At 66.6% G+C, this 113582-nt stretch carries 102 protein-coding genes, 1 tRNA gene, 1 other RNA gene and 3 pseudogenes (1 of these 107 running past the window's edge); 52 read left to right on the top strand and 55 right to left on the bottom strand.

The window, feature by feature from the left end; translation table 11 throughout:
* Positions 1-283, top strand: the 3' portion of a protein-coding gene (locus tag EO174_RS17975; RefSeq protein WP_104650048.1) for an SDR family oxidoreductase. It extends 494 nt beyond the left edge of the window; the window shows 283 of its 777 coding nt (coding positions 495-777); its start codon lies beyond the left edge, outside the window; the stop codon is at positions 281-283.
* Positions 284-556: 273 nt separating this feature from the next.
* Here the strand turns inward: EO174_RS17975 and EO174_RS17970 are convergent, their stop codons facing one another.
* The 9 genes from EO174_RS17970 to EO174_RS17930 form a co-directional block, all read right to left on the bottom strand.
* A complete protein-coding gene (locus EO174_RS17970; protein ID WP_119128098.1) occupies positions 557-1225 on the bottom strand; it encodes a DUF4124 domain-containing protein in 669 nt (222 codons plus the stop codon).
* Entirely contained in the window at positions 1222-1986 is a 765-nt protein-coding gene (locus EO174_RS17965) for a DUF4124 domain-containing protein (protein WP_126946410.1), read from the bottom strand. Before EO174_RS17965 ends, EO174_RS17970 begins: the two co-directional genes overlap by 4 nt.
* 88 nt (positions 1987-2074) lie before the next feature.
* Positions 2075-2638, bottom strand: a complete 564-nt coding sequence (locus EO174_RS17960; protein ID WP_126946407.1) for a Sua5/YciO/YrdC/YwlC family protein — start codon at positions 2636-2638, stop codon at positions 2075-2077.
* A 9-nt stretch (positions 2639-2647) separates the two neighbouring features.
* Positions 2648-5143 (bottom strand): DNA topoisomerase I, encoded by a 2496-nt coding sequence (locus EO174_RS17955; RefSeq protein WP_104584082.1) that lies wholly within the window; start codon positions 5141-5143, stop codon positions 2648-2650.
* A 182-nt stretch (positions 5144-5325) separates the two neighbouring features.
* The gene (locus EO174_RS17950; protein WP_126946404.1) at positions 5326-6567 is read right to left on the bottom strand and encodes an RDD family protein; all 1242 of its coding nucleotides are present in this window, start codon (positions 6565-6567) and stop codon (positions 5326-5328) included.
* Positions 6568-6594: 27 nt separating this feature from the next.
* Positions 6595-7329 carry a pilin gene (locus tag EO174_RS17945; RefSeq protein WP_126946401.1) on the bottom strand — a complete coding sequence of 245 codons (735 nt, stop codon included), beginning with the start codon at positions 7327-7329 and terminating at the stop codon, positions 6595-6597.
* Positions 7330-7366: 37 nt separating this feature from the next.
* Positions 7367-7840 carry a DUF494 family protein gene (locus EO174_RS17940; RefSeq protein WP_003484452.1) on the bottom strand — a complete coding sequence of 158 codons (474 nt, stop codon included), beginning with the start codon at positions 7838-7840 and terminating at the stop codon, positions 7367-7369.
* A gap of 43 nt (positions 7841-7883) precedes the next feature.
* The gene (gene dprA, locus EO174_RS17935) at positions 7884-9020 is read right to left on the bottom strand and encodes a DNA-processing protein DprA (protein ID WP_104584068.1); all 1137 of its coding nucleotides are present in this window, start codon (positions 9018-9020) and stop codon (positions 7884-7886) included.
* 71 nt (positions 9021-9091) lie between these two features.
* Positions 9092-10228, bottom strand: coding sequence for a LysM peptidoglycan-binding domain-containing protein (locus tag EO174_RS17930; protein ID WP_104584069.1), 1137 nt, complete (start codon positions 10226-10228; stop codon positions 9092-9094).
* Positions 10229-10359: 131 nt separating this feature from the next.
* Here EO174_RS17930 and def point away from each other — a divergent pair, with 131 nt between their 5' ends.
* The 5 genes from def (at position 10360) to EO174_RS17905 (ending at position 16413) form a co-directional block, all read left to right on the top strand.
* Positions 10360-10872, top strand: a complete 513-nt coding sequence (gene def / locus EO174_RS17925; RefSeq protein ID WP_126946398.1) for a peptide deformylase — start codon at positions 10360-10362, stop codon at positions 10870-10872.
* 108 nt (positions 10873-10980) lie between these two features.
* Complete coding sequence (fmt, locus tag EO174_RS17920) at positions 10981-11904, top strand: methionyl-tRNA formyltransferase (protein ID WP_104650054.1); 924 nt, start codon at positions 10981-10983, stop codon at positions 11902-11904.
* A complete protein-coding gene (rsmB, locus tag EO174_RS17915; RefSeq protein ID WP_126946395.1) occupies positions 11904-13214 on the top strand; it encodes a 16S rRNA (cytosine(967)-C(5))-methyltransferase RsmB in 1311 nt (436 codons plus the stop codon). The genes fmt and rsmB overlap by 1 nt, the downstream gene beginning before the upstream one ends.
* Before the next feature lie 47 nt (positions 13215-13261).
* A complete protein-coding gene (locus EO174_RS17910) occupies positions 13262-14983 on the top strand; it encodes a glycosyltransferase family 39 protein (protein ID WP_126946392.1) in 1722 nt (573 codons plus the stop codon).
* 152 nt (positions 14984-15135) lie between these two features.
* Positions 15136-16413 (top strand): O-antigen ligase, encoded by a 1278-nt coding sequence (locus EO174_RS17905; protein WP_126946389.1) that lies wholly within the window; start codon positions 15136-15138, stop codon positions 16411-16413.
* A gap of 129 nt (positions 16414-16542) precedes the next feature.
* Here EO174_RS17905 and EO174_RS17900 read toward each other — a convergent pair whose 3' ends face one another.
* Positions 16543-17367 (bottom strand): glycosyltransferase family 2 protein, encoded by an 825-nt coding sequence (locus tag EO174_RS17900; RefSeq protein ID WP_104650058.1) that lies wholly within the window; start codon positions 17365-17367, stop codon positions 16543-16545.
* On the opposite strand from EO174_RS17900, the gene EO174_RS17895 reads away from it, so the two are divergent.
* Positions 17368-18426, top strand: a complete 1059-nt coding sequence (locus EO174_RS17895) for a CDP-glycerol glycerophosphotransferase family protein (RefSeq protein WP_126946386.1) — start codon at positions 17368-17370, stop codon at positions 18424-18426.
* Positions 18427-18522: 96 nt separating this feature from the next.
* Here EO174_RS17895 and EO174_RS17890 read toward each other — a convergent pair whose 3' ends face one another.
* The 3 genes from EO174_RS17890 to ribA form a co-directional block, all read right to left on the bottom strand.
* Positions 18523-20028 carry a PH domain-containing protein gene (locus tag EO174_RS17890; RefSeq protein WP_126946383.1) on the bottom strand — a complete coding sequence of 502 codons (1506 nt, stop codon included), beginning with the start codon at positions 20026-20028 and terminating at the stop codon, positions 18523-18525.
* Complete coding sequence (locus EO174_RS17885) at positions 20025-20501, bottom strand: PH domain-containing protein (protein WP_104584141.1); 477 nt, start codon at positions 20499-20501, stop codon at positions 20025-20027. Before EO174_RS17885 ends, EO174_RS17890 begins: the two co-directional genes overlap by 4 nt.
* A 139-nt stretch (positions 20502-20640) precedes the next feature.
* Positions 20641-21774: a GTP cyclohydrolase II RibA gene (ribA, locus tag EO174_RS17880; protein WP_119131707.1), complete on the bottom strand. Its 1134-nt coding sequence runs from the start codon at positions 21772-21774 to the stop codon at positions 20641-20643.
* A gap of 244 nt (positions 21775-22018) precedes the next feature.
* Between ribA and EO174_RS17875 the strand changes: the two genes are divergently transcribed.
* Positions 22019-22540 carry a GNAT family N-acetyltransferase gene (locus tag EO174_RS17875; protein ID WP_126946374.1) on the top strand — a complete coding sequence of 174 codons (522 nt, stop codon included), beginning with the start codon at positions 22019-22021 and terminating at the stop codon, positions 22538-22540.
* 289 nt (positions 22541-22829) lie between these two features.
* On the opposite strand, the gene EO174_RS17870 is transcribed toward EO174_RS17875, so the two are convergent.
* Positions 22830-23744 (bottom strand): lauroyl acyltransferase, encoded by a 915-nt coding sequence (locus EO174_RS17870; protein ID WP_126946371.1) that lies wholly within the window; start codon positions 23742-23744, stop codon positions 22830-22832.
* Positions 23745-23843: 99 nt separating this feature from the next.
* Here EO174_RS17870 and dtd point away from each other — a divergent pair, with 99 nt between their 5' ends.
* The 5 genes and pseudogenes from dtd (at position 23844) to EO174_RS23425 (ending at position 27532) form a co-directional block, all read left to right on the top strand.
* Complete coding sequence (gene dtd, locus EO174_RS17865; RefSeq protein ID WP_047694681.1) at positions 23844-24284, top strand: D-aminoacyl-tRNA deacylase; 441 nt, start codon at positions 23844-23846, stop codon at positions 24282-24284.
* A gap of 108 nt (positions 24285-24392) precedes the next feature.
* The gene (gene rpoD, locus EO174_RS17860; RefSeq protein WP_039564462.1) at positions 24393-26267 is read left to right on the top strand and encodes an RNA polymerase sigma factor RpoD; all 1875 of its coding nucleotides are present in this window, start codon (positions 24393-24395) and stop codon (positions 26265-26267) included.
* A 185-nt stretch (positions 26268-26452) separates the two neighbouring features.
* A pseudogene (locus tag EO174_RS17855) lies at positions 26453-26766 on the top strand (hypothetical protein).
* Positions 26767-27052: 286 nt separating this feature from the next.
* Positions 27053-27128: transfer RNA gene (locus EO174_RS17850), tRNA-Ile, on the top strand.
* 131 nt (positions 27129-27259) lie between these two features.
* Positions 27260-27532 (top strand): Arm DNA-binding domain-containing protein, encoded by a 273-nt coding sequence (locus tag EO174_RS23425; protein WP_343132549.1) that lies wholly within the window; start codon positions 27260-27262, stop codon positions 27530-27532.
* Here EO174_RS23425 and EO174_RS17840 read toward each other — a convergent pair.
* Positions 27424-28148: pseudogene (locus EO174_RS17840) on the bottom strand (BCCT family transporter). The gene EO174_RS23425 and the pseudogene EO174_RS17840 overlap by 109 nt on opposite strands.
* A gap of 178 nt (positions 28149-28326) precedes the next feature.
* Between EO174_RS17840 and EO174_RS17835 the strand changes: the two are divergent.
* Positions 28327-29064: an SDR family oxidoreductase gene (locus tag EO174_RS17835; RefSeq protein WP_256359911.1), complete on the top strand. Its 738-nt coding sequence runs from the start codon at positions 28327-28329 to the stop codon at positions 29062-29064.
* A 431-nt stretch (positions 29065-29495) separates the two neighbouring features.
* On the opposite strand, the gene EO174_RS17830 is transcribed toward EO174_RS17835, so the two are convergent.
* The 7 genes and pseudogenes from EO174_RS17830 to EO174_RS17800 all read right to left on the bottom strand — a co-directional run bounded on the left by EO174_RS17830 (position 29496) and on the right by EO174_RS17800 (position 34584).
* Positions 29496-30482 (bottom strand): NADPH:quinone oxidoreductase family protein, encoded by a 987-nt coding sequence (locus EO174_RS17830; RefSeq protein ID WP_126946346.1) that lies wholly within the window; start codon positions 30480-30482, stop codon positions 29496-29498.
* 16 nt (positions 30483-30498) lie between these two features.
* Positions 30499-31305, bottom strand: coding sequence for an NAD(P)-binding domain-containing protein (locus EO174_RS17825; RefSeq protein ID WP_241240042.1), 807 nt, complete (start codon positions 31303-31305; stop codon positions 30499-30501).
* Positions 31266-32015 (bottom strand): annotated as a pseudogene (locus tag EO174_RS17820) (NAD(P)-binding domain-containing protein); the annotation flags it as partial. The gene EO174_RS17825 and the pseudogene EO174_RS17820, both read right to left, overlap by 40 nt.
* A gap of 36 nt (positions 32016-32051) precedes the next feature.
* Positions 32052-32483 carry a MarR family transcriptional regulator gene (locus EO174_RS17815; RefSeq protein ID WP_119128236.1) on the bottom strand — a complete coding sequence of 144 codons (432 nt, stop codon included), beginning with the start codon at positions 32481-32483 and terminating at the stop codon, positions 32052-32054.
* Positions 32484-32833: 350 nt separating this feature from the next.
* A complete protein-coding gene (locus tag EO174_RS17810) occupies positions 32834-33112 on the bottom strand; it encodes a hypothetical protein (protein WP_164740253.1) in 279 nt (92 codons plus the stop codon).
* Positions 33109-33327: a hypothetical protein gene (locus tag EO174_RS17805; protein ID WP_104650197.1), complete on the bottom strand. Its 219-nt coding sequence runs from the start codon at positions 33325-33327 to the stop codon at positions 33109-33111. The genes EO174_RS17810 and EO174_RS17805 overlap by 4 nt, the downstream gene beginning before the upstream one ends.
* A 363-nt stretch (positions 33328-33690) precedes the next feature.
* Positions 33691-34584 carry an NAD(P)/FAD-dependent oxidoreductase gene (locus tag EO174_RS17800; RefSeq protein WP_126946337.1) on the bottom strand — a complete coding sequence of 298 codons (894 nt, stop codon included), beginning with the start codon at positions 34582-34584 and terminating at the stop codon, positions 33691-33693.
* Between the two features lie 149 nt (positions 34585-34733).
* Between EO174_RS17800 and EO174_RS17795 the strand changes: the two genes are divergently transcribed.
* On the top strand, positions 34734-35381 hold the full coding sequence (locus EO174_RS17795) for a TetR/AcrR family transcriptional regulator (RefSeq protein WP_115677817.1): 648 nt from the start codon (positions 34734-34736) through the stop codon (positions 35379-35381).
* 395 nt (positions 35382-35776) lie between these two features.
* On the opposite strand, the gene EO174_RS17790 is transcribed toward EO174_RS17795, so the two are convergent.
* On the bottom strand, positions 35777-36880 hold the full coding sequence (locus EO174_RS17790; RefSeq protein WP_126946523.1) for an alkene reductase: 1104 nt from the start codon (positions 36878-36880) through the stop codon (positions 35777-35779).
* Between the two features lie 111 nt (positions 36881-36991).
* Between EO174_RS17790 and EO174_RS17785 the strand changes: the two genes are divergently transcribed.
* Positions 36992-37900, top strand: coding sequence for a LysR family transcriptional regulator (locus tag EO174_RS17785; RefSeq protein WP_104583159.1), 909 nt, complete (start codon positions 36992-36994; stop codon positions 37898-37900).
* 28 nt (positions 37901-37928) lie between these two features.
* On the opposite strand, the gene EO174_RS17780 is transcribed toward EO174_RS17785, so the two are convergent.
* Positions 37929-38540 (bottom strand): TetR/AcrR family transcriptional regulator, encoded by a 612-nt coding sequence (locus EO174_RS17780; protein ID WP_126946334.1) that lies wholly within the window; start codon positions 38538-38540, stop codon positions 37929-37931.
* 219 nt (positions 38541-38759) lie between these two features.
* Between EO174_RS17780 and EO174_RS17775 the strand changes: the two genes are divergently transcribed.
* The 5 genes from EO174_RS17775 to EO174_RS17755 all read left to right on the top strand — a co-directional run bounded on the left by EO174_RS17775 (position 38760) and on the right by EO174_RS17755 (position 44952).
* Complete coding sequence (locus EO174_RS17775; protein ID WP_305847243.1) at positions 38760-39971, top strand: MFS transporter; 1212 nt, start codon at positions 38760-38762, stop codon at positions 39969-39971.
* A gap of 133 nt (positions 39972-40104) precedes the next feature.
* Entirely contained in the window at positions 40105-40317 is a 213-nt protein-coding gene (locus EO174_RS17770) for a ParD-like family protein (protein WP_104583161.1), read from the top strand.
* Positions 40314-41090, top strand: a complete 777-nt coding sequence (map, locus tag EO174_RS17765; protein ID WP_126946332.1) for a type I methionyl aminopeptidase — start codon at positions 40314-40316, stop codon at positions 41088-41090. The genes EO174_RS17770 and map overlap by 4 nt, the downstream gene beginning before the upstream one ends.
* A 167-nt stretch (positions 41091-41257) precedes the next feature.
* Positions 41258-43057, top strand: a complete 1800-nt coding sequence (locus EO174_RS17760) for a chloride channel protein (protein WP_126946329.1) — start codon at positions 41258-41260, stop codon at positions 43055-43057.
* Between the two features lie 416 nt (positions 43058-43473).
* Complete coding sequence (locus tag EO174_RS17755) at positions 43474-44952, top strand: SulP family inorganic anion transporter (RefSeq protein WP_208411948.1); 1479 nt, start codon at positions 43474-43476, stop codon at positions 44950-44952.
* On the opposite strand, the gene EO174_RS17750 is transcribed toward EO174_RS17755, so the two are convergent.
* A complete protein-coding gene (locus tag EO174_RS17750) occupies positions 44905-45150 on the bottom strand; it encodes a hypothetical protein (protein WP_119128245.1) in 246 nt (81 codons plus the stop codon). The genes EO174_RS17755 and EO174_RS17750 overlap by 48 nt on opposite strands.
* 177 nt (positions 45151-45327) lie before the next feature.
* Between EO174_RS17750 and EO174_RS17745 the strand changes: the two genes are divergently transcribed.
* The 4 genes from EO174_RS17745 to EO174_RS17730 all read left to right on the top strand — a co-directional run bounded on the left by EO174_RS17745 (position 45328) and on the right by EO174_RS17730 (position 46518).
* Positions 45328-45537, top strand: a complete 210-nt coding sequence (locus EO174_RS17745) for a hypothetical protein (RefSeq protein WP_119128246.1) — start codon at positions 45328-45330, stop codon at positions 45535-45537.
* Between the two features lie 123 nt (positions 45538-45660).
* The gene (locus EO174_RS17740) at positions 45661-45894 is read left to right on the top strand and encodes a DUF1653 domain-containing protein (protein WP_104650156.1); all 234 of its coding nucleotides are present in this window, start codon (positions 45661-45663) and stop codon (positions 45892-45894) included.
* Between the two features lie 51 nt (positions 45895-45945).
* Positions 45946-46284 (top strand): hypothetical protein, encoded by a 339-nt coding sequence (locus EO174_RS17735; RefSeq protein WP_126946325.1) that lies wholly within the window; start codon positions 45946-45948, stop codon positions 46282-46284.
* Between the two features lie 157 nt (positions 46285-46441).
* Positions 46442-46518, top strand: a non-coding RNA gene (locus EO174_RS17730) — sX9 sRNA.
* 40 nt (positions 46519-46558) lie between these two features.
* Here the strand turns inward: EO174_RS17730 and EO174_RS17725 are convergent.
* From EO174_RS17725 to EO174_RS17705, 5 genes are all read right to left on the bottom strand, one after another.
* Complete coding sequence (locus EO174_RS17725; protein WP_104650158.1) at positions 46559-47296, bottom strand: DNA/RNA non-specific endonuclease; 738 nt, start codon at positions 47294-47296, stop codon at positions 46559-46561.
* A gap of 584 nt (positions 47297-47880) precedes the next feature.
* Positions 47881-50013: a methyl-accepting chemotaxis protein gene (locus EO174_RS17720; protein WP_104650160.1), complete on the bottom strand. Its 2133-nt coding sequence runs from the start codon at positions 50011-50013 to the stop codon at positions 47881-47883.
* Positions 50010-50438 carry a substrate-binding domain-containing protein gene (locus EO174_RS17715; protein WP_104583171.1) on the bottom strand — a complete coding sequence of 143 codons (429 nt, stop codon included), beginning with the start codon at positions 50436-50438 and terminating at the stop codon, positions 50010-50012. The genes EO174_RS17720 and EO174_RS17715 overlap by 4 nt, the downstream gene beginning before the upstream one ends.
* Before the next feature lie 10 nt (positions 50439-50448).
* Positions 50449-51618 (bottom strand): hypothetical protein, encoded by a 1170-nt coding sequence (locus tag EO174_RS17710; RefSeq protein ID WP_104583172.1) that lies wholly within the window; start codon positions 51616-51618, stop codon positions 50449-50451.
* A 543-nt stretch (positions 51619-52161) separates the two neighbouring features.
* Entirely contained in the window at positions 52162-53949 is a 1788-nt protein-coding gene (locus tag EO174_RS17705) for a M14 family metallopeptidase (RefSeq protein ID WP_241240041.1), read from the bottom strand.
* A gap of 418 nt (positions 53950-54367) precedes the next feature.
* On the opposite strand from EO174_RS17705, the gene EO174_RS17700 reads away from it, so the two are divergent.
* The 4 genes from EO174_RS17700 to EO174_RS17685 all read left to right on the top strand — a co-directional run bounded on the left by EO174_RS17700 (position 54368) and on the right by EO174_RS17685 (position 60031).
* Positions 54368-55108, top strand: coding sequence for an ABC transporter ATP-binding protein (locus EO174_RS17700; protein ID WP_126946322.1), 741 nt, complete (start codon positions 54368-54370; stop codon positions 55106-55108).
* Positions 55105-56541 (top strand): DUF3526 domain-containing protein, encoded by a 1437-nt coding sequence (locus EO174_RS17695; protein ID WP_126946319.1) that lies wholly within the window; start codon positions 55105-55107, stop codon positions 56539-56541. Before EO174_RS17700 ends, EO174_RS17695 begins: the two co-directional genes overlap by 4 nt.
* Positions 56541-57809 (top strand): DUF3526 domain-containing protein, encoded by a 1269-nt coding sequence (locus EO174_RS17690; protein ID WP_126946316.1) that lies wholly within the window; start codon positions 56541-56543, stop codon positions 57807-57809. Before EO174_RS17695 ends, EO174_RS17690 begins: the two co-directional genes overlap by 1 nt.
* Before the next feature lie 83 nt (positions 57810-57892).
* Entirely contained in the window at positions 57893-60031 is a 2139-nt protein-coding gene (locus EO174_RS17685) for a TonB-dependent siderophore receptor (RefSeq protein ID WP_119131725.1), read from the top strand.
* Positions 60032-60216: 185 nt separating this feature from the next.
* Here the strand turns inward: EO174_RS17685 and EO174_RS17680 are convergent, their stop codons facing one another.
* Genes EO174_RS17680 through EO174_RS17665 form a run of 4 tightly spaced genes read right to left on the bottom strand, consistent with a single transcriptional unit; the run spans position 60217 to position 64967 of the window.
* Complete coding sequence (locus tag EO174_RS17680; protein WP_119131726.1) at positions 60217-60867, bottom strand: DUF2894 domain-containing protein; 651 nt, start codon at positions 60865-60867, stop codon at positions 60217-60219.
* Entirely contained in the window at positions 60864-61538 is a 675-nt protein-coding gene (locus EO174_RS17675; RefSeq protein WP_119131727.1) for an OmpA family protein, read from the bottom strand. Before EO174_RS17675 ends, EO174_RS17680 begins: the two co-directional genes overlap by 4 nt.
* Positions 61535-64207 carry a DUF802 domain-containing protein gene (locus EO174_RS17670; RefSeq protein ID WP_164740252.1) on the bottom strand — a complete coding sequence of 891 codons (2673 nt, stop codon included), beginning with the start codon at positions 64205-64207 and terminating at the stop codon, positions 61535-61537. The genes EO174_RS17675 and EO174_RS17670 overlap by 4 nt, the downstream gene beginning before the upstream one ends.
* A 10-nt stretch (positions 64208-64217) precedes the next feature.
* The gene (locus tag EO174_RS17665) at positions 64218-64967 is read right to left on the bottom strand and encodes a DUF3348 domain-containing protein (RefSeq protein ID WP_164740251.1); all 750 of its coding nucleotides are present in this window, start codon (positions 64965-64967) and stop codon (positions 64218-64220) included.
* 346 nt (positions 64968-65313) lie between these two features.
* Here EO174_RS17665 and EO174_RS17660 point away from each other — a divergent pair, with 346 nt between their 5' ends.
* A complete protein-coding gene (locus tag EO174_RS17660; protein WP_104583180.1) occupies positions 65314-65526 on the top strand; it encodes a hypothetical protein in 213 nt (70 codons plus the stop codon).
* A 54-nt stretch (positions 65527-65580) separates the two neighbouring features.
* Here EO174_RS17660 and EO174_RS17655 read toward each other — a convergent pair whose 3' ends face one another.
* Both EO174_RS17655 and EO174_RS17650 read right to left on the bottom strand, forming a co-directional pair.
* Positions 65581-65799: a hypothetical protein gene (locus EO174_RS17655; RefSeq protein WP_119131730.1), complete on the bottom strand. Its 219-nt coding sequence runs from the start codon at positions 65797-65799 to the stop codon at positions 65581-65583.
* Positions 65800-65809: 10 nt separating this feature from the next.
* A complete protein-coding gene (locus EO174_RS17650; protein ID WP_104650172.1) occupies positions 65810-66226 on the bottom strand; it encodes a YkgJ family cysteine cluster protein in 417 nt (138 codons plus the stop codon).
* A gap of 478 nt (positions 66227-66704) precedes the next feature.
* Between EO174_RS17650 and EO174_RS22995 the strand changes: the two genes are divergently transcribed.
* Positions 66705-66872, top strand: coding sequence for a hypothetical protein (locus tag EO174_RS22995; protein ID WP_164740250.1), 168 nt, complete (start codon positions 66705-66707; stop codon positions 66870-66872).
* 86 nt (positions 66873-66958) lie between these two features.
* On the opposite strand, the gene EO174_RS17640 is transcribed toward EO174_RS22995, so the two are convergent.
* Entirely contained in the window at positions 66959-68122 is a 1164-nt protein-coding gene (locus EO174_RS17640) for a zinc-dependent alcohol dehydrogenase (RefSeq protein ID WP_104583183.1), read from the bottom strand.
* A 263-nt stretch (positions 68123-68385) separates the two neighbouring features.
* On the opposite strand from EO174_RS17640, the gene EO174_RS17635 reads away from it, so the two are divergent.
* Positions 68386-69030 (top strand): DUF4142 domain-containing protein, encoded by a 645-nt coding sequence (locus tag EO174_RS17635; protein WP_126946307.1) that lies wholly within the window; start codon positions 68386-68388, stop codon positions 69028-69030.
* 168 nt (positions 69031-69198) lie between these two features.
* Here the strand turns inward: EO174_RS17635 and EO174_RS17630 are convergent, their stop codons facing one another.
* From EO174_RS17630 to EO174_RS17605, 6 genes are all read right to left on the bottom strand, one after another.
* A complete protein-coding gene (locus EO174_RS17630) occupies positions 69199-70974 on the bottom strand; it encodes an ABC transporter ATP-binding protein (protein WP_126946304.1) in 1776 nt (591 codons plus the stop codon).
* Positions 70971-72122 (bottom strand): beta-glucosidase, encoded by a 1152-nt coding sequence (locus tag EO174_RS17625; protein ID WP_119128257.1) that lies wholly within the window; start codon positions 72120-72122, stop codon positions 70971-70973. The genes EO174_RS17630 and EO174_RS17625 overlap by 4 nt, the downstream gene beginning before the upstream one ends.
* Before the next feature lie 126 nt (positions 72123-72248).
* The gene (gene glf, locus EO174_RS17620; RefSeq protein ID WP_164740258.1) at positions 72249-73436 is read right to left on the bottom strand and encodes a UDP-galactopyranose mutase; all 1188 of its coding nucleotides are present in this window, start codon (positions 73434-73436) and stop codon (positions 72249-72251) included.
* Positions 73433-74617, bottom strand: coding sequence for a glycosyltransferase family 1 protein (locus tag EO174_RS17615; protein WP_126946296.1), 1185 nt, complete (start codon positions 74615-74617; stop codon positions 73433-73435). Before EO174_RS17615 ends, glf begins: the two co-directional genes overlap by 4 nt.
* Before the next feature lie 37 nt (positions 74618-74654).
* On the bottom strand, positions 74655-75824 hold the full coding sequence (gene galE / locus EO174_RS17610) for a UDP-glucose 4-epimerase GalE (protein ID WP_126946293.1): 1170 nt from the start codon (positions 75822-75824) through the stop codon (positions 74655-74657).
* Between the two features lie 417 nt (positions 75825-76241).
* Entirely contained in the window at positions 76242-77108 is an 867-nt protein-coding gene (locus tag EO174_RS17605) for an SDR family oxidoreductase (protein ID WP_126946290.1), read from the bottom strand.
* A gap of 213 nt (positions 77109-77321) precedes the next feature.
* On the opposite strand from EO174_RS17605, the gene EO174_RS17600 reads away from it, so the two are divergent.
* The 3 genes from EO174_RS17600 (at position 77322) to EO174_RS17590 (ending at position 79587) form a co-directional block, all read left to right on the top strand.
* On the top strand, positions 77322-77507 hold the full coding sequence (locus tag EO174_RS17600) for a hypothetical protein (protein ID WP_104535190.1): 186 nt from the start codon (positions 77322-77324) through the stop codon (positions 77505-77507).
* A 571-nt stretch (positions 77508-78078) separates the two neighbouring features.
* On the top strand, positions 78079-79359 hold the full coding sequence (locus EO174_RS17595; protein WP_104583191.1) for a sigma-54 dependent transcriptional regulator: 1281 nt from the start codon (positions 78079-78081) through the stop codon (positions 79357-79359).
* A complete protein-coding gene (locus EO174_RS17590) occupies positions 79360-79587 on the top strand; it encodes a hypothetical protein (protein WP_164739098.1) in 228 nt (75 codons plus the stop codon).
* Here the strand turns inward: EO174_RS17590 and EO174_RS17585 are convergent.
* Positions 79581-79964: a hypothetical protein gene (locus tag EO174_RS17585; RefSeq protein WP_104583192.1), complete on the bottom strand. Its 384-nt coding sequence runs from the start codon at positions 79962-79964 to the stop codon at positions 79581-79583. The genes EO174_RS17590 and EO174_RS17585 overlap by 7 nt on opposite strands.
* A gap of 205 nt (positions 79965-80169) precedes the next feature.
* Between EO174_RS17585 and EO174_RS17580 the strand changes: the two genes are divergently transcribed.
* Positions 80170-83724: a CheR family methyltransferase gene (locus tag EO174_RS17580; RefSeq protein WP_164740249.1), complete on the top strand. Its 3555-nt coding sequence runs from the start codon at positions 80170-80172 to the stop codon at positions 83722-83724.
* Positions 83725-83986: 262 nt separating this feature from the next.
* Complete coding sequence (locus EO174_RS17575; RefSeq protein ID WP_126946287.1) at positions 83987-84556, top strand: hypothetical protein; 570 nt, start codon at positions 83987-83989, stop codon at positions 84554-84556.
* Between the two features lie 242 nt (positions 84557-84798).
* Here EO174_RS17575 and EO174_RS17570 read toward each other — a convergent pair whose 3' ends face one another.
* Together EO174_RS17570 and EO174_RS17565 are read right to left on the bottom strand one after the other, a co-directional pair.
* A complete protein-coding gene (locus EO174_RS17570) occupies positions 84799-85698 on the bottom strand; it encodes a manganese catalase family protein (RefSeq protein WP_126946284.1) in 900 nt (299 codons plus the stop codon).
* A gap of 134 nt (positions 85699-85832) precedes the next feature.
* Complete coding sequence (locus EO174_RS17565) at positions 85833-86339, bottom strand: ferritin-like domain-containing protein (RefSeq protein ID WP_104583195.1); 507 nt, start codon at positions 86337-86339, stop codon at positions 85833-85835.
* Positions 86340-86850: 511 nt separating this feature from the next.
* On the opposite strand from EO174_RS17565, the gene EO174_RS17560 reads away from it, so the two are divergent.
* A complete protein-coding gene (locus tag EO174_RS17560; RefSeq protein WP_104583196.1) occupies positions 86851-87045 on the top strand; it encodes a hypothetical protein in 195 nt (64 codons plus the stop codon).
* Positions 87046-87068: 23 nt separating this feature from the next.
* Here EO174_RS17560 and EO174_RS17555 read toward each other — a convergent pair whose 3' ends face one another.
* Entirely contained in the window at positions 87069-88283 is a 1215-nt protein-coding gene (locus EO174_RS17555; protein ID WP_126946281.1) for an FAD-dependent oxidoreductase, read from the bottom strand.
* A gap of 306 nt (positions 88284-88589) precedes the next feature.
* Between EO174_RS17555 and EO174_RS17550 the strand changes: the two genes are divergently transcribed.
* The 4 genes from EO174_RS17550 (at position 88590) to EO174_RS17535 (ending at position 92811) form a co-directional block, all read left to right on the top strand.
* Positions 88590-89873 (top strand): histidine kinase, encoded by a 1284-nt coding sequence (locus EO174_RS17550; protein WP_126946277.1) that lies wholly within the window; start codon positions 88590-88592, stop codon positions 89871-89873.
* A complete protein-coding gene (locus EO174_RS17545) occupies positions 89870-90646 on the top strand; it encodes a LytTR family DNA-binding domain-containing protein (protein ID WP_126946274.1) in 777 nt (258 codons plus the stop codon). The genes EO174_RS17550 and EO174_RS17545 overlap by 4 nt, the downstream gene beginning before the upstream one ends.
* 35 nt (positions 90647-90681) lie before the next feature.
* The gene (locus tag EO174_RS17540) at positions 90682-91053 is read left to right on the top strand and encodes a hypothetical protein (protein ID WP_119128265.1); all 372 of its coding nucleotides are present in this window, start codon (positions 90682-90684) and stop codon (positions 91051-91053) included.
* 162 nt (positions 91054-91215) lie between these two features.
* Entirely contained in the window at positions 91216-92811 is a 1596-nt protein-coding gene (locus tag EO174_RS17535) for an APC family permease (protein ID WP_126946271.1), read from the top strand.
* 245 nt (positions 92812-93056) lie between these two features.
* Here EO174_RS17535 and EO174_RS17530 read toward each other — a convergent pair whose 3' ends face one another.
* A complete protein-coding gene (locus EO174_RS17530; protein ID WP_208411946.1) occupies positions 93057-93686 on the bottom strand; it encodes a hypothetical protein in 630 nt (209 codons plus the stop codon).
* Positions 93687-94229: 543 nt separating this feature from the next.
* Between EO174_RS17530 and EO174_RS17525 the strand changes: the two genes are divergently transcribed.
* Positions 94230-95156 carry an oxygenase MpaB family protein gene (locus EO174_RS17525; protein ID WP_104583318.1) on the top strand — a complete coding sequence of 309 codons (927 nt, stop codon included), beginning with the start codon at positions 94230-94232 and terminating at the stop codon, positions 95154-95156.
* A gap of 110 nt (positions 95157-95266) precedes the next feature.
* Here EO174_RS17525 and EO174_RS17520 read toward each other — a convergent pair whose 3' ends face one another.
* The 5 genes from EO174_RS17520 to EO174_RS17500 form a co-directional block, all read right to left on the bottom strand.
* On the bottom strand, positions 95267-97336 hold the full coding sequence (locus tag EO174_RS17520; RefSeq protein ID WP_164740257.1) for a M13 family metallopeptidase: 2070 nt from the start codon (positions 97334-97336) through the stop codon (positions 95267-95269).
* A gap of 149 nt (positions 97337-97485) precedes the next feature.
* On the bottom strand, positions 97486-98190 hold the full coding sequence (locus tag EO174_RS17515) for a glycosyltransferase (protein WP_126946265.1): 705 nt from the start codon (positions 98188-98190) through the stop codon (positions 97486-97488).
* Positions 98191-98308: 118 nt separating this feature from the next.
* Positions 98309-99304: an aldo/keto reductase gene (locus EO174_RS17510; protein ID WP_104583202.1), complete on the bottom strand. Its 996-nt coding sequence runs from the start codon at positions 99302-99304 to the stop codon at positions 98309-98311.
* Between the two features lie 217 nt (positions 99305-99521).
* Positions 99522-100091, bottom strand: coding sequence for a flavodoxin family protein (locus EO174_RS17505; protein ID WP_104583203.1), 570 nt, complete (start codon positions 100089-100091; stop codon positions 99522-99524).
* Between the two features lie 91 nt (positions 100092-100182).
* Positions 100183-101076: a LysR family transcriptional regulator gene (locus EO174_RS17500; RefSeq protein WP_126946262.1), complete on the bottom strand. Its 894-nt coding sequence runs from the start codon at positions 101074-101076 to the stop codon at positions 100183-100185.
* 105 nt (positions 101077-101181) lie between these two features.
* On the opposite strand from EO174_RS17500, the gene EO174_RS17495 reads away from it, so the two are divergent.
* From EO174_RS17495 to EO174_RS17480, 4 genes are all read left to right on the top strand, one after another.
* A complete protein-coding gene (locus EO174_RS17495) occupies positions 101182-101598 on the top strand; it encodes a DoxX family protein (RefSeq protein ID WP_119128269.1) in 417 nt (138 codons plus the stop codon).
* Between the two features lie 25 nt (positions 101599-101623).
* Positions 101624-102421, top strand: coding sequence for a class III extradiol ring-cleavage dioxygenase (locus EO174_RS17490; protein WP_115677845.1), 798 nt, complete (start codon positions 101624-101626; stop codon positions 102419-102421).
* A 412-nt stretch (positions 102422-102833) separates the two neighbouring features.
* Positions 102834-104078: a putative DNA modification/repair radical SAM protein gene (locus EO174_RS17485; protein WP_104650190.1), complete on the top strand. Its 1245-nt coding sequence runs from the start codon at positions 102834-102836 to the stop codon at positions 104076-104078.
* Positions 104079-104270: 192 nt separating this feature from the next.
* Positions 104271-105710, top strand: coding sequence for a UdgX family uracil-DNA binding protein (locus tag EO174_RS17480; protein ID WP_126946259.1), 1440 nt, complete (start codon positions 104271-104273; stop codon positions 105708-105710).
* A 473-nt stretch (positions 105711-106183) separates the two neighbouring features.
* On the opposite strand, the gene EO174_RS17475 is transcribed toward EO174_RS17480, so the two are convergent.
* Positions 106184-106741: a fasciclin domain-containing protein gene (locus tag EO174_RS17475; protein WP_164740247.1), complete on the bottom strand. Its 558-nt coding sequence runs from the start codon at positions 106739-106741 to the stop codon at positions 106184-106186.
* A 374-nt stretch (positions 106742-107115) separates the two neighbouring features.
* On the opposite strand from EO174_RS17475, the gene EO174_RS17470 reads away from it, so the two are divergent.
* From EO174_RS17470 to EO174_RS17455, 4 genes are all read left to right on the top strand, one after another.
* Complete coding sequence (locus EO174_RS17470) at positions 107116-107376, top strand: hypothetical protein (protein ID WP_206515088.1); 261 nt, start codon at positions 107116-107118, stop codon at positions 107374-107376.
* 386 nt (positions 107377-107762) lie between these two features.
* On the top strand, positions 107763-109400 hold the full coding sequence (locus EO174_RS17465; RefSeq protein WP_104583208.1) for a Na+/H+ antiporter: 1638 nt from the start codon (positions 107763-107765) through the stop codon (positions 109398-109400).
* Positions 109401-109683: 283 nt separating this feature from the next.
* Positions 109684-110628, top strand: coding sequence for an ABC transporter ATP-binding protein (locus EO174_RS17460; RefSeq protein ID WP_126946256.1), 945 nt, complete (start codon positions 109684-109686; stop codon positions 110626-110628).
* Entirely contained in the window at positions 110625-111386 is a 762-nt protein-coding gene (locus EO174_RS17455; RefSeq protein WP_016900895.1) for an ABC transporter permease, read from the top strand. The genes EO174_RS17460 and EO174_RS17455 overlap by 4 nt, the downstream gene beginning before the upstream one ends.
* 522 nt (positions 111387-111908) lie before the next feature.
* Here EO174_RS17455 and EO174_RS17445 read toward each other — a convergent pair.
* A complete protein-coding gene (locus EO174_RS17445) occupies positions 111909-112175 on the bottom strand; it encodes a DUF3297 family protein (RefSeq protein ID WP_104583212.1) in 267 nt (88 codons plus the stop codon).
* Between the two features lie 166 nt (positions 112176-112341).
* Here EO174_RS17445 and EO174_RS17440 point away from each other — a divergent pair, with 166 nt between their 5' ends.
* Positions 112342-112893 carry a hypothetical protein gene (locus EO174_RS17440; protein ID WP_104583213.1) on the top strand — a complete coding sequence of 184 codons (552 nt, stop codon included), beginning with the start codon at positions 112342-112344 and terminating at the stop codon, positions 112891-112893.
* Positions 112894-113582 lie beyond the last annotated feature (689 nt).

Below are 113582 nucleotides of genomic sequence, written 5' to 3'. Positions count from 1 at the left end.
GGCCGCGTTGCAGCAGATGACCCGCAACCTGGCGGTGGAATGGGCCGAGGACGGCATCCGCGTCAACGCGGTGGCACCGTGGTACATCCGCACCCGTCGCACCTCCGGGCCGTTGTCGGACCCGGATTACTACGAGCAGGTCATCGAACGCACCCCGATGCGCCGCATCGGCGAACCGGAAGAAGTGGCCGCCGCCGTCGGCTTCCTCTGCCTGCCGGCAGCCAGCTACATCACCGGCGAATGCATCGCAGTGGATGGCGGCTTCCTGCGCTACGGGTTCTGACACGTCTGCATGCATGGTCACGCGGACAGTGCCCATGCATGGCATCGGAAGATGCGCAGACATGCGCCGGCCCGTCGGCGCGCCACTCCTCTAGGTTTTTGCCAGCCGCGCCTGCACGCTAGGCAGGCGACAGCGAGGCCCGGTTGTGCCGCGGCGCAATGCACCGCGCCTGCCAACTGGTGATGGTGACGGTTGTCGGTGGCTTGAAGAATCAGCCCGGTCAGCGCGGTGCCGGTACACCGACTGACCTGCGCCGGAGCGCCGCTGCCGGCATCACGGCGTGGCGGATGGATGCGCGCAGCGGCTTTCGTCCAGCACCCGGCGCATCTGCACGTAGCGCTGCTTGCGCTCGGCCGATTGTGCCTCGTCGGAGAAACGCCAGGTGGATTCGGCCTGCTCGGCACGCTGGCGCCAGGCCTCGCACAGGCGCTGGTCCGGCACCGGTGCGCAGCGATCGGTGACCACCTCGCAGGCGCTGCCGCCGCCGGTCGCCGGCCCGCCGGCCAGGTTGGTGGTCTGCATCGGCAGGCAGCGCGTGGCCGGCTCGCGGTCTTCGGTGAAATAGCGCCCGTTGTCGTGCGCGGTGCATTCGAACAGGGGCGGCGGTGGCAGCGTGGATGTCGAGGGCGCGGCAGGTGGCGTCGCTGCCACCGGTGCTGGCGTCGCAGCCGGGGCGGAGGCAGGGGCCTCGGTCTTGGGGGTGGCCTGCGGCTGCGCAGCGGGCGCTGTACGCGCCGGCGCTGCTGCGCCCGATCCACCCTGCGTGAACGGCACTGCGGCCGGTACCGTCATCAGCTTCTTCTGCTGCTGCATGCCTTTCGGGCACGGCATGTTCTGCACGGTGAGCGCGCCGGCCGGATCGGTGCAACGGTAGATCGCCACTTCCTGTGCGTTGGCCAACTCGGCGCTCGCCAGCAGTGCCACCCACAGCCAGCGCCTCATGCGCCGCCGCAGTCGCGCTGCAGGCGCGCGTCGATGCCGCGCTGCTCGCGGCTCAGATCCTGGCGTTCGCTCTGCAGGGCGTTGTTGTAGCGGCGGATCAGTTCCCAGCGACGGTCGGCCAGGCGCGCGCAGACTTCCTGTTCGGGCAGGGCATGGCATTCGTCGCGGATCTGCACGTTGCCGTAGGGCACGATCACCGTGCCGCCGTGGCCGCCGCCGTTGTAACCGCCGTGGTAGCCGCCTCCGAAGCTTGCGCTGCCGCGCAGGCTTCCCCCCCGTCCGGAGCTTCCCTGCACCGCGCCCGCCGGGCGTGGGCTGACCGAGATCGGCGGACGCTGGATGCCGCCGCCGCTGACCGGCGGGCCAATGCCATTGCCCACATAGGCCGGGCCCCAGGTCGGCACCCAGCGCGGATTGCCTTCCGGGCTGTCGCTGGTATAGCGCTCGCCCTCTTCGGTGGTGCACTCGTACATCGGCTGCGGCGGCTGCACGGTGATGATGCGCACCTCGCGCGCCGGCTGCGTGGCGACGGCGGCCGGGGCGGCGTCGGCGCGCTGCGGTCGCGGCGGTGGATCCTGCGGGCGCTGCAGGTCCATTACCTGCTGGCGCCCGCTGCTGCACGGCGCATCCTGCAGGGCGACGGTGCCGGTGCTGCTGACGCAGCGGTAGATCCGCACATTCGGATCCGGTTTGCTGGCGGTGCTGGCCGCCGACGCAGGCAGCGTGGTGGCCAGCAACAGAAGGGTCAGGACGGTACGCATGGCCGCAGTGTGCGCGTCTGCCGGGCTATGGGCAAAGGGGGAGGCGGTGTGCAGGCAGGCGCGCCGACAGGCGGGGCGTGGTCACTGCTCAGTCGCGCAGGATCTGTCCGCTGCGGGCATCGCGGATCTGGGTCGGTTGCGCCAACGCGCCCACCTCGCCATCCATCACCCCGTCGATGCTGGCCAGCAGGGCCGGGTCCAGCACCTGGCGGCTGCGCGCGGGTGGTTCGCCGGCCAGGTTGGCGCTGGTGGAGACCAACGGGCCGCCCCAGGCCGCACAGAGCGCGGCGACCACCGGATGCGCGCTGATGCGCACCGCCAGCCCGTCGTGCGTGCCCGTGACCCAGCGTGGCGCCTGGGCGGTGATCGGCAGGATCCAGGTATGCGGGCCCGGCCAGCTGGCCAGCACTTCCTGCCTGCGGGCCGGCGCCAGTGCGTCCATATCCACCCACGCGTGCAGCACATCCACGCTGGCAGCGACCACGATCACGCCCTTGTCGACCGGACGACGCTTGATCTCCAGCAGCCGCAGCACCGCAGCCTGCTGGCGCGGGTCGCAGCCCAGTCCCCACACCGCTTCGGTGGGATAGGCGATCACGCCGCCCTGGGTCAGGGTGGCGACGGCGCTGTCCAGGCTGAGCATGTGCTGCATGCGGCGCCCTTAGCCTGCGGCCTTGCTCACGGTCTTCTTGACCACGCGCTTGGTGGCCTTCTTGGCAGCGGCCTTCTTGGCCGGCGCCTTCTTCGCCGCCGTCTTGGTGGCGGTTTTCTTGACCGCGGTCTTCTTGGCGGCGTCCTTGGCCTCCTTGGCCGAATCCTTCACCGCGTTCTTCTTGAGCGTGGCCTTCTTGGCGCCGAAGCCCTTGCGCACCGGCTTGCCGGTATCGGCCAGCAACTGCTGCACTTCTTCGAACGTCAGCGTGGCCGGCTCGCGATCCTTGGGGATCTTGCCATTGAGCTTGCCATCGCTGATGTACGGGCCGAAGCGGCCATTGAGCACCTGGATGTCGCTGCCTTCGAAGTCCTTGATCACGCGGTTGCGCGCGATCTCTTCCTTCTCCTCGATCAGGAACACCGCGCGCGCCAGGTCGATGGTGTACGGGTCGTCTTCCTTCTTCAGCGAGGCATAGACGCTGCCGCGGCGCGCAAACGGGCCGAAGCGGCCGATGCCGACGCTGACGTCCTGGTCCTTGTCCTGGCCCAGCGCGCGCGGCATCTTGAACAGTTCCAGCGCGTCTTCGATGGAGATCGAATAGATGCTCTGGCCCGGCCGCAGCGAGGCGAAGGTGGGCTTCTCCTCGTCTTCGACGGTGCCGATCTGCACCATCGGGCCGAACCGGCCGATGCGTGCGCTGACTTCCTTGCCGCTGACCGGGTCGGTGCCCAGCACGCGCACGCTGCCGGCGTCGGTCTTGTCCAGCGAATCCTTCTTGTCCTCGACCAGTTCCTTGAACGGGCCCCAGAACTTCTCCATCAACGGGATCCACTCTTCCTCGCCGCGCGAGACCGCATCCAGGTCGTCTTCGAGCTTGGCGGTGAAGTCGTAATCCACGTAGCGGGTGAAATGCCCGGACAGGAACTTGGACACGGCGCGGCCCACGTCGGTGGGACGGAAGCTGCGGCCTTCCATTTCCACGTACTTGCGGAACTGCAGGGTCTGGATGATCGAAGCGTAGGTCGACGGCCGGCCGATGCCGTATTCCTCCAGCGCCTTGACCAGCGCCGCTTCGGTGAAACGCGGCGGCGGCTGGGTGAAGTGCTGGTCGGTGACGATGCGGTCCAGCGGGATGTTGTCGCCGGCCTTCATCAGCGGCAGCTTGCGGCCTTCGTCCTCGTCCTCGCTGCTCTTGGTGTCCTTGCCTTCTTCGTAGACCGCCAGGAAGCCCGCCACCACCACGGTGGTGCCGCTGGCGCGGAACACGTGCTCGCTGCCGGCCGACAGATCGACGCTGACGGTGTTGAGCGTGGCCGGGATCATCTGGCAGGCCACTGCGCGGCGCCAGATCAACTCGTACAGGCGACGCTCGTCGTCGGACAGGAAGCGCGCCACCTGCGCCGGGGTGCGCAGCGCCGAGGTCGGACGCACCGCCTCATGCGCTTCCTGCGCGTTCTTGGATTTGGTGGTGTAGGCGTTGGGCTGGTCCGGCAACGAGGCGGTGCCGAAATCGCGCGCGATCACATCGCGGATTTCCGCCAGCGCGTCCTGCGACAGGTTCACCGAGTCGGTACGCATATAGCTGATCAGACCGACCGAGCCTTCGTCGCCCAGCGCCACGCCTTCATACAGTTTCTGCGCCACCTGCATGGTCTTGCGGGTGGTGAAGCCGAGCTTGCGCGAGGCTTCCTGCTGCAGCGTGGAGGTGGTGAATGGCGGGGCAGGGCGGCGCTTGCGCTCCTTGCTGGCCACATCGGTGACATGCAGCACGCCTTGGGCGGCCTGCTGGATGCGCAGCCGCGCCGCTTCTGCGGTATCGCCGTCGGTGACGGTGAACTGCTCGAACTTCTGCCCGTCCAGCTTGATCAGGCGCGCATTGAACGGCTGCGACGGATGCCGGCAATGCGCATCGATGGACCAGTATTCGCGCGCGATGAAGGCTTCGATCTCTTCCTCGCGCTCCACGATCATGCGCAGCGCCGGCGACTGCACGCGGCCGGCCGACAGCCCGCGCTGCACCTTGCGCCACAGCACTGGCGACAGGTTGAAGCCGACCAGATAGTCGAGCGCGCGGCGGGCCTGCTGCGCATCGACCAGATCGGCCGCGATCGCGCGCGGCTTGAGCATGGCTTCCTTGATCGCGCGCGGGGTGATTTCGGTGAACACCACCCGCTGCATCGTCTTGTCCTTGAGCAGCCCGCGCTCTTTCAGGATCTCGGCGATGTGCCAGCTGATCGCCTCGCCCTCGCGGTCCGGGTCGGTGGCCAGATAGATGTCGTCGGCGCTCTTGGCGGCGCGCGCAATGGCTTCGACATGCTTCTCGTTCTTCTCGATCAGGTCGTAGCGCATCGCAAAGCCATTGTCCGGATCGACCGCGCCCTCCTTGGGGACGAGATCGCGCACGTGCCCATACGAGGCCAGGACGGTGAAGTCCTTGCCGAGGTATTTATTGATCGTCTTGGCCTTGGCAGGCGATTCGACGATGAGCAGGTGCTTGGGCATGGTGGCGAATTCTTTGGGCAGGGCCCGGGGGGCGGGTAGCGTGGCCTAATTGGCCGGTGGAGGGAAGCAGATCGCCTGTTTCCCACACGTCAACGCCCGGGAAACGAGCCCGGGCGTTCAGTTCTCTTATTAGAAAGATCACGGCGGACGCCGCCGTGTCAAGCGGCCAGTGCCGCGAACTGCTAGTTCTGGCTCATTCCGATGGCGGTCAGCAGGAAGGCCAGCGCCACGACCGAGAACACCAGCAGCACCGCATAAATGGCCAGGACCACGATGGTGACCGTATCCAGACCCCTGGATTGCCGCTCCGGGTGATCGGTGAAGGCCCAGCGGTCCACCACCAGGGTGTCGCAGACCTTGTCGTGCGGGGCCTGCTTGCGCGCGGTCATGCCGGCCATGAACGCCGCCACGATCGCGCCGATGCCCAGGGTGAGCACGCTGATCAGCATGTAGGCCAGATAGCGCAGCACGTTGCGCCAGAAACCGACCCGGCCGCCGTTGCTGTCGGCACGCACCAGCTTGATGCCGCAGGCGAGCTTGCCCAGGCTGGCCTGATGCCGGCTGGACTGCATCCAGGCGAAATACAGCGTCGGGATCGCCAGGCCGATGCCATAGGACAGCACCAGGATGGCGGTGCCGAGTGCGCTGCCGTCGTCCAGCGCCGAGCCGGAATCGCCCCGGGTGGTCGCCAGCGCCACGACGAACACCAACGGAATCACGATCAGGTACACCGCAAAGCTGGTGATCAGGCTGTCCAGGATGCTGGCGGCCACGCGCCGCCACAGTCCGGCGTAGACAACCGGGGCCTCATGCGAGGCAACGGTGGCGGCAGGCGCGGCGGCAGAGCCCCAGGCATCCGGAACCGGCACGCCGGCGGATGGATGCGACGAGGTAGAGGCCGGCGTAGGCGCGTTAGCGGTGGTGGTCAGGATCGGGTCTGGGGCCGCTGGAGTTGTGGCCGCGTCTGCCGGCGTGGTGGCCCACGCCACTGGATCGACCGGTGCAGCATCTGCCGGTGCAGCGTGCTCGCGCGCCGGAAGCTGCTGGTGATCGGCCACCGCATACTGATCGGCAAGGCCGGGTTCGGTCTGCCCAGGCGCAGCGTCTGCAGTGCGGGCGGCAAATGACGCGGCTGCGGCAGGCGTACCGCCCGCCGCGCCGCTGGCCGGGTCAACCGTCGCCTGCGGCGCGCTGCGCGGAACGTCCGGGTCCGCATCGGCGGTCGGCGCGGGAGGCGTCGGCACCGCGGTGGCGACGTCCAGCTCGGCCGCGACCTCGCCAAGTGTTACCCACTGCGGCAAGCCTTCGCGCCAGACCAGGCTGGATGCATCGATCAGGCCGTCGGACAGGCGCGCGCGAAGCGTGTCCGTGTCCACCGGCCCCTGGCGCTCGCGTTGTGCGTCGGCGTAGTACCACTGCGTCATTGAAGTCCCCTTGGGTAAAGCGATTGACTAGCCGCGGCAGTCCGGCGGAAGTTGGTCGTCGTCGATCTCGGAGCTGCACTGCCAGATGCCGGCGTCCGCGTCGAAATCCAGCCACAGCGCCTTGCCGTCGATCCTGGTCATCGTCGGCGCATGCAGCAGCGCCTCGACGCCGCATTCGGTGGTGTCGAAACGGCCGATCTGCACGCTGGTCAGCACCTCGTTTGCATACCGCTCGGGCGCGAGGAAGCCGGCATCGCCATTGACCGGGCAACGGCCTTGCTGGGCGAGAAACCCGGCGATCTGCGGCTTCAAGGGCGCCAGCGCCGTGATCGCCCGGGCGACCTTGCTACGCGCGGTGTAGTCCTGATACGCCGGCAGCGCGATCGCAGCCAGGATGCCGATCACCGCCACCAGCACGAACAGGCCCACCACCGCGCCCAGTACAAGGGCCAGCGGCCAACCCGGCCCATTGCCGGGCAGGCGCTGCGCTGACGACGGGGACGAACTGGCGGCTGCGGCGTGAACAGCCGCAGGCGTAACCGGCGGCAGCGGCGGCGGCAGCACTGCGGTGCGCATGGCGGTGGAAATCGGGGGCCCGAGCTCGTCGGCGCACGCTGACAGCGGCACCCATCGGGCAAATCCTGCGCGCCAGACCAGGGTGTCCAGTGCGATCGCGTGATCGCGATACAGCGCCAGCAAGGCCTCGCCAGCCACCGGGCCACGCCGATGGCGGTTGCCCTCGGCGTAATACCAACTGCTCATTGCCGTCCCCTCGCACGCTTCCGTTGCGGCTTCCGCTTCAGTGTACGGGTTCAGGCTCGTCCAGGAACATCTGCGTTTCCATCCAGGCATAGGCCGCCTCGGCGCCCGGCTGGTTGAACAGCACCATCAAGACCACCCATTTGAGGTCGTCCAGGTCCAGTTCGTCCTGATCCAGCGCCATGGCGCGGTCCAGCACCAGCTCGCGCTGGTCGGCGTCCAGGATGCGGTGTTGTTCCAGGAACAGCAGAAATCCACGGCAGTCCACATCGAGCTTGTCCAGCTCCGGGCCGTGATAGATGCGTACCGGTCCATCGACATGCGGGCGCGCGACACTGGGCCGCTGCTCGGAGAGCGCGTCCAGCCAGTCGAAGGCTTTGCTGATTTCTGCGGGACTGAAACCGGCCTGGATCAGGCCATTCTGAAGCGAGTCACGGTCGCGGACCAGGTCCGCATCTTCGCTGAAATAATGTTCGAACAGGTACAGCAGTACATCAAGAATGCTCTCTTTCATTGCCCCTCGGCCTGCGTCGCGCGACGCTGTGGAGGTGAAGAAACTAGGGATTGCGGGTATAGCGACCGTGCTCGGCGACCACGTCTCCCTCCAGTTCCATGATGAGCAGCATGGAGGACAGCGCGGCGGCCGTCAATCCGGTGCGTTCGACCAGGGAATCCATAGGGGTTGGGTCGTGGCCCAGCGCCTGCCACAAGCGCTGGTAGTCCGGATCCGAGCGCGCCGTGCCGGCTTGCGGTGGTGTCCTGGCCTGATCAGTGGGGGCGGCCAGGCGCTGGCGCAAGGCGTCTGCCAGTTCGCCCGACAGCAGGCGCAGGCCGTCGATGATCTGGGCCGGCTCCTGCGCCAGGGTGGCGCCCTGCCGGATCAGGTGATGGCAGCCGCGCGCGAGCGGATTGTGCAGCGAGCCGGGCAGGGCGAACACCTCGCGCCCGGCCTCCGCCGCCAGCCGCGCGGTGATCAGCGCACCCGAGCGCATGGCTGCTTCCACCACCAGGGTGCCCAGGGCCAGCCCGGCGATGATCCGGTTGCGGGCCGGGAAGTGTCCCGCGACCGCCCCGGTGCCGGGCAGGTACTCGCTGACCACCGCACCACGCGCGGCGATGCGATCGCGCAGGCACTGGTGATGCGCGGGATAGGCCACATCCGTGCCGGTGCCCACCACCGCCACGGTGATGGCGTCGCTGCGGGCAAGCGCGGCCTCGTGCGCGATCGCATCCACGCCGGCGGCCATGCCGCTGACGATGGCCAGGCCGGCGCCGGCCAGGCTGGAGGCGAATGCGCGAGTGTGGTCGCGGCCGCCGGCGGTGGCGGAGCGGCTGCCGACCACGGCCACGCCCGGGTGCCAGAGCGCGTTCGGGTCGCCGTCCACGAACAGGGCCAGCGGCGGGTTGACGATGTGGCGCAGCAGGGCGGGGTAGTCGGGGTCGTTCAGGCCGATCAGGTGATGGCCGGGCTGCTCGCACCAGTGCAGGGCTGCGTCCAAGACGCGCGCATCGGGCGCCTGCAGGCGAGCCGCCTGCAGATCGTCGCAGCCGGCGGCACGCCAGGCCTCGTGCCCGGCGACCAGTATCTCTGCCGGGCTGCCAAAACAGCGCAGCAGTGCGCTGCGCGGCGGGCTGCGGCCACCCGCCATGAGCAGGATCAGGAATGCGCGCAGGTCGGGAGTGGTGAGAGCCATGCCTCAAGCCTGGACCGCAAACGACGACGGCGCCCTCGGGCGCCGTCGCATTACCGCATCGGAATTGTCGCTTACTGCGCGTCGGGATGCTTGACGAAGTAGCCCAGGCCGGTTGGCTTGACGCTTTCCATCACCAGCGCATAGCTGACCTTGTCGAAGGTGCGGAACACCATCGCGTGCGAGGCGTATTCGTCGGGCAGGCCGACGGTGGAGCCGGCCGGGCCGCTGAAGTCGTCGTCGGTCCGCGAGAAGCGCGAATGCTTGACGCGGTCGCTGACCGTGCGGCCCTTGCGCCAGATCGAGAACACCGTGCCGTTGTTGATGCCTTCGCGGGCGCCGCCGGAGATGGCGATCACATCGCGGGTACCGCCGACGATGAAGGCATCGGAGATGGCCAGCACCCGCAATTCGGTCTGCAGCGCCTGTTCCGACGGCGGATGCGGGATGAACTGCAGGTCGTACGGCTGCGCTTCGACGGCAACGATGCGATCGCCGGCGCGCACTTCGCGGCCGCTGTCCTGCAGCAGCAGGGTGGCCGCCTTGGAATTGCCGCCCGCCGCGCTGCGCGTGATGGTGCCGACGTTGACCTGCGCCAGTTCGTAGCCCAGGAACTCGCGGCGCGTGCTCGGCGCGATGTAGTTCTTCCAGATGTTGCCGGCGCCCGCGGTGATGTTGCCGGCCGCATCGAGGTCTTCGTTGTGCTTGGGCAGGCTGAACTTCACGGTCGGGCGCACCACCGCAAAGCGCTGGCCCGGCTGTGCATCGTCCAGGCCGACCACATAGGCCACCTGGCCGGTGGTGGCGCGCGCGCGGCCGCCTTCCAGGCCCACCACGTACGGCAGCTGGTCGAAGTCGTCGGTGACGCGCAGGTTCTTCAGGAACGGCTCGACCTCCGCCAGCGGAATCGCGTTGATCGGCGCTTCCTGGCGTGGGCCGGGCTGGACGGTGCCCTTGGCGACGCGATCCAGGTAGGCCAGGCTGATCACGTCGCCGGGGTAGATCAGGTGCGGATTCTGGATCTGCGGGTTGGCCTGCCAGATTTCCGGCCACAACCACGGCTTCTGCAGGAAACGTCCAGCAATGTCCCACAGGGTATCGCCCTTGCGGACCACGTAGGTGTCTGGATGTTCGCCCACCGCTTGCGCGGCAGCGTAGGTCGCGACGGTCAGCATCGCCGCAGCGACGACCGTACGAAGTCGGTTCAACATGAGTGCCTTCTTGCCTGATTCCCCAACAGGTCCGCGCACTATAGTCCAGAAACCGGGGCGTCACGCAAGCATTGCGCTAGAATGACAGCGTCTTGCCGGCGCAGCGCCGGTGTTCCCAGACGGGTAATCCCATGGCTTTGCTCCCTATCCTCGAATTCCCCGACCCGCGGCTGCGCACCAAGGCCGTGCCGGTCGATGCTGCCGAGCTCACCAGCTCGGCATTCCAGACCCTGCTCGACGACATGTTCCAGACCATGTACGAGGCGCCCGGCATCGGCCTGGCCGCCAGTCAGGTGGACGTGCACAAGCGTTTCATGGTGATCGACGTCAGCGAGGAGAAGAATCTCCCGCAGGTGTTCGTCAACCCGGAAATCGTGAGCAGGCAGGGCGAGCAGGTGTATCAGGAAGGCTGCCTGTCGGTACCGGGCATCTATGCCGATGTCGCCCGCGCCGATGCGATCACCGTGCGCTATCTCGACCGCCAGGGCAAGGCGCAGGAACTGAGCACCGATGGCCTGCTGGCGGTGTGCATCCAGCACGAGATGGACCATCTGGACGGCAAGCTGTTCGTCGATTACCTGTCGCCGCTCAAGCGCGAGATGGTGCGCAAGAAGCTGGCCAAGCAGCGTAAACACGTGGCCTGACGGCCGGGATTTGGGACTTGGGAGTCGGGATTCGCAAAGCCGGTTCTCTCACCGATTGCCGAATCCGCCGTTGCGACTCCCCAATCCCCACTCCCGAACCCCCTCCCTATGAGAATCGTATTCGCCGGTACGCCGGATTTTGCCGTCGCCTCGTTGCGCGCCGCCGCGCAGCGGCATGAAGTGGTGGCGGTCTATACCCAGCCGGATCGGCCTGCCGGCCGTGGCCGTGGGTTGACGCCCTCGCCGGTCAAGCTGGAGGCGATCGCGCGCGGCATTCCGGTGTTGCAGCCGCAGACATTACGTTCGCCCGAGGCACTGGCCACGCTGCGCGCGCTCAATGCCGACCTGATGGTGGTGGTGGCCTACGGCCTGATCCTGCCCAAGGCGGTGCTGGCCGCGCCGACCCACGGCTGCTGGAACGTGCATGCCTCGTTGCTGCCGCGCTGGCGTGGCGCCGCGCCGATCCAGCGCGCGATCGAGGCCGGCGATACCGAAACCGGCGTCTGCCTGATGCAGATGGAAGCCGGGCTGGATACCGGCCCGGTGCTGCTGTCGCAGCGCATCGCAATCGGCGAGCAGGAAACCGGCGGGCAGTTGCACGACCGCCTGGCCGCGCTGGGCGCGCAGGTGCTGTCCGATGGCCTGGGCCTGCTGCGTGCCGGTATCCGTCCGGTGGCGCAACCGCAGCCGGACGAGGGCGTGACCTACGCGCACAAGCTGGACAAGGCGCAGGCGCGGCTGGACTGGGCGCAGCCGGCGCAGGAACTGGCGCGGCGCGTACGCGCGTTCAATCCATGGCCGGTGGCCGAGGCGCTGCTGGCCGGCGAGCGCGTGCGCCTGCATGGCGCGGTGGCGCTGGAGCTGGCGCATCAGCAGGCGCCGGGCACCCTGCTCGCCGCCAGCAAGCAAGGCATCGACATCGCCTGCGGGCAGGGCGCGCTGCGGGTGCGCGTGCTGCAGCGCGAGGGCGGCAAGGCGATCACCGCTGCCGACTACCTCAACGCACGCCGCGACCTGCCGGCGCTGCGCTGATGCCGGCAGAGACCGCAATGGCGGGCGTGGGCTCGCGTCTGGCCGCGGCACGGGTGCTGACGGCCGTGTTCGACCAGGGCCGCTCGCTCAAGGCCGAACTGGCCGCGACCCTGCCCGGTCTTGATGATCCACGCGACCGCGCGCTGGTGGAGGCGATCTGCTTTGCGGTGCTGCGCCGCCGCCCGGCCTATGACGTGGCATTGCGGCAGTGGCTGGAACGCCCGTTGCCGCCGCGCGATGCCGAACTGAAGGCGCTGCTGATGGCCGGCTTCGCCCAGCTCGACGTGCTGCAGCTCCCCGCGCATGCGGCCTTGTCGGCCACCGTGGACGCGTGCCGCGCGTTGGGCCGGCCGCGTCAGGCCGGCATGGTCAACGCGATCCTGCGGCGCGCCCAGCGCGAGGGGTTTCCGGCGGTATCCGCCGATGCGGGCTGGCCGTCCTGGCTGCGCAAGCAACTGCGCGCCGATTGGGGCGACCAGGCCGAGACCATTTTCGAGGCAAGCGCGCAGATGGCGCCGATGTGGCTGCGCGTGCAGCGCTCGCGGATCGACCCGGCCGGCTATGTCGCAGGCCTGGCCGCGCTGGGCATCGCCGCCGAAACGGACGCGGTGTTGCCGGATGCGGTGCGTCTGCACGGCGCGGTGCCGGTGAGCCAGTTGCCGGGCTTTGCCGAGGGCGATGTCTCGGTGCAGGACGGCTCCGCGCAGCAGGTCGCCGATGCGCTGGTGCTGGCGGCGTCTGCGCGTGTGCTCGATGCCTGCGCCGCGCCCGGTGGCAAGGCCGCGCATCTGCTGGAGCGCCATCGCGGCTTGCAGCTCACCGCGCTGGATGTGGATGCGCGCCGGCTGGAGCGGGTGCAGCAGACCCTGCAGCGCACCGTGCCGGGCGCGCAGGTGACCCTGCACGCGGCCGATGCGGCCGAGACCGACGCATGGTGGGACGGCCAGCCGTTCGACGCGGTGCTGCTGGATGCGCCGTGTTCGGCCACCGGCGTGGTGCGCCGTCAGCCGGACGTGCTGCTGCATCGCCGTGCCGACGATATCGACGCCTTGTGCGCATTGCAGGCGCGTCTGCTCGATGCCAGCTGGCGCACGCTGCGACCGGGCGGGCAGCTGCTCTACACCACCTGTTCCCTGCTTGCGCGCGAGAACCAGGCGCAGGTGGATGCCTTCCTGCAGCGCACTGCCGACGCACGGGCGCAGCCGCTGGGTGCGCAATTCGGGCATGCGGCCGGTGCCGGACGGCAGCGTTTCCCCGGCGAGCGGCACTGCGACGGTTTTTTCTACGCGCTTTTGCTAAAAGCGTCCTGACCGCGCGCCGAACCCGGCGCTCCACCTCCGCACCCACGCCATCCGTCATGCTCAAGACTCGTGCTTCCAAGGATTTCTGGCTGCTGGCCATCACGGCTGTGCTGGTGATCGGCGCCGGCCTGGGACTGCGCGACCCCTGGCCGTCGGACGAGCCGCGGTTTGCGCTGGTCGCCAAGCAGATGGTGATGAGCGGCGACTGGCTGTTCCCGCATCGCGGCAACGAGCTGTACTCGGACAAGCCGCCGATGCTGATGTGGCTGCAGGCGCTGTTCTACACGCTGCTGGGCAACTGGCGGGTGGCGTTCCTGTTGCCGTCGCTGCTGGCGGCGCTGGGCACGCTGGCCTGCGTGTACGACCTCGGGCGGCGGCTATGGACGCGGCGCGTGGGGGCCTATGCGGCCTGGATGCTGCTGTTCACGCTGCACTTCACCTTCCAGGCCAAGAAGGCGCAGATCGATCCGCTGGTGGTGTTCTGGATCACCCTGGCCAATTACGGATTGCTGCGCCACCTGCTGCTGGGGCCGGCCTGGCGCTGGTGGACGCTGGGCTGGTTCGCCGCCGGGCTGGGCGTGATCACCAAGGGGGTCGGCATCATCGCCCTGCTGATGCTGATCCCGGCCGGCATTGCGGCGGCGCGCGGCTGGCCGGGCGTGCGCGTGCATGTGCGCGACCGGCGTTTCTGGCTGGGGCCGCTGTTCTTCTTCATCGCGATCCTGTTGTGGTTCGTGCCGATGATGGTGACCGCGCTGACTGCCGGCCAGCCCGAGTACCGCGTCTATCTCAACGACATCCTGCTGCGCCAGACCGCCAAGCGTTACGCCAATTCCTGGGATCACGCGCAGCCGGTCTGGTACCACTTCAAGGGCATGGCCACGATGTGGCTGCCGACCATCCTGTTGCTGCCCTGGGCGATCCCGGCCTGGTGGCGCCGGCTCAAGCGACGCGATGCGCGCTATCTGTTGCCGCTGGCCTGGTGGCTGCTGGTGCTGGTGTTCTTCACCATTCCCAGCGGCAAGCGCGATGTGTACATCCTTCCGGCGCTGCCGATGTTCTGCCTGGCCCTGGCGCCGCTGGCGGCAGGCCTGCTGCGCCGTGCCGGGGTGCAGCGGCTGCTGTTCGGATTCGTGGTGCTGCTGACGGTGGCCTTCGTTGCCGGCGGTGCGGCGATGCTGATCGGGCATCCGGGGTTCGAGCAGAAGATCATGGACAGCCGCGGAGTCGGCAGCGAGGCCACCGACCCGCTCGGCTGGCTGCTGCTGGCGGTGGGCCTGTGGGGCGTGGCCAGCCTGTTGCTGCTGCGGGTGCGCGGTTCCGCGCTTGCCGCCGCATCGCTGCTGGGCGCGTGGTGGGTGGCGTTCGGGTTGGTCTGCTATCCGATCTTCAACGATTCCAGTTCGGCGGGCGCGGTGATGCGCGAGGCCGGGCGCCGGATCGGCCCGGATGCGCAGCTCGGGCTGGTGGCCTGGAAGGAGCAGAACCTGCTGATGGCCGACCGCCCCGCGCAGACCTTCGGCTTCAAGGTGCCGTGGGAGCAGCAACTGCAGCGTGCGGTGGCCTGGCAGGCACAAGACCCGGAGCAACGCTGGCTGATGGCGCAGGAGACCGCGCTGCTGGCCTGCGTGGACCGCAGCCGCAGCCAGATGGTGGGCGTGGCCAACCGCCGTCGCTGGTGGCTGGTACCGGCCGATGCCGTGCACGGCAGCTGCGTGGCAAGTGCCGAGCAGCGGGCAGTGGAAGCGCAGGAGCAGGGCAACCTGGACACCGAATGAGCCGGCGCAGCACAGGTTCCGGCCACGATCGGCGGCGCGTCAACGCCGCCGCCGGCCGCCGTCTAGCATGGATTCATGCGGGACATCGTTAGCTTGGCCGGCGTCGCTGACGCGTGCCGCCCGATTCACCCCCATTCGCCACCGATGTCTGAATGAATTCCTTGCCCACCCAGCCCGCTGCACTTTCCTCCTCGGCCCCCATTGCATCACCGGCAGGTGTGGGCATTGCCGAACTGGGTGTCTTTGCGTTGACCGCGCTGGTGGTCAACATGCCGAGTGGCTTGCTGCCCTTCGGGCTGTGCCTGCTGCTTGGCTCGCTGGTGGGCTGGCGCAGCCTGCGCGCGGGCATCGTCGCGCGCAGCTGGTCGGTGCGCGCGCTGGGCTGGCTGACGGCGGCGGTGATCGCGATGTCGCTGCTGTCGATCGTGCTGTTCGAACACGGGCTGCGCGATGTCGACAACCGCTCGCGCTTTCTGGTGCTGCCCTGGGCGGCGGTGTGGGCGTACGCACTGCAGCCGCGCCAGATCTGGCTCTGGCGCGGCGCGTTGGCCGGCGTGTTCGTGGCAATGGTGATCGCCATGCTGCAGGTGATGAACGGGGCCCCCCGCGCCGAAGGCTGGACCAATGCGATCGTGTTTGCCGATATCGCGCTGATGCTGCTGGTGGTGGCGGTGTTCTGCCGTCCGGTCGGCCATGTGCGCTGGCTGGTGGGCGCGGCCATCGCCACGGTGGTGGTGATCGTGCTCAGCGGCAGTCGCGGGGTGTGGTTGTCGCTGCTGGTGACCCTGGGCGTGCTGATCTGGGGCGCGCCCTGGCAGAGCGCACGCCTGCGCTTGCTGACCTTCGTCGGCGGTGCGGTGCTGGCGGTGGGCGTGGTGCTCAGCGTGCCGGCCTTGACCGAGCAGATGCGCCTGGGGGAGTTGCAGAGCGACCTGCGGCGCTACGAGGTCGGCGACAGCGACTCGTCTGCCGGTGCCCGTATCGAACGGCTGCACGTGGCCTGGGATACCTTGCGCGCGCATCCGCTGACCGGCATCGGCGTCGGGCGCTTCGACGATGCGATGCGCGAGCTGCCGGTGTGCGCCGGCGACACCTGGCTGCTGCGCTGTCATCTGGGCCATGCGCACAACGATCTGGCCGAGTGGGGCGCCACCCAGGGGGTTCCGGGGCTGTTGCTGTTGTTTGCGGTCTACGGCGTGCCGTTGTGGATCTTCGTGCGGCTGCATCGACGCAGCGGCCAGCGCCAGTTCCGCGGGCCGGCAGCGGCCGGTGTGATGATCGTGGTGAGCTATGCCCTGTGCGGACTGACCCAGTCGATGTTTGCGCACCAGGTGTCGGCCAGCTTCTACACGGCGATGGTCGGTGTGCTGGTCGGCCTGGCGGCGCGCCAGGCGCAGGCATACTCGGTGCGAGCGGCCGACAAGGCCTAGCGAGCGGCCTTGCGGTGGGTGGTGGGCTCGGCCCCATCATCGGATAGGTGACTGTTGGCTCGGAGCGCCGACCTGGCGGCGGGCGCAGCCGTCGCAGCCGTCGCGGCGGTCGCATGCGGGTCGCTGCGTTCAGCCGTCGCGGCGATCGTCCACGCGCGGCGGATCCTGCACCGGTTGGTTGTGCTGCAGCAGCCACAACATGATGGTCTTCTGGCGCACGTAGTTGGCGCGGACATAGGCGTAGATCAAGCCGTGCCAGCCATCGCGAAACCCGCCACGCAGCAGGTAGCCGCGCCAGAAGCGCCAGGCCGGTGCCAGCACCAGCTTGCTCCAGGTCGCACGCTTGCCGCGCGCGTAGTCGTGCTCGGCCATCATCTGCGCGTAGCGCTGGGTCTTGGCCAGTTGCTGCGCCAGCGAGCGGTAGGGGTAGTGGATCAGGTCGCCCGCCAGGGTCATGACCGCCCCGTCGACACTGGCTGCTTCGTGGATCTCGCGCTTGCCGCGCCAGCCGCCGCGGCGTCGATCGAACAGGCGCAGCACCCGATCCGGATACGCATTGCCATGGCGCAGGAACCGGCCGAAATAATCCGACAGCCGTGCGAAGCGATAGCCGGCCGCGCCGGCAAAACCGCCATCGCGCGCGGCAATGATCGATGCCCGCAAGCCATCGCTGACGCGTTCGTCGGCATCCAGGCACAGCACCCAGTCATGGCTGGCCTGCGCCACGCAGAACGCCTTCTGGCTGCGATAGCCATCGAAGGTACGTTGCAGGACGCGTGCGCCATGTGCGGTGGCCAGCGTCACGGTGGCATCGGTGGAGCCGGAGTCCACCACCACGACCTCGTCGCAGAACGCCAGCGAGCGCAGGCAGTCGCGTAGGCGATCGGCCTCGTTGAACGCGATAATGCAGGCGCTGATGCGCGGCCGTTCGTCGGGTGCGGTCGAAGAGGACATGTGATGGCTCAATACCTGCTGTTCGCAACGGAGCGTTACGCGTTGCCTATTCTGGCGCCATTGGCGCAGGCATTACAGGCCCGCGGGCACGCCGTGTCTGCCTGGTTCGAGGGTGGTGCGCGCGGGCTGGTGTTGCCGGATGTGCGCCAGGTCGGCCTGCGCGAGGCGCTGTCGCTGCGCCCGCAGGCGGTGTTCAGCGCGGCCAACTGGGTGCCGCCGTTCATTGCCGGTGCCAAGGTGCAGCTGTTCCATGGTTTCAACGTGCAGAAACGCGAAGACAACCGTGGGCACTTCCGCGTGCGTGGACTGTTCGATCTGTATTGCACGCAGGGCCCGGCCACCACGGCGCCGTTTCGCGCACTCGCCGCGCGCGAAGGGCATTTCGCGGTGGTCGAAACCGGCTGGCCCAAGCTCGACCCGGTGTTTCGCGACGATGGCGGACGCGGCGCGGCACTACGCGCGCCCGCCAACGGGCGGCCGGTGATCCTGTTCGGCTCCACGTTTACCGAGCGCTTGAGCGCCGCGCCCGCGCTCTACGAGCAGATCGCCGCCGATATCGCGCGCGGTGCGCATTACTGGCTGCTGACCCTGCACCCGAAGTGCGCGCCGGAGCTGTTCGATCGCTATCGCGCGTTGGCCGGGCCGCATGCATGCTTTGTCGAACCCGAACAGGTCATGGCCGCGCAGCGTGCGGCCGATGTGCTGGTGTCGGATACCTCATCGATCGTGTCCGAGTTCGTGGTGCAGCACAAACCGGTGGTGACCTTCCGCAACCGCGTGCCGCAGCCGCATATGCTGGACTTCCAGCAGCCCGGGCAATTACCGCAGCAGCTGGCGCGCGCGTTGGCGCCGGATGCGGCGCTGCGCAGTGCGCTGGCCAGGTATGCCGATGCGATCCATCCGTACCGCGACGGGCAATCGTCGGAGCGGGTGATTGCAGCGACCGAGGACTTCATCGCCGGTAAGGTCGGTCCACTGCGGCGCAAGCCGCTGGGCGCAGTGTGGCGCGGCCTGCAGATCCGCCGCGAACTCGGATACTGGGGCCCGGCACAACGCTGATCGCTGTTGGTTGCGCGTTGACGAGCTATCGCTGCCAATCAGCACTTCACCCAATCCCGAATCCCGAATCCCCAATCCCGATTCCCGATTCCCAACTCACCAACGCAACTTGCGCCGCGTCAACGCGGCACCCAACCGGGCCTGCAGCGCCTGCGCCTGCGCCAACGGCACAAAGCGCAGGCGTAACCCCGGGCCGGTCGGGCTGGCGCCGGCGGTGTCCAGCCACAGCGTTGCGGTGCCGGACAGGCGATCCAGCGGCGAGCGTTGCAGTTGCAGCGCCTGCAGCTTGTCCAGCTCGGCCAGCCGCCACCAGCGTTTCCACCAGCCGCCGCGCACGGCGACAAACCGCGCATCCACCGCATAGCCCATGCGGTGCACCTGGCGATGCGCCTTGAACGCACTCCACGGCAACCACAGCAGCAACCACGCCGCCTGGTTGCCGAATTGCCAGGCCAGGCCACCCACCAGCGGCAGCAGCACCAACAGCGTGGGCAGGCTCAATCGCCACCAGCAATGCGTGGCGATCGCCTGCCACTGCGCAGGCGGCCAGGCAATCCCAGGCAGCAGGCGCTGCAACAAGGCATCGCAGCGCTGCGGGTCGGCGATCGGCGCAAGTTCCTTCAATGCGCTGCCTTCGCTGTCGGCGGTGCCGGCCACTGCGGTCTCCACCCGCAACTGGCGACGGCCGAACAGGCGATGCAGGCGGCTTTCGTACAACGTCCACGACTGGATGCGCCGCAGCGCCACACTGCTGCGGATGCGCGTCAGCAGGCCGCGCTCCACGGTGAGGCGGCGCTCGGATTGGCTGAGGTGGAAGCCGTGGTACTGCGCCACCGCCAGGGCCACCGACAACGCGCGCATCGCGATCAGCACGGCCAGGGTGCCGAGCACCACCAGGGTCGCGGCGACGGCCGTCCCCGGATGGACCTGGCTGACATAGCGGTATGCCAGCTCGCCGTTGTGCTCGACGAAGTTGGACACCGTGCGGCGCGGGATCATCTGGTAGATCACGCCGAAGCTGGCAGCCACCACCACCATGCCGCGATTGGAGATCAGCCCCAGCCGGATCACTTCGCCCATCGGCAGGCGCAGCAAGCTGTTGCTGTCGGCCTCGGGCTGCGGCGTCGTGGCGTCGGCATCATGTGTGCGGCGACGGATCAGGTCTTCCAGCGCCAGCGCCTGGTCCAGCCGCAGCACGCGCATTTCCGCTTCGGGCTTGTGGCCACCGGCCGATTCCAGCCGCACTTCGGCCACCCCGGCCAGCCGGTGCAGCAGCGATTGATGCACCACCACGTTGTGGATGCGCGCGAACGGGATATCGCGCCGGCTGCGTTCCAGCAGCCCGCTGCGGATCGCCACGCCATCGGTGCCGATGCGGTAGCGGTAGGTGAAATAGCGCAGCACCGAGATCGCCACCAGCACCGCCATCACCACGCCGGTGGCGATGTGGTCGGCCGAGTCGCGGCTGCCATCGCGGCTGCCGAACAGGATCAACGCCGCCAGCGGAATCAGGAACTGGCGGATCTGCTGCAACAGCACGAACACCCACGACAACGGATGCAGGCGCTGCTCGTCCTGGCCGGGATGTTCGATGGCACTCACAGCGCGTCGTCGTCGTGATCGAGCTGGCGGGCGAGGCGGTCGCGCAGGCGTTCGGCATCGCCCTGATCCAGGCCGGACAAGGCCACCGCGTTGAGCCGGCTGCCGGCGGTATGCACCACCAGCGTGGTCAGCCCGGTGGCGCGTTCGATCGGGCCGCGGCGCAGGTCCACGTGCTGCACGCGCGAAATCGGAATGCGCGTGTCGCTCTGCCAGAGATGACCGCGTTGCAGCGCCAGCCCGTGGTGGTCGAGTTTCCAGTGGGTGAGCCGATGCCGCTTGACCGCGAACCACGCGCCCAGCAACGCGGCAACCACGGTCAGGCCCAGCACCAGCGGCCAGTGATGCCAGGCGTGCAACCCCGTGGCGGTCACGCCGGCCGCGATCAGCCCGGCACATCCGCCGCCCAGTGCGCCGTTGACGCCGGCCACATAGGCCCCGCGCTGCGGTAGCGGTTGCCACTGCGTGTGGTCCACGGCCGGACCCTCTGCCGGCGCGGCGGTGACGATGACCTCGGGGTGCGGCGGTGGAGCGTCGTGCACAAGGCTGGCCTGCAGAAGCGGTGCGCAAGCATAGCCGGGCGCCGAGGGCGGGCGCATCCAGCGCTGGCGGCGCTTACTGCGCGGCCAGGATCAGCGCGTCCACATCCAGCGCATGCCCGGCGCGCGCAGCCTTGGTGCGCAGGTACTGCTCGTTTTCCGCAGTGATGTCGCCGGTCACCGGGATGCGGTCTTCGACCGCGATACCGGCCGCGCGCAGGCGCTCGGCCTTGGCGGGATTGTTGGTCAGCAGCCGGATCCGGCCGATGCCCAGGCCGCGCAGCATCGCCACCGCACTGCCGTAGCGGCGCTCGTCCGGGCCAAAGCCCAGTTGCGCGTCGGCGTCGATGGTGTCCAGGCCGGCATGCTGGTAGCCGTACGCGCGCATCTTGGCGGCGATGCCGGTGCCGCGGCCTTCCTGGTCCAGATACAGCAGCACGCCGCCGCCGAGGTCCTTCAGCTTGGCCAGGCCATGCCGCAGCTGGTCGCCGCAATCGCATTTGAGCGAGCCGAACAGATCGCCGGTCAGGCAGGAGGAATGCACGCGCACTGGCACTGCGGCCGACAGGTCGGGCTGGCCGACCACGATCGCCACCTGGTCGCGCTGCGCCACCCCGCCGCGAAACACCACGAACTCGCTCATCCCCAGCCCGCGCAACGGCACCGGCGTGCGGGTGACCAACTCGTAGCCGGCAGCGGCGGATGTGGCGCAACCGCTGGCCAGATCGTCCAGTGCCAGCGACTGGCAGCCGGCGAAGGCGGCCTGGTCATCCGCGTCGTGCAGCTCCACCGCCAGCATCGCCGGCAGCAGCAGTCCCAGCCGCGCGATCTCCACCGCGCCTGCGTCCAGCGTATCGCCCGCGGTCCACTGCGTCGGGACCGGGGTGTCGCGCAGGTAGGCCAGGGCCGCGAGCTGGTCGTAGTCGTGCTCGGCCAGCGCCACGCGTGCGCCCTGCGGGGCGTTCAGGCCCAGCACCTGGGCACGGGTCGGGGTGACGAACAGATAGTGCCGCCGCTGCGCCGCACGTGCGAAGGCCGCATACGACTGCGCGGTGCTGCTGTCCAATGCCAGTACCGCGCGTGCCTGCCCGTTGGCCGCGGTCAGCAGCACCGGGCGGCCGGCGCGCAGCTCGGAGGCGGCGCGCTCGCAGCGGATCGCCGCCGGATCACCGAAGGCCTGTGCGCTGGAGGAGGGGACGGGGCTGCTCATGCACGACTCCAGATGGGGATTGCCACGCCCGCTTCAAGGCGGACGCTGCCGCGGCCACTGCCTGCCGCATGCAGCCATTGTCGCGTGGTTCGCAATCGCCAGTCGCCACGGCCGGGTGGAACGCTGCATCCAGCGCTCGCCGTTTGAGTTGCACGGCAGGCGTGGATTGGTTGCATGCCGGCTGCGTTGTTCATCGCCGGGCAATGCCTTTTAATCCCAGGACCCCCTGCCCGTATCGGATCCCATGTCTCTTATCGACTGCAGCGAAGACCGTCACGCCAGCGCCATCCTGGACATCTTCAACGACGCCATCGCCACCTCTACCGCGTTGTACGACTACAAGCCGCGGCCGCCGGAAAGCATGGTCGGCTGGTTTGCCACCAAGCGTGCAGGCGGCTTTCCGGTGATCGGGGTGGAAGCGGCCGACGGCAGCCTGATGGGCTTTGCCAGCTACGGCACCTTCCGCGCCTGGCCGGCGTTCAAGTACAGCGTCGAGCATTCGGTCTACGTGCACCGCGACCATCGCGGCAAGGGCCTGGGACGCCTGCTGTTGCAGGGTATGATCGCGGCGGCAGAACAGCGCGGCGTGCATGTGCTGGTCGGCGGTATCGATGCCAGCAATCAGGCCAGCATCGCCTTGCACGAACAATTCGGCTTCACCCACGCCGGCACCGTGCGCGAGGCCGGCTTCAAGTTCGGGCGCTGGCTGGATCTGGCCTTCTATCAGCGCATCCTGGCCACGCCAGCGGACCCGCACGACGATTGAGCGTGGTGGTGATGCGGCGTGACACATTCTGCGCGCGAACCTGCCGTAAGCGGTTGATGGGAGCGCGCGTCGTGACGCGTTCTCCTGGGCGTGCGGGGCCGCAGGACGCGTGATGCGCCGGACCTGATTGCAGCGTCGTTTCGGTGGCTGCACGGCATTTGGCACAACGCCGTCATCCACGCCCGGTAGCTGTGCCCCGCCGACGGGACGGCCCGGGCGCCGATGGGGACTGGTGTGCAGGCAGCACCGGCGCCCGTCTCAAGGCGAGTGGCCGCTGGCGATCGGTGACCTAGTGCGGATGCCGCTCGGTCGCGTAGGGATTGGCTTCGCCACTGCCCGGCGGGCGCAGCGTGTAGCGCTTGTAGGTCCATTGATATTGCGCCGGGTCGCGCCGGGCGATCTGTTCGATGCCGGCATTGAGCGCGCTGGCGGCGCGCACCGGGTCCGGGTCGGCCACGGCCGGGTCGGCCGGCTGCACATGCAGTGCAAACTGCAGGTCGTCGCCGGCGCGCTCGCACCAGCCGTACAGCACCGTGGCGCCGGTGCGTTCGGCCAACCGGTTGACCAGGGTCATGGTCAGCGCCTGCATGCCGAAGAACGGCGCAAACACACCATCGCCCATCTTCGGCTGCTGGTCGGGCAGGATGCCGACCGCGCCGCCGTCCTTGAGCACCTTGAACAACTGCCGCACGGCCGGGCCTTCGGCGCGCACCTGGCGCACGTTGTCGCCGCCGCGTGCAAGCTGTAGGAAGCCGTCCACCGCCTCGGACTCCGGCGGCCGGTAGACAATCGCGATCGGCCCGCGTTCGGACAGCCACTGGTTGAGTAGCTCCCAGTTGCCGAAGTGCGGCGCGGCCACGATCACCCCGCGGCCGGATGCCAGGGCCGCGTCGTAGAGCTCCTGGCCATTGCGCTGCAGGCGCGCCAGGTTGTCTGCCGGCGGGCGGGTCCAGGTGCGCAGCACTTCCAGGGTCTGGCGTGCGGTCGATTGCAGGACCTGTGCATGCAGCTGCGCGCGCTGTGCCGCGCTCAACTCCGGGTACGCCAGCTCCAGGTTGCGCCATGCCACGCGCGCCTCGCGTGCATTGAGCTTGCGCCAGCTCCAGGCCAGCGTATCGGCCACGCGTTTGAGCAGCGGCCAGGGCAGGCGGCCCACGGTGGCGGCGGTGGCATACAGCAGGCGAGCGCGAAGATCAGGTGTCATCCGCGCAATTCTAAACAGCGCGGCCGGTGAAGACCCGCAGGTGACACGGCGGGCAGCGCTGGGCATGCTGCGCGGCACAGTTTGCTGCCCGGGATGCCCATGCTTGCCTTGATCCAACGCGTTACCCGGGCCTCGGTCACCGTCGACGGCCAGAGCGTCGGGCAGATCGGCCCCGGCCTGCTGGCCCTGGTCGGCGTGGAGCCCGGCGACAGCGACGCGCAGATCCGGCGCCTGGCCGAGCGCCTGCTCGGCTACCGGGTATTTGGCGACGACGCCGGCAAGATGAACCGCTCACTCACCGACACCGGCGGCGGCCTGCTGCTGGTCAGCCAGTTCACCCTGGCTGCGGATACCAGCTCCGGCAACCGGCCGGGCTTCAGCACGGCCGCGCCGCCACAGGAGGCTGAACGCGCGTTCAATCAATTGGTGGCGATCTGCCGCGAAAAACATCGCGGCGGGGTGGAAACCGGGCGCTTCGGGGCCCATATGGTTGTCGACCTGGTCAACGACGGCCCGGTGACCTTCCTTCTCAGACCCTAGATACAACACGTCCACCAGCGGTCCCGTCTTGAATCCGGCAGACCGGGCTTCACGCTGGTATAATGCTAGGTTCTCTTTCCAATCTCAAAGCCGGTGGCGCGAGCACTCATGGCCAACGAACGTCCTGCCCAGCAATCCGACATCAAGCTACTGATCAGCAAGGGCCTGGAACAGGGCTATCTGACCTACGCCGAAGTCAATGACCATCTGCCCGACGACCTGGTCGACCCGGAGCAGATCGAAGACATCATCAGCATGATCAACGGCATGGGCATCGATGTCCATGAAGTTGCACCCGATGCCGAAACCCTGCTGCTCAACGATGGCAACACAGGCAACCGCGAGGTTGACGACACCGCCGCCGAAGAAGCCGCCGCCGCGCTGACCGCGCTCGACACCGAAGGTGGCCGCACCACCGACCCGGTGCGCATGTACATGCGCGAAATGGGTACCGTCGAGCTGCTGACCCGCGAAGGCGAAATCGCCATCGCCAAGCGTATCGAAGAAGGCCTGAGCCAGGTCCAGGCAGCACTGGGCGTGTTCCCGCTGTCGACCGAAATGCTGCTGGCCGATTACGAAGCGCACAAGGAAGGCAAGAAGCGTCTGGCCGAGATCGTGGTCGGCTTCAACGACCTGATCGAAGAAGCCGATGCCGCCGCCGCTGCACTGGCCGCCGCCGGCCCGGTCGCCGTGGACGAAGACGCCGTCGATGAAGACGACGACGAAGACGGCGATGACGACGCGGCCGAAGAAGAGGCCGGCCCGACCGGTCCGGACCCGGTCGAAGTCGCCACGCGCATGGAGAACCTGGCCAACGAATACGCCAAGTTCAAGAAGATCTATGCCAAGAACGGCGCCGAGCACAAGCTGGTGGTCAAGGCGCGCGAAGACATGGCCGCCATCTTCACCACGCTCAAGCTGCCGCTGCCGCTGACCGACGCGCTGGTCACCCAGCTGCGTGGCGTGGTCAACGGCATCAAGGATCACGAGCGCAAGGTGCTGCACCTGGCCACCACCGTGGCACGCATGCCGCGCAAGGACTTCATCCGTTCCTGGGAAGGCAACCAGACCAACCTGGAATGGGTGGAAGACGCACTCAAGCGCAAGCAGAAGTGGTCGTCGGCGCTGCGCGACGTCAAGGACCAGATCGTCTCCGAGCAGCAGGGCTCGATCGAGATGGAGAAGGCCAACTACCTGACCCTGGCCGAGATCAAAGAAATCAGCCGTGCGATGGCCTACGGCGAAGCCAAGGCACGCAAGGCCAAGAAGGAAATGGTCGAGGCCAACCTGCGCCTGGTGATCTCCATCGCCAAGAAGTACACCAACCGCGGCCTGCAGTTCCTGGACCTGATCCAGGAAGGCAACATCGGCCTGATGAAGGCCGTGGACAAGTTCGAATACCGTCGTGGTTACAAGTTCTCGACCTATGCAACCTGGTGGATCCGCCAGGCCATCACCCGTTCGATCGCAGACCAGGCGCGCACCATCCGTATTCCGGTGCACATGATCGAAACGATCAACAAGTTGAACCGCATTTCCCGCCAGATGCTCCAGCAGTTCGGCCGCGAGGCTACGCCGGAGGAGCTGGCCAAGGAAATGGACATGCCCGAGGACAAGATCCGCAAGGTGATGAAGATCGCCAAGGAGCCGATCTCGATGGAAACCCCGATCGGCGACGACGAGGATTCGCATCTGGGCGACTTCATCGAGGACACCAACGTGGAGTCCCCGATCGACAACACCACCAACATCAATCTCTCCGAAACGGTGCGTGACGTGCTGGCCGGGCTGACCCCGCGCGAGGCCAAGGTGCTGCGGATGCGCTTCGGTATCGACATGAATACCGATCACACGCTGGAAGAAGTCGGCAAGCAGTTCGACGTCACCCGCGAGCGGATTCGTCAGATAGAGGCCAAGGCGTTGCGCAAGCTGCGTCACCCGAGCCGTTCGGAGCAGCTGCGCTCGTTCCTGGACATCGACTGATCCGGTCGTCGTACCGGTGCAGTGATCACACAACAGCCCCGCACTTGCGGGGCTGTTGCGTTGTAGGGCCTGCCGCAGGCTATGCTTGTTGGGTGGACGTTTGCCGAACCAAGATGCGTCGGGGATGGCGCAGCTGACGTTCACGCCTCGGCGACGAAGCCAGACAGCGGCGCAACATGAAGCCGATGTTTGTTCCAGGCTCACGTGACGTTCTAGCCGTGGCTTCTAAGTTGATGGACGAATGGAACGAGGCCGTCGTATGAGCAGGCAAAGCCGGTTTGAAACCACCACATACCGCGAGCACGAGATTCGCGTACGCGCCGAGCAGGCGTCCCCTGGCGCCAGGTGGACGCTGTGGGTCGACGTGTATGCATTGGGCGGCAAACGCCAGCCACGCATCAGTGGCCGGGAAGCGGGCTGGGAGACCTACCAGGAAGCCATCGCGCAGGGATTCCGCGCGGGCCGGCAGTTGGTCGATGCGCAGCTTGAGGTGGCTTAGAGGCTGAGATTGGGGAGTGGGGATTCGGGAGTGCTGAGGTGCTGATTGCTGGGTGCCAGTAGCTACCGGATCTTGCACTGCCAATGGTGGGCAACGCCCACTGACCGCGTCCAGATTCAAGAGCCCGGCTTGCGCCGGGCTTTTTTGTGCGGGCAAGCGCAGGTGCGTGCAGGCGCTTGTCCCTCATCGACGCCGGATGTCAGCAGACAGCGACGCGCGCGGACAGGTAAACTTTCGCCTCAGCTGGACGGTCCGACATGCTCCGCATCTCGCCACCCACCCTGCCGGGCCTATAGCTCAACGGTTAGAGCAGAGGACTCATAATCCTTTGGTTCCAGGTTCGAATCCTGGTGGGCCCACCAAAAAGCAGTCCAGTGACGTCCGAGTTAGTCCAAAGCTCGCGGGAAACTACTCGAAAATAGCTGTTTTGGGTCTTTTGACGTCCAGTGGTATCCAGTTGCATCCGGCGACATAGTGAGTCGGGCTGTGAGTCGTGGAGCGGCAACCGGTTACTCCGACTCACAAATATCTGACTCCCCTGCTCACGGATGCCAAGCTTCGCGCGCTCAAACCTAAAGTGGCCGCCTTTCGGGTGGCGGACTCGAACGGCCTCTGCATAGAGGTTCGTCCCACGGCCTCGGAGGCTTGGCGCTACCGCTATCGGTATGCCGGCAAGCCACGCATTGTGACCATCGGCGAATACCCAGCCATGTCATTGATGCCGGCGCGCGCGGAGCGCGTGCTGACCTCCAGGCCGAAAAGATAGTTCAGGCCGGCGTTGATCTGCATGACCCCCAGGCCGAGCGAGGTGGCCAGGCCGAAGATGGTCCCTAGCGCGGCGGACGTATCCACTGCGTGTCCGAGCGGGCCGTGGATGCGATCTCCAATCAGCGGGTAGAGCGCAGATCGCACGCGCAGCGGCAGGTTGTGCCGATACGCGAAGTAGGCCAGGGAAAGTGCGACGACAGCATGGATCGCCCAGGCATGGATGCCCCACTGGAAGAAAGTGATGCGCATCGCCTGGCGCGCCGCCGCCGCCGATTCCGGCACGCCGACCGGCGGAGTGCGTAATGCGTGATGGATTCGGCGACGCCGAAGAACATCAGCCCGATGCCCATGCCTGCAGCGAACAGCATTGCAAACCAAAAGCCATAGTTGCAATCCGGTGGACGGTGGTCCGGCCCCAGCTTGATGCGGCCATAACCGCTCACCGCAACCCCGATCACAAATACCAGGAATCCGACGACAGCCAGGATGGTGAACCAGCCGGCATCGTTGGCGGCCCAGGTCTTGGCCGCAGTGAACCAGCGGGTAGCGACTGCTGGCGCAAAGGCAGCTAGTGCAAGCAGGGCGATCAAGATCGTCGCGGTCGGGATGAACACCTGCGGCAGGATGCGCTGGCGGACGGCGGTGACCGACCTCGGCTCTCGACCCTCGACTGACAGAATCCGAACAAATGCGCCCCTACGATTGCAAGCCCACCATTAGATTGCGGTCAGGGCTCCCCTGCCGTGATGCGAATGACCGAAAGTCTCCCCTCAACGCAAAAAGGAAAACACTGTGGCCCTCACGATAGTTACCGGAGCCGGAAGTGGCATGGGCCGAGACATCACGCTGTCGCTGGTCGCAGCTGGCCGGCCCGTCCTGGCGATTGGGAGACGTGAGCATTCCCTGAGGGAGACTGCCTCGCTCAGTGCAGATCCCGCATTGGTGTCGATCGCAACTGGCGACTTGTCGGTCGTCAGCGATGTCGAATCAGTGGTTGAAACGATTGGCGATCAGGCATTGCATGCGATCGTCGCTACGGCAGGCGGTCAGGGAGAATTCAAGCAGCCAGGCGGTTCGGTCGGGGCCATCGAAGGGGCGTGGTCCGATGCCTTAGGTAAAAACCTGTTCAGTGCCGTGCTGCTGATCGAGGCGGTGCTTCCACGGATGGAAGCGGATGGCCGCATCGTTCTCATCGGCTCAATGGCGGGCCTGGACGGGCAGGGCGGACCTTATGCAACCGCTAAGGCTGCGCTGCACGGCTACACCCGCGACCTTGCACGGCGTGTGGGCAAGCAACGCATCACGGCCAATGCTATCGCTCCAGGCTTTGTCGGTGATACCGAGTTCTTCGAAGCTGGCGGCTTTGGCGACAGCGCCAAAATGGTGGAAGGGATAGCGAAGCAGACATTGGTGGGCCGTGTCGGCAAGCCCGATGACATCACCGCGTGTGTCGAATGGCTGCTCTCGCCGCGTGCCGGATGGATCACTGGGCAAACCATTTCAGTCAACGGTGGCAGTTTGCTTGCGTAAAGGGAAACCTTAGCTCCTACATCGGCGTGAACCACCGTCATAGCCGCTGACTGGAGCTTCAGGCAGCGGTATCTGGAATCAATTTCAATATCTTTTATAAACTACATAATCGGCTATAGAAGAGAGGGTTGTGCCTGGGTGGTTGACTGATTTACTTGACTTCAGAAAATGTGCCATTTGGCGGGCAGGGCGATGCCAACCACGGCTACTTCCAGCCGCCCACCTGCGCGATAACGGTCGGGCAATGGGCTGCAGGAGCTGTTCGGCGCCATGCCGGGAGTTGTTGTTACGGCTGATGCGGTAAGCCCTGCGGGTACACACTGACGCTTCGCAGATTGGATAGCTTTTCACTGTGCGCCACTTCAGCGTCGTCAATGTCGGGCGGGGGCGGGCCGCTCCCGTTACTCCCCCCTCAGCGTGCTGTGTCGGAGTCAGTTCACGCCGACTCGTGCGATCAGCTTGCCACTCACCCCACCCCCGAGGTGCTCCAGGGCCTGAGGCACATCAGCGAAGGCCACGACTTGGTCGATGGGCATCGAGATTTTTCCCTCCGAGAAGAACTTACCGAGGACAGTGACGGCATCTTCTTGTTCTTCGGGGGTACGCACGCTGTGCAGTGCACCGGTGACGGAGATGCCTAGCGTTAGGATCTTGAGCGGCTCGATCCTCGGGAAATCTGCCCCGCCTGCAAAACCAACCAGGACGTATCGCCCACCGATGGCTATTGCCTCGAGCGCCGGTTCCGCCAGTGGATTGCCAACCGTGTCGTACACGATGTCGGCGCCTTTGCCGTTGGTGATCTTGCGTACTTGTTCGCTCAGTGACTCCGTACCGGTCACGATCACGTGGTCAGCTCCTTGTCGGGTGCAGAATGCGGCTTTATCAGCGCTTCTGACGGTCGCAATCACCCTGAGGCCCAGCGCTTTGCCAAGCTGGATTGCTGTCGAACCTGTGCCACCACTTCCGCCCAGCACCAACAGAGTCTCGCCGACGCCCGCGCGAGCGCGATTGACTAGTCCTACATAGGCTACGTGAAACGTGCCGAGAAACGCCGCGGCCTGCTCGTCCGGCATGTCATCGGCTGCAGGTACCGCTCCATCACTCGGCGAGATGCAGTGCTCGGCCAATCCGCCCGAACCATTCATGAAATTGGCGCCGCCGATCACACGCGTGCCGACGGGGAAGGGATATCCAGGCCCGGCTACCTCCACGATCCCCACCACTTCCTGGCCTGGCGTCACCGGTGGCTGCGGAGTCAAGAAGTAACGCCCTTCCAGCATCATGCGGTCTGGCAGACCGATGTTTGTCGCCAGTACCTTGAGCAGGGCCTCTCCGGGCCCAGGGCTGGGTATGTCAACGTCAACCAGCTCCAGCACATCGCTGGGTTTTCCGAAGGAGCTGGCCTGCCACGCCTTCATATGCATCTCCAAATTATCAAATGAACAGTGCACGCGCGATTTTGACCACCGTTTCTGCGTCGGGGGATGCGCGCTCGCCCACGCGCTCGGCAAACACCTGCGCCGACAGGTCACGGCGCTTGGGCAGGCGGTCCCGCTCTGCAGACGCTAGTGCAGGCCCCATCTCATCGAAAGTCAGGTCGGTGATGTACACCGGCGAGCCGGGTTGCTGGCGCCAAGAATCGGCGACACATCCAGCGTAGAAGCCATCAAATCCGGTGTCTTCCACCAAGCGCAAGGCAATTTCCTGATCCTGTGGCCGGTCTGCCGAGACGGGAAGGGCAATGCGCCCCTGCTCACCCTTGCCGCGCCCGTTGATTTCGAAAGACAGCATTCCAATGGAGTTCCACGCCTTGGCGATGGGCCTGCCGAAGTAGTCACGTACCCATTCGCTTTCTGCCTTGTCACCATCAAGTTCAGGATTGACGGGGTCCCGTCCGGGGAAGTAGTTGGAAATATCAATGACCGTTGTCTGCTCGGGCAGGCCCGCTACCAAGTGCCTGATCTTCTCGAAGCCGGGATGGGGCATGGCCAGGATGACCACGTCCACATCCTGGAGCGCCTCTTCTGCTGTTGCGGCATGTGCGCCCGTCTCAAGAATTTCTTCAGCGATGCTGCCAGGGCCGCGGGAGTTTGCGACCTTGACGTCATGCCCCGCTGCGGCGAGTTTCCGGGCTAGGACTCGACCCATGAACCCGGTTCCAAGTATTCCTATCTTCATGGCAATAGAACCTCTTGTTGGCGTTACATCTGTAGTGCGCGACTGATCCTGGTGATCGTGCAGGCGTCTGGATTGACCCCGTGACCGAACCGCTCTGCAAATATCGCGACCGACAAGTCGCGACGTTTGGCAAGCCGGTCGCGCTCGGCCGCAGCGAGTGCAGCACCGATTTCTGGGTAGGTGAGATGGGTGCAATACGCTGGCGAGCCGGGCTGCTGTCGCCAGGAGTGCTCAAGCACGCCTGCGTCGAAGCCATCGAAGCCGGTATCGTTTACCAGTGCCATTGCCACTTGCCGGTCACGGGCACGGTCGGCGGCGACAGGGATGGCGATGCGTCCGGGATGTCCCTGTGGTCGGCCGCACTCGGCAAAAGGCGCCGCAGCGACGGCGTTCCATGCTTTGACAATGGGCCGGCCGAAGAAGTCCTGGACCCACTGGCTCTCGACGGCGCCAGACTCAATTGCAGGATTGACCCGATCCCGTTGGGGGAAGTAGTTCGATGTATCGATCACCGACGTCTGCGCGGGGAGCGGTGTAACGAGGTGTTTCGCCTCGGCAAAGCCGGCGTGTGGCATCGACAGGATCAGAACTTCGACACCGTTCGCAGCTGCCTCGGCGGTGGCTGCCTGCGCTCCAGTTGCCAATGCATGCAGATCAACCGTCTCAGGGCCACGCGAATTGGCAACTTTCACGAAGTGTCCAGCCGCAGCCAGCTTCCGCGCGAGCGTCGTACCGATACTGCCCGCGCCCAGAATTCCTATTTTCATATGGTTTTTCTTATCCTCATTGGCGGCATCCTTAGATGCCGATCATTCCGGCGCTGGGTGGGCCAGCCCTTCGAGGGTTTTGCACAGCGACTGGATCTGCGCCTCCGTCAACTGACAGGCTGCTTTGATCTGGCCGTTAACCGCACGGATCTCACGTTCTATCGCTCGGCTGGCGTCAGTAAGGTCGACCAGCACCCGACGTTCGTCGTCCAGGTCACGTGTGCGGGTCACCATGCCAGCGACCTGCAGGCGCTTCAGCAGCGGGGTGAGCGTGCCTGGATCCATTCCAAGGCGGGACCCCAATTCGCCTACGGTCTGTGGGGCACCGTCTAGCAGGTTCAGGATGACCAGGTACTGGGGGAAGGTCAGGCCCAGTGGTTCCAATAGGGGCTTATGCAGCCGCGTCACTCGGCCAGCCGCGCCATAGAGCGCGAACGAGAGCTGCTCACCTACGCCCTGCTGTTTCCGTGCCATAGTTGTCCTGCATTTATTTGGTGCACCATATAACGGTACACGATTTAATTGCAACTTGGCTATTGAGCTCGACGCTCAAAATTGACGTGCCAACCAACCTCATCAACAACCTCAAGAGGTACAGCCCGGAAATTAGCGTAGCCAAGTGACTGTCAAATAAGCTCACTTGTGCTGCCTCATAATCCTTTGGTTCCAGGTTCGAATCCTGGTGGACCACCACTAGAAAGCAGGCGCTTGGACGCGCGCCCAAGTGCCTTTTTTGTGGCTCGGAAACTATCGGGGAACGTCGTGTTCTTCTTCGCTGATCGCGGAGTCGGCGTCTTCTGGATAAGCAATCGCGTGCGCGGTATTCATCGTGCCGCTCCGTTGCGGTGCGCTTGCCTGCGCAGCCACGTGAGGACATCAACTGCCGGGTCTTCATGCATGCAGACATGCAACCGGCCCAGCACCACGCTCTGCGCATCGCCGCCTGGCAACACGTCATCAAAGCCGGTGGCTTCGCAGGCGATCAGGACCGGCGGCAGACCGGGTTGCGCGTGGGCATGCAGCATGGCCAGCACATAGCCCTGCATCATTTCGAAGCTGAGGGTGACGCCTGTGCAGACGCGGAACTGTTTGCGCGTGCTCATCGCCGCACCTGCGCATGCAAGGCGTCGACTGCAGCGAGCGCTGCTTCGCAGTCTGCAAACGTAAGGGCGTGGACGGCCTTGCCTGTATTTGCGGGGCGTGCCAACCGGCTCAGCCACGCGGTATGGCTGCATTCGAAGGTATTGGCGATCAGGCCGACATGCTGGGCAATCTGACGCGCCGCAGACGCGGGTGTTTCTTGGGTGTCGTAGGACATGTGGATTTCCTCAGGTTTTGGAAATCCGTCACCCCGACGCCAATCCGGGTGACGGACGGTACGCGGTTGGCGTGCCGGCCTGAGGACCGGTGGGCCTTGCGACCCCCGCGCACCGCCCGCCATAAAGCTGGCCGGCATGCGCCCGCGACGATGCGAGCGATAAAAAAGCGCCATGCATCGATCGATGGGCGCTGGTGCGCCTCAGGTTCCGGGACGCCAATCCCGGTCGCCGAATATGCGGCGACGCACGCATCCTCGCTCCGGCCCCCGGCGCGTGTCAACGGGAAGCGCGGGCGTCGGTCGAGCTCATTTCGAGAATCTCCGGCACTGCGTGGCGTGATGCTCGAAGTTCGCTGGCGTCGCTCAAACCAGCATCGATTGCTGGGCGGCGATACCCGCCGTGGCGCCCTGCCATGATGCGGTGGTGACCGAGGCCATTCCGGGATTGGCGAGGTCGCCTGCGGCGTAGATGCCGGGCATGCTGGTTTCGCGGCGCTCGTCGACCTTGAGCGCGATGCCGGTTGGCGTGTTGACCGTGGCCAGGCCCAGCGATTCGTGCAGGCTTGCCGATGGCGTGGTGCGCGGATGCGCAAACAGGATATCGACCGCAACGTCGGAGCCGTCATCGATGCTGATGGTGGCACCGTGGTCCCCGTGACGGGCAATCCCGGTCATCCGGCCATCGGCCACAGGCACGTTGCGGCTTGCCAGATCGGCCCGCAGCTCGGGTGCGATGGTGTGGCCATCGGCAAAGACCGTCAGCCTGTCAGTCCAATCGTGGAACAGCCGGACCTGGTGCATCGACTGCGGGCCGGACCAGACCAGGCCCCAATGTTGCGAGGCGACTTCGAAGCCATCGCAGTAAGGGCAGGGCACGATGGATGTCCCCCAGCTTTCGGCATAGCCCGGCACCGCAGGCATTTGGTCGACAACGCCATAGCTCAGGATCAGGCGACGCGCCTTCAGGCTTTCGTGATCGTCGGTGAGCACGCAGAAATCGTCGATAACGCCTGACACCCGCTCGGCCCGCGCATCGATCAGCCTGATCGTTGGATAGCGCGCAAGTTGCTGCCGGGCCTCGACCAGGATGTCCAGCGGTGGCTTGTGATCGTGGCCGAGCACGCCGTGCGAGTGTCCGGCAAAGCGGTTACGCGGCCGGCCGGTGTCCAGGACAGTGACCTTGCGGCGGGCACGGCCAAGCTGCAGGGCGGCGGCGAGACCTGCAAAGCTGCCGCCGATGATGATGACGTCATCCATAGGAATAGGTTCCGAGCTGTCAATGAAAGAGGCCGCCGGCCTGGCAAAACGCCTGGAGCTGGAAACGCGCCCGCCTGCGGGTTGCCATTTTTGGTACTGGTTAGTATCCTAAATACAGAATTAGGATACTGTCAAGGACTTAAATTCGAGTGGCCCAGAACAGTCAAAGCCGGCGCGGCCGGCCAACCAATGCGGCGCTTGGTCAAACGATCATCGACGCTGCCTATGCGCTTTTTGTGGAACTGGGCTTCCAGGCGACCACATTGGACAAGGTCGCCCAGCGGGCGAAGATCTCCAAGCTCAGCATCTACCGGCACTTCGAGAGCAAGGAGGCGTTGTTCAGCGCGGCCATCGCAGACCGGTGCCACCAATTTGCGCCGCAGATGTTTTCTGAAAGCGTCGACGGCTCGGCTGAAGACCAACTGATGGCCGTTGGATCATCGCTGCTTCGCACCCTGTTGAGCCCGGATGTCCGCAGCGTTGAAGCCATGGTCATGGCCGACAAGACCAACCAGAAGTCCTTGAGCAGGCTCCACTACGAGGGCGGCCCCGCGTATGTCATTGCCCAAATCGCGGCGTTGTTACGTCAGTTGCATGAGCGGGCACTGCTGGACGTGCCCGATCCTCTCGGGTCCGCGCGCTTGTTTGCGGCGCTTTTCAAGGGAGCCGACCTGCTGATCATCGCGCGCTTCGATGCGCGGAAAGCAGAAGACAGCCATGAAATCGAGTCCTACTGCCGGTCGGCTGTCGGAATGTTCGTCGCCGCCCATGGTGGCAGGCGCCACGCGCCTGGATAGCGTGGTGCTCTGCAATCGGCTCAGCGGTCTGCAGGCGTTTGATCTGAGGTTGGCCGGGAAATTGCCGCGAAATTAGCTGCGCCTGGGCGGTCTTGCCGTCGGCAGCGCATGGTCTTGGTGGTCATCGTTGCCAGTGTCACGCGCCACCTGGCATTCGGCGCCCGTTGCCCAGCGTTTGTGCGCGCGCTATTGCAGGTCGATGGCGCGCCGCCGGCAATCACGCATGCCGCCAGCGCAAGGGACGACGCGTCACTCGCGTCCACCTCCATGCGCGCTGCAGCCCCGCGCAGGAGCATGCCGCTGCGCTGCGATATCCCATGGAGGCGAATTCGCAGGGCGCAGCGGCAGCTGCCGGCGGTGCATCGACGCGGTGGATGCGTCTTGTCAGGTTGCGATCAGGTTGCGGCCGGATAGTCGATGTAACCCTCGGCACCGCCGCCGTAGTAGGTGTCGCGATCCGGAGTGGCGAGCGGGACACCTGTCTGCAGGCGGGCGACGAGGTCCGGGTTTGCAATGAAAGGCTGGCCGAACGCGGCCAGGTCGATCACCCCCTGGTCGATCAACCGAGTGGCCCATTCCAGGGTCAATTTGCCCGCAAGGATCACGGTGCCGCCGTAGCTGCGCTTGAACGCTGCGAGGAACGTTTCGCTCATGTCGGGAGAGCCGTTTGCGTGGTTGTCGTTCAGATGCACATACGCAAGCCCACGCTTGGCCAGTTCTTCGGCCAGGTACAGGTAGCTGGCCTCGCTCTCCGCGTATGCGGGCATGTCGAATTGGCGATTGTTCGGTGCAAGGCGGATTCCCACCTTGCCCGAGCCGATGCGCGCTGCCACCGCATCCACGGTCTCGAGGATGAGACGCGCCCTGTTCTGCAGCGAGCCGCCGTAGGCGTCGACACGGTCGTTGGTGATCGGGTTGAGGAACTGCTCGAAGAGGTAGCCGTTGGCCGCGTGGATCTCGATGCCGTCGAAGCCTGCATCGATCGCGCGTTGGGCCGCCTGTTCGAAATCCCTGACGATGCCCGGCACTTCTTCGGTCTCGAGCGCACGCGCCGGGCTGGGCTCAGCCGTCCCCCGCGTTCCGTCCTCGCGGTAGATGAATGCAAAGCTCTTGGAGCTGGATGCAACCGGGCGCGTGCTCGCGCTCACCGGATCGGCGCCATTGGGCTGTAGCGAGGTATGCGACATGCGGCCCACATGCCACAGCTGGGCGAAGATCTTGCCTTGCCGCGCATGCACTGCATCGGTCACCACCTTCCAGCCGGCAACCTGCTCCTGCGACCAGATGCCGGGCACGTCGATGTAGCCCTGGCCTTGCTGCGAGACAGGCGTGCCCTCGCTGACAATCAGGCCTGCGCTCGCGCGTTGGCCGTAATACGTGGCCGTCAATGCGTTCGCAACGTACTCCGGATTACGGGCGCGGGTCATCGGTGCCATCACGATGCGGTTGCTCAGCCGGGTGTCGCCGAGATCGAAGGGTTGGAAAATCGTTGATGTCATGGGGGGAGGGTATTTGGTGGGGAGGGCTAAAGAAGGTAAGGTTGACTTCGATGCACATAAAGGTGCCAGGAGTCCCGCCATTGGGGACAACAATTCTCCAACGGAGGTCGGATGATTCCTGTCGAGACACTCAATGGGCTGGTCACCTTCGTCACCGCGGCCCGTTCCAGCACGTTCACCGAGGCGGCCGCGTCGCTGGGGATCTCGCGCTCGGCGGTGGGCAAGGCGATCGCCCGCCTGGAGGCGCGGCTGCGCGTGCGCCTGTTCCATCGCACCACGCGCCGCATCGCGCTCACCGCCGACGGCGAATCCTATTTCGCCGCATGCGCTGCTGCGTTGGAAGAGATCGCCAGTGCAGAAGCCGGCCTGGCCTCACAGTCGTCATTGCCCACCGGCCGGCTGCGGGTGGACATGCCCTCGTCTTTCGGCCGCCACGTCATGTTGCCGATCCTGCTCCGCATCGGCGCAGCGCATCCCGACCTCCACTACACGCTCTCCTTCAACGACCATCTGATCGACCCGGCCCAGGAAGGCATCGACCTGACGATCCGGTTTGGCGGACTCGAAAGTTCGGGTGGCCTGGTGGCACGCAAGCTGGGACGCCAGCGCCTGGTGTTATGCGCATCACCCGCGTATCTCGCCGCGCACGGCACTCCTCGCACGATCAAGGACCTGCAGGCGCATCGCAGCGTCGTGGGCTTCCGCAATGGCCAGCCTGTCGGCTGGCGGTTTGGCGGCAAGGTGGCCGACCGCGATTTCGTGCCTGAAGGAACGCACCAGTTGAATGACGGGGACGCTGTCATCGACGCTGCGATCGGAGGTCTGGGCATCTGCCAGATGCCGATCTCGCTGGTGCGCCCGCACATCCAGTCGGGCAGCTTGCGGCTCGTCCTGGAAGAGTGCACGGGCTATTGCATCGAAATCTACGCGCTCTGGCCGCGCACGCGGCACTTGCGCCCGAAGGTGCGCTACGTGGTGGACGAGTTGGTGCGGCTTGCTGCGATCGGCACCTTCGACTGAGAAATTCAGCGCAATGCGCGCTGCCGTCTTAGCCGGCCTGCGCGTCCCAGAACCCCATGAGCTGGGTGATGGCCGCATCCATCGCCTTGAAGCTCATGCCATCCCGGGCGAGTGTGGAGAGCCCGAGCAGGAAGCTGTCGAACACGCAGGTCAGTGCGGCAGCGTCGGCGGCCGGCCCGAGGTCTCCGCTGGCGATGGCGCGGTCCACGCAGGCGCGGATGCCGGCGCGGGTGCGGGCGCGCGAGCGCGTCAGCGGTGTGCACAGTGCCGAGAACTCCGGCGACGGCGCGCTCATCACTCCCAGCGTGACCATGCAGCCTTTCGGGTGGCCGCGCTCGCACTGCATCTTGGCCGAGCGGCGCAGCGCGAGTTCCACCGCCTGTTTCGGGCCGAGCGTGGTGTCCCACAAGCATTGGGCCACCTTTGCGTAGGTCGCCAGGTAGCGGTCCATGCATTCCCTGAAGAGCGCTTCCTTCGAGCCGAATGCGGCATAGAAGCTGGGCGCGGTGATGCCTCCGCCAATCGCGGCCTTGAGCTGGCTCAGCGAGGTGGATTCGTAGCCCTGTTCCCAGAACAGGTGAAGCGCCTGCTCGACCGCGGCGTCGCGGTCAAAGCTGCGCGGCCTTCCCATTTGCGCCATGGCACCCTCCGATCTCTACATCAAGACTAGTCGATACAGATGTCGTTGACAACGCGGTCGCCGCGCGGATATATATATCGAACGATACAGATCATGGCGTGGTGTTCCCGGCCGGCAGGTCTCACGACGACGGCCTGTTTTTTTTGGTGTAGATGTGTATCGATCAATATAGATATAGCGAGCCGTGCAGAAATCTTCCTCCCCAACGAAGGACAGCGTGTGACCTCTCCAACTGCATCCACCGCCGGTGCGATCCCGCCGCCATTACCAATCGCCGCCCTGTTGGCACTGGCCATGACCGGTTTCATCTGCATCGTGACCGAAACCCTGCCGGCAGGGCTGTTGCCGCAACTGTCCGCTGGCCTTGGCATCAGCCCGGCACTGGCCGGGCAGACGGTGACCGCGTACGCGCTGGGTTCGGTGATGGCCGCCATCCCGCTGACCATTGCGACCCAGCAGTGGCGGCGGCGTAACGTGCTGCTGCTCACCATCGTCGGCTTCCTGTTGTTCAACTCGGTCACCGCACTGTCGAGCAACTACAGCCTGACCCTGGCGGCGCGCTTCCTTGCCGGCGCAGCGGCAGGCCTGGCGTGGAGCCTGCTTGCCGGTTATGCGCGGCGCATGGTGCAGCCGGACCAGCAGGGCAGGGCCATGGCGATTGCGATGGTGGGGACGCCGGTTGCGCTGTCCCTCGGCGTGCCGCTGGGCACCTGGATGGGAGGCCTGCTGGGCTGGCGGAGTGCGTTTGCGGCGATGTCCGGATTGACGCTGATCCTGATCGTGTGGGTGCTGCTGAAGGTGCCCGACTACCCGGGCCAGTCGGCAGCGCAGCGGGTGCCGCTGCGCAAGGTGCTTGGCACGCCGGGCGTGCGTCCCGTGCTCGCCACGGTGATGGCGTGGATGCTGGCCCACAACATCCTGTACACCTATGTGGCGCCGTTCGCCGCACACGCCGGGCTGGGACATCGCGTGGACGTGTTGCTGCTGATCTTCGGCGTTGCGGCACTGGCTGGCATCGGCGTGGCGGCAAGGCTGGTGGAGCAGCACCTGCGTGGCACGGTGTTGGTGTCGTTGGCAACGTTCCTCGCGATCTCGGTGGTGCTGGCATTCCTGCAGGACGTGCAGCCTGTGGTCTACGTATGTGTGGCGATATGGGGGCTGACCTTCGGCGGCGCGGCGACCCTGCTGCAGACGGCACTTGCCGACAGCGCAGGCGAAGGCGCCGATGTGGCGCTATCGCTCAATGTGGTGGCGTGGAACAGCGTCATCGCCGGCGGTGGCGTGGTGGGCGGCGTGCTGCTGGACCACTGGGGCGCGCAGACCTTCCCGGTTGCCATGGCCTTGCTGCTGGCCATCGGATGGTTGATTGCATGGCGTGCCAGACGCCATGGGTTTGCCGCGGGCGCACGCTCGCCGGTTGCCGGCCACTAGCGCGCCGTTCCCGGTTTCCTTCCCGGCTGCGTTCGCTTGGCATACCCCGAGCGCGGCCGAGGGCCTGTACCGGCGTTTGTGCGCGGATATACGTTTCATATACGATTCGTATATTCCTGACATCGGAGCTTGCATGGGCATCGTCAATATCGATGACGAACTGCACGATCAGCTACGTCGCGCGTGCACGGTGACCAGCCGGTCGATCAATGCGCAGGCCACGTTCTGGATCAAGGTCGGCATGCTGTGCGAGATGCATCCGGAGTTGTCGTTTCAGCAGATCGTGGCGCAGCAGCTGCGGGCGGCGGGCGTACGCCCGCCATCCTTGAAACCGGCGCGGGCATGATCAAGCAGCCGGCGGAGATTGCGCTGCTGGCCACCGCCGGGGCGTTGCTGGCGCAGGTGTTCCATGCGCTGGATCGGCTGCCGCTGGCAGGCCGCAGCACGCTGGAACTCAACGACTTCGTCGAGCGGATGATTGTCGATGAGCTGGACGCGCGGCCGGCCAGCAAGGGGCAGTACGACTTTCCCTTCGTGCTCAATGCCTCGATCGACGATGTGGTGTGCCACGGCGTGCCATCGGCTGCGGACGTGCTGCGTAACGGGCAGATCGTCAATCTGGATATCACGCTGGAAAAGAACGGCTATATCGCCGACTCCAGCACGACGTACCTGGTGGGCGAGGTGGCGTATCCGGCGCGGCGGTTGGTGCGGGCTGCCTATCAGGCGATGTGGAAGGGGATTGCCGCGGTGCGTCCGGGCGCGCGGCTGGGCGATATCGGTCATGCGATCGCGCGGCATGCGCGCGAGCAGGGCTATGGCGTGGTGAAGGAATATTGCGGGCATGGCATCGGCCGGCAGATGCATGAGGAGCCGCAGATCCTGCACTACGGGCATGCCGGCACCGGGATGCCGCTGCAGGAAGGCATGGTGTTCACCATCGAGCCGATGCTCAACCAGGGCAGGGCGGCAATCCGCGCCGAGCCGGATCACTGGCCGGTGCGTACGCGTGATGGCACGTTGTCGGCGCAGTTCGAGCACACCGTGGCGGTGACGCGTACCGGTGTGCGTGTACTCACATTACGGCCAGGCGAAAAGCCGCTGTGTGCGCTGGGGTGAGTGCGCCGTCCCCCGGCGCGTGGCCTGCGCCCGCTGCGCCGCCGTGTTCGTTGCGTGCCCTGCCGCGGCCAGACTGCGGCAGGTCAGCCAGGTTGCTGCACACTAGGCCGTATCGCTGACGTCTCCCCGCGCGCCGGCACCCTGATCCGGCGGAGCGCTGGTCTTCCATGCAGCCACTTCCTCACAACCCCACGCATGTCGTGCATCCGGCAGTCGCATCCTGGCGCCGGCCGCTGGAGTGGTTGCGCCGGCAATTGCGCGCCAACGATCTGTGGTTCATCGGGCTGGCAGCCGTGGTGGGGCTGATCGCGGCGGCACTGATGGTGGTGCAGGCCGGTATTGCGCATGCGCTGCAGGCCTGGCTGTACGCGCTCGCGCCGGGCGAGCGGCTCAGCACCGCCGAATCGATCACCGCCACCCAGTTGCTGGTGTTGCCATTGGGCGGCCTGCTGGTGGGCCTGGTGGCCTTGCTGGCGCGGCGGCGCAAGCGGCCGCTGGTGGATGCGGTGGAAGCCAATGCCCTGCACGGCGGGCGCATGTCGATGCGCGACAACCTGATCGTTGCGGTGCAGACGCTGCTGTCCAACGGCGTTGGTGCGTCGGTGGGGCTGGAGGCAACCTATACGCAGATGGGCGCGGGCGCCGGTTCGCAGCTGGGCCGTGTGTTGCGGGTCCGCCGGGCCGACATGCGCACGCTGGTCGGTGCCGGTGCGGCCGGTGCGATCGCCGGTGCGTTCGGGGCACCGCTGGCCGGTGCGTTCTACGCATTCGAGATCGTGATCGGCGCCTACACGCCCTCGGCGCTTGCGCCGGTGGCCGCAGCGGCCTTGGCCGGCGCGTTCATGGCCAACGCGCTCGGTGCCGCGCCGTATTCGTTGCCGGCGGCGGTCGCCTATCAATTGCAGCCGCGCGACTATGCGATCTACATCGCGCTGGGGCTGACCTGCGCGTTGATCGGCATCGCGGTGATGCGGCTGGTGGCCGGTATCGAACGCGCCGTGGGGCGGATCGCGCTGCCGATCTGGGGCCGCCCGGTGGTAGGCGGGTTGCTGCTGATTCCGCTGGCGATGTATTCGCCGCAGGTGCTGTCATCGGGACATGGCGCCCTGCACCTGGACCTGACCAGCAGCAGCACGCTGCAGGTACTGGCCGGTGTGCTGGTGCTCAAATGCATCGCATCGGGCATCTCGCTGGGTTTCGGCTTCCGTGGCGGCCTGTTCTTCGCTTCGCTGTTCATGGGCTCGCTGGTGGGCAGCCTGTTTGCGGTGTTCCTGAACCTGCTGGTCGGCGCCGCGGCGGTGGACATCACCAGCGCCTCGTTGGTGGGCATGGCCGCGTTGGCGGCAGCCATTGTCGGTGCGCCGATGACGATGGCCATGCTGATCCTGGAAGGCACGCACGACTTTGTGCTGGCGAGCGCGGTGATGGTGGCGGTGCTGGTGGCCAATACCGTGGTGCGCCAGGTGTTTGGCTATTCGTTCTCCACCTGGCGCCTGCATCTGCGTGGCGAAAACATCCGCAGCGCACGCGACGTGGGCTGGGTGCGCAACCTGTCGGCCGGCAAGATGATGCGCAAGGACGCCAACCACACCGCGCACGACACCACGGTGAGCGAGTTTCGCCGGCGGTTTCCGTTGGGGTCCACGCAACGCGTGGTGCTGGAAGACGCCGCCGGCCATTACGCCGGGGTGGTGCCGCTGGCGGTGCTGTATGCGGACAACGTGCAGGCCGATGCACCGGTGAGCGACTACGCCAGCCACCGCGACGCGGCATTGCTGGCAGACACCGACATCGTGGCGGTGATGAAGGTCTTCGATGCCACGCACGCCGATGAGCTGGCGGTGATCGATGCCCAACGCAAGGTGCTGGGCGTGTTGTCGGAAAGCTTCGTGCGCAAGCGCTATGCCGAGGAACTGGAAAAGCGCGAGCGCGAACTGATGGGCGAGCGTGTGCTCGGCGATGACTGAGCCACGTGCTGCCGGCAGCGGCTGAAGCGACAGGGCGCGTGCTGGTCCGGCACATCCACCGAATGTAGCCGGCGTCTCCGGCAATGCCCTGCGCCCGCGACGCATGCAGCTTGCCCCGCGCCAGCGGCACCATGCGATGCCAATACGCATCTTCCAGCGGCCTGCGCGTTGGTGGCACTCCGGCATCGGCAGCGTTACCCGGCTTCGACTGCTCGATGTGCATGCGCAGCAGCGCGCCATCGGTTGTGCACACCGACATCAGCGCGTTAGCATGAAGCTTCGTCCAGCGCGATTTCCTCCGACACATGACACCACCCTGACCTAAGGCATCACGCGCTCGCAGTTGCTGCGAAGGTCCAGGTGTTTGACGTTCATGTCGTCGTGCCGTGTGTTTGCCGGTGCGCGGAGGCGTTTCAATGTCCAGAGTTTTCTCGTTGCGCCAGCAATGGCTCGGCAACGTGCGTGGCGATGTGCTCGCCGGCATCGTGGTCGCGCTTGCGCTGATTCCCGAAGCCATCGCGTTTTCGATCATTGCCGGTGTCGACCCCAAGGTCGGGCTGTACGCGGCGTTCTGCATTGCGGTGGTGACTTCGATCGCCGGTGGCCGGCCCGGGATGATTTCGGCCGCCACCGGCGCAATGGCGTTGTTGATGGTGGACCTGGTCAGGGAACACGGGCTGCAGTATCTGCTGGCGGCCACCGTGCTGGCCGGCGTGCTGCAGCTGATCGCGGCGGCATTGCGCCTGGGTGCATTGATGCGCTTTGTCTCGCGCTCGGTGATCACCGGCTTCGTCAATGCGTTGGCGATCCTGATCTTCCTGGCGCAGCTGCCGGAGCTGGTCGGCATGCCATGGCCGGTGCATGCGGTGTGTGCGGCGGGCCTGGCCATCATCTATCTGCTGCCGCGCTTCACCACGGCGATTCCCTCGCCGCTGGTCGCCATCGTGGTGCTGACGGCGGTGTGCGCGTATTGGCACATCGACATCCGCAACGTGGGCGACATGGGCCGTCTGCCCGACAGCTTGCCGGTGTTCCTGCTGCCGGACGTGCCGCTGACGTGGGACAGCGTGCGCATCCTGCTGCCGGTGTCGACGACGCTGGCCGTGGTGGGCCTGCTGGAGTCGCTGATGACCGCACAGATTGTCGAAGACCTCACCGACACCCCGTCGCAGCGCAACCGCGAATGCGCAGGCCAGGGACTGGCGAACCTGCTGGCCGGGTGCTTCGGTGGCATGGCCGGCTGCGCGATGATCGGGCAATCGGTGATCAACGTGCGCTCGGGCGGACGCGGGCGCCTGTCGTGCCTGGTGGCCGGCGTCGTCCTGCTGTTGATGGTGGTGTATGGCGCGCCCTGGGTGCGCCAGATTCCGATGGCGGCACTGGTGGCGGTGATGATCATGGTCAGCATCGGCACCTTCAGCTGGGGCTCGCTACGCGATCTGCGCACGCACCCGGGGAGTTCGTCGGTGGTGATGCTGGGCACCGTCGTGGTCACGGTGTGGACGCACGATCTGGCCCGCGGCGTGCTGGCCGGGGTGCTGCTGTCGGCGTTGTTCTTTGCGCGAAAGGTCGGGCGCATGTTGCAGGTGCAGGCCAGCGAGCGTGACGACGGAGTGCGCGTGTATGCGGTGCGCGGCCAGGTGTTCTTTGCATCGGCCGGGCAGTTCGTGGCCAGCTTCGATTTCCCGGGCACGCCGCCCAAGGTGCTGATCGATTTGAGCCACGCGCACTTCTGGGACATCAGCGCGGTGGCGGCGCTGGATCGGGTGGTGCTCAAGCTGCGCGCGCACGGTGCGGAGGTCGAGGTGATCGGCGTCAATCAGGCCAGCGACACGCTGATCGACACCCTAGGGACCCATCGGCGCGATGGCGCGCGCCTGCAGCTGGGGCACTGAGTTCTGCTGCTCGTGCGCGGCCCGCTCGACCACTGGCGTGGCCGTGTGGCGCGCATGTTCGTCCAGCAACGCGGACAGGCGACGGTGGCAGTCGCGGAAGGCCAGCGCGGAGGCCGGCATGTCGCAGGCATCGAAGGTGCTGGCCTCGGCTTTCCAGGCGGCGAGCAGGTTTTCCAGGTTGCGGATCAAGCTCGGCATGCGGTGACTCCGTGGGCGTTTTCATCAGTACGGCCACAGGCACCGGCCGGATGCGGTGGCGCCCGCTCGGCTCAGGCGTGGCCGGCATGGGCTGCACTGCGATCGTGCAGGACACACGTGCACGTCACATCGGCGGGAGGAGGGTGGCCGTGCGGTCTTTTACCGCTGGAGCTGACCATGAGCAACGACGAAAACGGCAATCGCGGCGTGGACGATCCGACCCCGCCCAATGGCGTCAAGGCGCCGGGCAGGGACACTGCGCCAATCCAGGAAGGGCCTGCGCAGGACAGCGAGATCGATGACGACGATGGCATCGAGGACCCGGTGGAGGACGATAGCGACCTGGGCGACGAAGACGAAGAGGACGAAGAGGACGACGACCAGTAAGCACGTCGCGGCGTTGTCCGCGCCGTGCATCGGTGACACCCGCATGCCGCCGGTTGCGCGGCATGTGCTGGCTGTCGCGGGCCGGGCTGCCTAGACTTGGGGGCTGCCCATCCTGTGACATCCATGGACACCTCTCTGTCGCCATTACCCAGCATCGCGTTGGGCCAGTACCGCCACTTCAAGGGCGGCCGTTATGACGTGCTCGGCGTCGTGCGCTGCAGCGAGACGCTGGCCCCGCTGGTGCTCTACCGCCCGTTGGACAGCGACGTCGGTCTGTGGGTGCGGCCGTATGCGATGTTCGTCGCGCAGGTCGAGGTGGACGGCGTTGCGCGTCCCCGCTTTGCGCGGGTCGAGTAGGCGCGGCTTGGCCTGCCCAACGTCACAGGGTTATTTGCGAGTGCGTTGGCAATGACGGCCGCCACTGCGCCCGTCATCACGCCCGATGGCCGGTATCTGATCGTGCGTGGCCGGCTCTGGCGTACCGCCAACCCGCATCTGCGCGAAGACGTGCGTGCCGGGCTGGTCGGCGCGTTGATGGATGCGCGGCGCGCGGTCAAGGCGGCCAGGCGCGATGACGATGCCGGGCGGCTGGCCACGGCGCGTGCGGCGGTGGACCGTGCCAAGACGGCGCTGGGAGAGCGCGGCCCGGTGTGGTGGAGCGATGGCGCAAAGGACTTCAATCGGCATCTGGTCAAGAACACGCCCTACGCGGACTGGTTTGCGGCGCTTGCCGCGTCCGATGCCTGAGTGCGTGTTGCGGCGGGCCATGCGTGGCGCTGCCTGCAACGACAAGGCCCGGGAATCCCGGGCCTTGTCTGCTGGATCACACGCCCCGCGATGGAGTGCAGCTGGCCAGGCTGCTGCGCTCAGCGCCAGGCGGGCACGGCCGGTGCACGGCATCGGCAAGGGCCATGCGGACATTCCGGTTCCGGGCGCGCCGTCCGCAGCTGCCTGACGACTGCTCGCAACATGGCGTCAGCCGCTGTTGATCGACGCGGCGAGAGACGCGCGTAGCCCGCGCTCAGCCCAGGTCGCAATTGCTCGGCTGCGGCCAGGTGGTGGCGGGCAGCATGGCCTTGACGTCGGCCGGTGCGGTGATGCCGATGGTGCTGGCGCCGTAGAGGTCTTCCAGTTCGTCGATGCTGACGATGTAGCTGTCCAGCGAACCGAGGTTGGCGCTGTTGGGAATCAGCCAGCTGATCGCGCGGGTGCCGCCGCCGGGGTTGGCGGTGATGATCGTCTTCCAGAAGAAGTCCGGGGTGCGGATGCCGTGGCTGCTCAGGAAGTAATCGTTGGTGGTGTCGCTGTAGATCACGCCGCCGTAGACCTGCACGCTGGCGATGTCGCGATAACACTCGGCCACGTTTTCCGCGCGCACCCAGATGCCCTGGTTGAAGCTGGCCACCTGCGGCACGATGTTGGACATGAGGTTGGCGCGACGGATGTAGGTCGCGTTGTAGTCCATGTGGTTGGAGGTCACCAGGTGGCCGCGATCGTAGCCGGTGCGCACGCTGGCGTAGGAGGCCGTGGAGGTCTGGCCGGCGCAGCCGCTGGGCAGTTCGGTATCCAGATTGAAACTGGACGGACGCGCCGCCGAGCCGGTATCGGCCTGCAGGACATACTCATAGCGCAACGCGGTGTGGTTGGTGCAGTCGTAGCGCAAGGTGTAGCCCCCCTTGTTGAGGGTGACGACCTGGGCGTTTGCGCTGGCACTGGCAGCGGTGAAGAGCAGGACGGCGAAGAAAGTCCGGAAGCGCATGGGTGTGAATCTCCTGGAAATCGATCGGACGCACGAGGCCACCGCCGGCTGCCGGGGGGCAGATCGACGCTCAGCGGAACGCGCGCTGGATGGGGGACAGTTGGCTCGGTGTTCAGCGAGCGCGACAGCTATCGCACGCAAATGTTGCTTGGTGGTGACGTAGCCGTGAGGACTGTGCGGTCGCGCCACTTTTTTCCGCAGAACTGTGATCTGTTTTGCGCATTGTTCGGCATATGGCCCGGCAGGCGATAAGCACCGGGGTATGCGTGGAGCGGGCAGACGCGTCTTCCGGACCGGGCTTTCGCGATGGCGCGCCGTTGGGCCATCGGCAAAGCGCGGTCGCGGGTGTCGGACAACCCCGCATGTCCAGGTCGGGTAAGCCAGCGCTGGCTGGCAGGTGGAGCACGCCGGGGGCGACGTCGGGACACCGCATCGATCGTCCTCGGCGCGCCACGCGCGTGGCGCTACGTGAAACGACGCCGGATCACCGCCGTGTCTGCCGCCTGGGAATACAGGAACCCCCCTTCTGCAGTCCGTGCAGAAGAGGGGCGTCGGGGACATCGCGGGACGATCCGGTCGATCGCCTATGCGGCGTCTCGTTCCAGCTGCTGCGCGCCGGCAGGCTCCAGCTGGAACAACGAGACCAACTGGGTCAGGGTGCTGGACTGCTTCTCCATCGCCCGGGCCGCAGCCATGGCCTCTTCCACCAGCGCTGCATTCTGCTGGGTGGTTTCGTCCATCTGGATCACCGTCTGGTTGACCTGTTCGATACCGGCCGATTGCTCGCTGGAGGCAGCGGTGATCTGGCCCATGATGTCGGTGACCCGGTTCACGCTGGCGACGATCTCGGTCATGGTGGTGCCGGCCTTGTGCACCAGCACCGAGCCTTCGGCCACCTTGCCCACCGAGGCGTCGATCAGCTCCTTGATCTCCCTGGCTGCAGCGGACGAGCGCTGGGCGAGCGTGCGCACTTCCGAGGCCACCACCGCAAATCCACGGCCCTGTTCGCCGGCACGCGCCGCTTCCACGGCCGCGTTCAGGGCCAGGATATTGGTCTGGAAGGCGATGCCATCGATGACGGAGATGATCTCGGCGATCTTCTTCGATGAGGTTTCGATGCCCGACATGGTGCCGACCACCTGGCTGACCACCTCGCCGCCCTTCGAAGCCACACTGGCCGCACTGCGTGCCAGCTCGTTGGCCTGCAGCGCATGTTCGGCGTTCTGCCTGACGGTGGAGGTGAGCTCCTCCATCGAGGCGGCGGTCTCTTCCAGACTGGCTGCCTGCTGTTCGGTACGCCGCGACAGGTCCTGATTGCCGGCGGCAATTTCGCCGGCAGCGGTGTCGATCTCGGACGAGGAGTGCTGGATACGCCCGACGATGTCGGTCAGGCGATCCACCGTGGTGTTGGCATCGTCGCGCATGCGCGCAAACACGCCGGCAAAGTCGCCGTGCATGCGCGTGGTCAGGTCGCCGCTCGCAATCGCCTGCAACACCTGCGACACCGCACCCAGGCTCTTGTCCGAGCTGCCCATCAGGTGATTGAGGTCCACCACGATCTGGCGGAAGTCATGCTCGAACGCGGTCTCGTCGCCACGTGCGCTGAAGTCGCCCGCGGCTGCGGCCGATGCCAGCCGCTTGATCTCGCCGTTGATCGACAGCAGGCTGGCCCGCACATCGTTGATCGATTGACTGATCACCGCCTTCTCGCCCGGCAACGGCTCCAGCTGCTGCGACAGGTCGCCGGCGGCATAGCGTTCGGTCAATGCAACGATCTGCATCGTCACCGCGATATGGCTGGACACCAGCGCATTGCTGGCACGCACCATGCTGCCGAATTCGCCGGGGAATTCCTGCTCGGCGATGCGGTGACTGACCATGCCGGCCTCGTGCCTGTCGCCCATGTCGGTCTGCGCCTGGATCACCCGACGCAGCTGGCGCTGCATGCTGTCCATCGCCTGCAGCAGCTGGCCGACCTCGTCGTTGCGGTCGATCGAGATGCTGTTGTCCAGCTTGCCCGAGGACACCGCATGCGCAATGCCCACCGCACGGTTCAGTGGTTGGGTGATGGCGCGTGCCACGATCCAGCCGAAGGCGATGCACAGCACCGCACCGACCACACCCAGCACCAGCCCGCCGATGCTTGCCGCCACCGAGCTGTCCACCGCTTCCTGCACGGTGCCGCGGAAGCGTGCATCGGCGCGCTTCTGCATGGCGGTCAGGGTGGTGCGATAGGTCTCCAGTGCCGGCGCCATGGCGCTCATCTGCGCCGCGTCGGGTTCGCGCTGCTCCACGAACGCGGCGGCCACGCCCTGGGCCAGGCCGTAGTAGTCGTCGAACTGCTTGCCCAGCCGGGCAAGCTCCCTGGCATTGGCCGGATCGGCCTTCTGCAGTTTCACGTAGGAAGCGTGGATCTCTTCGGCCACCGGCTTGGTGGCCGCCAACATGTCGGCATCGCCGGCGGCAGCGGCGCCGTTGAGCCCGTTGATGAGCTTGTCCAGCGCAGCCACGTTGCGTGTCATGGCGTCGAGCAACGGGAAATGCACGTCGCGTACCGCTTCCAGGCGGTCGTTGTTGCGGTGGAACACCAGCGTACTGAAGGCCACATAGCTCGATAGGCAAAGGATCGCCACCGCGGCCGGCATCAGGATTTTCCAGAACAACGGTAGCGACAGGATGCGTCTCATGACGTGAGTCTCGAGCAGGGGGCGGGTCACGGCTTCAGGACGACCTTGACGCTGGGGTCGACTGCGCTTGCACTGATGTAGCCGATGGCGCCCGGCGTGGCGGCGACGGCCTTCTTGACCGCGTCGTCGCCGCTGACACGCTTGGGACGCTGCGCCTTGCCGGTGAACATCAGCTGCGACCAGTACGACTTCAGCTGCGCCGAATCGCGCGAAGCGACTTTCTTGTAGAACTCATCGCGGGTGGCCACGCCTTCTTCCTGGTCGATCGGCACCGCTGCGCCGCCACCGGGCAGGCTGCTGGATTTGGCCAGGAAGATCTGCGACACCTGCGCGGCGCTGAGGCTGTCCGGGCCGCCCTTGGCCGCCATCACCACCACGACATCGGCATTGGCGCAGAACGCGGTCAGCGACAACGCGGCAAGCAGCGAGACTGCAAAACACTTGGAAATGGTCATGGGGGCTCTCTTAGAACACGAAGTCGACGGAGGCCGACAGCAGGTTGTAGCTGCCGCCCGGACGGAAGCCCGGCTGGATGTTGTTCAACGATCCGAACGAACCCGCGTTGTTGTTGATGTGGCTGGCCTGCAGCTTGAACGCAACGCTCTCACGCGCATCCCAGCGCAGCGCGGCGGTGAAGCTGTGGCGGCCGCTCTCGGCCTGCGCCAGTGCGCGCGTCATCACGCCGACCGGATCCTGGCCGGGCGCGATGCTCGGGCCCTTGCGATCGACGTTGGCATAGGTGATCGATGGCGTCAGCGTGCCGAAGCGCCCGCCGACACTGAGATAGCCGGAGGTGGTCTTGCCGTTGAGCGAAGGCGAGTAATCGGCGCGGATCACTTCGCTGCGCAGGAACCAGTTGCCCGGATCGTAGGCGTAACCCACGCTGGCAAAGCTGCCGTCCACGCCATAGGTGGTCAGGCGATCGGCCAGCGCGGGATTGATGCGCTGATAGGCCGAGAACAGGCGATCCAGCGACGGTGTGTCGAAGGTACTGGTGCCGACGATGTAGCCGGCACGGAAGGTGGATGCGCCCGATTCCAGGCCGATGGCCAGACCGCGCAGCGCGTCCACGTCGGCCTTCTTGGAGTCGATGCGGCCATAGAAGCCCTGCACGCTGACCACGCTCTGCCCGGCGTTGATGGTGTAGACGCCTTCCACGCCGTCCATCGGCAGCAGATAGTTGTAGACCTCGTACGGCGGACGCACCCACGGCGTGGCGTAGCCGACGCGCTGGTATTCGGACAGCATGTACAGCGGCGCGGTGATGCGCCCCAGGCGCGCGGCGAACTGCGGGCCGAACTGATACTTCACGTGGGCCAGGGTGACCTTCGGCGTGTAATCGGCACGCTCGGCGTATTCGCTGGTCACCTGCAGCACGCCGGTGAACTTCTCGGTGAAGTTGGCGTTGACCTGGCCGGCAATGCGCGAGTCCGGGCGTGCCGAGGTGGAGTGACTGGCACCGGCACCTTCCACGGTCTGGATGTCGGGCGTGAAGTCGGCCTGGTCCTCGGTCGAATGCACCACACCCAGCGTGCCGAAGCCGCTGAAGGAAAACATCGCGTCCTGCTGCGCGTAGGCGCAGGTCGACGATGCCAGGGCGATGGCGCCACTGAGAAGCTTGACGGTCAATTTCATTGAAATCTCGGCTGGGTGGGTGATGGACGCAGCACCATCGATGGCGCGCGGGCAAAAACGGAGATGGGCGCCGTGACGCCCTGGAATGCGGTAGCGGCCGTCTGCATCGTTGCTTTAGCAGGATTTTTACAATCGGGATTGGCCGGTTAAGAATCCAACGCGCGCAAAAAAAGCGGGCGATAGTTTTGCTCTATCGAGGCAATTGATTGGCGCGTTTAAAACAGCAGACGTGACTATCTACGGACATAATCGTCCGCGTCGGTGGAACCCAGTGAGTGACACCAGCCACAGTGCGTTTTAGGCGGAAGAAACCGGCATTTGCCACCTTCGGAGCGCGTGCGTGTGCAAAAAACAAACGCCACGCACTGGCAGGCCAGGCGTGGCGTTGTTGAGTTATTCCGGGCAAACGCGCTAGTTACTTGGCGCGAATGCGTTGCCGCTTTCGAAAGTCTGTTCGGCTACATGCACGCGTCGCCAGATAACGGCTGACGCGCGACTGGAAACGGTTACTGCCGCCCCGTCTGCAACCGGCATGCGACATTTTCATTCCACCAGCTGACGCCGCACCGGATAACGCCACCCGGTGATCGCCGCGTACGGCGAGCGCGCATAGATCCATTGCAGCCGCGCATCGCCATCGGCGCGGAAGGCGGCATCGTCTGCGAGCTTGCGTTCGAACGCGGCGCGCAGGGCGGCGTCGTTGTGCAGCACGCGCTCGGTGAAATCCACCAGCTCGGTGCCGTACAGGCCGCTATCGGGGCTGCCGGCATTGCGAAAGCGTCCGCTGGCCAGCAGCGAGTCGCTGCTGGCCGGTTCCAGCAACGCGGCCGCCAGCATGCGCATCGGTTGATCGGCGGGCACGCGGATGCTGCCGGCGGCGAAGGTTTCGTCGGCTTCGTCTGGCTGCGGTATCTGGGCGTGGCCCTGTTTCACCACGCGGATCTGCTGCACCCTGAGCTGGCGCGGCTGTTGCAGGCGTTCGTAGGCGATGCCATGCGCCTGCAGCAGTGCGACCACATCGTCGTTGCCGGGCGGGATCCACCAGGCCAGCGGATAGCCTACGGCCTGGGTCTGGCGATAGCCGATCACCGGCATGGTCCAGGTTTGGTCGCGGCCTTCCCAGCGCAGTTCCTGCCGGCCGGACACCGGCGAGAACGCGCGGGTATAGGTCACGCCCTGGAACGGCACCTGGGCGATCGGCTGTGGCAGGCGTTCCCAGGCGACCATCAGCTCCTGCGGGCAGGCGGCGCGATCGGCACGCTTGGCCGCATCGATCTTTCTTGCATCGCGGCCAACCACGCGCAGTGCTGCTTCCAGCAGCACATAGTCGCCCAGCACGCGCTGCCGGTACGACTTCAGGCGGTGGTTCTCCACCAGCACGGTGGGGATGCCGGCGAAGTCGCCATACCCGGTGGAATAGCGCGGCCCTTCCGGCGAGTAACGCAGGCCCGAGCGCGGCGCGTCTTCGTCGATGAGGCTGGGATAGATCGCAGGTGCATGGCCCTGGCTGCGCAGCGCGGTGTTCACCGCCGGCGTAAAGCGTTGTTGCAGCCAGTCGGCGGTGGCACGCGAGCGTGCGTAGGTGCCCCAGCCGGCAAAGGTGAAGGTGATGTCGTACTGATGATCCAGCCCGCCGCTGACATGCAGGTCGATGTACAGCGCCGGGTCGAGGGTGTGCAGCAGCGCGACCATCGCGCGGGTTTCCGGCGCTTCCAGGGTGAGGTAGTCGCGGTTGAGATTGATGCCGCGCGTGGTGGTGTTCCAGCCCATCTGTTGCGGGCCGCGCAAGGCCGCGCCGATCAGCGGGCCGCGTTGCTCGTGGCCATCGGGATTGAGGATGGGCACGAACACCAGATCCACCTGGTCGAGCAAGGTGTCCTTGCCGCGTTGGGCGATATCGCGCAGCAACATCAGGCCGGCATCCTTGCCATCGATCTCGCCGGCGTGGATGCCGGCCTGCGCCAGCACCACCGGCTTGCCGGGGGCGCCCTTGTGCGCGCGTACCAGCAGCAGGTCGCGGCCCTCGCTGCTCTTGCCGAAGACCTCCAACGACAGCAGCGGCGAGGCGGCGACCAGGCGTTCCAGCCAGGCGCGCGTTTCGTCGTAACTGGGCGTGCTGGCGAAATCGCTGCGCTCCGCCGGCGTGCTCCACGGATCGTCCGGCGTGGCGATCAACGCCTCGCTGGCCCCATGCCAGGCGCGCACCGGCGGGAGTGGCGCGCTGGTGTCGATGGACTGCGCGCCCACCTGCGCGGCGGTGAACAGGGTTGCGGCGAGCAGGCCGGCAGCGGCACGGGTGGCGCCGCCGGCCGTGGTCGTGGTCTCGGCCATGGTGTTGTCGCGGGCGCGTGCGGGAAGGGACGAAGCGTGCGGAGCAAAGGGGCGCGTATCGGAAGTCATGTGGGACGTACGGGATCTCGATTGAGGGGGAAGAGGTGGCAAGGCGTGCTGATCCTGATGGCTGCGCCGGCACGGCGGCGGCGCTTGAAGAGCGCCGTGCCGCATCGCGGTTCCAGCCGCCTGCGTGCGCCTGGGTGGCGGGTCTCTCCAGGTGCAGCCGCGCATCGCAGGGACTGCCGAACACCAGCAGGCACCGGGGGGTGGTTACGTAATACAGTAACATTCGACCGGCGGCGCTCGCTTTGACGGTCGCGGCGGTATCGGGCAGCTGTCGTCTCGCGATGACGGCGCATTCCAGGCCACAATCGCAATGTGATAACGTATCATTTCGTTGAACTACTGCCTTGCCATGCTTTCCAGTCCCCACGCCGCTCCCGCGATCTCAATCAGCAACCTCCATGTGGCCTATCGTGGCCGCGCCGTGCTGCAGGGGCTGGATCTGCAGGTCGCCCCCGGCAGCGTCTACGCCTTGCTGGGCGGTAATGGGGCCGGCAAGTCCTCCACGCTTTCCAGCCTGCTCGGTTTCGTCAAACCCAGCGCCGGCAGCCTGCGCATCGATGGCATCGACCCGGTCGCCGACCCCGGCGCCGCGCGTGCGCGGCTGGCCTATCTGCCGGAAAACGTTGCGCTCTACGAGCACCTGAGCGCGCTGGAAAATGCCGACTACCTGCTGGCGCTGGCCGGCCAGCGCCGCAGCCAGGCCGAGATCGGCCAGGCGCTGGCCGCTGCCGGTCTGCAGGACGAGGCCTGGCGCCAGCGGCTGGCGGGGTTTTCCAAGGGCATGCGCCAGAAGGTGGCGATCGCGGTGGCCACGCTGCGCCAGGTGCCGGTGCTGCTGCTGGACGAGCCCACCTCCGGCCTGGACCCGCGCGCCATCGCCGACTTCAACCGGCTGGTCGGCAGCGTGCGCGAGCGTGGCGGCGCGGTGCTGATGGTCACCCACGACCTGCTCGGCGCAGTGGAGGTGGCCGACCGGATCGGATTCCTGGAACACGGGCGCATCGCCGGGGACATCGGTGCCGGCGACAGCGGCTTCGACGTGCGCACCTTGCATGCGCGCTTTACGCGCAACCAGGATCAGGCTGCATGAGTGCGGTGCTGTTGGTCGCGCGCGAAGAGCTGCGTTACATAGCGCGCAATCGTTCCGCCGCCATCGGTGTGGTGTTGCTGATGCTGCTCACGCTGGTGGCGGCATTGACCGCTGCGCATCATCAGCACGAGGTGGCCGCGTTCCGCGCGCGCCAGCAACTGGCCGCGCAGCAGGCCTTCGAGGCGCAGCCGGACCGCCACCCGCATCGGGTGGTGCATTACGGCCATTTCATCTATCGCCCGCTGCCTGCATTGGCTGCGTTCGATGCCGGCGTGGACGCGTTCACCGGCAACAGCATGTTCCTGGAAGGTCACCGCCAGAACACCGCCAACTTCGGCGATGTGCGCCAGAGTTCGTTGCTGGTGCGCTTCGGACAACTGACGCCTGCGTTCGTGCTGCAGGTGCTGGCGCCGCTGCTGCTGGTGTTCCTGGGCTATGGCGCGGTGGCGCGCGAACAGGAGACCGGCACGTTGCGTGCGCTGTTGTTGCAGGGTGCCACGCGCCGGCAATTGTTCGGCGGCAAATATCTGGCGCTTGCCGCGGTGGCGGCGGCCTGTTTATTGCCGGCCCTGGTCGGGCTGGTGCCGGTTGCGTTGTTGCCGGGCCAGGCGCTGCGGGTCGCACTGCTGGTACTGGCGTATGCGGTGTATCTGCTGGTGTGGTGCGCGCTGGTGCTGTCGGTGTCGATGCTGTGCCGGCGCGGCCGCGATGCGCTGCTGGTGTCGCTGGCGGTGTGGGTGTGGCTGGCCCTGCTGGTGCCGCGCCTGGCACCGGATGTGGCCAGTGCGGCGTACCGCCTGCCGACGCGGCTGGAAACCGATGTGGCGATCCAGCGCGACCTGCGCACGCTCGGCGACAGCCACAACCCGGATGACCCGCACTTTGCGCAGTTCAAGCAGCAGACGCTGGCGCGTTATGGCGTGCAGCGGGTGGAAGAGCTGCCGGTCAACTACAAGGGCCTGCTGGCGCTGGAAGGCGAGCGGCTCACCGCGAGCCTGTTCGAGCGCTATGCCGCGCGTGATTCGGCCATCCAGCAGCAACAGAATCTGTTGGTGCGCACGTTCGCCTTGCTGAGCCCCACGGTTGCGCTGCGCGCGTTGTCGATGACGCTGGCGGAAACCGACCTGCGTGCGCACGAGCGGTTTCTCGCCCAGGCCGAGCGTTACCGCTACACGCTGGTGCAGCAGCTCAACCAGCTGCAGGCCGATGCGGTGAGCATGGCCGACGACACCGCGCAGGATGCCGGCGCCGACCAACGCAAACGCATCTCCTCCGCGCATTGGCAGCAGATTCCGGTGTTCGCATTCCAGCCGCCGGCTACGACCGAGGTGCTGCGGGCCGCCGGCGCCGCGCTCGGCCTGGTCGCTGCCTGGCTGCTGGCTGCGCTGTGCCTGCTGGTCGCCGCGGGCCGGCGTGTGGGAGTGGCGCGCTGATGCTGCTGTGGAAATACGAACTGCTGCTGTTGCTGCGCGCACGCGCCGCGCTGGCCGGCTTGCTGTTGCTGGCGGTGCTGACCGTGTGCAGCCTGCTCTCCGGCCAGCATGTCATCGCCGCGCAGCGCGCCAACATCGCGCGCATCGCGGCGCTGCAACAGGAAGATATCGCGGCGGTGCAGGACTATGTGGCCCGCTCCAACGACGCGGGCAGCGCGGCCTACTACAGCTTCCACCCGACCTGGGACCTGCCCACGCCACTGGCATTTGCCGCGGTGGGCATGCGCGATGTCTCGCCGTACATCCTGCGTGTGCGCGCGCTGGGCCTGGAAGCGCAGATCCACGATGGCGACAGCTACAACCCGGAGCTGGCACTGGCCGGGCGCTTCGACTACGCCTTCGTGCTGGTGTTCCTGCTGCCCTTGTTCGTGATCGCACTGCTGTTCGATCTGCGCTCGGGTGAGCGCGAGGCCGGACGCGCGCGCATGCTCGCGGCGCTGCCGGGTGCGGGCACGGCGTTGCTGGTGCGGCGCGTGGTGGTGCGTGCAGCTGCGGTATTGGCCTGCCTGAGCGTGCCGTTTGTGATCGCGGCAAGTGTCAATGCGGTGCCGCTGCTGCAACAACTCGCGGTGCTGGCACTGACCTGCGCCTATCTGCTGTTCTGGGTGCTGCTGTCGGTGCTGGTGGGGCGCATCCATTGGCGCCCGGCCGCGCATGCCACCGCGCTGGCGACCTGCTGGGTGGTGCTGGCGCTGGTGGCGCCGGCGTTGGCGCATGTGGCGATCAACCAGGCGGTGCCGGTCAATCAAGGCAGCGAGATCGCGCGGCTGCAGCGCGAGGCGGTCAACCATGCCTGGGATATTCCACGCCAGGACACCATGCGGGCCTTCTACGCGCAGAACCCGCAGTGGGCCGATTCGGCGCCGCTGACCGGGGCGTTCCACTACAAGTGGTATTTCGCCTTCCACGAAAACGGCGATCAGCAGGTGGCGCCGCAGGTTGCGGCGTATCGCCAGGGCCTGCAGCGCCGCGAAGCGCTGGCGCAGCGCGTGGCCAGTGTGTTGCCACCGGTGGCGTTGCAGGCTGCATTGACGCGCCTGGCAGCCACCGACCTGCGTGCGCAACTGGCGTATCAGGATCGCATCCGCACCTATCACCGTGCGCTGCGGACGTTCTATTACGGCTATCTGTTTCGCGACCGGCCCTTTACGCGCGAGGACTTCGGGCGCGCGCCAGGTTTCGATGCAAGTGCCGATCCCGCGTCATAGCGGCTGCATTTCACCCCTCAACCTTCGTTGTCTCACGTGCGACCCGGGCCCAGCGTGCCCGGGTGCTTCAGGAGTCCTGCCCGATGTCCACGCCGCGCCGCCGTCTGTCCAACACGCTGCCCTTGCTCGGTGCACTGAGCTGCGCAGGCGTCAGCCCCCTAGCCGCGGCCGCCGAGCCGCAGGCGCGCGATCTGGATACGGTGCAGGTGCGCAGCCAGTACACGCCGTACCGCGCCTTGAGCGTGACCGGCGCCACCAAGACCGATGCGCCGCTGCGCGATCTGCCGATCAGTGCGCGCGTGCTGGACCAGACCCTGCTCGAGGACGCCGGGGTCACCGATCTGGCCGGCGCGCTGGAGCTGGCCAGCGGCATCACCAAGGCCAACAACCTGGGCGGGTTGTGGGACAGCTACTCGATGCGCGGCTTCACCGGCGACCCCAATTTCAGCTCGGACTACATGGTCAACGGCTTCAACGCCAGCCGCGGCTACAACGGCCTGCGCGATGGCGCCAACACGCAAAGCATCGAGGTGATCAAGGGCCCGGCCTCGGCGTTGTACGGGCGCGGCGAGCCGGGCGGGGCGGTCAACATCGTCACCAAGAAGCCCCTGTTCCAGCCGCAGCACAGCGTGGACCTGTCGGCGGGGCGCTTTGACAGCTATCGCACTGCGCTCGACAGCACCGGCCCGCTGGGCGAGAACCTGGCCTATCGGCTGAATGTCATGCACAAGGATCAGCACAGCTTCCGCGACACCGTCGACAGCGACAACACGCTGCTGGCGCCCTCGCTGCTGTGGATGCCGACGCCCGATACCACGGTGTCCTACGAGCTGGAATTCGTGCGCATCCATGCGCCGTTCGATCGCGGGGTCACCGCCATCGATGGCGATGCCAATCGGCTGCCGGCCGGGCGTTTCCTGGGTGAGCCGCGCGATGGCGATATCGACCTGCATTCCACCGGGCATCAGGTGTTCGTGGTGCATGGCGTGAACCAGACCTGGTCGCTGCAGGGCGGGGCGACCTATCGCGACAGCGGCATGCGCGGGTTTTCCACCGAACCGTGGACGCTGCAGGCCGACGAGCGCACGCTGCGCCGCGAGCGCCGCTACCGCGATTACCAGGGCCGCGACATCGCCGCGCGTGCCGAACTGCTTGGCAGCTTGCAGATGGGTGGCGTCACCCACAATGTGTTGTTCGGCGTGGATGGCAATCGCTTCGACGACAGCCGCTTCCAGCAGCGCGCACGCTCCGCGGCCACGCCGTACAGCATCGACGTGCTTGCGCCGCAGTACGGCGTTGCGCAGCCGGGGCGGCTGGCCACGATCACCGACACCGAAGAACGCCAGCAGGTGTGGGGCGTGTATGCGCAGGACCAGCTCGATCTGGGCGCGCGCTGGAAGGCCTTGCTCGGCCTGCGCTACGACCACTACCAGCAGGATCTCGACAACCACTTGCGCGGCGCCACGCAGCGCGCCTCCGACGGTGTGGTCAGCCCGCGTGCCGGCGTGATCTTCCACGTCGACGCGGCGCTGTCGCTGTATGCGAGCGCCGCGGCAGGCTTTCGTCCCAACAGCGGCGTGGGGGCGGACGGGCAGAGTTTTGCGCCGGAGAAAAGCCGCTCGCTGGAAACCGGCCTGAAATACGTGCAGCCCGGCGATGGCCTGGAAGCGACGCTGGCCGCGTTCCGCATCGACAAGAAGAACGTGCTGAGCCTGGATCCGGCCGACACCAGTTTTTCGCTGCCGGTGGGCGAGATGCGCAGCCAGGGCGTGGAGCTGGATCTACTCGGGCGGCTGACCCCGCGTCTGGCCGCCTCGGTCGGCCTGGCCTATACCGACTCGCAGGTCACGCGCAGCAGCGCAGCCGCCGCCGGCACCGGCCTGGCCGAGGGGCGCCGCTTTCCGAACGTGCCGCGCTTCAGCGGCAATGCCTTCCTCAACTATGAGCAGCCGTTGACCGGCAAGCGCAGTGCGGCGGTGGGCGTGGGCGTATCGCATACCGGTGAGCGGCTGGGCTCGGTGGATAGCAATACCGACTTCGTGCTGCCTGCATACACCGTGTGGCGCCTGGTCGGCCATTACGACCTGAGCGAGCGCCTGCGCCTGTATGCCAAGGTCGAGAACCTCACCGACCGCCGCTACGCCGCGTTCTCCTACAGCGAGCAGTGGGTGTATCCCGGCGCGCCGCGCAGCTGGACGGTGGGTGTGCGGCTGCGGTTCTGAGCAGCGGTGCGATGCCACGCTGAGCGATGATCGACGCTCCTGCGTGGTCGATGGACCACGCAGGAGCCAGGTGGGCGCGAACGACGGCAGGCCGTCGGACTGGCTGCCACCGCACCGTGCGTGCGCGCCAGGCTGGCGTCCGCCAGCGGCGTGCGCGTGCAGCGCAGCGTGCGTGATTGCTCGCCCTAGCTGCGCCGGGTGGACGGACGCTTGCTGCGCTTCTTGCCGGGCGCCACGGCTGCGGTGTCCTCGCTGGCCAACGCGCCACCGTTGTGCAGCTGTTCCAGCCACGACAGCGCATCGACATAGCCGAGGAAGTGCTGCAGATAGCCCGGTGAGCACTCGCGCATCAGGCTGATGCAGCGGTGCACCAGCACGCTGGAATTGAGCGGGCCGGCGTCCTTGGGGGCGTCCTGCAGCGACTGCCGCACCTGGCTGGCGGTGCGCACCGTGGTCCAGGTGCGACGGAAATCCTCCAGCGCCGGCAGCTCGGGAAACGGTGTGGCGTCGGCCGTGGCGGTCTTTCTGCTGTCCACTTCCATCAACGCGGCATGGCCTGCCATCTGCTTGGCCAGTGCGCCCAGCGCGCTGCGTTGCAGTGGCTGCGCGGGATCGCCGGCCACAGGACGACGCGCCGCCTGCTTCACCGTTGCCGCATACGCATCGACCAGCCTGCCCAGCTTTTCTTCCAGCACCTGGCGCACTGCCTCGGTCTGGGTGCCGGCCCGCGCGGCCAGCGTCTCCATCAGGTGGAACCGCACCGGATCCAGCTGGTCGGCACCCTGGCTGCGCCAGCGCTGCAGGCGCGCGTGCGCGGATGTCGCCTGCGTGCTCATCGCGTGCCTGCGGCCGCTGTGGGTTTGGCGGCAGAAGAGGCACGCGACGTGGAAGGGCGCGCGATTGGCGCGATCTCCACGCGGCGGTTCCTGGCGCGGCGTGTCTCGTCGGCATTGGAATCCACCGGCTGCTGCGAGCCGAAGGCCGCGGCGAACACCGACGCGGCCGGCACGCCTTCGGCGATCAATGCACGCGTCACGGTGAGCGCGCGTTGCGCGGAGAGTTCCCAGTTGTCGGCGTAGCGACGGTTGCCGCCCAGCACCGGGCGGTCGTCGGTGAAGCCGCTGACCATCAGGATCTCCTCGCGCGCCGCCAGATACTCGGTCAACGGCGCGGCCAGTGTCTTCAGCACCTCGCGGCCTTCCGGCTGCAACTGATCGGAATTGAAGGCGAACAGCACATTGCCGCGGATGCCGATGCGTCCGTCGACCAGGGTCACGCGGCCGGCGGCCAGTGGCGCCGCCAGTGCCTGCTCCAGCGTCTTGCGGCGCTGCGCTTCGGCCTGGCGCTGCCTGACCTCTTCGTCCAGGCGGCTGGACAGCTGCAGCTGCACGCCGATCACCCCGACCAGGATCAGCACGAACGCCCCCAGCAGCACCGACATCAGGTCGCCGAAGGCGGCCCAGATCGGTGTGCCCGATTCGCCGTCGATGTCGATCTCGTCGCTCATGCCGCGCTGGCCTCGTCGCCAGCGGCCTCGCCGGCGTCGCCGCGACCGCGGTCGAGCTGGCGCAGTTCTTCGATGATCTGCTTCTGCGACAGCATGCTGAGGTCTACCACTTCGCGCGCCTGCGCCACGTAGTACGCCAGTTGGTCGTCGCTGCGGGCGAGCGAGGCGTCCAGGGCGCTGGCGACGTGCTGCAGGCGCGCGTTGAGCTCGCTGGTGGAACCGCTGAACAGCTGCACCGCCACGCCGAAGGCTTCGCCCAGGCTGGCCACTTCCACCGCGCTACCGCTGACATGCGCGGCCACCGCGCCGAGCTTGCCGGTTTCGCTGCCGATCTGTTCGGTGAGCTGTGTGCCCACGCGCTGCAACAGGTCCGCCGAGGTGGTGACCAGCGCATCCACCGCTGCGCGTTGTTCGGTGGAGGCGTGATTGACCGCGTTGAGCAAGGTGTCCAGGGTGGCGAGCAGCTTGCTGCGTTCTTCCAGCATGGCGGTGTCGCGCACCATGCTTTCGGACAGGTTCTGGCGCAGTTCGGCCACCACATCGGCGGCGGCCTTGGGCGCTTCGGAAGCGATCTGCATCAGGCGCGCCACCTCGCTGATGGTGGCGCTGGCCTGTGCCTGCGCCTGCGTGGACAACTCGCTGGCAGTGCTGGCCAGGGTGTCGCAGATCGCCTGCTGTTGCTGGGTGACGCGTTCGCCGGTGCGTTCCCACTGCGTGGTCAGCTCCGCGCTCATCGCGGTGAAGCGCTCGCTCCACAGCGCCAGGCGCTGGGAATCGCGCGCTTCCAGCGCGGCCTGCAGGTCGGTATGCGATTGCTGCAGCGTGCCGACCAGGGCGGCGGCATGCGTGTCGAAGCTGGCGGTGGCGGCCGCCAGCGCGCCCTGGTGCTGGCTCGCCAGGGCGGCGCTGGCGTCGCGTTGCTGCGCCAGCGCATCGTTCCAGGCACTGGCCGTCTCGCTGCTGGACTGATCCATGCGCCTGGACACCGCATCGACCAGGGCGCTGGAGCGTGCGTCGAAGGTGCTGGCGAACTGGCTCAGCGTGCCCTGCAATTCCTGCGTCAGCACCTGATTTGCGCGCTGCTGCTCGGCCAATGCCGCGGTCCAGGTGGCGGCAGCAGCCGCGGTGCTGTTTTCGAAGCCATTGCTCAGGCCATCGAGTTGTTGCTGCACGGCCTGGTGCACGCCGTCCTGCAGCGCGGTGGTCTGCTGCGCGAGCTGGTCGAGCGTGGCGTGCAACTGCGCGCTCAACGCGGCACCTGCGCGCTGCTGCTCGGCGAGCACCGCTGCCCAGTGGTCGGCAGCGGCGGCGGTGCTGCGGTCAAAGCCGTCATTGAGGGCGTGCAACTGCTGCTGCACCGCGTGGCTCACGCCGTCCTGCACCGCGATGCTGCGCTGATCGATCTGCGCCAACGTGGCCTGCAGCTGCTCGGTCAGTGCGTGTTGGGCACGTTCCTGCGCGGCCAATGCGGCCTGCCAGTGGTCGGCGGCCGTCTGCGCACTGTGCTGGAAGCCGTCGTTGAGTGCGTGCAGTTGCTGCTGCACGGCGCTGCCGACGCCGTCCTGCACCGCAGTGGCCTGTTGTGCGAGCTGCTCCAGCGTGGTCTGCAGCTGCGTGTCGAGCGCTTGCTGCGCGCGTTCCTGCGTGGCAAGCGCGGTGGTCCAGTGCGCGGCCGCGGCACTGGCGCTGTGCTGGAAGCCGCTGGTGATGCCGTCCAGTTGCTGCTGCACGGCGTGGGTGAGGCGCTCATGCAACGCGGCGGTGTCGCGCGCGATGCTGGTCATGGTCGCTTCCATCGCCGGCTGCAGGGCCGCGCCCACCGCGCGTGCGCTTTCTGCCACGCCGGCCTGCAACGCGTGCTCCATCGCCGTGGCCAGGCGCGCATAGGTCGCCTCGCTCCTGGCGTGGAATTCGGCCTGCTGCGCGGCCAGGCGCTCATCGGCGGCGATGCTCTGCTGCTCGATGCTGCCCATCAGCGTCTGCAGGCGATCGATCAGCGCCGGCATCAGCGCGCTCTGCTGCTGCTGCAACTTGAACACTTCGCCACGCTGGTGCGCGTCCGAGTGCGGATGCAGCTCGGAGGCGATCTTCAGGTCCAGCCGCTGCACTGCCTGCAGCCGTTCGCGCCGGCACAGCGCCGACAACAGCCCCAGCATTGCGGAGGTCGCCACGCCGGCGATCGAGGTGCCGAACGCAAACGCCAGGCCTTCCACCGGTGCGGCCAGCGAGCCGCGGATGGCCTGCAGGTCGGTGGCGCTCTGCAATGCAAAACCGGTGCCCTTGAGCGTGGCCATCATGCCGAGCAGGGTGCCGAGCATGCCCAGCAACACCAGCAGGCCGACCAGGTACGGTGTCAGCACCGGTGCCGGCAACGCCACGCGCTCGCCCTTGATGCGCAGGCGCACCGCATTGCGCAGGCTCGGATGCAGGCGCTCCAGCCACTCGCTCAATGCCGTTGGTGCGGTGGTCAACGCGGCAACGGCATCGTCCAGCGTGGCGCTGGCCTGGCGATAGCGATACAGCTCCAGCGCGCCGGCCACATAGCAGGCGCCGATCACCGCTGCGACACAGGCGCCGAGCGGATTGGAGCCCAGATAACCGATGCCGACCCAGCAAACCGCCAACAGGCCGACGACAAACACACACAGGTGAACGAGAGTTCTGAACATGAGGTCCCAGTTAGCGGGTACGAAGCGCTGCAAGCAGGCCTTCGATCGGGTGAAAACGGACATCCAGTTCGGCGAGCAACACGCTCTGCATGTCTTTGCGAAACACATCCAGCCAGCCGTCGGAGACCGCGCGTGGCGCGGCGTCGCCGTTGGCTGCCGGGGTTGGCGCCTGCGCGGCATCGCGCAGGCGCTCGAAATGCGCACCGAGCAGGGTCGGCACATGGTTCAACAGGGTCTGCTCGCGCGGGCTCAAGGTCAGCTCCATCACCGCATCCACCTCGGCCAGCCGCGCCATCTGCCCGGACTCAAGGGCCAGCATGTCGCGCAGGCGGCCACGCAGGTCGCCGGTGGCGGTGCGCATTGCGCGTTGCATGGCCAGGTAGTGCTGGCGGAACGGGGCATAGTCGGGCGCAGGCGTCGCTGCCGCCGCGTCGTTGTCGGCAGCGGCGGCGCTGCGCGCATCGCGGCGTACGCGCGCGACCACGGCATCCAGGTCGACCACGCTGCTGGTCGCCAACCCGGTGCGCACGCGTGCGCAGGCCTCGACGTCGAGCCGGCGCGTCTCGGGCAGCGCTTCGATCTCGGGCAGCTTGCCATCCAGTGCCTTGGACACGGCGACCGCGCGCGTCCAGTCGATCCATTGGCTGAGCCGGTCGGCGAGCGCATGGTTGGACTGGGCAACGTGGGCATCGGTGAGGCGAGCGAGCAGGCGAATGAACGCCGGGCCCGACAAGGGCGCCCGTGGAGCAGCTTTCGCCATTGGTCCGGTCAAAGACCGCGCATTTTACACGGGAATGTGCGTGGTTCGGCGCCCGGGCCAGGGCCGGAGCGCCTGTGGCCGCGGGCAGGGCTGGCGGCATTCAGCCGCGCTGGTGCTGGCTGAGCCGGCTCCTCTCCGCGGCAGGTGCCGGCGGCTGCCTGGCGCCGTGGGGCGCCACGGTGCCAGGCGCACCCAGCGCGGCAGCGGCGGAAATTGCGCAGTGATGTCACCCCGGTCACCCTCTCTAACCAATTCAGGTTTCAATCCCCAGCGGTCTGATCGCGCCGGTTTTACCAGGTGAACGGGTATAAGCTGCGGGCCGGGAAACCCCCAACGAGGGAACGCAATGGACCACTCCGACATGCAAGTGTCCGATCTGCTGGTCCTGGAGCTGCAAGGGTTCCACGATGCCTATGGCCGTGGACCGGACTTCTGGGATGCGTATCAACGCATCATGGCCATCGCAGCACAGGCCGGCGGCAACATGATCAACCTGGCCAATGAAATGGCCTCGCTGGCGCAAGGGCTTGGCGCGATCGATCGCGCGCAGCTGCTGTAGGACCAGGGTCGCAGGTTGCGGCGGGCCGGCTGTACCTGCAGGCGCCGCGCACGCTTACTTGGCGTCGGCAGCTGCCGGTTTGACCGCGACCGCAGGCGTGGCCTCGGGCTCGCCACGCTTCTTGTCGCGACGCAGCGGGGTATCGCCCAGCCGCTCGATCGCGCCGCCGGATTGCTGGAACGCCTCCAGATCGGCGGCCAGACGCTGCTCGGACAACCGCGGCTTGCCTGGCTGATTGCTCACGGTCATCGACTGACGGCGGGAGTTGTTCATGGCGAAATCCTCATGCGTTGTAGAGCGTCAAGGGAATGCCCCGCCGGCGTTGGTCGTCGTAGGTGGCACGCACGTCGCGGCAATACGGCCCGGACATGACGAAACGCCGGCAGATCGCCGGCCGCGTCTCGTAGATCGAACAACACATGCGCGCCGCGTCGATGGCCACGCACCAGCCTTCCTCGTCACGCGCCATCACGTGCCAGCCTTGCGGCGTCACGCTGGTCAGGTGGTTGGGGATGCGGTCGGATGGATCGACCATGACGGTGAGCCGGCAACAGACGGCATCGCAGCGTTCGCAGAGATTCTTGATGGAAAAGGCCAGATAGAGTGAAGGCGACACCGGAGTCCGGCCGCCCTTGCACCATACACCCTGGGCGTGCCGGGGTGTGAACCGGCCCCTGCCTTGGATGCAGCAGACGGGCATCGCTGCCGCAGTGCCCTGGATGGCCGCGTTGTCGGCACTGCGATGCGTGCATTGCGTATGGGCCTGCGGTGCGGGTGCCGCGCGCGGAGGCATCGGTCGAGGCACTTAATGGTGCGGGTCGTATGCGTGCGTCATCGACGCTGCGACGTTGGCATCGACAGAAGGCAGGCAGGTAAGGAGATAAACGCGCGCCATGCCGATCATGATGGCGATGTCGAACGGTGCAATGCGCAGACAGACATGACGCACAGGGCGCACCATCCACGCATGCCTTGTTGCTCCGTTGCGTCACGGCCTGGATCGCCGGATCCAGCGATCAACGGCTGCCAGCATGCAACAGCGCCCGCAGCGCGCCGCGCGGCTGGATGCATCCCTAAACGGTTGCCTTTGTCGTGCCGATGCGAAGACGTTTTTCACCTGTGCCGTCGCCGGACCACCGTAGCGTTGGGTGGTCCGCATCCACGCGACAGGAGAACCCATGACCATCGACCACGACCACGCAGCTGCGCCCGATTCGGCTGGCGATCACGACGACCAACGCAGCGAGAAGGAAAAACAGGACGCCTTGCAGGACGATGCGCTGGAAGAAACCTTTCCCGCCAGCGATCCGGTGTCGCCGTTCGTGCCGGCCAAGCCGCTGGACTGACCAGGCCGCACATCGACGAGCAATGCAAACGGCGCGGTCATCGACCGCGCCGTTTGCGTTTGCAGCGTTTGCAGCGCTGTTGGCGGTTACGGCGTCAACACCACCTTGCGGCAATCGTCCTGCTTCTTGTCGAACAGCTCGTAGCCTCGCGCGGCGTCGGCCAGCGGCATGCGGTGCGAGATGATCGCGCTGGGCTTGAGGTCGCCATTGCCGATGCATTCCAGCAGGTACGGCATATGCTTCTGCACATGGGTCTGGCCCATCTTGAAGCTCAGGCCCTTGTCGAAGGCATCGCCGAACATGAAGGCATGGATGAAGCCGGCATACACGCCCGGCACGCTGACCACACCGCAGCGGCGCGTTGCGGCAATGCACTGACGAATCGCCACGCCGCTGCTGCCTTCCAGCTTCAGGTTGGTCAGCGCGGTTTCGATCGCGCTGCCTTCGGCCTCGAATCCCACTGCCTCGATGCTGGCGTCCACGCCGCGGCCATCGGTCTGCGACACGATCACATCGGCCGGGTCATCGACCTCGTCGAAGTTGATCGGGATGATGCCGTAGGCCTTGGACGCGAAGTCCAGCCGGTACGCATGCCGGTCCACCATGAAAATGCGCTCGGCGCCCAGCATGCGGCAGCATGCCGCGGCCATCAGGCCCACCGGGCCGGCGCCGAAGATCGCCACCGTCGAGCCCTGCTTGACCCCGGCATCGATGACGGCCTGGTAGCCGGTCGGCAGGATGTCGGACAGGAACAGCACCTGTTCGTCGTGCAATGCATCGGGCACCACCAACGGCCCGACATTGGCCTTGGGCACGCGCACGTACTCGGCCTGCCCGCCGGACAGGCCGCCATACAGATGGCTGAAACCGAACAGCGCCGCCGGTGGGCGCATGTCCTTGTGGTTGAGTGCAGCGCCCTTGCCGGTATTGGTGGTTTCGCAGGCGGAGAATTCCTGCAGCATGCAGTGGAAGCAGCGTCCGCAGGCCACCACGAATGGAATCACCACACGGTCGCCCGGTTTGACCGCGGTGACATCGGGGCCGACGTCTTCAACGATGCCCATGAACTCATGGCCGAGAATATCGCCATGCCGCAGGTCCGGAATCTTGCCGCGGTACAGATGCAGGTCTGAGCCGCAGATGGCGGTGGCGGTGACGCGCAGGATGAGATCGTCGCGTTCGACAAGGGTCGGATCCGGCACGGTTTCGACCCGCACATCGCGTGAGCCGTGGTAGTTGAGGGCAAGCATGGAGATCTCCCGTAAGGCCGTCGGTATGCGGCAACGCCATGCAGTGTTGGCGGCGCGCCGTTAAGTCCATCAGCACGGCACGTGCGCACGGTGTGGACGCGCCCGATTGGCGACGCGGCGTTGATGCGCGTGTCACGTCTGGATAACCCGCGCACTCGCACTCTCGACTGCCACGCTGGATCGTCCGCAGCTCATGCCTGCAGCGACCATGCGACCCCAACAATCAACGACCGCGCCTGGCGCGATCAATCAAGGAGACAACGATGGGAATTTTCAAGATGCTGACCGCCGGCGCGGTGGGCTACGTGGCGTACAAGGCGTGGCAGCGTCGTCAGGGCGACACCGGTGAAACGGCCAGCCCGACGAACAACGACCGCGACGTTCAACAGCAGTCGCTCAGTGCGCCGGCCAAGGCAAGCAGCACCCCGCCGCATGGTGACCCGCTGCGTGCAGCTACCACGCTGTCCAGCGACCGCAAGCAGGCACTGGGTGCGTTGGTGGTATTCAACGAGCAGGAGCGCACGCTTGCGCAGCTGGCTGTCGTCAAGGGCCTTGAGGGCGAGACGTTGCAGTTCGCCCGCAAGATGGACGAGGCACACAGCGCAGCGTTGACCGACCTCAGCCGTTTTGCGCCCGATCGCAGCGGTACGCTGGCGCAGGCCGCGTCCAGCCGCGCCGATGGTACCCGCAAGCGCCTGGAAGGCCTGGACGGCAAGGAGTTCGAAACGCAGTATCTGCAGGCCAGCGTGACCAGCCACGAGCAGGCGTTGACGTTGCTGGACGCACAGCTGGCCAGCGAGCCGGGATCGAGTGATCTGGGCAAGGAATTGCAGCGTGCACGCCAGACCATTGCCCAGCACCTGGAACATGCCAAGTCGCTGCGGGCCAAGGTGAACCAGGCGCATTGATCAACCGCGATCGCTGATCGCGCACCGCAGCGTGTGCGGTGAATACGGACAACAGGCAGCTTCGGCTGCCTGTTGCCGTTGTGGGCAAGCGCGGCGCGCATCGCGCATGTACGCCGCAGGCCGCAGGTTCAGCCGCTGCCGGGCGACCTTGGCACAACACGGTCGTCATCACGCGTCAGGCGCCGCCTGCTCGAATCCCGCGGCCTGGCGTTGCCACAGGCCATCGAACACACCACCGTGTCCACGCAGCTGTGCGGGACTGCCATCTTCGACCACGCGGCCGTGCTGCAGCACCACGATGCGATCGAAGCCGATCACCGTGGACAGGCGGTGCGCCACCGCCAGCACCGTGCGATCGCGCATCAGGTGATCCAGCGCGGCCTGAATTTCCGCTTCCGACTCGGTATCCAGCGCCGAGGTGGCTTCGTCCAGGATCAGGATCGGCGCGTCCTTCAGAAAGGCGCGCGCGATGCCCAGACGCTGGCGTTGACCCCCGGACAACAGGACCCCGCGTTCGCCGACCTGGGTGTCGTAGCCCTGCGGCAACTGCCGGATGAAGCCATCGCAGAAGGCATGCCGCGCGGCGTCCTGCACCTGTGCATCGCTGGCCTCCGGGCGGCCGTAACGGATGTTGTCGGCAATGCTGCGATTGAACAGCGCGGTCTCCTGCGGCACCACCGCAATCCTTTCGCGCAGGCTGTCCTGGCTGACGCTGCGGATGTCCTGGCCGTCGATCAGCACGCGTCCGGATTGCACATCGTCCAGGCGCTGGATCAAGGCGATCAGGGTGGACTTGCCGGCACCGGAAGGCCCGACGATGCCGACCTTCTGGCCGGCACGGATATGCAGGGTCAACCCGTCCAGCACCGCCGCCCGCTGCGGATAGGCAAAGCACACATCTTCGAAACGCACATCGCCCTGCGCCAGCGCCAGCGGTGTGTCCGCATCGACGATGGCATGCGGTTGCAGGATGATCTGCAGCGTGTCGGCGATGGCGCCCAGCTGCTGGGTGGTGTCCACCAGCGTCAGCGCCAGGTCGCGCGAGCCGTGCAGGATGCGGAAGGTCAACGCGCTGACCAGCACCACATCGCCGGCGCTCACCGTGCCGGCGCGCCACAGGCTGATCGCCCAGATCAGCATGCCGCCGGCCATCACAGACAGGCAGATGTCGTGGATCACCCTGGCCTTTTCCACATACATCCAGCTGCGTCGATGGGCGACCGCCTCGTCGCCGATCTGCTCGGCCAGCCGCGCGCTTTCGCGATCGCGCGCCGCAAACGCCTTGATCGTCCACACATTGGACACCGCATCCACCAGCTCGCCGCCCACGCGTGCGGCCTGCGCGGCAAAGCGCTGATGCTTGGCGCGGCCGCGGATGCCGAAGCTGGTGATGATGGCCGCCACCACCGCGATAAAGCCGACCAGGGTGGCGGCCATGCGCCAGTCCACCGTGAGCAGCAGCACGATGGCGCCGATGAAGTCCACGACCGGTGGCACGATCTTCCAGGCCAGCCCGACATAGATCTGCCCGGCCGCGCTGCCCAGTGCGGTGATGCGGTTGCCCAGCGCGCCGGCAAGGTGCTCGCTGAAATACCGCATCGGGTGGCCGGTGAGGTGGCGGAACAGATCCACGCGGATGTCCACCACGCTGGCCACCACGGTGCGACAGCCCAGCCAGCCGCCCAGCCGCCACAGCAGGTTTTCGATGGCGATCAGGCCGATGAACACGCCCAGCGGCAGCCAGACCTCGGCCTCGGTCCGTTGGTCGCCTGCCATCGCATCGACCAGCACCTTCATGCCGTACTGCACCGAGACCGCGCAGCCGGCAGCGCCGACGATCAACAGCAGCAAGCCGGCAAAGTGCCAGGGCCGCTGGCGAATGTAATGCCATAGAAAGCGCGCAGGCGTGTCCGGCAACAGCGCGGGCTGCGCGATGGTGTTCACGTATCGATGTCGGCCAGCGCCCGCTGCGGCACACGCAGGCCGAAGCGTTCGTGCTCGCGGCGTAACTGCCCCGCCAGCCCGGCATCCAGCGGGCGCTGCCCGTGTTCGTCGGCATAGCCGAACAGGCCGGTGGGGCAATGGCGGTAGTTGTCCCAGCCCGGATAGTCCAGCACCGGATACAGGCAGATCCCCTCCATCGGCACGCCCTGCTGCATGGCCAGTGCCACTTCACTGGCGACGTGCGCAAGCCAGCCGGCACGTTTGTCGCCTTCGGCACCGGTTTCGGAGAGGATCAGCGGGCGCTGATAGCGCTGCCAGAACCCGTCCATGATCGCCGAGAGCGGGCGGTGGTCGGGAGACGTGCGCGGGATCGGCGCACCGCCCAGGTACCACTGATTGTCTGCGTAGTAGTTGAGGCCGACGATGTCCAGATACTGCGGCGCGCCGCCCAGCCCGGGCCACTGCCTGCCGCAGATCATGTCCCAGGCCTCGAATTGCGCCACCCGCAGGCGCTCGGCTTCCCGGCGCGGGCCGGGGCGGTCGTTGGCGGCGGCCACATGGATGGCCGGGTCCACCTGCACGAAGCGCGCGCGCGGTTCGACCTGCCGCACCGCGTCGATCGCGGCAATGGTGGCGCGTACCAGCTGGTGCTTGAGCTCGAAGCCGCGCCCGCGCGCCTTCGGATGCATGCGCGCGTGGTCGCCGCCATTCCAGGCCCAGAACGAGATCTCGTTGATCGGCGCGTAGAACGGCACGGCATCGCTTGCGTTCTTGACGCATTGCGCCGCCGCGGCAGCAAACCGCGCGAAACGATCGACGAACTGCGGGGTCCAGATATCCACATCGTCCGGCCAGCCGTAGTGGCACAGATCCCAGATCACCTGGGTACCGGCGGCATTGGCGGCATGCAGCATCGGCAGGAAGCTGGACCAGTCGTACTGCCCTGGCCGTTGCTCGATCAGGTGCCAGCGCAGGCCATCGCGCGCCGTACGCATGCCGTGCGCGGACACGGCGCGATAGTCGTTTTCCGCCCAGCGGTCGTGCCGGGTGCCGGCGATCAGATCCAGCCGGCGGCCATCGCGCCGGCGATGGGTCGAACACTCGAAGCCCGCCATGAAAAAACTGTCGAACACTGTGGGGCTGTGCATCTGGGGTCCTGCTGCATCTTCGCCGCACTGCCGGCGGAACAATGAAATGTGATTGACACGCCACGCCGGCCTGGAACGCGGCTTCGCATCACCGCCGCGCAACCCTGCCGGGTGAGATCCGGCCGCTCAGGCCATCAGTTCGGCGCGGCGTTGGTGCTCGGCGTCTTCGATGCGCTTGAACAAGGCCAGCGCCTGGCCGACGACCTGATCCATGTTGTAGTACTTGTAGGTGCCCAGCCGCCCCAGGAAGGTGACATTGGGCGTCTGGGCGGCCAGCCGTTCGTAGCGCCGGTACAGCTCGGCGTTTTCCGCGCGCGGGATCGGATAATACGGGTCGCCCTCGGCCGAAGGATACTCGCGGGTGAGGCTGGTCCTGGGATGCTGCTGGCCGGTCAGGTGCTTGTACTCGGTGATGCGTGTGTAGGCGACAGCTTCGGCCGGGTAGTTGACCGTGGCCACCGACTGGAAGTGCTCCTGATCCACGGTGCTGTGTTCGAACCTGAGCGAGCGATACGGCAGCTTGCCGTAGCAGTGGTCGAAGTATTCGTCCACCGGGCCGCTGTAGACCAGCTGGTCGTAGTCCAGCTCGTCGCGGATCTCGCGGTAGTCGGTATTGAGCATCACCTTGATGTTGGGGTGATCGAGCATGCGTTCGAACATGCGCGTATAGCCGTGCAGCGGCATCTGCTGGAAGGTGTCGGTGAAGTAGCGGTCGTCGTCGTTGGTGCGGGTGGGCACGCGCGAGGTCACCGACTTGTCCAGCTGCGACGGATCCAGGCCCCATTGCTTGCGCGTATAGCCCTGGAAGAAGGTTTCGTACAGCTCGCGGCCCACCTGGTTGATCACCACATCCTCGCTGGTCTGGATGTCGGCCACCGGCTCGGCGCGGCTGGCCAGGAACGCGGCAGCGGCGTCCTCGGTGGTGAGCTGCAGGCCGTAGAGCCGGTTCAAGGTGGTCATGTTGATCGGGATCGGCACCTGCTGCTCGCCCACCTGTGCGAGCACGCGGTGCTCGTAGGGCCGCCACTGGGTGAAGCTGGACAGGTAATCCACGATGCGCTGCGCGTTGGTGTGGAAGATATGCGGGCCGTAGCGATGGATCAGCACCCCGGCGTCGTCATGGAAGTCGTAGGCATTGCCACCGATATGCGGGCGGCGGTCGACCACCAGCACGCGCTTGCCCAGACCTGCGGCCAGACGCTCGGCCAGCACGCTGCCGGCAAAGCCCGCGCCGATGATCAGGTAGTCAAATCCGCGCCGGGTGCCGCCGAGCACGCGCGTGCTCGCCAGCGGGACGGTGCCCGAGGGTGTCATTGCTTCCACGTGAGTTTCTCCTGCATCAAGGCATGGGTGTGGTCCCAGGACATCTCGCCCAGCACCTGGTCGGCGGTGTCCAGCAGCTGCGCGCGGTCGCTGCCGTCGCGCAGCGCGTCCTCGCAGGCGGCCACGAAGGCCGCAGCGGTGTCGGCAATGCGCACCACGCCAGTGTCGCCATAGGTGCGCACCACATCGTGGATGGGTGTGGACACCACCGGGCAGCCGCCGGCCAGGTATTCGGGGGTCTTGGTCGGGCTGATGAAACGGGTGGAGGCGTTCATGGCGAATGGCATCAGCGCCACCTGCCAACCGGACAGATAGCCGGGCAGCGCGTCATACGTCTTGCCACCGAGATAATGGATGTTGGCAGCCTGCGGCAGGTCGGACGCGGCGATCTTGACCACCGGCCCGATCATCACGAACTGCCACTGTGGCCGTTGCCTGGCGATATCGCGCAGCAGGGCCACGTCGAAGCGCTCGTCGATCACGCCATAGAAGCCCAGGCGCGGCTGCGGGATGGCGGCCTGGTCGGCAGGTTCCTGCTGCGGCTGGCGTGCGGCGGCAAAATGCGCCACGTCCACGCTGCTGGGGAAGGCATGGATGTTGGCGTGTAGTGCACGCTTGGCTTCCCAGATGCTGTAGCCACCGGTGAACACCACGTCGGCGCGTTGCAGCAGTTCGCGCTCGCGCTGTACCAGCTCGGGTGGCGCACCGGCAAATGCCGACAGCTCGTCCATGCAGTCGTAGACGATTGCGCGCGCACGCAGATGCGCACTGAAGCTCAGACTCATCGGCGTGTAGTACCACAGCAGCAGATCGCCCACGCCAAGCTCGGCCAGGTAGCCATCCAGCAACTGGCGCTGCGCCTGCACCGCATCCTCGCCCATGCACCCGGCCGGCAGGCGTGGCACCAGCACATGCAGGCCGCCTTCTTCGCTGCGTAGCTGCAGCCAGGGCTCGGATTCATCGCAGGCGATGGGCTCTTCCCAGAACAGCACATTGCAGTCGCCGGCAAAGCGCGACATCAGGTGCTGCGGGCGTTGGTAGACAAAGCTCCAGCGCAGATGCGACAGGCACAACAGGGTGGTACGTGCCGGATCGAACTGCGGCGCGCTGTCGGAGGAAACGGCTCGGCGGCTCTTGCCGATGTCGTCGTGGAACTGAATGGCCCAACTCATGGAATGACCTCGCTGAAGAAAACGGAATGCGCGCCACTCAGGCGCGCGACAGACGGTCCGTCGGGACCAGCGTGCGTGCAGGTTCGCTGCGCCGGCGGCCCTCGGCAGCCGGCAACAGGCAGCGCGCCGGCGCGGCTGCGTCGCGCGCAAGCTCGGGGTCCGGCACCGGTGCCGGTGTGCGCGACGTGCGCAGGCGCGAGGTGGCATAGCCGTCCGGATGCATGGACTGCCAGCGCCAGGCGTCGCCACACATGCGGTCCAGGTCGTGTTCGGCCTTCCAGCCGAGCAGGCGATGGGCGAGCGTGGCATTGGCGTAGTACACCGCCACATCGCCGCCGCGGCGCGGCGCAATGCGCAGCGGTATGCGCCGGCCACTGGCGCGCTCGAACGCGGCAGCCACTTCGCGCACGCTGTAGCCGCGCCCGGTGCCCAGGTTCACCACCAGGCCGGTGCGCTCGCGCTGCAGGTAGTCGATGGCATCCACGTGCGCGCGTGCCAGATCCATCACATGCAGGTAGTCGCGCACGCCGGTGCCGTCGGCAGTGGGGTAGTCGTCGCCAAAGACCTGCAGCGCATCGCGGCGACCGACCGCCACCTGTGCGATATAGGGCATCAGATTGTTCGGTACGCCGCGCGGGTCTTCGCCCAGGTAACCGCTGGGATGCGCACCGACCGGGTTGAAGTAGCGCAGCAGCGCCGCGTTGAATTCCGGCCAGGCCGCGCTGAGGTCGGCGATCATCTCTTCCATCATCAGCTTGGTGCGCCCGTAGGGGTTGCTCGCCTTCAGCGGCGCGTCCTCCCGGATCGGGCTGGTGTTGGCATCGCCATACACGGTGGCCGAGGAACTGAATACCAGCGTGCTCACCTGGGCGGTGCGCATCGCGCGCAGCAGTGCCAGCGTGCCGGTCACGTTGTTGTTGAAGTACAGCAACGGTTCGCGCACCGATTCGCCTACTGCCTTGAGCGCGGCAAAATGCAGCACCGCCTCGATCTTCCTTGCGGCCAGCAGCGTGCCCAGCTCGGGTGCGCGCACATCCATGCGATGGAAGTCCGGGCGAAACCCCATCAGGTGCTGCAGATGGTCGAGCACGCGCTCGGAGGAATTGCTCAAATTATCGACAATGCACACCTGGTGGCCACGCAGTGCCAATTCGACGCAGGTGTGTGAGCCGATATAGCCGGTGCCGCCAGTGACCAGGATTCTCATTGATTGTCTGCCTTGTGGAGGGCGCTCACGCGCCGGCCTCTCAATGGCGCGGATGCACCACGTCGCACGTTTCGATGCGTGTTGCGTGACGTCATCGCGCCGGCAGTGCACTGCTCCTGCGCCACGCATGGGTGACGGGCAGCTCTGGGCGAGAAGAAGGGGGTGTGCATCACGGTCCAACGCCACCCACGGTAGGAGTGCGGCCGTGAGAGCAGGCACAGTGGTGGGTGCGTGCCGCGCGAGTGTGGCCTTGACCGAAACCTCACCGTGACTGTGGGTCGGTGGATGCGCGCGCCGTGTTGCTGGCGGCGCGCAGCGCATCGCCCCGGGCACTGCAAGCGCACGCTGCGGCAACGAAAAAGCCCGCCGGGCTAGGACGCCAGGCGGGCTTGACGGTGCAGTGCGGCGTTGGGCGGGTTACAGCGTGACTGCGCCGCCGGCAATGGTGAGCAAGGTGCCCGAGGTGTAGCTGGCGGTATCGGCTGCCAGCATCACGTACGCCGATGCCAGCTCGACCGGCTGCCCGGGGCGGCCCATCGGTGTCTGGCCGCCGAAGTTTTCCACCGACTCCTCATCCATGCCGGCGGGAATGAACGGCGTCCAGATCGGACCCGGCAATACCGCGTTGACGCGGATGTGCTTGTCGGCCAGCACGCCGGCCAGGCCAATGGTCAGGTTGGCCAATGCCCCCTTGGTGGCGGCATACGGCAGGATGTTCGGCGTCGGTTTCTTGGATTGCACCGAGGCGGTGTTGATGATGGAGCCACCGTCGGTCATCAGCGGCACCGACAACTGCACCAGATGGAACACGGCATGCACGTTGGTGTCGAAGGTCTTGCGCCACTCCTCCAGCGTGATGTCTTCAAAATTTTCGAAATACTGCTGGTAGCCGGCGTTGTTGACCAGGATGTCCAGGCCGCCGAAGGTGCTGTTGACCTTGTCGATCAACGCAGCGGCCTGGGCGGGGTCGCTGATATCGCAGCCCACCAGCAACGCCTTGACGCCGGCCTTCTCGATCAATGCGCCGATTCTGGCGGCGTCTTCCTGCTCTTCGGGAAGATAGGCGATTGCCACGTCGGCCCCCTCGCGTGCATACGCAATCGCCACGGCCGCGCCGATGCCGCTGTCGCCGCCGGTGATCAACGCACGTTTGCCGGTGAGCTGCCCGTGGCCGACATAACTGTCTTCGCCATGGTCCGGGCGCGGGTCCATCTTTTCGGTACGCCCGGGGAAACCCTGTTGCTGCGGTTTGAACGGCGGGCGGGGGTAGTTGGGTACGGGCATTGGTGTCTCCTGACGAGATGACGCATCACTGTGATGCAGCAGTGTGCGCACGCAAACGTAAACGCACGGGCTAGGCGATGTCGGCGGCGTGTGTGGTGCCGCCGCCGATTGCGCGCGCGCCGCTTGCTTCACGCCACCGCGCAGCTTTGTTCACTGCTCTGCAATGCGCACCGGCCTAGCGTGGGCTCATGACCACAACGCAGGAGAACGACGATGGGCAGTGAACCGAAAAAGCCGTGGGGTCCGGACGATGATCAGAAAAAGCCGTTTACGCCGCAGGAACAGCGCAACGAGGATGTGGAGTGGAAGGTCCACGACATGCCCGATGAAGACCGCGATGTGAACAAGGCCGACCCTGAACACGACTACGAACGCCCGGACGGCTCAGAAAAGCGCTGAGTCGCGCGCAATGCTGCAGTTGCGGCGTCCGTCATGCCGGCGCACGCAGGCGCGCGCCGCGTCATGGCGCTGGCGTGGCGGATCCATGCACACCGTCTCTACGCCTGCCGCGTAGGCTAGCGGTCGTACCTCGCGATCACGGCTTGCATCCGTTGGCCCTGAAGCCGCGGTTGCGCGACGCTGCAACCAGCGTCTCGGCTCGCCTCATCGCCCCTCAACCGCCTCGCCGCCACATCATGGCGCAAGCGAGCTGATCCAGCAGCTCGGTCTAGCCGCGCCCGCGCAGGCCGCGCTCCTATTCCCATCAAAGCATGCGCTGTTTGGCGTTTCGACGCATTCGACGCGTCGACCGACCCCAACCGTGACGCTTGGCACTGGCGCAATCCCGCGTTGCCCTGCGTACTTCGGGCAAACTTCTACGGCGAGCTCGACTCTGGGGAAGCGAGCGCCAGGTGGCCGGACGGCCGTGACAGCGATGTGCGATTTTCGTGGTGGCGTGCAGGCGCGTTTTTCGCGCCGCCGTCACAATTCTCAACTGAACATGTATTAGTCATTGCGGACAGAAGCGCTCATGGACCGTCTTTCCTGCGCCATCATCGACGACGACGTGGAGTTCTGCGATCAGGTGGTTGAGCTAGCCACCGATAGCGGCTTCCGTGCCAAGGGCATCCACACCCTTGGCGAAGCCAGCCGTTGGCTGGACAGCAACTTTCCCGACCTGTTGGTGGTGGATGTTGGCCTGCCCGACGGCAGCGGTTTCGATCTCATCGAACGGCTCGACCCGGATCACACGCCGCAGATCGTGGTGGTCTCGGGCGATTACGCCTACGAAACCCAGGGCCGCGCGCAGCAGTTCGGCGTCAGCGAGTTCCTCACCAAACCGTTCGCGCCCGAACGGCTGGAACGCGTGCTCGGCGGCCTGCGTGAGGCGCAGCAGGGCAACCTGGGCATCATCGGCAACAGCGACAGCATCGTGCTGTTGCGCAAGGACATCGTGCGCGTGGCGCCGACCGATCTGAATGTGCTGGTGACCGGCGAAACCGGCACCGGCAAGGACCTGGTCGCGCGCGCCATCCATCGGGTCTCCGGCCGGCGTGGTCGCTTCGTGCCGGTCAACTGCGGCGCCATTCCCGAGGAACTGCTGGCCAGCCAGCTGTTCGGCCACGAGCGTGGCAGCTTCACCGGTGCCGATCGTCGGCATGCCGGGTTCCTGGAGCAGGCGGCAGATGGCACGCTGTTCCTGGATGAGATCGGCGAGATGCCGACCCGGCTGCAGGTCTACCTGCTGCGGGCGATCGAGTCGCGCAGCTTCATGCGTGTGGGCGGCAGCGAGGAAATTCCGCTGGACGCGCGGGTCGTCGCGGCGACGCACCAGCATGTACAACGCGAGCACGGCGTGCTGCGCGAGGATCTGTTCTACCGTCTCAACGAATACCCGATCCAGGTGCCGCCGCTGCGCGAGCGTCGCGGCGACGCGCGTCTGTTGGGCCTGCGCGTGATCGACGAGCTCAACGTCAAGTACGGCACCCGCAAGCTGCCGACCAAATCGTTGTTGCGTTATCTGGCCTACCACACCTGGCCGGGGAATGTGCGCGAGTTGCGCTCGTTCATCCGCTACCTGTATCTGCGCTCGGACGGTGACCTGTTGAGCGCGCCGGATGTGGTGCAGACCGTGCCGCAGGCCGACGAAGACGGCTTGCTGATTCCGGCGGGGTGGACCATGCGCCAGGCCGAGGACGCCATGATCGAGGCGGCACTGGCGCGCACGCGCTTCAACAAGAAGGCGGCTGCGCGCGAATTGGGGATCAGCGTGCGCACGCTGCACAACCGGCTCAGCGACAAGGACGCGTAAGTGAGCGACGCATCGCATGGACGGCGGCGCGAGCTGCTGCATCAGCTGCGCAACCGCCTCAACGTGATGGGCTTTGCGTTGTATGCATTACGCAGCGAGACCTCCAAGCCCATGGAGACCTTGCGTGCCACCCATCAGTCGGCGGTGGAGTTGCTCAACCAGCTCGGCGAGGAAGAGCGCGCCCTGCGCCAGGACGGTGCGGTGCCTGCCGACGGCACCGATCAGTAATGCTCGGCCGGTTGGGTCTGGCTGCTGAGCAGCGCGGTGATCGTTCGCGGGTTGTAGGGCTTCATGCAGTACGACAGGTGCGCAAACCGCGGCGGTAGCGTGTAGCGGTCGTAGCCGGAGCAGAACGAAAACGGTACCCCGCGCTGCAACAGCGCATCGGCCACCGGGAACACCGGTTGGCCACGCACATTGACGTCGAGCAATGCGCCGTCGATGGTCTGTCCGGAGGTCACCAGCGACAGCGCCTCGGGCACATTGCCCACCGGTCCGAGCACGCAGACGCCGGCCTCCACCAACAGGTCGTTGAGTGATTCGGCCAGCAGGTAATCGTCCTCGACCACGAGGATGCGAAGTCCGTTGAGTGGATTGTCCAGCATGGGAATTCCTCGCGCGATGGCGCGGTCCGGCGACGCGCACGCCATAGTGCGCGCCGTGTCGGTTAAGGCCGCGCGTAAGCAGGCGCTTCCAGACCCATTGCGTGCAGTGCCTGTACCGCTCAGATGCCGCGTAGCGGTAGAGGCAGGTTTACGCCATCATTGACGATTGCGCCTGACACCCGGCGCCGTTGATGCGATGGCTGCAATGACAGACGACGACACCTCCTGCGACGACACCGCAGCGGCCACTGCGCCCGATGCCGTGGCGCCACCGCCGTTGTTCATTCTCGGTGTCGGTGCCGACGGCCTGGACGCCACGCGCCTGGCCGAACTGCTCGACGCAGTGGCTGGCGCGCCCAATCTGGTCATCATGCTGTTGCTGCGCGATCGTCACCTGCTCGACGAGTCGCGCCTGCGCGAGTTGCTCGGCCCGCAATCCAGTCTGCTGCTGGCACCTGCAGATGGCGATGCGCTGCATCCCGGACGCATCTACCTGCCGCCCAGCCAGACGCTGGTGACCCTGGAAGAAGGCCGGCTGCGGCTGCGCCCGCTGGAGGACGCCAGCGATCACGGCCTGATCGACAGCTTCTTCGTCTCGATGGCGCATGACCAGGACGGCAACGTGATCGGCGTGATCATGGGGCGCTTGGATGGCGACGGCACGCTGGGCACCGCGGCCATCAAGGAGTGTGGCGGCCTGGCGCTGGCGGTGGACGACCCGTCCTTGCACGGCATGGATCTGCGCAATGCCGGCAACCCGGCCGCCATCAGCGACGACATCCTGCCGCTGCCGCGGGTGGCCGCACGCATCGCCGCACACATGCAGCGCCACCATCGCTTCGGTCATCCGGCACCGGTGGGCGTGCGCAACGGCAGCGAGAACGATCAGCTCAGCCAGGTCGCCAGCATCCTGCGCAATGCCACCGGCCACGATTTCCATGGGTACAAGCGCGCCACGTTCCTGCGCCGCGTGCAGCGCCGCATGCAGGTGGTGCAGGCGGACACGCTGGAGCAGTATCTGGAGCAGCTGCGCAGCCGCTTCGACGAACCGCTGTTGTTGTTCAACGATCTGCTGATCGGCGTGACCCAGTTCTTCCGCGACCGCCGCGAGTTCGAGTTCCTGGAGCAGCAGGTGATTCCGCGCCTGTTCCAGGGCAAGCAGCCGGGCGACCACCTGCGTGTGTGGGTGCTGGGCTGTTCCACCGGCGAAGAGGCGTATTCGCTGGCGATGCTGTTGCGCGAGCATGCGCAGACGCTGGACGTGGCGCCACGCATCCAGATCTTCGCCAGCGACATCGACGGGCGGGCATTGGCCATTGCGCGGGTGGGGCGTTATTCGTCCAGCATCGTCGCCGATGTGGGGCCGGAGCGCCTGCAGCGCTGGTTCGTCAAGGAAGGCGACACCTACGTGGTGAGCAAGCAGCTGCGCGAGTTGTGCGTGTTCTCGCAGCACAGCATCGTCAAGGACCCGCCGTTCTCGCGGCTGGATCTGGTGTCGTGCCGCAACCTGCTGATCTACCTGGATGCCGAGCTGCAGAACCGGGTGATCCCGGTGTTTCACTTTGCGCTCAAGCCGGGCGGCTACCTGTTCCTGGGCAATGCCGAAAACGTCTCGCGGCATGCCAAGTTGTTCGCACCGGTGGAGCGCAGCTTCCGCGTGTTCCAGAAGATCGATGCCGACAGCCGCATGCATGCCCCCTTCCCGTCGTCTGCGCCCGGACTGGACGGCCACGCGCCGGCAGCAAGCCGCCAGCAGCGCAGCGTCAGCAATGCACTGGTGCTTGCCGGCGAGCGCATCGCCGACCGCTACGCGCCGGCCTATGCGGTGCTGGACGAGCATTTCGATGTGCTGCATTTCTCCTCGCAGGCCGGACGCTTCATCCGTCCCGGCGGCGGCGCGCCCAGCCTCAACCTGCTCAACCTCGTTCACCGCGACCTGCGGCTGGAGTTGCGCAGCGCGCTCGGCCGTGCCGAAGCGGACATGACGCCGGTGCAGGCCAAGGGCATCCAGATGCACGAGGATGCGGCGACCCTGGCGGTGGACCTGTTCGTGGAGCCGACCTCGGATTCGGAGGTGCCGCGCGGCTACGTGGTGCTGTTCCAGGAAGTGGAAGCGCGTGAGCTGGCCGAGCTGGCGCCGCCGAAAGACACCGTGTCCGACAACGCACATGTGCAGGCGCTGGAGAACGAGCTGCGCATGACCCGCGAGCGGCTGCAGTCGATGATCGAGGAGCTGGAGAGCACCAACGAAGAGCTCAAGTCCTCCAACGAGGAATACCAGTCGCTCAACGAAGAACTGCAGAGCGCCAACGAAGAACTGGAAACCTCCAAGGAAGAGCTGCAGTCGGTCAACGAGGAAGTCACCACGGTCAACGGCGAGCTGGCCCACCGCGTGCAGGAACTGGCGCATGCCAACAGCGACCTGAAGAACCTGCTGGAAAGCACCCAGATCGCTACCGTGTTCCTGGACAACGAGCTGCGCGTGACCAACTTCACCCCCGCGGTGACCGACATCCTGCCGTTGGTGGAAAGCGATATCCACCGGCCGATCAGCAACATCAAGCTGCACGTGACCTACGACGAACTGCAGGACGATGTGCGCCGGGTGATCCGCACGTTGGCGGTGCTGGATCGCGAGGTGGAAAACCCCGCCACCCGTGCCCGCTACATGGTGCGGGTGCTGCCATACCGCACGGTCAACAACTTCATCGGCGGCGCGGTGTTGACCTTCATGGACGTCACCCCGCTAACGCGCGCCGAGCGCGCGTTGCGCAGCAGCGAGCAGCGCCTGCGTACCTTGATGGAGGGGATTCCACAACTTGTGTGGCGTTCGCGCGATGGCGGCCGCTGGACCTGGTCCAGCCCGCAATGGTCCAGCTATACCGGGCAACACGATGGGCAGAGTCTGGAGCTGGGCTGGTTGCAGGCAGTGCATCCGGACGAGCGCGAGCTGACCTTGAATGCCTGGCACGACAGTGCGCGCACTGGCGGGCTGGACGTGGAGCACCGCCTGTTCAATGCAGCCGAGCACCGCTACCGCTGGTTCCATACGCGCAGCGCGCCGGTGCTGGACGAACGTGGCCAGGTGCTGGAGTGGCTGGGAACCTCGACCGAATCGGACAACCTGCGCCGCCTGCAGGATGAGCAGCGCGTGCTGGTCAGCGAATTGCAGCATCGCACCCGCAACCTGATCACCGTGGTGCAGTCGGTCGCCAAGCAGACCGTACAGACCAGCCACAGCATGCCGGAATTCGCCGGCAGGTTCGACGACCGGCTCTCGGCGTTGTCGCGCGTGCAAGGGCTGTTGTCGCAGTCGGACAACGAGCCCACCACCATTGGCGCATTGCTGCGCATGGAGCTGGATGCGCTCGGTGCCGAGCCCGACCAACGGCGCATCGTGGTGGACGGCCCGGAGGTGGCACTGCGCAAGTCCACCGTGCAGACGCTGGCGCTGGCACTGCACGAGCTCGCGACCAATGCACTCAAGCATGGCGCATTGGCGGTAGCGACCGGCACCTTGTCGGTGCGCTGGGAAGTGGTGACCAACGACGACGCCTCGGCGCGCCTGGTGTTGTTGTGGACCGAAGAAGGCGCCAGCCAGCAACGACGCAACGATCGCGACCAGGCAAGCGGATTCGGCCGCCGCCTGATCGAAAAAGCCCTGCCGTACAGCCATGGCGCGCAGACGCGTTACGAGCTCAGCGATACACGCCTGGAATGCGAGATCCAGTTGCCGCTGACCTCGCTGCACGATCCATAGCCGAGCGCACGCGTGCGTGCAGTCTCTGCGCACGCTGGCAGGCGCTACGGTGCCGGTGTGCGAATGCAGTGCACATCCACGCACCCGCACGGAAAATCCTGCGCGTGCGTGCAGATGTTTGCGACCAATTCGCACCTCGCAGCGCCGCCGCTGCCGCTGCCGTCATCCAAGACCGTTGCAGGACGCCTGTGTGCGGGATCGAAAAACTTGGCGCGTATTGTGCGTAGCTGCTGCTGTCATCAAGCTGCACAGTGGAGTCAACATGATTACGCGCATCCTTCAGTTGTCAGGCCGCGTTGCGAGCAATGCCTGGGTCGAGATCGGTGTCGGTGCCGATGCCGACATTCTGGTTGCCGACCGTGGCGGCAGACGCGAGGAGCGTGCAACCTTCGGTCGACGTGCGCCGGGACAGCAGCGCTCGATCAATACCCAGGAGCCGGAGTGGCTGGGGCGGGTCGACCTCGCCATCTGGGAAACCCAGCGCTGCCTGATCCCGCTGTGCGGATTCGTCTGCACCGCATCGGCAGATGGCGCCACCTCGGCAACCTGGTTGAGCCAGGACGGGGGTGCGGTGTACGCCGCAGGCCTGCGCAATGTCATGGATATCGGCGGCCGCCTGCAGATGGGGTTCTCACTGCTGGTCGCGTCTTCGGCCAGCCTGCCGACACAGCGTCCCTTATGCGTCGACGGCGATGCCACGCAGTGGCTGCAGCGCAGTGGCGAGGAGGCGATGCGTCACCTCTTGCCCTGGCGGCTGGAGCGTTGCACCACCGCGGCGGACGTGCGGCCCGAGTGGACCGATGCGCAGGCCCGACAGGCCGCGCCGGTGTGAGGCGTGGTGGCAGGCAGTGGCAACAGGAGGCCCGATGGGCCTCTTTTTTTGTCGTTCGGTAACGCGTTGCCCACGGGGCGGCGTCCCTTGGCGCGCCAGCTACAGTGCGTGGTCGTGGCAGATGATGTGCCCAGGTGCGGCAACAGCCACCTGCAGGACCGTCAACGGAAAGTACGTCGCGCATTAAAAAGCCCGGGTCGCGAACGACCCGGGCTAATCTCAGCAATCGCTGTCGAGGACGATCAGCGCTGGATGTCGCCAGTGGTGGAGCCGGCCCCCGGGCCTGCGCCCAGGTCTGCACCGGTCACCCGATCCAGCTCCGGGTTGGAGAGCAGGCGCAGCGACATCGCATCCAGTGCTTCGGTCTGCGTTGCATCCAGCGTGACCGTGGCCGAGCCATCGCCGCCGTCCACCGCGGACTGCAGCTCACGGTCTTCCACCACCTCCCACTGCTCGCCGGCATTCCAGGGGCCAACCGTATCGCCTTCGCCCTGCGACATGTTGTAGTAGACGTCGGTGAAGCGCGGGTCGCCCGGCAGCTTGCCCGGCGGGAAGTTCGGTTCGATCGCGTACAGCGCCTTCTCGAAGGATTTCTGATGCGCCACTTCGCGCGTCATCAAAAAGCGCAGTGCATCGACGATGCCCGGGTCATCGGTGACGGTGATCAGGCGCTCGTAGACCAGCTTGGCGCGGGCTTCGGCAGCGATGTTGGAGCGCATGTCCGAGGTCGGGCAGCCGATCGAATCGACATAAGCCGAGGTCCACGGCACGCCGCTGGAATTGACCAGCGCCGGGCCGCCGCCGTACAGGATCTGCTGGGTGTGGCTGGTGCTGTTCTGGGTCATGGAGCGCATCTCCATGGCCTCTTCCATGCCCTCGGACAACACGGCCTTCGGGCCCTTGTTGAGCATGGCGATGATCGAACCGATGATTTCCAGGTGGCTCAGTTCTTCGGTGGCGATATCGAACAACAGGTCCTTGCGGCCCGGATCGTTTTCGCCCAGTGCCTGAGTGAAGTACCGCATCGCCGCGGCAAGCTCGCCCTGCGGCCCGCCGAACTGCTCGAGCATCAACGTGGCCAGATCCGGATTGGGTTCGGCAACGCGAACGGTGTACATCAAACGCTTGTTATGCATGAACATGGGTCGTGTTTCCTGGCTGGCGCCCGGCGACAACTGCAACGCGGCATGCGCGCAGAAACCTGGGGCTGGCTACGGGTGGGGGTTGCCTGCGGGATGCAGGCAAACGCAGGCGGCAGCGCCGCCTGCGCAGGGCATCAGGCCGCCTTGCTGGGCTTGGATGCCTTCTGATTGCCGCCTTGCTCGGCAAGCAGGGTCAGCTTTTCATCGGTGGCTTTTTCTTCTTCCAGCGTGGACAGCAGCAAGGTGACTGCATCGGTGTAGCCCAGCTGCTTTGCGATCGCTGCAATGGTGCCGTACGAGGCGATCTCGTAATGCTCCACCTTCTGCGCGCCGCCAATCAGCGCCGCATCGCGTACCGGACCTTCCTCGATCTCATCGATCACCTCACGGCTTTCCTCGACCAGGCCTTCCATCGCGGCGCACTTGATGCGCTTGAGCTTGATGCCGAGCAGTTCGACTATCTGGTCGATGCGTTCGATCTGGCCCTGGGTTTCTTCCAGATGCAGCTTGAACGCTTCCACCAGCTTGGGTTCGGTTGCCGCACGTGCCAGACGCGGCAGTGATTTGGTCAACTGCTTTTCTGCGCTGTAGATGTCCGACAGCTCGTGGACGAAAAGCTCTTCAATTGTCTTGATCGCCATGGGCGGCTCCTAGGGGATGAATGGATGGATGAACAATGCGGTGCACCGGGTGTGGGTCTTGCCCTTCGATGCGCGCGAGCCAGCAGTTGCATCGCCTCGACGGCACGCTGCCTGCCATGACGCGTGGCATGCAGCGTTGGGTCGTGCACATGCACGCTGTCTCGCATGGTTGCTACGCTAGCTGTCGGCGTGTTAGCGCAATTGGTGGATGCGGTGATCCCGATGCGATGGCGACCTGTGCCGTACGCTGCGCCGACCACACGCGGTCGCCGATGCGATGGCGCCGCGTGGTGGGGCCTCGCTGCAAGCAACAGGGGCACTTGCTCAAGCTGCGCCGTGCACCGCGCATGGTGAATGCGCTACCTGCCGCATCAGGCACCCACCTTGCGCAGAGGGCAAGACCGGCGATCAGCGCCAGTATCGGCACCGTGCAGCATGGACGGCGGAGGATGCACGCCGTTGCGGACCGATGCGCTACAACCGATGGCTCGTCCTTGCCCCGGAGGCTGCCATGACGCCGTTGGACAAACCGCTACGCCGCGAGCTGCAGATCGGCGAGCAGGCCTACACCTTGATCATCGACCCGCAGGGCTTGAAGCTGGTCGAAAAAGGCCGCCGCAACGGCGTGACCTTGCGCTGGGACGAGCTGGTCAGCGGCGATGCCGCACTGGCCCGCGCGCTGCAGGCCTCGCTCGGCGAGTCCTGACTGCAGCGCGCAGGCAAGGCGACTCAGGCCTGAGGAAACAGCCGCGCCAGCTCGCGGACCGCTGCCGCGGATGCCGCGTGATCCGGCGTGGGGTCGGGGTTGTTGAAATCGTTGGCACCCTGCGCCTGCACCAGCACGCCATCGCGGCGCGGTACCACGTTGAGATTGTGGCCGCGCCACACCAGCCCGTAGGTCACTTCCGGTTGCGGAATCAGGCGCGCGGTCTGCCCGCGCACCGGGATGACGCTGTCGTCGCCAAGCAAGGCACGCGCCCCGTAGCCGGTGGCATTGACCAGGATCTTTTCGCGCAACTGGCCGAACTGGCGCGGATGCTCGAAGCTGCGCGTCTGCAGCTCGCCGCCGGCCTGCAGGAAGTCGTCCATCAGCAGCCGCGCATAGGCGCTGAGGTTGAAGGTCAACTGGCTGTAGCGACGCACGAACGGCACCGGAAACGGATGCCTGCCGGGGGCGACCGGCTGCGAGCGCGGGCCGAGATCGTCGAGCAGTTCGCGCTCCAGCGGCGGGTAGTCCGGCTCGTGCGCTTCGGCCGATGCGCTCGGCTGGTCGAACGGCACATCCGACAGCGCGTAACCATCGCGCCATTCGATCGGCTCGCCCGGCAGGCCCAGCAGGGTCTGGTAGCGGCGGAACGAGATGCGCGCCATCTCTTCCCAGCGGGTCCTGAAATCGGCGCTGGCGTATTCGCTGGTGCACACCCGCGAGTCCGGCGACCACACGCCGGTGGCGTAGAACGAGCGCACGTCCGGCAGGCGCTCGCGCGCATAAATGCGCACGCGCAGGCCCGCGCGTTGCGCCACCAGCGCGGTGGTCAGCCCGATCGCACCGCAGCCGATCACCGCCAGCTCGCGCACCTCCGCATCGGCGGTGCGCACCAGCCGCAGCGCATGCTCGGCCGCGCCCCACGACAGCGACCACCCGCTGCCGCCATGTCCATAGTTGTGCACCACCGTCTTGCGGCCGATGCGCTCGGCCTCGATCCGCGGCCCCTGCGCACGGAACGGGCGGGTGCAGCCGTTGATCGCGATGATGCGATCGACGGACGCACGGATCGGTGCCAGCGGCAGCGCTGCGGCGAACTGCTCGGGCAGGGCGCCCGGTGGCATGGCGGGCAATGGCGAAGACGGCGCAGCGGCCGCCTTGCCGGTCGCGGCCCAGCTTCCGGTGGAAGCGGCCGCAAGCGCAAGACCGGCGCTGTGCAGGAAATGACGACGGTGCATGCGACTCCTGAGCGGTATGGAGGAGATGATCGGGACCACGGCGCCTGCGCAACCGGCCACGCGCCGCGCGCCACGCAGCATCGGTAGAAGCCAGGAGCTGCGTCGCCGCGCGCGACGCCCGGTGGCCGCCGCTTGCGGACCTGGAGCATACCGCGCGCGTCAGCGCCTGCCATCGCCGGCCGGGCCGGGTTTCGCACCGCGATCCGGGCAATTGGGGCCGCGCTGACGGCCATTCGTCGCCCGGGGCTTTCGTCCGATCGCTTGCCGGCTATGCTCGCCGCGTCCCAACCCGACGAGTCGCCACCCGTGTCTGCCAGCGTCTTCCTGATCGTACGTATCGTGTTCGCCTGGGCGGCGGCGTTGGTGGTGGCCGGGATCATGTGGGCGCAGCTGTTCGGCTCCACCGGCGCGTTCTTCGGGCTGATCTGCGTGGTGCTGCTGACCCTGGCCCTGATGAGTGCGATCACCCATGTGCGGCGGGTGCGCCTGATCGCCGGGCGGCTGGATCACGACACCTTGTCGACCCGCCAGCGGCGCCAGATCGAAGTGCCGCTGGACGTGCAGGCCAGCTTCGCCGTGGTCGAGGAGGCGGTGCGCGTGCTGCCACGCGTGCAGGACATCGAGTGCGCGCCCGGCAGCCTGCTGATCCGCGCCAAGGTGCGCCGCATCGACCCCTATGAGGGACGCCAGCCCTCGCGCTGGAACCTGTTCGCGCGTTTTGCGATCAAGCGCAACCAGGTGCTGGTGACGATCACGCCAGGGCAGGGCACCAGCAGCGTCACCGTGCTGTGCGAGCCAGACGCCGGCGCCTGGGTGGACCTGTTTGCGGTGGACGAAGGCAGCAATTACGAGAACGCCGAGGCGATCAACCGCGCGGTGGTGCGGCGGGTCGGCGAGCAGCGCCGCGACGAACAGGCCGCGGCCGAGCAGTCGGTGATGGAAAAGGAGCTGGCCGTGGCACGCCTGAATCTGCTGCATGCCCAGGTCGAGCCGCACTTCCTCTACAACACGCTGGCCAGCGCGCAGGTACTGGCGCGCACCGACCCGCCGCGCGCCGACATCATGATCGGCCATCTGATCCAGTATCTGCGCAGCTCGCTGCCCAGCGCCGACGGGGCCATCTCCACCCTGGGCGAGGAACTGGAGCGCACCCAGGCCTACCTGGAGATCCTGCGCATCCGCATGGGCACGCGGCTAGTGCTGCAGGTGGAGGTGCCGCACGAGCTGCGCGCGCTGCAACTGCCCTCGATGATGCTGCAGACCCTGGTGGAGAATGCGATCAAGCATGGGCTGGAACCCAAGCCCGGCGGCGGCACGGTGTGGATCCTGGCGCGTCGCATCGACGACCATGCCACGCTGACCGTGGCCGACGATGGCCAGGGCTTCAGCACGCACACGCAAGGTACCGGCATCGGCCTGAAGAACCTGCGCGAACGTCTGCAGCTGATCTACGCCGGCAGGGCCAGCTTTGCCATCGTGTCCAACTTCCCCAGCGGTGTGGCCGCCACCATCACCTTGCCGCTGCCCGCGTCCATCATGCCGCCACCGGTGCCCGCTGCGCAGATTCATGCCACACAGGTGCAGGCATGAGCGCGCTGCGTGCGGTGATCGCCGAAGACGAGGCGCTGCTGCGGCAATCGTTGCTGACCCTGCTGGCGCAGGTGTGCCCGCAACTGCAGATCGTGGGCGAATGCGAGGACGGCGCCAGCGCGCTGGAAACCATCGCCACGCAGCAGCCCGATGTGGTGTTCCTGGATATCCGCATGCCCGGGCTCACCGGCATCGAGGTGGCGCGTGCACTGCGCGAAGTCAGCCCGCGCACCCAGGTGGTGTTCGTCACCGCCTACGATCAGTACGCCATCGATGCGTTCGAACACGGCGCGGTGGACTACCTGCTCAAACCGATCAGCCGCGAGCGCCTGCAGGCCACCTGGCAGCGCGTGCAACAGCGCGCCGCCGCCGGCCAGCCGGACGGCCAGCTGCTGGAGGCCTTGTTGCAGCGCCTGTCCGCGCGCCCTGTCGCCGCCAGCGCCGCGCCGCCACTGGCCTGGCTCACCGCCAGCAGCGGCCGCGAAACGCGCCTGATCGCGCTGGACGAGGTGGCGTATTTCCAGGCCGATCAGAAATACACCACGGTGATGACCGCCGCCGGCGAGGCGATCCTGCGCACGCCGCTGCGCGAGTTGCTCGACGTGCTGGACCCGCAGGTGTTCAAGCAGATCCACCGCTCCACCATCGTCAACATGAAGGCGGTCGCCTCGGTGGTGCGCGAGGACACCGGCAAGGGCCGGCTGGCGCTGCGCGGGCGCAGCGAAACGCTCACCGTCAGCCAGCCCTTCATGACCCTGTTTCGCGGCATGTAATTCCCCCGATCGCATCGACTGAAAGGATTGCTGATATGCGCCTGATCGCCTCCCTTGTGTATTGCCTGCTGGCATTGGCCGGTTGCCACGACCGCAACGGCACCACCTCCATCACCCGCGCTACCAGCAACGGCCAGGACGTGCTGTTCAGCAAGACCCTGGCCACTGCCACCGATCTCAATGTGCACTGCCTGGCCAGCAGCAGCGGCCGCTGCCATTACCTGGTCTACGAGGACCACTGCGCTGCGTCTGCCGCCGGGCAGGCCGCGGGCACGCCGGCCTGCGCACGCAGGACCCTGGACAGCTTTGCGCTGGCACCCGGGCAGGTGCGCGAGCTGCACGGCATCCCGCGTCAGGCGCGCACCTGCGTGGATACCAGCGCGCCCGGCGCCGATTGCCATGGCTGAGCCGGACATCTGACGCCGGAACTGGCGCAACGACGCTTCATCCCTGTCATGAGGCAGGCCGCAACCGGACCCAAGCCTGAATACGCACTGACGATCAGCGGCCGCTTCTGCGATCATTGCCGGCTTGTTGCCGGTTCACGGCGTCCTCACAGTCAGGCTCTCATGTCCGAACAATCGCTACGCCGCGACGTTGGCCCCTTCGCCCTCATGCTTACCGGCCTGGGCTCGATCATCGGTTCCGGCTGGCTGTTCGGCGCCTGGCGCGCCGCCGGCCTGGCCGGCCCCGGTGCGATCTGGGCCTGGATCCTGGGCGCGGCGATCATCACCACCATCGCGCTGTCCTACGCGGAACTGGGCGCGATGTTCCCCGAGTCCGGCGGCATGGTGCGCTACAGCCATTACTCGCACGGCTCGCTGGTGGGCTTCATCGCCGGCTGGGCCAACTGGATCGCGATCGTCTCGGTGATCCCGGTCGAGGCCGAGGCCTCGGTGCAGTACATGGCGTCCTGGCCGTGGGCCTGGGCGCAGGGCCTGTATGTGCAGGCACCCGGCGGGGCGGGGGAGTTGTCGGTGCCCGGCCTGCTGATCTCGGCGGTGCTGGTGCTGGTGTATTTCTTCCTCAATTTCTGGAGCGTCAAGCTGTTCGCGCGCTCCAATACCCTGATCACCGTGTTCAAGCTGGTGGTGCCGGCGGCGACCGGCGTGGCCCTGATCGCCAGCGGCTTCCACAGCGAGAACTTCAGCGTCGGCATCCACGGCGATGCGCATGTCATCGACCTGGCCGCGGTGCTCACCGCGGTGGCCACTGCCGGCATCGTCTTCAGCTTCAACGGCTTCCAGAGCCCGGTGAACCTGGCCGGTGAAGCGCGCAACCCGGGGCGAAGCATTCCGTTCGCGGTGCTGGGCTCGATCGCGCTGGCCACGGTGGTCTACGTGATCCTGCAGGTGGCCTACATCGGCGCAGTGCCGCCGGACCTGCTGGCCAAGGCCGGCTGGCACGGCATCGACTTCCGTTCGCCGTTCGCCGAGCTGGCCATCATCGTCAACCTGCATTGGCTGGCGATGCTGCTGTACATCGATGCCTTCGTCAGCCCCAGCGGCACCGGCATCACCTATACCGCCACCACCGCGCGCATGGTCTACGGCATGGAAAAGAACGGCACCATGCCGTCGGTGCTGGGCAAACTGCACCCGGTCTGGGGCGTGCCGCGCATGGCGATGTTCTTCAACCTGGCGGTGTCGTTCGTGTTCCTGTTCTTCTTCCGCGGCTGGGGCACGCTGGCGGCGGTGATCTCGGTGGCGACCATCATCTCCTACCTCACCGGCCCGATCAGCGCGATGGCGCTGCGTCGTCATGCGCCCGAACTGCACCGCCCGCTGCGCATCGCCGCGCTGCCGGTGCTGGCCGGCGTGGCCTTCGTGATGGCCACCGAACTGCTGTACTGGGCGCGCTGGCCACTGACCGGCGAGATCATCCTGCTGATGGTCGTGGCGCTGCCGGTGTACTGCTACTACCAGGCCAAGCAGGGCTGGCCGGATCTCGGGCGCAACCTCAAAGGCGCGGCCTGGATGATCTGCTACCTGCCGACGATCGCGCTGCTGTCCTGGGCCGGCAGCAGCGACTTCGGCGGGCATGGCTACCTCAGCTACGGCACCGATCTGGCCGTGGTCGCGGTGGTCGGCGCGGTGTTCTACATCTGGGGTGTGCGCAGCGGTTGGCGCACGCCGTCGGTGGAGAAGGCCGTCGCGCAGGCGTAAGCGCCTGCTTGCTGACAACGGATCGACCGGGCGCCGTCTCCAGGCGCCGCAAACGACGACGGCCGGTGCACTGCACCGGCCGTTCTTGTTGGTCGCCACGCACGCCAAGAGTGCAGCGACTGGCACTGCCTTGGCAGCGCACGCCCTGGAGCGATCAGATATCGGGCCGATCAATCCGCCTGTTTTCGCCCGGCGCGCCGCATTGCCGATGCGCTGCGGCAACCACTACATCCATCGCTTGACCGCTACGCCAGTGTCGCCGCTGCGCTATGGGTATTGGTATTGGTCACCAGGCGTGGCGCACCATCGAAGCGGTCCAGATCACGTAGCAATTCGGTGTAGCGACGCAGCCGCCCCATCTCGCGCATGTTGACGATGTCCTCGTGGCGCAATTCGCGCCTGGAACTAACTTCCTGCTTGTAGCGCAGCACTTCCGGGTAGCGACGGGTCATGTCCAGCGCATCGGCCACGCACTCGACCGAGTCGGCGTCCGGGGTGAGCCGCGCGCGGCTGTTGAAGGCGCGCAGCCAGCGTTCGAAACCGGCGCTGTGATCGAACAGATCGGCGATGTACCACATGACGAACAGGATCGAGGCCCACGAGGTGAAGATGATCACCACGCGGCTGAAGGTGAGGTGGTAGTCGTTCTGCCACAGCTGATGGGTGATCACGCCCAGCAACACCAGCGAGATCGCCTGCCAGCCGATGATCGAGGCGATCACCCATTGTTTCTTGGCCACCTTGAGCAGATTGAGCTCCTGGTCGAGCTGGTCGTCGGTTTTCTCGCGCCAGTGCGCGACCTGCTCGTCGAAGGGGAGTCGATGGAGTGCGTTGTCCTGCAACAGCAGGCCCAAACCCTGGAACAAAGCGATCATGACAAGCTCCTGACGGATGGCTGGTACGAACGACTTGCTGCACCCGGCAAAGCGCCGGTGCCCTGGAGCGGCCGGGCAATGGCTGGCAGTGATGCAGGCCGACGCTCGGACGGCCCTAGTTCTAGCACTTTCGCTGTGCATGGCAATGCCTGCTGCGATCCGATGAGCGGCCAATCCTGCGCACCTGCGCACAAATCGCGGTATTCAGGCGCTTCGCAGCGTTTGCCGGACGACTGCAGCGCCAGTGCGTGGCCATTCTTGCTGCACTGCACACCCGCGTTTGCGTGCGTGCATCCGTGATCGAGGCGGGTGCGACCGGCGCGCAATCGATTCCGGCGTGCAGGTCGCGTGAGCGCCGCGCACGCATCCATTCGGCGCAAGGTCCGGCGACAGGCGGGCAAGCGCCCGTCGAGACGGTCGATGCGCATGGGGACGAGCAGCGAACACAGAGCCGCCTTTCACCAATCCCAAATCCCGAATCCTCAATCCCAGCCCCTCAAGGCCACGACGCGGTCTTGCAGCGGGCTGGGTATGCTCGCATGCATGTCAGCCGTCCTGCGTACCCTCACTGCCCCTGCCGCCCGACAGATCCATCGCTGGGTGCTGGGCGCGTTTCCGCGTGGCCAGAGCTCCATCGACTACGACCAGCCCCTTGGCGATCCCGGCATCTTCGGGCCCGATAGCGTCACCTGGCGGGTGCATTCGGAATTTCCCGGCATGTTGTCCGGCGGATTGTGCGCCTTGATGCTGCAGTTGCTGCATCCACGCGCGCTGGCCGGGGTCTACGACCATTCCAACTTCCGCGCCGACCTGATCGGGCGGCTGCGGCGCACCACCAACTTCGTTGCCGGCACCACCTATGCCCCGCGCGCCGAGGCCGAGCAGTTGATCGCCCGCGTGCGCAGCATCCATGCGCATATCCACGGCCACACCGCCGACGGCGTGCCCTACGACGCCAACGACCCGCAGTTGCTGACCTGGGTGCACGTCACCGAGGCCTACGGTTTTCTGCAGGGTTGCCGACGCTATTGCCGCGACGTGCCGGCAAGCATCGCCGACCGCTACTACGACGAAGCGCGACGTGTCGCCGAAGCGCTGGGCGCGGCCGATGTACCCGCCAGCGAGGCGCAGGTCGATGCATATTTCGCCACCGTGCGCGGGCAGTTGCGCATGGACACGCGCTCGCGCGAGGTGCTCGACATCCTCACCAGCATCCAGTTGCCGGTGCCGGCGGCCGGGCTGTCGCGCGGCGTGTTCCTCGGTGCCGGTACCGCCCTGTTGCCAGGCTGGGCCAGCGACATGCTCGGCCGCACCACCACCCAGCGCGCACAGGCACATGCGTCGGCACGGTTGCTGCGGAGCCTGTCGCCACTGTTCCGTACTGCGCTACGCGATGGGCTGTCTGCACGCGCGTGCCGCCGCATGCAGCTGCCGCAGGCGATGTTGCTGGAGTGGCCCGGGCAGCGGTGAGTGCGGGTGCCTGCCTGGAGTGCAAGGCAATGGCGTCATGCGGAGGATGGTGCGCCGTGTGGCCGTACCCTCGCCCCAACCCCTCTCCCGAGGGATGAGGGGCCAGTCTGCTACCAGATCCGCACCCGCTGCTCGGGCGGCAGATACAACTGCTGGCCCGGCTGCACATCGAATGCCGGATACCAGGCATCGAGGTTGCGCACGGTCTGCGCGCGGAAGCGTCCGGGTGCGTGCACGTCGGTGAGCACGGCGTTGCGTAGCGCCGCGTCGCGGTACTTGCCGCGCCAGGCCTGCGCAAAGCCCAGGAAGAAGCGCTGGTCCGGGCTGAACCCGTCGATGGTCTGCGGCTGCTTGCCCTGCAGCGACAGCTGATAGGCATCGTAGGCGGTCGCCAGGCCGGCCACATCGGCGATGTTCTCGCCCAGCGTCAGCTTGCCGTTGACGCTCAGATCGTCGAACGGCTTGTAGGCGCTGAACTGCGCTGCGAGCGCATCGCCGGCGGCTGCGAATTTTTTCAGGTCCTGCGGCGTCCACCAGTTGTGCAGCTCGCCATGTTCGTCGAACTGCGCGCCCATGTTGTCGAAGCTATGGCTGATCTCGTGGCCGATCACCGCGCCGATGGCGCCGTAGTTCACCGCATCGTCGGCTGCCGGGTCGAAGAACGGCGGCTGCAGGATCGCCGCCGGAAACAGCAGGCGGTTTTCCAGCGGCACGTTCAGTGCGTTGACTTCCTGCGGCAGCAGATACCACTCGCGGTGATCCACGGCCTTGCCCAGCTTGGCCAGATTGCGCCGGTACTCGAACAGCTCCGAGCGCTGCACATTGCCCAGCGCATCGTCGCGGCGCACGTCCAGCCCGCTGTAGTCGCGCCAGGTCTCCGGATAACCCACCGCCACGGTCAGCCCGGCAATCTTGGCCTTGGCATGCTGCTTGGTCTCCGGACTCATCCACGCCAGCGCGTCGATGCGCTTGCCGAAGGCGGTGACGATGTTCTTGACCATCTCCTCGGCACGGGTCTTGGTCTGGGCACTGACGTACTTCTGCACATAGCGCTGGCCCACCGCTTCGCCCAAGGCTGCGTTGGTGGCGTCGATGCCGCGCTTCCAGCGCTGGCGTTGTTGCGGCGTGCCTTCCAGCGTGGTGCCGTAGAACGCAAAGCGTTCGTCGGCGAAGGCCTTGGACAGGTACGGCGAGGCGCGGTCCAGGGCGCGAAAGCTCAGGTAATCCTTCCAGGTCTGCAGGGGCTCGGAGCGCACCAGCGCCGACAGGCCGGTCACCGCACCGGGCTGCCAGACGATGAAATCCTGCTGCGCCTTCAGGCCGGCCGCTTCGAAGAACGGCGCCCAATCCAGGCCGGGCGCATTACGCGCGAAATCGGCCTGTTTCCAGGCATTGGCGCCGGCCTGCACGTTGTTGGTCTGTTCGGCGGTGGCGTGCACGCGCGCCATCGCGGTTTCCAGGGCCAGGATGCGCTCGGCCCTGGCTGGCGCGTCGGCGATGCCGGCCAGTTCCAGCAGCTTGACGATGTGCGCGCGGTAGGCCTCGCGCATCTGCGTCATGCGCCCGTCGTCCAGATAGAAGCTGCGGTCCGGCATGCCCAGGCCGCCCTGCACCAGATACGGCACGTAGCGGCCGGGGTGATGCAGATCCTGCGAGATCCACAGGCCGAACAGCCGGTCGGTATAAAAATTGGTGGAGTTGAGCAGGTCCACATCGGCGCGCAGCTGGCCGCCCAGGGTGCGCGCCAGCGCCTGTTTGTCGTCCAGCTGCGCGATGGCGTCCAGTTCCGGTTGCACCGGGCGCACGCCCTTGGTCTCGATCCCGGCTTCATCCATGTAGGCGGCGTAGTAATCGCCGATCTGCTTGTCTTCGCCGGTGACGCGGTCGTTGGCAGCGGCGCCTTCGATGATGTCGCGGCTGTGCTGCTCGGTTTCGATCGCGATGCCGACGAAGCTGTTGAAGCTGGAGCGGTCGTCCGGGATCTGGGTGGTCTTGACCCAGTTGCCGCTGGCGTAGCTGAAGAAGTCGTCGCCCGCCGCCACGCTGCGGTCCATGCCCGCCGCATCGAAACCGAAATCGCCCAGCTTGGGCGTGGTGGGCGTGGCCTTGGCGTGCGTCGTCGTTGCCGGTGAGGCGCCATCGCGGTGGCACGCGGCGGTGCTCAGCAGGGCAGCCGACAGGGCAGCGATCAGGACAGGACGGTGCAGAAGAGCCATGCGGTGCAACTCGGAAACGAAAAACAGACATACCAGTGTAAATTGCCACCGTCGCCACGTCCCCACGCAAGGCAGCGCGCCGCCGCCGTGGCCGCCCTGCGGACACGCGCGGTTCAGCGCCGGCGCTGGTACCAGAAGCCCAGGGCATCGCGGGTCTGCAGCATGCCTCGCCCACGCCATAGGAAGCGCAACAGCAGGCCCAGGTGCTCGCGCTTGGAAAAGCTGCGCAGCTTGCGGTCGGAGGTGTGCACGGTCTGGCGCAGGATCACGAACCGCCCGCAGCGCGCCAGCGCGCGGCTCAATGCCACGTCTTCGCCGGCGTAGTAACGCGTATCGAAGCCGCCGGCGCTGACGAATGCGGCGCGCGTGCAGAACAGGAAGCAGCCCGGTGCGATGCCGCCGAGACGGAACAACCCGCCGAAGATCGCCTGCGCCATGCGCTCGAACCACACGCGCCTGCCCTGCAGATGCACCTGCGCGCCACCGCCGACGGCGCCGGCATCCAGCGCCGCCAGCGCGGCGCCGACCACCTGCGGGTTCACCAGCGTGTCGGCATCCAGAAACAGCAGGCGATCGCCTTGCGCCTGCTGCGCGCCGGCATTGCGGGTGGCGGCGATATGGCGCAATTGCACCTCCAGCACCTCCAGCACCTGCGCACCGACCGCACGCGCGATGGCGGCGGTGGCGTCCTCGCAGGCATCGGCCACCACGATCACCTCGTAGTCCAGCTGCAGGGTCTGCGCACAGGCGTGCAGGCACTGCAGCGTCTGGCCGATCAGCGCGGCCTCGTCATGGGCGGGGATCACGAAAGACAGCATGGCAGGACGCGTCACTCCGATGGCGGTGAGGCCCAGTGTGCGAGCCATGCCGGTGCGATGGCGTGAGCGCACGCCATCGCCGGGCCACTGTGGCGGCGTGCGCTTCCACGCGTACCGCTCAGCGGCTGAGCGCGCCCATCATCGCTTCCGGATAACGCGTCCCGGACGCGGCCTGCAGCGGGAAGATCGCATCGATGCGTGCGAGCTCGTCCGGCATCAGCGCCACGTCGAGCGCGCCGAGGTTTTCTTCCAGGTAGGCCAGCCGCTTGGTGCCCGGGATCGGCACCAGGTCCTGGCCCTGCGCCAACACCCAGGCCAGCGCCAGCTGCCCCGGCGTGATGCCCTTGTCGGCGGCGATCGCCTTGACCTGCTCCACCAGCTGCAGGTTGCGGGTGAAGTTCTCGCCCTGGAAACGCGGCGAATGGCGACGGTAATCGTCGGCGTCGAAGTCATCGGGAGAGGCGAATGCGCCAGTCAGGAAACCGCGACCCAGCGGCGAATACGGAACGAATCCGATCCCCAGCTCGCGCACGGTTTCGAAGACGCCATTGTCCTCGGGCTCGCGCGACCACAGCGAATATTCGGTCTGCACCGCAGTGATGGGATGCACCGCATGCGCGCGGCGGATGGTGGCTGCGGCGGCTTCCGACAGCCCGAGGAAACGCACCTTGCCTTGTTCGACCAGGCGCGACATCGCACCCACCGTGTCTTCGATCGGCACGTTGGGGTCCACGCGGTGCTGGTAGTACAGGTCGATATGCTCCACGCCCAGGCGGCGCAGGCTGGCTTCGCAGGCCGTTTGCACATAGTCCGGGCTGCCATCGATGCCGCGCACCGATGGGTCGTTGGGATCGAGCTTGATGCCGAATTTGGTGGCCAGGAACACCTCGTGCCGGCGCGCGGCGATGGCCTTGCCGACCAGGATTTCGTTGGTGTGCGGGCCGTACATGTCGGCGGTGTCGAGCAGGCTGACGCCGTGATCGAGGGCGCGGTGGATCACCGCGATCGAGGCGGCCTCGTCGCTGCGATTGCCGTAGAACGCGCTCATGCCCATGCAACCGAGGCCGAGCGCAGAAACGGTGGGGCCGGAACGGCCAAGCGTGCGGGTTTGCATGGTGGAGAAAACTCCGTGCGGCAAGGAAGGCAGGAAGAAGGATGCAGCGGCGTGCGTTAGCGCGATGTGGCCCGGGCGATGATGCGCGAGCAGGCCGGCATTGGGCCCGACATCACGCACCGAACGCGCGCTGCGACCGAACAACCCGCACATGCCAGCAGACCAGGGCCCACTGCCATGCACGGGTGTCGTGACGCGGACGCTACCAGCTGCCGCGTCAGCCCTTGAGCTTGCCGGCGAACTCGGCCACGCGCTTGCCGAGCAACTTGGCGGTTTCCAGATCGCCGCTGCGTGGCGCTTCTTCCGGCGAGGCATCGGAGGGCGAGATCGCCAGCGCGCCTGCCGAGCCGGCGGTCCAGTTGATGTCCTGCGGACCGTGCGCCTTGGTGTTGGCCGGCAGCAGACCGGTACCGACCCAGACCTGGCCGTGCTGCTGCGACAAGGTCCAGAAATACTGGATGGTGGCGTACTTGTCGCCGTTCACCGAGGCCGAGTTGGTGAAGCCGGCTGCGATCTTGTCCTTCCAGGCCTGCGCAAACCACGGCTTGGAGCTGGCGTCGGCAAACTTCTTGAACTGCCACGCCGGCCCGCCCATGTAGGTGGGGCTGCCGTAGATGATGGCGTCGGCGGCGCCGATCGCCTCCCAGGCGTCGTCGGGCAGGTTGCCGTCCTGGTCGATGCGGTACAGCGTGGCCTCGCCGACACTGGCGGCGCCGGCATGCACGGCTTCGGCCAGCTTGGTGGTGTGGCCGTAGCCGCTGAAATAGATGATGGCGATCTTGCTCATGCGCAGTCCTGTGGTCGGGGGGAGCCGATTGTGACCACACATGCCGTGTCAGGTTAATGACCATCGACGGGACGTACTGTTGCCGGGCTCATCAGCGCCCGGCATCGCCCATGCGCTCGACCAGGTAATCGATGAAACTGCGCACCTTCGGGGCCAGGTGGCTGCGGCTGGTATAGACGGCGAAGATGCCGATCTCTCCCAGCGCGTACTGCGGAAGGATACGCACCAGCCGGCCGGCGGCCAGATGCTCGTCGGCCAGGAAGTCCGGCTGCATCGCGATGCCCAGGCCGGCCACCGCCGCCGCGCTCAGCACATGCCCGTTGTTGGCACGCAGGTTGCCGTGGAGGCGCACCTCGCTATCGCCCTCGGGCCCATGGAAGCGCACCTCGTCGCCGTTGGGCGAGTAGTGGTACAGCAGGCAGTCGTGGCCGGCCAGGTCGGACGGATGCATCGGGGTGCCGGCACGGGCCAGGTAGGCCGGCGCCGCGCAGGGCACCAGGCGGACCGTGCCCAGGCGCCGGGCGATCAAGGTCGGCGCCGGCTGGCGGGTGATGCGGATGGCCACATCGAAGCCTTCCTCGACCATGTCGACCAGCCGGTCCGACAGCGACAGGTCCAGTTCCACCTGCGGGTAGCGCGCGCAGAAGTCCGGCAGCAGCGCGGCCAGGCGCTCGATGCCGTAACTCACCGGCGCGTTGACGCGCAGCACGCCGGCCGGCTCCAGTGCCTGCGCGCCGACCGTGGCCTCCAGATCGTCCAGGTCGGCCAGCAGTTGCAGACAGCGCTGGTAGTACGCGGTGCCGGCGCTGGTCAGGCTGACCCGCCGGGTGGTGCGATTGAGCAGGCGCGTGCCCAGCCGTTGCTCGAGCGCGGCGACCTGCCGGGTCACGCTGGCGGTGGAACGGTCCAGCGCATCGGCGGCGGCGCTGAAGCCGCTGCGTTCGGCCACCGCTGCAAACACGCGCATTGCATCGAGGGTATCCATCGGTATCCGATTGTTGCTTTGAGTGCAATAAATTATCCGAAGTGAAGCTATTTATCAGAAATTTGTAAGCAATACGCTGTGCAGGTCCTCACTGGAGTCCGTCCAATGTCCACCTCCCTCGCTTCCCCGCGTACCGCTGCCTATGGCGCGGCCTTGCTGCGCATCAGTCTGGGCGCGCTGTTTCTGGTGCATGGCCTGATCAAGTTGCTGGTGTTCACCCCGGCCGGCACCGTGGCCTATTTCCAGTCGCTCGGCCTGCCGGGCGCGCTGGCCTACCTCACCATCGCGCTGGAGCTCGGCCTGGGCCTGTCCCTGCTGCTGGGCATCTACGCACGCTGGGTCGGGCTGCTGGGGGTGCCGCTGCTGCTGGGCACCATCATCAGCGTGCATGGCGGCAATGGCTTCGGCTTCTCCAATCCGGGCGGCGGCTGGGAATACCCGGCGCTGTGGGCGGTGTTGCTGGTCGTGCAATCGCTGCTTGGCGAGGGCGCGTGGGCGCTGAAGCCGGCGCGTCGAGGCTGATGATCGTTCTTCCGAGGAGTGCGCCATGAGCCGTTTGCCTTCCCTGTACATCTCGCACGGATCGCCGATGACCGCCTTGCAGCCGGGGCAGGTCGGCGAGCGCCTGGCCGAGCTTGCGCAGACCTTGCCGCGGCCGCGCGCGATCGTCGTGGCGTCCGCGCATTGGCTGGGCCGCCGCCCGCTGGTCAGTGGCGCGCTGCAGCCGCCGACCATCCATGACTTCGGCGGTTTTCCGGCACCGCTGTACGAACTGGAGTATCCCGCACCCGGCGAGCCGGCGCTGGCGCAGCAGATCGTGCGCCGGCTGGAGCAGGCCGGCCTGCATCCGCACCTGGACCCGCAGCGCGGCTTCGATCATGGCGTGTGGGTGCCGCTGCGCCTGCTGTATCCGGCTGCCGGGATTCCGGTGGTGTCGGTGTCGATCCAGCCCGAGCTGGGGCCGGCGCACCAGTTTGCGGTCGGCCGCGCGCTGGCACCGCTGCGCGAGGACGGCGTGCTGGTGGTCGGCTCCGGCAGCATCACCCATAACCTGCACGACTTCCGCCACGGTTACAGCGCCGAACGCGAGGCGCCGTATGTGCGGCCCTTCATCGAGTGGACCGAGCGCAAGCTGGTCCAGGACGACATCGCCGCGCTGCTGGACTATCGCCGGCAGGCGCCGCACGCCGCGCGCGCGCATCCCACCGACGAGCACCTGTTGCCGCTGTACGTGGCGATGGGCGCGGCCGGCGGGGACCGGCTCGGCGCACAGCGCATCGATGCCGGCATCGATGCGGGGTTTCTGGCGATGGATATCTATCGGTTCGATGGCGATCCATGCTGATCGCGCGTGCGGGCCCGGTCGTCGCCTGAGCCGTGGCGAGCGCGGCACGCCTGCACCGTAGCCGTTATCTACGGTGCAGGCAGCTCGCCGGACCGGCCACGGGGCACCGCGCAACCGCCGGCACGCGATGGCATGCGGCCTGTTGCTGCCGCTGCAAGCCGGCCCGGCGCGGTGGCGACAACGAGCAAGGCCCGCAGCGATAAGGCTTGGGCTTACGGCGAACCGGCTCGCAGCCATAGGCCGGGTGCCGGCAAGCGCGGCCCCGGGCGTGAGGCATGGCGCCGACAAGCGCCGGCACTGCAGCCACCAGGTATGGTGCCGATAAGCATCGGCAGCGCAGCGCTCTGAAGCATTCACGATGACGCGCGCTGCAGTCTCACAGGCTGAGACTGCAGCGCGACATGCTGCTCGCGTGAAAATCCTCGACAAACTCGCAGTGCTGGCCGATGCGGCCAAATACGACGCGTCCTGCGCCTCCAGTGGCGCGAACAAGCGCAATTCGCTCGGGACCGGCGGGGTCGGCAGCACCGAGGGCATGGGGATCTGCCACTCGTACACACCCGACGGCCGCTGCGTGTCGCTGTTGAAGATCCTGCTCACCAACTTCTGCGTGTTCGATTGCGCATATTGCGTCAACCGTGTCTCCAGCAACGTGCGCCGCGCGCGCTTTACGCCGGAAGAAGTGGTCACGCTGACGCTGGACTTCTACAAGCGCAATTACATCGAAGGCCTGTTCCTGTCCAGCGGCATCATCCGCAACTCCGACTACACGATGGAGCAGCTGGTGGAAGTGGCGCGGCAGCTGCGCGAGGTGCATCACTTCGCCGGCTACATCCACCTCAAGACCATTCCCGATGCCGCGCCCGACCTGCTGGCTGCCGCCGGCCGCTATGCCGACCGCCTGAGCATCAACGTGGAACTGCCGACCGAGCAGGGGTTGACGCTGCTGGCGCCGGAAAAAAGCGTCGGCGGCATCCGTTCGGCCATGGGCGAGTTGCGCTGGCGCATCGAAGAAAACCAGCTGGAGCGCAAGGCCGAAAAGGTGCGCCGTGCCAAGCCGCCGCGCTTTGCGCCGGCCGGGCAGAGCACGCAGATGATCGTCGGCGCCGACGATGCCAACGACCGCAGCATCCTGGACACCAGCCACAATCTCTACGGCAACTACCGGATGCGTCGGGTGTATTACTCGGCCTTCAGCCCGATCCCGGATGCCTCGTCCAAACTGCCGTTGCAGGCGCCGCCGCTGCAGCGCGAGCACCGGCTGTATCAGGCCGACTGGCTGCTGCGCTTCTACGAATTCAGCGTGGAGGAAATCGCGCCAACCCAGTCCAGCGGCATGCTCGACCTGGACGTGGACCCGAAGCTGGCCTGGGCGCTGCGCAATCCCGAGCGCTTTCCGGTGGACCTGAACGTGGCGCCGCGCGAGATGCTGCTGCGGGTGCCAGGCCTGGGCACCCGCAACGTGGACCGGCTGCTGTTGTCGCGCCGGCATGCGCGCCTGCGGGTGGGCGATCTGGCGCGGTTGCGGGTGCCGATGAAGAAGCTGCTGCCGTTCGTGAGTGTGCTGGACCATCATCCGCGCCAGCGCCTGGACGATCCGGTGCGCTTGCGCGCGCAACTGGCGCCAGCGCCCAGGCAGGCGAGTCTGTTCGATTGAGATCGCAGCTCTCCGCCAGCGTTCTGCGTATCGCCGCTTCGGCTGGCTTCTCCCCTGTTGCCGGCCAAGGCGCCCGAAGGGCGGATAAGGATGGCATCAAGCGCAAAGGCGCCACCCAGCACCAGTGCTTACCCAGGAACACGACGCTGTTGCCAATCCCCAATCCCTCAATCCCCAATCCCGACCACCGCGATGTTCAACGCTGACGTTGCGCCGGGCTGGAGCCTTGACGCATGGCGTGCGCTGGCGCGGGCGGGGTGGTGCGCGCAGGTGGAGCCGGACTCCATCGCGTGGAATGGCGGAGCGCAGGGCGGCCTGTTGATGGGGCAGGGGCTGCTGGATCTGCCGGCCGTGGTTGCGCCGCCGCGGGTGTCGGCCGCGTTCCTGCAGATGGCGGGGGCGGTGCTGTGTCATCGCGATCCGCAGCGCCATGCGGTGCTGTACCGCTTGTTGTGGCGGGTGGCGAGCGGAGAGCGCGCGCTGCTGGAGCGGGCCACCGATGTCGATGTGCATCGGGTGACGCAGTGGCAAAAGGCGGTGCAGCGCGACACCCACAAGATGAAGGCGTTCGTGCGCTTTCGGCGTTTGCCGGTGGAAGAGGAAGACTTCGTGGCGTGGTTCGAGCCCGAGCACTGGATCGTGGACCGGGTGGCGCCGTTTTTCGCGCGCCGCTTCGCCGGCATGCGCTGGGCGATCCTCACCCCGTATCGCAGCGTGCGCTGGGATGACGAGGCATTGACGTTCGGCGAGGGTGCCGTGCGCACTCAGGTGCCGGCCGACGATGCGCAGGAGACGCTCTGGCGCACCTATTACGCGCATATCTTCAATCCGGCGCGGCTCAACCCGACCATGATGCGGCAGGAAATGCCGCAGAAATACTGGAAGAACCTGCCCGAGGCGCGCTTGCTGCCGGAGCTGATCCGCGAGGCCGGCGTGCGCGTGCGCGAGATGGCCGAGCGTGCGCCCGAGCCGGTGCGGCGGCGCGTGCCGGTAGCGCCAACGCCGATCCCGGAAGTGGCCACGCAAAGCCTGGCGCAGTTGCGCGTGGCCGCGCGCGATTGCCGGCGCTGCGCATTATGGCAACCGGCAACGCAGACGGTGTTCGGCGAGGGGCCGAGCGACGCGTCGGTGATGGTGATCGGCGAGCAGCCCGGCGACGAAGAGGATCTGAGCGGGCGTCCGTTCGTCGGGCCGGCCGGGCGTTTGTTCAATAGGGCACTGGACGAGATCGGTCTCGATCGCAACACGGTCTACGTGACCAATGCGGTCAAGCATTTCCGTTTCGAGCAACGTGGCAAGCGGCGTCTGCATCGCAACCCGGAACGCTCGCATGTGCAGGCCTGCAGTGGCTGGTTGCAGGCCGAGCGCGCGCAGCTGCGTCCGGTACAGATCGTGTGCCTGGGCGCGACCGCCGCACAGGCGGTGCTGGGAAACAGCTTCCGCCTGATGCAGCAGCGTGGCCAGTGGCTGCGGCTGGACGACGGCACGCCGGTGCTGACCACCGTGCATCCCTCATGGGTCTTGCGGCAGGGCTCGGAGGCCGCACGCGAGGAAGGCTACCGCGGATTTGTCGCCGACCTGCGCCAGTTGCTGGATGCACCGAGCGCTGCAGCGCGCGCGGCGCGGACATAAAAAATGCGCGTGCAAGTGCACGCGCACGGTGTCGGAGAATGGTGACACCAAGTGGACCACTGGCGAGCCAGTGGTCCTCACCGCCGCTTCGCGGTGTGGTGGCGCTGCCTGGACCCTGTTTCCAGGCACGCGCGGATTCGCAATTGAACAATGTCGGCACGTCGTAACGTGCAGCTGATGCGCTGGCGTTGTAGTGCAACGCCAGCGCAGCCAAGCACGTCAAGCAAGAACGGCCCGCAGGGACTGCTACATGGCCGTCAGGCAGGTGCGGCCAGTGTGCGAAATCGGCATGCACCGCCGGACCGCCCGGCGTCGAGCGCACCGTCCGCGCTTACCGGAGTGCGTGTCATGCCTCATCTCCACGCTTAAAGCGCCGGCTTGCGCAAATCGTTGTCGATCCACCGGCGGAACGTGGCTGCGTTCCGCCGAGGGAGGCATGTGCATGCAACCGCCTGCTTCACAGCAAGACCCAGTTACGGCATCAACACCTTATCGACCACATGGATCACGCCATTGCTCTGCATGACATCGGCAATGGTGACGTTGGCGGTGTTGCCCTTGGCATCGGTGATGGTGACCTTCTTGCCGTTGAGCTTTGCGGTCAGCGCCTCGCCCTGCACGGTGGTCAACGTCGCGCTGCCACCACCGGCCTTGATCTTGGCGATCAACGAAGCAGCGTCGACCTTGCCCGGTACCACGTGGTAGGTCAGCACCTTGGTCAGCGTGGGCTTGGATTCGGGCTTGAGCAGGGTGTCCACCGTGCCGGCCGGCAGTGCGGCGAATGCGGCATTGGTCGGGGCAAAGACGGTGAACGGGCCCGGGCCTTTCAGTGTGTCGACCAGGCCGGCGGCCTTGACCGCGGCGACCAGGGTGGTGTGGTCCTTGGAGTTGACGGCATTGTCGACAATGTCCTTGGTCACCAGCATCGGCGCGCCGCCCACGGTCGGGTTCGATGCGGCGTAGGCGGGGGCCATTGCGCTGGTCAGGGCGATGGCAGTGGCGACGGCAAGCGAGTGGAATGAGGTCTTCATGAGGCATCGATCCTTTGGGTAGGCGACTGCCCGGTTGGCAATCGTGTGCTCAGATACGCGGGTGGATGCAGCGCGGATGCATCACGCCGTCTTTACACTGGCGTGCGCGATACAGCATTCAGGGCACGCTCCTGCGCGCGACTTCGCACTTGCGCCATGTAGCCTCGCGCCAACGGCTGCCATCCTTGTTGGGGGCGGATGCAGATCATGGTGTTGAAGTCGCTGTCCGGCATCCGCATTCGCGGGCGACATGGCGCACCGAATCACGCATAAGGTCTTAGATGCATGAAGCGGGAAATTCGACTCACGCACAAAGCTCGTAGATGCATGACGCGGAAAATCGACGGCACGCGTTTTCGCAGACCCACATCGAGGTGGTCGATGCCGACAATGGCGGCGCAGGCAATCACCCGGTGCACCTCACGCTCGTGGAAGATGCCAGCGGCAAGACGATCGGCCAGCAGATGGTCGGTGCGCAGTGGCCGCATGCCTTCAGGCAGAAGCCCAGGGTGGTCGAGGTGATGGGGAGTCACCTCGCTTCCAGGCTGACACTGCACGAAGCAACCTCCATCGTCGCGGTCGAGACCACGCGGCAATCGACGCTGCATGCGAAGGAGCACGTTCGCCACGCCTGATCGCGTTGTCGCCGGTGAGCTGCCTGCAAGGCGGCTAACGCAGCAACTGCGCTTTTCGCAGGCGGTGTGCGTGGTCGGCAGTGTTGCCGTTGCTGGCGTTGCAGCGGCCGACCATCGGGTCAGGCAGTGGGCCTGGGCAGGGCACTGCCGCACCATCGGGCCGGCGTCCATCCGCTGGCGTATCCAACGGCGCCAGGGCCATACGGATGGGCAACTGCGTGGCATCGACATGGGCGCATGGCAGCTCTGCCGCGGCCTGTGGCGCGCCGGTCAGGGGGCACAGAGGTTTCATCGCCGGGTGCAAACCGGTATGTTTCCGTTGGCACGTGGTGGTGCGTTGCACTCTGCGATGCCGCACGCGCACTGTTTTTTCTTCCGGGTTTTCCATGCATTCGATCGATGTCGTCCTCGCCATGTTGCTGGCGGTCGCGGCCAGCGGTTATCTGATCCGCATCCTGCCGTTCTCCTTGCCCCTGCCGTTGGTCCAGATTGCGCTTGGCGCGGTGGTCTCGGGTGTGTTCGATGCCGGGCATGAGCTGGAACCGGAGCTGTTCTTCCTGCTGTTCCTGCCGCCGCTGCTGTTTCTGGATGGCTGGCGCATTCCCAAACAAGGCCTGTTCCGCGACAAGGCCGCCATCCTCGAGCTGGCGTTGGGGCTGGTGGTGTTCACCGTGGTCGGCGCGGGCCTGCTGATCCATTGGCTGATCCCGGCGATGCCGCTGGCGGTGGCCTTCGCGCTGGCGGCGATCATCTCGCCGACCGATCCGGTGGCGGTGTCCTCGATCGCCTCCAAGGTGCCGATCCCCAAGCGGCTGATGCACATCCTGGAAGGCGAGTCGCTGCTCAACGATGCCTCCGGGCTGGTGTGCTTCCAGTTTGCGGTGGCCGCGGTGCTGACCGGCAGCTTCTCGATCGCCACCGCCTCGCTGACCTTCCTGTGGGTGGCCTTGGCCGGGCTGGCGCTGGGCGTGGCCACCACCTTCGGCCTGAGCCGCATCCAGGCCTGGATCTGGCGCCACTTCGGCGAGGAGCCGGGTTCGGCGATCCTGGTCAATCTGCTGACCCCGTTCGCGGCCTATCTGCTGGCCGAGGCCTTCCATGCCTCCGGCATCCTGGCCGCAGTGGCGGCCGGGGTCACCATGAGCTACGTGGAAATGGCCGGCAACGCGCCGGGCAACATGCGGCTGCAGCGCTCGGCGGTGTGGGACACGGTGCAGTTCACCTTCAACGGCATCATCTTCGTGCTGCTGGGCGAGCAGTTGCCGGGCATCCTGGACGGGGCGGTGCGCAGCGTGCAGGAAGCCGGGCACCTCAATCCGTGGTGGCTGGCGGTGTACGTGGCCACCATCAGCGCCAGCCTGATGGCGCTGCGCTTCGTATGGGTATTCCTGTCGCTGCGCTGGAACATCTTCAAGGCGCAGTGGCGCGGCGAGCAGCATGTCAGCCCGCCGTGGCGCATCGTGGTGGCGGTCTCGCTGGCCGGCGTGCGCGGTGCGATCACCCTGGCCGGCGTGCTCACGCTGCCATTGATGCTGGAAGATGGCTCGCCGTTTCCTGCGCGCCAGCTGGCGATCTTCCTGGCCGCCTCGGTGATCCTGGTGTCGTTGCTGGTGGCCAGCGTGGCCTTGCCGCGGCTGCTGCGCGGGCTGGAGCTGCCCGAAGAGGAAGACGAACAGCTCAAGGAAGACCTGGCGGTGAAGGCTGCCTCGCAGGCCGCGCTGGAGGCGGTGGAAAAACTGCGCCAGCGCCTGGTGGAGGACAGCCGGCATGCCGAGCGCTACAACGCCGCCGCCAACCAGGTCAGCCAGCGCTATCAACGCAAGCTCGGTGCGGTGGACATGGCCGAGACCGATCCGGAAGAGGCCGGTGCCTACGAACAGGCGCTGCGCCAGTTCCGCCATGCCGCGCTGGTGGCCGAGCGCAACGAGTTGTTCAAGCTGGCCAGGCGCCGCGAGATTTCCGATGACCTGTCGCGCCGGCTGGTGCGCAACCTGGATCTGATCGAGTCGCGCAAGCGCGCTTGAGCGCGCGGGAATCGGGAATCGGGATTCGGGAATCGCAACCGCCAGCGCCGGCGTAGGAGCGCACCCGGGCGCGACAGGCATGACCGATAAAGCTTCTCGCGCCCGGGTGCGCTCCTACAACAGCGCATGCCGGCGTGTTCGGGCGTCGCGGCCGCGGTCTTGTACGGTGCCCAGGCACGCACCGGGCAAATCGTGGGTCGGGAGACACCATCCCATCTATCCCCCTCCCATTGTCACGGCGCACCGCCTACCCTGTGGCGCTGATCGTTCCCGTGCAGAAGACATGACACCCATCGTTTCCATCCAGGGATTGAGCAAGACCTACGCCGGCGGTTTCCAGGCGCTCAAGCAGGTGGATCTGGACATCCAGCGCGGCGAGATCTTCGCGCTGCTAGGTCCCAACGGCGCCGGCAAGACCACGCTGATCAGCATCATCTGCGGGCTGATCAACCCCAGCACCGGCACCGTGCTGGCCGACGGCCACGACATCGTGCGCGACTACCGCGCCGCGCGTGCCAGCATCGGCCTGGTGCCGCAGGAGCTGGCCACCGACGCGTTCGAAACCGTGTGGGCCACCGTGCGCTTCAGCCGCGGCCTGTTCGGCAAGCCGGCCAATGCGGCGTATCTAGAAACGGTGCTGCGCGAACTTTCGCTGTGGGACAAGCGCCACAACAAGATCTCCACGCTGTCCGGCGGCATGAAGCGGCGCGTATTGATTGCCAAGGCGCTGGCGCACGAGCCGCGCATCCTGTTCCTGGACGAGCCTACCGCCGGCGTGGACGTGGAGTTGCGTCACGACATGTGGCAGATGGTGCGGCGGCTGCGCGAGCAGGGCACCACGGTGATCCTGACCACCCATTACATCGAGGAAGCCGAAGACATGGCCGACCGGGTCGGGGTGATTAACCGCGGCGAGCTGGTGCTGGTGGAAGACAAGCACACGCTGATGCGCAAGCTCGGCAAGAAGCAGCTCACGCTGAGCCTGCAGGCGCCGCTGCAGGCCATCCCGACTGCGCTGGGCGATTTGCCGCTGGAACTGGCGGCCGACGGCAACAGCCTGGTCTACACCTTCGACACCCAGGCCGAGCAGACCGGCATCGGCGCATTGCTGCGCCGGCTCAACGAGCAGGGCATCGACTTCAAGGATCTGCATTCCAGCGAGAGCTCGCTGGAGGAGATCTTCGTCAACCTGGTGCATGGCGCCCGCAACGTGGAGGTGCGCGCATGAACCGGCATGCGATCGCGGCGATCTACCGATTCGAAATGGCGCGCGCCTTCCGCACGCTGACCCAGTCGATCGCCTCGCCGGTGTTGTCGACCTCGCTGTATTTCGTGGTGTTCGGCGCGGCGATCGGCTCGCGCATGGGCGACATCGACGGCATCAGCTACGGCGCCTTCATCATCCCCGGGCTGGTGATGCTGTCGCTGCTCAACGAGAGCATTTCCAATGCCTCGTTCGGCATCTACATGCCGCGCTGGGCCGGCACCATCTACGAGGTGCTGTCGGCGCCGGTGGCCTGGTGGGAGATCGTGATCGGCTATGTGGGCGCGGCGGCGACCAAGTCGGTGTTGCTCGGCTTGCTGATCCTGCTCACCGCGCGGCTGTTCGTGCCTTACGAGATCGCCCATCCGCTGTGGATGCTGGGCTTTCTGGTGCTCACCGCACTGACCTTCAGCCTGTTCGGTTTCATCATCGGCATCTGGGCCGACGGCTTCGAGAAACTGCAGGTGATCCCGCTGATGGTGGTGACGCCGCTGACCTTCCTGGGCGGCAGTTTCTACTCGATCAACATGCTGCCGCCGCTGTGGCAGAAGGTCACCTTGTTCAATCCGGTGGTGTACCTGATCAGCGGGTTCCGCTGGAGTTTCTACGGCAAGGCCGACGTGCACATCGCAGTGAGCACCGGCATGACCTTTCTGTTCCTGCTGGTGTGCCTGGGCGTGGTGGCGGCAATCTTCCGCAGCGGTTACCGGCTCAAGGCCTGAGAGGTGGATGCAGTGGGTTTGTCGGCCGCATCCTGGTGGATGCCGTCGGACGTCCAGGTCAAACGCGTCGGAAGTCCAGATCAAACGCGGAGTGGGTCGAGTGCGCGGTGCCCTCGCCGCTCGCGGGACACGCCGTAAACCCATCCATGTAGGCTCGGTGGCGGCATCCATGCCGCCACACGGTCCCGCAATCGGTGAGGACACCGCACCAGAAAGTCTGCTGGTTGTTTGAAGGCCATGAACACCGACCATCGCGACTGGTCCTTGCCTGCCCACCGTCGCGGACTCTTACGCGGCATGGATCCCGCGTAAGAGCCTGCATGGACGTACTTGCGGCATGTCCCGCCATGGCGGGCGGGCCCTGCAGCCAAGTCGCAGATCAGCTGCGAATGGCCAGTCATCGCTGCTACACGAACGTCCTTGCAGCGTGTCCCGCGAGGGTGGGCGGGCAAGGGCCCGCAGCAAACTCGCCGCCCGGCAGCTCTGCAATGGAACAGCGTGAGGTAGTTTGGTCAGCCGCGCTTACTCGGCAGCAGCCTTGGCGTCGCCCTTGGTGTCCAGGAAGTAGGCCACCACCTCGCCCTTGATCTTCATCGTCATCGGGTTGCCGCGACGGTCGCGGGCCTTGCCGACCTGCACCTTGATCCAGCCTTCGCTGACCGAATACTCCTCCACGTTGTCGCGTTCGACACCGTTGAAGCGCACGCCGATGCCGCGGTTGAGGGCGTCGGCATCGTGGAACGGGCTGCGTGCATCGATGGCCAGATGATCGGGAGGGGTATCGCTCATGGGAAAGGCGTCATGGCGGCCGGGATGGCCGTCTTCGGCCGCACAGGATACGGGCCCGCGCCGCGAAGATCAGCCCCGGCACTGCGTGCGCATGCGCCGGGCGGTTTGCGTGCGCGCCGCCAGGCCTCCACACTTCACGCCTGCACTCCTGAGAACCCAGACCGCCATGCCCGATAACAGCGCCGACTACGAAGACGACGAAGGCCTGCAGCCCGAGGGCGACGAAGACGATGTCGACGACCACCCGGCGCGGGTGTGGAATCTGCTGGTGCTGATCAATCCCGGTGACGAAGACACCGCCCTGGGCCAGTTCGATACCTGGCGCGAGGCGCAGGCCGACCTGGACGACGACGAGGGCGACGATGCCTGGTTGTGGGCCTTGAAGGATGCGATCGACTGGCGCTCGGGCTTCTTCGTGGACTGGAAGGACACCGACGCGTTCATTGCCGCTATCGACGAACTCAGCGCGCGCTGGAACCTGCGCATCGACTGGGGTGGCGACCTGGATGACGAGGAGTTTGCCAGCGATCTGAGTGTGCCGGACCTGATGGCGGTGGCCTACGATCGTCTGCGCGAGCACGGCTACTCGCTGTGGAACTGGAACACCGGTGGCGACGCCTATGCCGGCTGGATCGCCCTCAGCCGCGACGACGACGCCATGCTGGCGCTGACCTCGCTGCTGGGGGTCGAGGTGCGGCTGGGGAACGAGGCGTTCTGAGGGCCGGGAGTGGGGAGTCGCGAGAGCGGTCTCCGGGTGCGTGGGTCTGGCTGGCATTGTCCGCTGCCAGGTGATTGCCCCGTAGGAGCGTGCCTGCGCGCGACAGGCGTTACCGGGACAGCTCCTCGCGCTCAGGCGCGCTCCTACAACGGCGTGGCGTCATGGTGCAGAGGGGGATGCCGCCGTCGTGACGTTGCAGGCCTCCTTACCAATGAGGCTTACACGGCCCAGCGATGGCCACGTAGGAGCGTGCCTGCGCGCGACAGGCGTTACCGGGACAGCCCCTCGCGCTCAGGCGCGCTCCTACAACGGCGTGGCGTCATGGTGCAGAAGGGGGTGCCGCCGTCGTGAAGTTGCAGGCCTCCTTACCATGAGGCTTACACGGCCCAGCGATTGCCCCGTAGGAGCGTGCCTGCGCGCGACGGGCGTTACCGGGACAGCCCTTCGCGCTCGGGCGCGCTCCTACAACGGCGTGGCGTCATGGTGCAGAGGGGGATGCCGCCGTCGTGACGTTGCAGGCCTCCTTACCATGAGGCTTACACGGCCCAGCGATTGCCACGTAGGAGCGTGCCTGCGCGACAGGCGTTACCGGGACAGCTCTTCGCGCTCGGGCGCGCGCCTACAAAGGCGCGCCGCCAATCAGGTTGCGGCCACCGCCGTTGCGAATCCTCAATCCCCAGCCCCGAATC

Origin of the sequence: Xanthomonas sp. BRIP62418 (assembly GCF_003993495.1) — a bacterium.
Lineage (GTDB): Bacteria > Pseudomonadota > Gammaproteobacteria > Xanthomonadales > Xanthomonadaceae > Xanthomonas > Xanthomonas euroxanthea.
The sequence above is the reverse complement of the archived record's forward strand: the minus strand, read 5'-3'. Positions and strand labels throughout refer to the sequence as shown.

Bases quoted from the DNA above. Each gene is read 5' to 3' on its own strand.
- EO174_RS17725 (WP_104650158.1), bottom strand. From the start codon at position 47,296: ATGCGCTTCCGGACTTTCTTCGCCGTCCTGCTCTTCACCGCTGCCAGT.
- EO174_RS17905 (WP_126946389.1), top strand. From the start codon at position 15,136: ATGAATTCCTTGCCCACCCAGCCCGCTGCACTTTCCTCCTCGGCCCCC.
- EO174_RS17565 (WP_104583195.1), bottom strand. From the start codon at position 86,339: ATGGCGATCAAGACAATTGAAGAGCTTTTCGTCCACGAGCTGTCGGAC.
- EO174_RS17695 (WP_126946319.1), top strand. From the start codon at position 55,105: ATGAGTGCGGTGCTGTTGGTCGCGCGCGAAGAGCTGCGTTACATAGCG.
- EO174_RS17760 (WP_126946329.1), top strand. From the start codon at position 41,258: ATGCAGCCACTTCCTCACAACCCCACGCATGTCGTGCATCCGGCAGTC.
- EO174_RS17930 (WP_104584069.1), bottom strand. From the start codon at position 10,228: ATGTTGAACCGACTTCGTACGGTCGTCGCTGCGGCGATGCTGACCGTC.
- EO174_RS17615 (WP_126946296.1), bottom strand. From the start codon at position 74,617: ATGAGTTGGGCCATTCAGTTCCACGACGACATCGGCAAGAGCCGCCGA.
- EO174_RS17625 (WP_119128257.1), bottom strand. From the start codon at position 72,122: ATGCACAGCCCCACAGTGTTCGACAGTTTTTTCATGGCGGGCTTCGAG.
- EO174_RS17515 (WP_126946265.1), bottom strand. From the start codon at position 98,190: ATGCTGTCTTTCGTGATCCCCGCCCATGACGAGGCCGCGCTGATCGGC.
- EO174_RS17715 (WP_104583171.1), bottom strand. From the start codon at position 50,438: ATGACCATTTCCAAGTGTTTTGCAGTCTCGCTGCTTGCCGCGTTGTCG.
- EO174_RS17955 (WP_104584082.1), bottom strand. From the start codon at position 5,143: ATGCCCAAGCACCTGCTCATCGTCGAATCGCCTGCCAAGGCCAAGACG.
- EO174_RS17445 (WP_104583212.1), bottom strand. From the start codon at position 112,175: ATGAGCGATACCCCTCCCGATCATCTGGCCATCGATGCACGCAGCCCG.
- EO174_RS17750 (WP_119128245.1), bottom strand. From the start codon at position 45,150: ATGCCGAGCTTGATCCGCAACCTGGAAAACCTGCTCGCCGCCTGGAAA.
- EO174_RS17605 (WP_126946290.1), bottom strand. From the start codon at position 77,108: ATGCCCGTACCCAACTACCCCCGCCCGCCGTTCAAACCGCAGCAACAG.
- EO174_RS17560 (WP_104583196.1), top strand. From the start codon at position 86,851: ATGACGCCGTTGGACAAACCGCTACGCCGCGAGCTGCAGATCGGCGAG.
- EO174_RS17440 (WP_104583213.1), top strand. From the start codon at position 112,342: ATGCCCGATAACAGCGCCGACTACGAAGACGACGAAGGCCTGCAGCCC.
- EO174_RS17740 (WP_104650156.1), top strand. From the start codon at position 45,661: ATGGACACCTCTCTGTCGCCATTACCCAGCATCGCGTTGGGCCAGTAC.
- EO174_RS17670 (WP_164740252.1), bottom strand. From the start codon at position 64,207: ATGTTCAGAACTCTCGTTCACCTGTGTGTGTTTGTCGTCGGCCTGTTG.
- EO174_RS17770 (WP_104583161.1), top strand. From the start codon at position 40,105: ATGGGCATCGTCAATATCGATGACGAACTGCACGATCAGCTACGTCGC.
- EO174_RS17780 (WP_126946334.1), bottom strand. From the start codon at position 38,540: ATGGCGCAAATGGGAAGGCCGCGCAGCTTTGACCGCGACGCCGCGGTC.
- map (WP_126946332.1), top strand. From the start codon at position 40,314: ATGATCAAGCAGCCGGCGGAGATTGCGCTGCTGGCCACCGCCGGGGCG.
- EO174_RS17660 (WP_104583180.1), top strand. From the start codon at position 65,314: ATGGACCACTCCGACATGCAAGTGTCCGATCTGCTGGTCCTGGAGCTG.
- EO174_RS17735 (WP_126946325.1), top strand. From the start codon at position 45,946: ATGACGGCCGCCACTGCGCCCGTCATCACGCCCGATGGCCGGTATCTG.
- EO174_RS17490 (WP_115677845.1), top strand. From the start codon at position 101,624: ATGAGCCGTTTGCCTTCCCTGTACATCTCGCACGGATCGCCGATGACC.
- rpoD (WP_039564462.1), top strand. From the start codon at position 24,393: ATGGCCAACGAACGTCCTGCCCAGCAATCCGACATCAAGCTACTGATC.
- EO174_RS17665 (WP_164740251.1), bottom strand. From the start codon at position 64,967: ATGGCGAAAGCTGCTCCACGGGCGCCCTTGTCGGGCCCGGCGTTCATT.
- EO174_RS17535 (WP_126946271.1), top strand. From the start codon at position 91,216: ATGTCCGAACAATCGCTACGCCGCGACGTTGGCCCCTTCGCCCTCATG.
- EO174_RS17875 (WP_126946374.1), top strand. From the start codon at position 22,019: ATGTCTCTTATCGACTGCAGCGAAGACCGTCACGCCAGCGCCATCCTG.
- EO174_RS17700 (WP_126946322.1), top strand. From the start codon at position 54,368: ATGCTTTCCAGTCCCCACGCCGCTCCCGCGATCTCAATCAGCAACCTC.
- EO174_RS17815 (WP_119128236.1), bottom strand. From the start codon at position 32,483: ATGGCACGGAAACAGCAGGGCGTAGGTGAGCAGCTCTCGTTCGCGCTC.
- EO174_RS17745 (WP_119128246.1), top strand. From the start codon at position 45,328: ATGAGCAACGACGAAAACGGCAATCGCGGCGTGGACGATCCGACCCCG.
- EO174_RS17650 (WP_104650172.1), bottom strand. From the start codon at position 66,226: ATGCCCGTCTGCTGCATCCAAGGCAGGGGCCGGTTCACACCCCGGCAC.
- EO174_RS17595 (WP_104583191.1), top strand. From the start codon at position 78,079: ATGGACCGTCTTTCCTGCGCCATCATCGACGACGACGTGGAGTTCTGC.
- EO174_RS17455 (WP_016900895.1), top strand. From the start codon at position 110,625: ATGAACCGGCATGCGATCGCGGCGATCTACCGATTCGAAATGGCGCGC.
- EO174_RS17475 (WP_164740247.1), bottom strand. From the start codon at position 106,741: ATGAAGACCTCATTCCACTCGCTTGCCGTCGCCACTGCCATCGCCCTG.
- EO174_RS17755 (WP_208411948.1), top strand. From the start codon at position 43,474: ATGTCCAGAGTTTTCTCGTTGCGCCAGCAATGGCTCGGCAACGTGCGT.
- EO174_RS17575 (WP_126946287.1), top strand. From the start codon at position 83,987: ATGATTACGCGCATCCTTCAGTTGTCAGGCCGCGTTGCGAGCAATGCC.
- EO174_RS17810 (WP_164740253.1), bottom strand. From the start codon at position 33,112: ATGAGCACGCGCAAACAGTTCCGCGTCTGCACAGGCGTCACCCTCAGC.
- EO174_RS17705 (WP_241240041.1), bottom strand. From the start codon at position 53,949: ATGGCCGAGACCACGACCACGGCCGGCGGCGCCACCCGTGCCGCTGCC.
- EO174_RS17900 (WP_104650058.1), bottom strand. From the start codon at position 17,367: ATGTCCTCTTCGACCGCACCCGACGAACGGCCGCGCATCAGCGCCTGC.
- fmt (WP_104650054.1), top strand. From the start codon at position 10,981: ATGAGAATCGTATTCGCCGGTACGCCGGATTTTGCCGTCGCCTCGTTG.
- EO174_RS17680 (WP_119131726.1), bottom strand. From the start codon at position 60,867: ATGAGCACGCAGGCGACATCCGCGCACGCGCGCCTGCAGCGCTGGCGC.
- EO174_RS17505 (WP_104583203.1), bottom strand. From the start codon at position 100,091: ATGAGCAAGATCGCCATCATCTATTTCAGCGGCTACGGCCACACCACC.
- EO174_RS17580 (WP_164740249.1), top strand. From the start codon at position 80,170: ATGACAGACGACGACACCTCCTGCGACGACACCGCAGCGGCCACTGCG.
- EO174_RS17530 (WP_208411946.1), bottom strand. From the start codon at position 93,686: ATGATCGCTTTGTTCCAGGGTTTGGGCCTGCTGTTGCAGGACAACGCA.
- EO174_RS17540 (WP_119128265.1), top strand. From the start codon at position 90,682: ATGCGCCTGATCGCCTCCCTTGTGTATTGCCTGCTGGCATTGGCCGGT.
- EO174_RS17545 (WP_126946274.1), top strand. From the start codon at position 89,870: ATGAGCGCGCTGCGTGCGGTGATCGCCGAAGACGAGGCGCTGCTGCGG.
- rsmB (WP_126946395.1), top strand. From the start codon at position 11,904: ATGCCGGCAGAGACCGCAATGGCGGGCGTGGGCTCGCGTCTGGCCGCG.
- EO174_RS17585 (WP_104583192.1), bottom strand. From the start codon at position 79,964: ATGCTGGACAATCCACTCAACGGACTTCGCATCCTCGTGGTCGAGGAC.
- def (WP_126946398.1), top strand. From the start codon at position 10,360: ATGGCTTTGCTCCCTATCCTCGAATTCCCCGACCCGCGGCTGCGCACC.
- EO174_RS17480 (WP_126946259.1), top strand. From the start codon at position 104,271: ATGTTCAACGCTGACGTTGCGCCGGGCTGGAGCCTTGACGCATGGCGT.
- EO174_RS17655 (WP_119131730.1), bottom strand. From the start codon at position 65,799: ATGAACAACTCCCGCCGTCAGTCGATGACCGTGAGCAATCAGCCAGGC.
- EO174_RS17460 (WP_126946256.1), top strand. From the start codon at position 109,684: ATGACACCCATCGTTTCCATCCAGGGATTGAGCAAGACCTACGCCGGC.
- EO174_RS17555 (WP_126946281.1), bottom strand. From the start codon at position 88,283: ATGCACCGTCGTCATTTCCTGCACAGCGCCGGTCTTGCGCTTGCGGCC.
- EO174_RS17495 (WP_119128269.1), top strand. From the start codon at position 101,182: ATGTCCACCTCCCTCGCTTCCCCGCGTACCGCTGCCTATGGCGCGGCC.
- EO174_RS17960 (WP_126946407.1), bottom strand. From the start codon at position 2,638: ATGCAGCACATGCTCAGCCTGGACAGCGCCGTCGCCACCCTGACCCAG.
- EO174_RS17510 (WP_104583202.1), bottom strand. From the start codon at position 99,304: ATGCAAACCCGCACGCTTGGCCGTTCCGGCCCCACCGTTTCTGCGCTC.
- ribA (WP_119131707.1), bottom strand. From the start codon at position 21,774: ATGAGCAGCCCCGTCCCCTCCTCCAGCGCACAGGCCTTCGGTGATCCG.
- EO174_RS17965 (WP_126946410.1), bottom strand. From the start codon at position 1,986: ATGCGTACCGTCCTGACCCTTCTGTTGCTGGCCACCACGCTGCCTGCG.
- EO174_RS17525 (WP_104583318.1), top strand. From the start codon at position 94,230: ATGTCAGCCGTCCTGCGTACCCTCACTGCCCCTGCCGCCCGACAGATC.
- EO174_RS17805 (WP_104650197.1), bottom strand. From the start codon at position 33,327: ATGTCCTACGACACCCAAGAAACACCCGCGTCTGCGGCGCGTCAGATT.
- EO174_RS17785 (WP_104583159.1), top strand. From the start codon at position 36,992: ATGATTCCTGTCGAGACACTCAATGGGCTGGTCACCTTCGTCACCGCG.
- EO174_RS17790 (WP_126946523.1), bottom strand. From the start codon at position 36,880: ATGACATCAACGATTTTCCAACCCTTCGATCTCGGCGACACCCGGCTG.
- EO174_RS17970 (WP_119128098.1), bottom strand. From the start codon at position 1,225: ATGAGGCGCTGGCTGTGGGTGGCACTGCTGGCGAGCGCCGAGTTGGCC.
- EO174_RS17600 (WP_104535190.1), top strand. From the start codon at position 77,322: ATGGGCAGTGAACCGAAAAAGCCGTGGGGTCCGGACGATGATCAGAAA.
- dtd (WP_047694681.1), top strand. From the start codon at position 23,844: ATGCTTGCCTTGATCCAACGCGTTACCCGGGCCTCGGTCACCGTCGAC.
- EO174_RS17830 (WP_126946346.1), bottom strand. From the start codon at position 30,482: ATGAAGGCGTGGCAGGCCAGCTCCTTCGGAAAACCCAGCGATGTGCTG.
- EO174_RS17635 (WP_126946307.1), top strand. From the start codon at position 68,386: ATGGGAATTTTCAAGATGCTGACCGCCGGCGCGGTGGGCTACGTGGCG.
- EO174_RS17690 (WP_126946316.1), top strand. From the start codon at position 56,541: ATGCTGCTGTGGAAATACGAACTGCTGCTGTTGCTGCGCGCACGCGCC.
- EO174_RS17500 (WP_126946262.1), bottom strand. From the start codon at position 101,076: ATGGATACCCTCGATGCAATGCGCGTGTTTGCAGCGGTGGCCGAACGC.
- EO174_RS17950 (WP_126946404.1), bottom strand. From the start codon at position 6,567: ATGACGCAGTGGTACTACGCCGACGCACAACGCGAGCGCCAGGGGCCG.
- EO174_RS17870 (WP_126946371.1), bottom strand. From the start codon at position 23,744: ATGACACCTGATCTTCGCGCTCGCCTGCTGTATGCCACCGCCGCCACC.
- EO174_RS17945 (WP_126946401.1), bottom strand. From the start codon at position 7,329: ATGAGCAGTTGGTATTACGCCGAGGGCAACCGCCATCGGCGTGGCCCG.
- EO174_RS17570 (WP_126946284.1), bottom strand. From the start codon at position 85,698: ATGTTCATGCATAACAAGCGTTTGATGTACACCGTTCGCGTTGCCGAA.
- EO174_RS17640 (WP_104583183.1), bottom strand. From the start codon at position 68,122: ATGCTTGCCCTCAACTACCACGGCTCACGCGATGTGCGGGTCGAAACC.
- EO174_RS17940 (WP_003484452.1), bottom strand. From the start codon at position 7,840: ATGAAAGAGAGCATTCTTGATGTACTGCTGTACCTGTTCGAACATTAT.
- EO174_RS22995 (WP_164740250.1), top strand. From the start codon at position 66,705: ATGACCATCGACCACGACCACGCAGCTGCGCCCGATTCGGCTGGCGAT.
- EO174_RS17800 (WP_126946337.1), bottom strand. From the start codon at position 34,584: ATGGATGACGTCATCATCATCGGCGGCAGCTTTGCAGGTCTCGCCGCC.
- EO174_RS17685 (WP_119131725.1), top strand. From the start codon at position 57,893: ATGTCCACGCCGCGCCGCCGTCTGTCCAACACGCTGCCCTTGCTCGGT.
- glf (WP_164740258.1), bottom strand. From the start codon at position 73,436: ATGACACCCTCGGGCACCGTCCCGCTGGCGAGCACGCGCGTGCTCGGC.
- EO174_RS17710 (WP_104583172.1), bottom strand. From the start codon at position 51,618: ATGAAATTGACCGTCAAGCTTCTCAGTGGCGCCATCGCCCTGGCATCG.
- EO174_RS17465 (WP_104583208.1), top strand. From the start codon at position 107,763: ATGCATTCGATCGATGTCGTCCTCGCCATGTTGCTGGCGGTCGCGGCC.
- dprA (WP_104584068.1), bottom strand. From the start codon at position 9,020: ATGGCTCTCACCACTCCCGACCTGCGCGCATTCCTGATCCTGCTCATG.
- galE (WP_126946293.1), bottom strand. From the start codon at position 75,824: ATGAGAATCCTGGTCACTGGCGGCACCGGCTATATCGGCTCACACACC.
- EO174_RS17675 (WP_119131727.1), bottom strand. From the start codon at position 61,538: ATGAGCGACGAGATCGACATCGACGGCGAATCGGGCACACCGATCTGG.
- EO174_RS17910 (WP_126946392.1), top strand. From the start codon at position 13,262: ATGCTCAAGACTCGTGCTTCCAAGGATTTCTGGCTGCTGGCCATCACG.